General features: G+C 64.8%; 98 protein-coding genes and 8 pseudogenes (1 of these 106 running past the window's edge). 55 read left to right on the top strand and 51 right to left on the bottom strand.

All coding sequences use genetic code 11. The annotated features are described in order from the left end of the window. The 7 genes from DID96_RS20460 to DID96_RS20425 all read left to right on the top strand — a co-directional run. Nucleotides 1–213 carry the end of a c-type cytochrome gene (locus DID96_RS20460; RefSeq protein WP_124601077.1) on the top strand. It extends 1,071 nt beyond the left edge of the window, so 213 of the gene's 1,284 nt are visible here — the last part of the coding sequence; the start codon falls outside the window, past its left edge; the stop codon is at nt 211–213. Next, nucleotides 210–710 carry a (2Fe-2S)-binding protein gene (locus DID96_RS20455; protein WP_124601076.1) on the top strand — a complete coding sequence of 167 codons (501 nt, stop codon included), beginning with the start codon at nt 210–212 and terminating at the stop codon, nt 708–710. Before DID96_RS20460 ends, DID96_RS20455 begins: the two co-directional genes overlap by 4 nt. Continuing rightward, entirely contained in the window at nt 710–2,971 is a 2,262-nt protein-coding gene (locus DID96_RS20450; protein ID WP_124601075.1) for a molybdopterin cofactor-binding domain-containing protein, read from the top strand. Before DID96_RS20455 ends, DID96_RS20450 begins: the two co-directional genes overlap by 1 nt. 71 nt (nt 2,972–3,042) lie before the next feature. After that, nucleotides 3,043–3,960, top strand: coding sequence for a LysR family transcriptional regulator (locus tag DID96_RS20445; RefSeq protein ID WP_124601074.1), 918 nt, complete (start codon nt 3,043–3,045; stop codon nt 3,958–3,960). 360 nt (nt 3,961–4,320) lie between these two features. After that, entirely contained in the window at nt 4,321–4,623 is a 303-nt protein-coding gene (locus tag DID96_RS20435; protein WP_124601073.1) for a DUF4148 domain-containing protein, read from the top strand. Nucleotides 4,624–4,901: 278 nt separating this feature from the next. Next, complete coding sequence (locus tag DID96_RS20430; RefSeq protein WP_124601072.1) at nt 4,902–5,648, top strand: helix-turn-helix transcriptional regulator; 747 nt, start codon at nt 4,902–4,904, stop codon at nt 5,646–5,648. A 59-nt stretch (nt 5,649–5,707) separates the two neighbouring features. Next, nucleotides 5,708–6,622, top strand: a complete 915-nt coding sequence (locus DID96_RS20425; RefSeq protein WP_124601071.1) for an AraC family transcriptional regulator — start codon at nt 5,708–5,710, stop codon at nt 6,620–6,622. 43 nt (nt 6,623–6,665) lie between these two features. Here DID96_RS20425 and DID96_RS20420 read toward each other — a convergent pair whose 3' ends face one another. Both DID96_RS20420 and DID96_RS20415 read right to left on the bottom strand, forming a co-directional pair. Then, a complete protein-coding gene (locus DID96_RS20420) occupies nt 6,666–7,487 on the bottom strand; it encodes an alpha/beta fold hydrolase (protein WP_124601070.1) in 822 nt (273 codons plus the stop codon). A gap of 210 nt (nt 7,488–7,697) precedes the next feature. Then, nucleotides 7,698–8,609 carry a LysR family transcriptional regulator gene (locus DID96_RS20415; protein WP_124601069.1) on the bottom strand — a complete coding sequence of 304 codons (912 nt, stop codon included), beginning with the start codon at nt 8,607–8,609 and terminating at the stop codon, nt 7,698–7,700. Between the two features lie 177 nt (nt 8,610–8,786). Here DID96_RS20415 and DID96_RS20410 point away from each other — a divergent pair, with 177 nt between their 5' ends. Then, entirely contained in the window at nt 8,787–9,956 is a 1,170-nt protein-coding gene (locus tag DID96_RS20410; RefSeq protein ID WP_124601068.1) for an FAD binding domain-containing protein, read from the top strand. A 22-nt stretch (nt 9,957–9,978) separates the two neighbouring features. Here the strand turns inward: DID96_RS20410 and DID96_RS20405 are convergent, their stop codons facing one another. The 5 genes from DID96_RS20405 to DID96_RS20385 all read right to left on the bottom strand — a co-directional run bounded on the left by DID96_RS20405 (nt 9,979) and on the right by DID96_RS20385 (nt 15,156). Beyond that, entirely contained in the window at nt 9,979–10,545 is a 567-nt protein-coding gene (locus DID96_RS20405; protein ID WP_124601067.1) for an antibiotic biosynthesis monooxygenase, read from the bottom strand. 120 nt (nt 10,546–10,665) lie between these two features. After that, nucleotides 10,666–11,778, bottom strand: a complete 1,113-nt coding sequence (locus DID96_RS20400; protein WP_124601066.1) for an alkene reductase — start codon at nt 11,776–11,778, stop codon at nt 10,666–10,668. Nucleotides 11,779–12,122: 344 nt separating this feature from the next. Continuing rightward, a complete protein-coding gene (locus DID96_RS20395; RefSeq protein WP_124601065.1) occupies nt 12,123–13,010 on the bottom strand; it encodes an AraC family transcriptional regulator in 888 nt (295 codons plus the stop codon). A gap of 279 nt (nt 13,011–13,289) precedes the next feature. After that, a complete protein-coding gene (locus DID96_RS20390; RefSeq protein WP_124601064.1) occupies nt 13,290–14,327 on the bottom strand; it encodes a LysR family transcriptional regulator in 1,038 nt (345 codons plus the stop codon). 85 nt (nt 14,328–14,412) lie between these two features. Continuing rightward, complete coding sequence (locus tag DID96_RS20385) at nt 14,413–15,156, bottom strand: SDR family oxidoreductase (RefSeq protein ID WP_124601063.1); 744 nt, start codon at nt 15,154–15,156, stop codon at nt 14,413–14,415. Between the two features lie 195 nt (nt 15,157–15,351). On the opposite strand from DID96_RS20385, the gene DID96_RS20380 reads away from it, so the two are divergent. From DID96_RS20380 to DID96_RS20370, 3 genes are all read left to right on the top strand, one after another. After that, a complete protein-coding gene (locus tag DID96_RS20380) occupies nt 15,352–16,872 on the top strand; it encodes a PLP-dependent aminotransferase family protein (RefSeq protein WP_124601062.1) in 1,521 nt (506 codons plus the stop codon). Between the two features lie 242 nt (nt 16,873–17,114). Next, nucleotides 17,115–17,594, top strand: coding sequence for a carboxymuconolactone decarboxylase family protein (locus DID96_RS20375; RefSeq protein ID WP_124601061.1), 480 nt, complete (start codon nt 17,115–17,117; stop codon nt 17,592–17,594). Between the two features lie 4 nt (nt 17,595–17,598). Then, nucleotides 17,599–18,003, top strand: coding sequence for a cupin domain-containing protein (locus tag DID96_RS20370; RefSeq protein WP_124601060.1), 405 nt, complete (start codon nt 17,599–17,601; stop codon nt 18,001–18,003). A gap of 244 nt (nt 18,004–18,247) precedes the next feature. Here DID96_RS20370 and hutC read toward each other — a convergent pair whose 3' ends face one another. The 7 genes and pseudogenes from hutC to DID96_RS38990 all read right to left on the bottom strand — a co-directional run. Beyond that, the gene (gene hutC / locus DID96_RS20365) at nt 18,248–19,003 is read right to left on the bottom strand and encodes a histidine utilization repressor (protein ID WP_124601059.1); all 756 of its coding nucleotides are present in this window, start codon (nt 19,001–19,003) and stop codon (nt 18,248–18,250) included. A gap of 55 nt (nt 19,004–19,058) precedes the next feature. After that, the gene (gene hutH, locus DID96_RS20360) at nt 19,059–20,552 is read right to left on the bottom strand and encodes a histidine ammonia-lyase (RefSeq protein WP_124601058.1); all 1,494 of its coding nucleotides are present in this window, start codon (nt 20,550–20,552) and stop codon (nt 19,059–19,061) included. 7 nt (nt 20,553–20,559) lie between these two features. Then, on the bottom strand, nt 20,560–21,351 hold the full coding sequence (locus DID96_RS20355) for an ABC transporter ATP-binding protein (protein ID WP_039353363.1): 792 nt from the start codon (nt 21,349–21,351) through the stop codon (nt 20,560–20,562). 27 nt (nt 21,352–21,378) lie between these two features. Next, entirely contained in the window at nt 21,379–22,125 is a 747-nt protein-coding gene (locus DID96_RS20350) for an ABC transporter permease (protein ID WP_124601057.1), read from the bottom strand. Between the two features lie 12 nt (nt 22,126–22,137). After that, nucleotides 22,138–22,860, bottom strand: coding sequence for an ABC transporter permease (locus DID96_RS20345; RefSeq protein ID WP_124601056.1), 723 nt, complete (start codon nt 22,858–22,860; stop codon nt 22,138–22,140). Between the two features lie 91 nt (nt 22,861–22,951). Further along, nucleotides 22,952–23,812: a transporter substrate-binding domain-containing protein gene (locus tag DID96_RS20340; RefSeq protein ID WP_124601092.1), complete on the bottom strand. Its 861-nt coding sequence runs from the start codon at nt 23,810–23,812 to the stop codon at nt 22,952–22,954. A 426-nt stretch (nt 23,813–24,238) separates the two neighbouring features. Continuing rightward, a pseudogene (locus tag DID96_RS38990) lies at nt 24,239–24,415 on the bottom strand (MFS transporter); the annotation flags it as partial. Between the two features lie 85 nt (nt 24,416–24,500). Between DID96_RS38990 and DID96_RS20335 the strand changes: the two are divergent. The 5 genes and pseudogenes from DID96_RS20335 to DID96_RS20315 form a co-directional block, all read left to right on the top strand. Then, nucleotides 24,501–25,106: pseudogene (locus tag DID96_RS20335) on the top strand (IS5 family transposase); the annotation flags it as partial. Beyond that, a pseudogene (locus tag DID96_RS20330) lies at nt 25,100–25,297 on the top strand (hypothetical protein); the annotation flags it as partial. The pseudogenes DID96_RS20335 and DID96_RS20330, both read left to right, overlap by 7 nt. Further along, nucleotides 25,269–25,481: a DUF3322 domain-containing protein gene (locus DID96_RS20325; protein ID WP_260463961.1), complete on the top strand. Its 213-nt coding sequence runs from the start codon at nt 25,269–25,271 to the stop codon at nt 25,479–25,481. The pseudogene DID96_RS20330 and the gene DID96_RS20325, both read left to right, overlap by 29 nt. A gap of 8 nt (nt 25,482–25,489) precedes the next feature. Beyond that, nucleotides 25,490–26,059 (top strand): hypothetical protein, encoded by a 570-nt coding sequence (locus tag DID96_RS20320; RefSeq protein WP_185732311.1) that lies wholly within the window; start codon nt 25,490–25,492, stop codon nt 26,057–26,059. 417 nt (nt 26,060–26,476) lie between these two features. Then, nucleotides 26,477–26,656 (top strand): annotated as a pseudogene (locus DID96_RS20315) (IS21 family transposase); the annotation flags it as partial. A gap of 160 nt (nt 26,657–26,816) precedes the next feature. Here the strand turns inward: DID96_RS20315 and DID96_RS39420 are convergent. The 10 genes from DID96_RS39420 to DID96_RS20265 form a co-directional block, all read right to left on the bottom strand. Beyond that, nucleotides 26,817–27,101, bottom strand: a complete 285-nt coding sequence (locus DID96_RS39420; RefSeq protein ID WP_124601055.1) for a hypothetical protein — start codon at nt 27,099–27,101, stop codon at nt 26,817–26,819. Between the two features lie 209 nt (nt 27,102–27,310). Next, nucleotides 27,311–27,598: a hypothetical protein gene (locus tag DID96_RS20305; RefSeq protein WP_124601054.1), complete on the bottom strand. Its 288-nt coding sequence runs from the start codon at nt 27,596–27,598 to the stop codon at nt 27,311–27,313. Between the two features lie 56 nt (nt 27,599–27,654). Then, the gene (locus DID96_RS38985) at nt 27,655–28,197 is read right to left on the bottom strand and encodes a transposase (protein WP_260463960.1); all 543 of its coding nucleotides are present in this window, start codon (nt 28,195–28,197) and stop codon (nt 27,655–27,657) included. A gap of 864 nt (nt 28,198–29,061) precedes the next feature. After that, nucleotides 29,062–29,802, bottom strand: a complete 741-nt coding sequence (locus DID96_RS20295) for an enoyl-CoA hydratase-related protein (protein ID WP_185732310.1) — start codon at nt 29,800–29,802, stop codon at nt 29,062–29,064. Between the two features lie 175 nt (nt 29,803–29,977). Further along, complete coding sequence (locus tag DID96_RS20290; RefSeq protein ID WP_124601052.1) at nt 29,978–30,166, bottom strand: hypothetical protein; 189 nt, start codon at nt 30,164–30,166, stop codon at nt 29,978–29,980. Nucleotides 30,167–30,178: 12 nt separating this feature from the next. Further along, nucleotides 30,179–30,967 (bottom strand): flavin reductase family protein, encoded by a 789-nt coding sequence (locus DID96_RS20285; RefSeq protein WP_124601051.1) that lies wholly within the window; start codon nt 30,965–30,967, stop codon nt 30,179–30,181. 656 nt (nt 30,968–31,623) lie between these two features. Then, the gene (locus DID96_RS20280) at nt 31,624–32,838 is read right to left on the bottom strand and encodes a CaiB/BaiF CoA-transferase family protein (protein ID WP_124601050.1); all 1,215 of its coding nucleotides are present in this window, start codon (nt 32,836–32,838) and stop codon (nt 31,624–31,626) included. A 294-nt stretch (nt 32,839–33,132) separates the two neighbouring features. Then, complete coding sequence (locus DID96_RS20275; RefSeq protein ID WP_185732309.1) at nt 33,133–34,209, bottom strand: alcohol dehydrogenase; 1,077 nt, start codon at nt 34,207–34,209, stop codon at nt 33,133–33,135. Between the two features lie 165 nt (nt 34,210–34,374). Next, nucleotides 34,375–35,697, bottom strand: coding sequence for a porin (locus DID96_RS20270; RefSeq protein WP_260463959.1), 1,323 nt, complete (start codon nt 35,695–35,697; stop codon nt 34,375–34,377). 343 nt (nt 35,698–36,040) lie between these two features. Beyond that, nucleotides 36,041–37,102, bottom strand: coding sequence for an LLM class flavin-dependent oxidoreductase (locus tag DID96_RS20265; protein WP_124601048.1), 1,062 nt, complete (start codon nt 37,100–37,102; stop codon nt 36,041–36,043). A gap of 439 nt (nt 37,103–37,541) precedes the next feature. Here DID96_RS20265 and DID96_RS20260 point away from each other — a divergent pair, with 439 nt between their 5' ends. From DID96_RS20260 to DID96_RS20175, 18 genes and pseudogenes are all read left to right on the top strand, one after another. Then, entirely contained in the window at nt 37,542–39,191 is a 1,650-nt protein-coding gene (locus DID96_RS20260) for a long-chain fatty acid--CoA ligase (protein ID WP_124601047.1), read from the top strand. 10 nt (nt 39,192–39,201) lie between these two features. After that, nucleotides 39,202–40,413 (top strand): SDR family NAD(P)-dependent oxidoreductase, encoded by a 1,212-nt coding sequence (locus DID96_RS20255; RefSeq protein WP_124601046.1) that lies wholly within the window; start codon nt 39,202–39,204, stop codon nt 40,411–40,413. Nucleotides 40,414–40,446: 33 nt separating this feature from the next. After that, nucleotides 40,447–41,211, top strand: a complete 765-nt coding sequence (locus DID96_RS20250; protein ID WP_124601045.1) for a carboxymuconolactone decarboxylase family protein — start codon at nt 40,447–40,449, stop codon at nt 41,209–41,211. Further along, on the top strand, nt 41,192–42,010 hold the full coding sequence (locus DID96_RS20245; RefSeq protein ID WP_221624592.1) for an SDR family NAD(P)-dependent oxidoreductase: 819 nt from the start codon (nt 41,192–41,194) through the stop codon (nt 42,008–42,010). Before DID96_RS20250 ends, DID96_RS20245 begins: the two co-directional genes overlap by 20 nt. A gap of 40 nt (nt 42,011–42,050) precedes the next feature. After that, nucleotides 42,051–42,824 (top strand): enoyl-CoA hydratase/isomerase family protein, encoded by a 774-nt coding sequence (locus DID96_RS20240; protein WP_124601044.1) that lies wholly within the window; start codon nt 42,051–42,053, stop codon nt 42,822–42,824. Nucleotides 42,825–42,911: 87 nt separating this feature from the next. Further along, on the top strand, nt 42,912–45,191 hold the full coding sequence (locus DID96_RS20235) for an acyl-CoA dehydrogenase family protein (protein ID WP_260463958.1): 2,280 nt from the start codon (nt 42,912–42,914) through the stop codon (nt 45,189–45,191). A 102-nt stretch (nt 45,192–45,293) separates the two neighbouring features. Next, nucleotides 45,294–47,336, top strand: a complete 2,043-nt coding sequence (locus DID96_RS20230; RefSeq protein WP_124601042.1) for an acetate--CoA ligase family protein — start codon at nt 45,294–45,296, stop codon at nt 47,334–47,336. Nucleotides 47,337–47,397: 61 nt separating this feature from the next. Further along, nucleotides 47,398–47,985, top strand: coding sequence for a nuclear transport factor 2 family protein (locus DID96_RS20225; RefSeq protein ID WP_124601041.1), 588 nt, complete (start codon nt 47,398–47,400; stop codon nt 47,983–47,985). Then, nucleotides 47,982–48,863, top strand: a complete 882-nt coding sequence (locus tag DID96_RS20220; protein ID WP_124601040.1) for an SMP-30/gluconolactonase/LRE family protein — start codon at nt 47,982–47,984, stop codon at nt 48,861–48,863. Before DID96_RS20225 ends, DID96_RS20220 begins: the two co-directional genes overlap by 4 nt. Before the next feature lie 28 nt (nt 48,864–48,891). After that, a complete protein-coding gene (locus tag DID96_RS20215) occupies nt 48,892–49,644 on the top strand; it encodes an SDR family NAD(P)-dependent oxidoreductase (RefSeq protein WP_124601039.1) in 753 nt (250 codons plus the stop codon). A gap of 102 nt (nt 49,645–49,746) precedes the next feature. Beyond that, nucleotides 49,747–51,108 (top strand): MFS transporter, encoded by a 1,362-nt coding sequence (locus tag DID96_RS20210; protein WP_124601038.1) that lies wholly within the window; start codon nt 49,747–49,749, stop codon nt 51,106–51,108. A 147-nt stretch (nt 51,109–51,255) separates the two neighbouring features. Then, on the top strand, nt 51,256–52,167 hold the full coding sequence (locus tag DID96_RS20205) for a LysR family transcriptional regulator (protein ID WP_185732308.1): 912 nt from the start codon (nt 51,256–51,258) through the stop codon (nt 52,165–52,167). Nucleotides 52,168–52,310: 143 nt separating this feature from the next. Further along, the gene (locus tag DID96_RS20200) at nt 52,311–53,102 is read left to right on the top strand and encodes an enoyl-CoA hydratase/isomerase family protein (protein ID WP_185732307.1); all 792 of its coding nucleotides are present in this window, start codon (nt 52,311–52,313) and stop codon (nt 53,100–53,102) included. A 151-nt stretch (nt 53,103–53,253) separates the two neighbouring features. Then, nucleotides 53,254–54,006, top strand: coding sequence for an SDR family NAD(P)-dependent oxidoreductase (locus DID96_RS20195; RefSeq protein WP_124601036.1), 753 nt, complete (start codon nt 53,254–53,256; stop codon nt 54,004–54,006). Nucleotides 54,007–54,343: 337 nt separating this feature from the next. Further along, nucleotides 54,344–55,511, top strand: a pseudogene (locus DID96_RS20190) (tyrosine-type recombinase/integrase). Between the two features lie 65 nt (nt 55,512–55,576). Then, nucleotides 55,577–58,933, top strand: coding sequence for a DEAD/DEAH box helicase (locus tag DID96_RS20185; RefSeq protein ID WP_124601035.1), 3,357 nt, complete (start codon nt 55,577–55,579; stop codon nt 58,931–58,933). Between the two features lie 32 nt (nt 58,934–58,965). After that, nucleotides 58,966–59,463, top strand: coding sequence for a hypothetical protein (locus DID96_RS20180; protein ID WP_124601034.1), 498 nt, complete (start codon nt 58,966–58,968; stop codon nt 59,461–59,463). A 21-nt stretch (nt 59,464–59,484) separates the two neighbouring features. Then, a complete protein-coding gene (locus DID96_RS20175; RefSeq protein WP_124601033.1) occupies nt 59,485–59,844 on the top strand; it encodes a calcium-binding protein in 360 nt (119 codons plus the stop codon). Here the strand turns inward: DID96_RS20175 and DID96_RS20170 are convergent. Further along, nucleotides 59,841–60,641 carry a helix-turn-helix domain-containing protein gene (locus DID96_RS20170; protein ID WP_260463957.1) on the bottom strand — a complete coding sequence of 267 codons (801 nt, stop codon included), beginning with the start codon at nt 60,639–60,641 and terminating at the stop codon, nt 59,841–59,843. The two genes, DID96_RS20175 and DID96_RS20170, sit on opposite strands and share 4 nt — an antisense overlap. Before the next feature lie 984 nt (nt 60,642–61,625). On the opposite strand from DID96_RS20170, the gene msrB reads away from it, so the two are divergent. The 4 genes from msrB to DID96_RS20150 all read left to right on the top strand — a co-directional run bounded on the left by msrB (nt 61,626) and on the right by DID96_RS20150 (nt 66,319). Next, the gene (gene msrB / locus DID96_RS20165; RefSeq protein WP_124601032.1) at nt 61,626–62,150 is read left to right on the top strand and encodes a peptide-methionine (R)-S-oxide reductase MsrB; all 525 of its coding nucleotides are present in this window, start codon (nt 61,626–61,628) and stop codon (nt 62,148–62,150) included. A 30-nt stretch (nt 62,151–62,180) separates the two neighbouring features. After that, on the top strand, nt 62,181–64,070 hold the full coding sequence (locus DID96_RS20160; RefSeq protein WP_124601031.1) for a cytochrome c biogenesis protein DipZ: 1,890 nt from the start codon (nt 62,181–62,183) through the stop codon (nt 64,068–64,070). A gap of 63 nt (nt 64,071–64,133) precedes the next feature. Then, on the top strand, nt 64,134–64,877 hold the full coding sequence (gene msrA, locus DID96_RS20155; protein ID WP_124601030.1) for a peptide-methionine (S)-S-oxide reductase MsrA: 744 nt from the start codon (nt 64,134–64,136) through the stop codon (nt 64,875–64,877). 332 nt (nt 64,878–65,209) lie between these two features. Next, nucleotides 65,210–66,319, top strand: coding sequence for an aromatic ring-hydroxylating dioxygenase subunit alpha (locus DID96_RS20150; protein ID WP_124601029.1), 1,110 nt, complete (start codon nt 65,210–65,212; stop codon nt 66,317–66,319). 42 nt (nt 66,320–66,361) lie between these two features. On the opposite strand, the gene DID96_RS20145 is transcribed toward DID96_RS20150, so the two are convergent. The 4 genes from DID96_RS20145 to DID96_RS20130 all read right to left on the bottom strand — a co-directional run bounded on the left by DID96_RS20145 (nt 66,362) and on the right by DID96_RS20130 (nt 73,013). Next, on the bottom strand, nt 66,362–69,487 hold the full coding sequence (locus DID96_RS20145) for an efflux RND transporter permease subunit (protein ID WP_124601028.1): 3,126 nt from the start codon (nt 69,485–69,487) through the stop codon (nt 66,362–66,364). Next, nucleotides 69,484–70,692 (bottom strand): efflux RND transporter periplasmic adaptor subunit, encoded by a 1,209-nt coding sequence (locus DID96_RS20140; RefSeq protein WP_124601027.1) that lies wholly within the window; start codon nt 70,690–70,692, stop codon nt 69,484–69,486. Before DID96_RS20140 ends, DID96_RS20145 begins: the two co-directional genes overlap by 4 nt. After that, entirely contained in the window at nt 70,689–72,206 is a 1,518-nt protein-coding gene (locus DID96_RS20135) for an efflux transporter outer membrane subunit (protein ID WP_124601026.1), read from the bottom strand. The genes DID96_RS20140 and DID96_RS20135 overlap by 4 nt, the downstream gene beginning before the upstream one ends. A 129-nt stretch (nt 72,207–72,335) precedes the next feature. Next, nucleotides 72,336–73,013: a response regulator transcription factor gene (locus DID96_RS20130; protein ID WP_124601025.1), complete on the bottom strand. Its 678-nt coding sequence runs from the start codon at nt 73,011–73,013 to the stop codon at nt 72,336–72,338. 147 nt (nt 73,014–73,160) lie between these two features. Here DID96_RS20130 and DID96_RS20125 point away from each other — a divergent pair, with 147 nt between their 5' ends. Then, nucleotides 73,161–73,847 carry a response regulator transcription factor gene (locus DID96_RS20125; protein ID WP_124601024.1) on the top strand — a complete coding sequence of 229 codons (687 nt, stop codon included), beginning with the start codon at nt 73,161–73,163 and terminating at the stop codon, nt 73,845–73,847. Further along, nucleotides 73,834–75,213: a HAMP domain-containing sensor histidine kinase gene (locus DID96_RS20120; RefSeq protein ID WP_124601023.1), complete on the top strand. Its 1,380-nt coding sequence runs from the start codon at nt 73,834–73,836 to the stop codon at nt 75,211–75,213. The genes DID96_RS20125 and DID96_RS20120 overlap by 14 nt, the downstream gene beginning before the upstream one ends. A 26-nt stretch (nt 75,214–75,239) precedes the next feature. Here DID96_RS20120 and DID96_RS20115 read toward each other — a convergent pair whose 3' ends face one another. The 4 genes from DID96_RS20115 to DID96_RS39415 form a co-directional block, all read right to left on the bottom strand. Next, the gene (locus DID96_RS20115) at nt 75,240–76,295 is read right to left on the bottom strand and encodes an ABC transporter substrate-binding protein (RefSeq protein ID WP_124601022.1); all 1,056 of its coding nucleotides are present in this window, start codon (nt 76,293–76,295) and stop codon (nt 75,240–75,242) included. Nucleotides 76,296–76,324: 29 nt separating this feature from the next. Continuing rightward, a complete protein-coding gene (locus DID96_RS20110; protein ID WP_124601021.1) occupies nt 76,325–77,119 on the bottom strand; it encodes a hypothetical protein in 795 nt (264 codons plus the stop codon). A 44-nt stretch (nt 77,120–77,163) separates the two neighbouring features. Continuing rightward, nucleotides 77,164–80,070, bottom strand: a complete 2,907-nt coding sequence (locus DID96_RS20105; RefSeq protein ID WP_260463956.1) for a TonB-dependent siderophore receptor — start codon at nt 80,068–80,070, stop codon at nt 77,164–77,166. A 96-nt stretch (nt 80,071–80,166) separates the two neighbouring features. Further along, complete coding sequence (locus tag DID96_RS39415) at nt 80,167–82,239, bottom strand: PepSY domain-containing protein (RefSeq protein WP_124601020.1); 2,073 nt, start codon at nt 82,237–82,239, stop codon at nt 80,167–80,169. 332 nt (nt 82,240–82,571) lie between these two features. Here DID96_RS39415 and DID96_RS20095 point away from each other — a divergent pair, with 332 nt between their 5' ends. After that, entirely contained in the window at nt 82,572–83,237 is a 666-nt protein-coding gene (locus tag DID96_RS20095; RefSeq protein ID WP_124601019.1) for a response regulator transcription factor, read from the top strand. Beyond that, the gene (locus DID96_RS20090) at nt 83,234–84,655 is read left to right on the top strand and encodes an ATP-binding protein (protein ID WP_124601018.1); all 1,422 of its coding nucleotides are present in this window, start codon (nt 83,234–83,236) and stop codon (nt 84,653–84,655) included. The genes DID96_RS20095 and DID96_RS20090 overlap by 4 nt, the downstream gene beginning before the upstream one ends. Nucleotides 84,656–84,673: 18 nt before the next feature. Here DID96_RS20090 and DID96_RS20085 read toward each other — a convergent pair whose 3' ends face one another. From DID96_RS20085 to DID96_RS20065, 5 genes are all read right to left on the bottom strand, one after another. Then, nucleotides 84,674–85,474: a hypothetical protein gene (locus DID96_RS20085; protein ID WP_124601017.1), complete on the bottom strand. Its 801-nt coding sequence runs from the start codon at nt 85,472–85,474 to the stop codon at nt 84,674–84,676. A 203-nt stretch (nt 85,475–85,677) separates the two neighbouring features. Next, a complete protein-coding gene (locus DID96_RS20080) occupies nt 85,678–86,547 on the bottom strand; it encodes an ABC transporter permease (RefSeq protein ID WP_409333794.1) in 870 nt (289 codons plus the stop codon). A gap of 27 nt (nt 86,548–86,574) precedes the next feature. Then, complete coding sequence (locus DID96_RS20075; RefSeq protein ID WP_124601016.1) at nt 86,575–87,396, bottom strand: ABC transporter ATP-binding protein; 822 nt, start codon at nt 87,394–87,396, stop codon at nt 86,575–86,577. Nucleotides 87,397–87,476: 80 nt separating this feature from the next. Beyond that, entirely contained in the window at nt 87,477–88,484 is a 1,008-nt protein-coding gene (locus tag DID96_RS20070) for an ABC transporter substrate-binding protein (RefSeq protein WP_124601015.1), read from the bottom strand. A 206-nt stretch (nt 88,485–88,690) separates the two neighbouring features. Beyond that, a complete protein-coding gene (locus DID96_RS20065) occupies nt 88,691–90,169 on the bottom strand; it encodes a substrate-binding domain-containing protein (RefSeq protein ID WP_260463955.1) in 1,479 nt (492 codons plus the stop codon). Between the two features lie 477 nt (nt 90,170–90,646). On the opposite strand from DID96_RS20065, the gene DID96_RS20055 reads away from it, so the two are divergent. The 5 genes from DID96_RS20055 (at nt 90,647) to DID96_RS20035 (ending at nt 95,608) form a co-directional block, all read left to right on the top strand. Beyond that, nucleotides 90,647–91,843, top strand: coding sequence for a PstS family phosphate ABC transporter substrate-binding protein (locus DID96_RS20055; RefSeq protein WP_260463954.1), 1,197 nt, complete (start codon nt 90,647–90,649; stop codon nt 91,841–91,843). 94 nt (nt 91,844–91,937) lie between these two features. After that, nucleotides 91,938–92,402, top strand: coding sequence for a hypothetical protein (locus DID96_RS20050; protein ID WP_124601013.1), 465 nt, complete (start codon nt 91,938–91,940; stop codon nt 92,400–92,402). A 217-nt stretch (nt 92,403–92,619) separates the two neighbouring features. Next, entirely contained in the window at nt 92,620–93,720 is a 1,101-nt protein-coding gene (locus DID96_RS20045) for a PstS family phosphate ABC transporter substrate-binding protein (RefSeq protein WP_124601012.1), read from the top strand. A gap of 144 nt (nt 93,721–93,864) precedes the next feature. Then, complete coding sequence (locus tag DID96_RS20040) at nt 93,865–94,410, top strand: hypothetical protein (protein WP_124601011.1); 546 nt, start codon at nt 93,865–93,867, stop codon at nt 94,408–94,410. Continuing rightward, complete coding sequence (locus tag DID96_RS20035; RefSeq protein ID WP_260463953.1) at nt 94,355–95,608, top strand: YncE family protein; 1,254 nt, start codon at nt 94,355–94,357, stop codon at nt 95,606–95,608. The genes DID96_RS20040 and DID96_RS20035 overlap by 56 nt, the downstream gene beginning before the upstream one ends. Nucleotides 95,609–95,816: 208 nt before the next feature. Here the strand turns inward: DID96_RS20035 and hydA are convergent, their stop codons facing one another. The 5 genes from hydA to DID96_RS20010 form a co-directional block, all read right to left on the bottom strand. Next, complete coding sequence (hydA, locus tag DID96_RS20030; protein WP_124601009.1) at nt 95,817–97,274, bottom strand: dihydropyrimidinase; 1,458 nt, start codon at nt 97,272–97,274, stop codon at nt 95,817–95,819. Nucleotides 97,275–97,324: 50 nt separating this feature from the next. Continuing rightward, complete coding sequence (locus tag DID96_RS20025) at nt 97,325–98,833, bottom strand: NCS1 family nucleobase:cation symporter-1 (protein WP_124601008.1); 1,509 nt, start codon at nt 98,831–98,833, stop codon at nt 97,325–97,327. A 111-nt stretch (nt 98,834–98,944) separates the two neighbouring features. Continuing rightward, nucleotides 98,945–100,252 carry an NAD-dependent dihydropyrimidine dehydrogenase subunit PreA gene (gene preA / locus DID96_RS20020; protein ID WP_124601007.1) on the bottom strand — a complete coding sequence of 436 codons (1,308 nt, stop codon included), beginning with the start codon at nt 100,250–100,252 and terminating at the stop codon, nt 98,945–98,947. Between the two features lie 70 nt (nt 100,253–100,322). Next, nucleotides 100,323–101,660 carry an NAD(P)-dependent oxidoreductase gene (locus DID96_RS20015; RefSeq protein WP_124601006.1) on the bottom strand — a complete coding sequence of 446 codons (1,338 nt, stop codon included), beginning with the start codon at nt 101,658–101,660 and terminating at the stop codon, nt 100,323–100,325. 135 nt (nt 101,661–101,795) lie between these two features. After that, complete coding sequence (locus tag DID96_RS20010; RefSeq protein ID WP_124601005.1) at nt 101,796–103,076, bottom strand: Zn-dependent hydrolase; 1,281 nt, start codon at nt 103,074–103,076, stop codon at nt 101,796–101,798. A 367-nt stretch (nt 103,077–103,443) separates the two neighbouring features. Between DID96_RS20010 and DID96_RS20000 the strand changes: the two genes are divergently transcribed. Then, nucleotides 103,444–104,142, top strand: coding sequence for a TetR/AcrR family transcriptional regulator (locus tag DID96_RS20000; RefSeq protein ID WP_124601004.1), 699 nt, complete (start codon nt 103,444–103,446; stop codon nt 104,140–104,142). Between the two features lie 75 nt (nt 104,143–104,217). On the opposite strand, the gene DID96_RS19995 is transcribed toward DID96_RS20000, so the two are convergent. The 5 genes and pseudogenes from DID96_RS19995 to DID96_RS19975 all read right to left on the bottom strand — a co-directional run bounded on the left by DID96_RS19995 (nt 104,218) and on the right by DID96_RS19975 (nt 106,424). Then, entirely contained in the window at nt 104,218–104,739 is a 522-nt protein-coding gene (locus DID96_RS19995; RefSeq protein ID WP_124601003.1) for a hypothetical protein, read from the bottom strand. A 151-nt stretch (nt 104,740–104,890) separates the two neighbouring features. Next, nucleotides 104,891–105,106, bottom strand: coding sequence for a FimD/PapC C-terminal domain-containing protein (locus tag DID96_RS19990; RefSeq protein ID WP_124601002.1), 216 nt, complete (start codon nt 105,104–105,106; stop codon nt 104,891–104,893). 24 nt (nt 105,107–105,130) lie between these two features. Further along, nucleotides 105,131–105,430 (bottom strand): annotated as a pseudogene (locus DID96_RS19985) (IS4 family transposase); the annotation flags it as partial. Between the two features lie 65 nt (nt 105,431–105,495). Further along, nucleotides 105,496–106,020, bottom strand: a pseudogene (locus DID96_RS19980) (RES family NAD+ phosphorylase). Beyond that, entirely contained in the window at nt 106,017–106,424 is a 408-nt protein-coding gene (locus tag DID96_RS19975; RefSeq protein ID WP_124601001.1) for an antitoxin Xre/MbcA/ParS toxin-binding domain-containing protein, read from the bottom strand. Before DID96_RS19975 ends, DID96_RS19980 begins: the two are co-directional and overlap by 4 nt. A gap of 232 nt (nt 106,425–106,656) precedes the next feature. Between DID96_RS19975 and DID96_RS19970 the strand changes: the two genes are divergently transcribed. The 3 genes and pseudogenes from DID96_RS19970 to DID96_RS19960 form a co-directional block, all read left to right on the top strand. Further along, nucleotides 106,657–107,163 (top strand): hypothetical protein, encoded by a 507-nt coding sequence (locus DID96_RS19970; protein ID WP_124601000.1) that lies wholly within the window; start codon nt 106,657–106,659, stop codon nt 107,161–107,163. Beyond that, nucleotides 107,160–107,447 (top strand): type II toxin-antitoxin system RelE/ParE family toxin, encoded by a 288-nt coding sequence (locus tag DID96_RS19965; protein WP_124600999.1) that lies wholly within the window; start codon nt 107,160–107,162, stop codon nt 107,445–107,447. The genes DID96_RS19970 and DID96_RS19965 overlap by 4 nt, the downstream gene beginning before the upstream one ends. 935 nt (nt 107,448–108,382) lie before the next feature. Next, nucleotides 108,383–108,952 (top strand): annotated as a pseudogene (locus DID96_RS19960) (IS21 family transposase); the annotation flags it as partial. A gap of 104 nt (nt 108,953–109,056) precedes the next feature. Here DID96_RS19960 and DID96_RS19955 read toward each other — a convergent pair. Genes DID96_RS19955 through DID96_RS19945 form a run of 3 tightly spaced genes read right to left on the bottom strand, consistent with a single transcriptional unit; the run spans nt 109,057 to nt 112,300 of the window. Further along, a complete protein-coding gene (locus DID96_RS19955; protein WP_124600998.1) occupies nt 109,057–110,067 on the bottom strand; it encodes a tyrosine-type recombinase/integrase in 1,011 nt (336 codons plus the stop codon). Then, nucleotides 110,064–111,038 carry a tyrosine-type recombinase/integrase gene (locus DID96_RS19950; RefSeq protein ID WP_124600997.1) on the bottom strand — a complete coding sequence of 325 codons (975 nt, stop codon included), beginning with the start codon at nt 111,036–111,038 and terminating at the stop codon, nt 110,064–110,066. The genes DID96_RS19955 and DID96_RS19950 overlap by 4 nt, the downstream gene beginning before the upstream one ends. Further along, complete coding sequence (locus DID96_RS19945) at nt 111,035–112,300, bottom strand: tyrosine-type recombinase/integrase (RefSeq protein ID WP_124600996.1); 1,266 nt, start codon at nt 112,298–112,300, stop codon at nt 111,035–111,037. The genes DID96_RS19950 and DID96_RS19945 overlap by 4 nt, the downstream gene beginning before the upstream one ends. Before the next feature lie 149 nt (nt 112,301–112,449). On the opposite strand from DID96_RS19945, the gene DID96_RS19940 reads away from it, so the two are divergent. The 4 genes from DID96_RS19940 to DID96_RS19925 all read left to right on the top strand — a co-directional run. Beyond that, the gene (locus DID96_RS19940) at nt 112,450–113,391 is read left to right on the top strand and encodes a Mu transposase domain-containing protein (protein ID WP_260463952.1); all 942 of its coding nucleotides are present in this window, start codon (nt 112,450–112,452) and stop codon (nt 113,389–113,391) included. Next, nucleotides 113,372–114,142, top strand: coding sequence for an IS21-like element helper ATPase IstB (gene istB, locus DID96_RS19935; RefSeq protein ID WP_409333793.1), 771 nt, complete (start codon nt 113,372–113,374; stop codon nt 114,140–114,142). The genes DID96_RS19940 and istB overlap by 20 nt, the downstream gene beginning before the upstream one ends. After that, nucleotides 114,139–114,360 (top strand): hypothetical protein, encoded by a 222-nt coding sequence (locus DID96_RS19930; RefSeq protein WP_124600995.1) that lies wholly within the window; start codon nt 114,139–114,141, stop codon nt 114,358–114,360. The genes istB and DID96_RS19930 overlap by 4 nt, the downstream gene beginning before the upstream one ends. Before the next feature lie 909 nt (nt 114,361–115,269). Beyond that, on the top strand, nt 115,270–115,343 hold a 74-nt coding region (locus tag DID96_RS19925; RefSeq protein ID WP_148094508.1), incomplete at its 3' end, for a helix-turn-helix domain-containing protein.

Raw genomic sequence — 115,343 nt, 5'->3', positions numbered from 1 at the left:
ACACCGCGCAACGCGATCCAGATGATGTTCAACGGAATCGGCTGGCACGGCGAGGACACCCTCAACTACATGCCGTCATTCATCGAACAGTACGACGACCAGCAGATTGCGGATCTCGCCGCGTACGTTCGCGGCGCCTATTCCGGCCAGCCCGCCTGGACCGGCGTCGACACCATGGCCGCGAAGCTCAGAAAGGAGGACAGCGCGCGATGATTACCCTCACCGTGAACGGTGTCCAGCACACGCTCGACATCGACCCGTCCACCCCGCTCCTGTATGCGTTGCGCAACGACCTCCATCTGCACGGTGCGAAATTCGGCTGCGGTCTCGGACAATGCGGCGCGTGCACCGTGATCGTCGACGACAAGCCGATGTTCTCGTGCCTGATTCCGGTCGCCGCCATCGGGCAGCGTCGCGTCAGGACCATCGAGAGTCTGGGCACGGCCGACCACCCGGGACCGCTGCAACGCGCGTTCATCGATCATCAGGCTGCGCAGTGCGGTTACTGCATCGCCGGGATGATCATGCGCGCACAGGCACTACTGGAACGCCACCCCAAGCCGACCGAGCACGAGTTGCGCGCGCACATGGAACCGAATCTGTGCCGTTGCGGTACCCATATGCGGATCCTGGCGGCCGTGCGGCAAGTCGCCGGGCTGCCGGAACCGGAAGGCACGTCCCCACCCGTCACAATCAGCAGGCCGATCTGATGAGCCACCACGACGACATTGATGAAGGCCGCCGGCATTTCATGGTCTCGGGCGCGCTGTTCGTCGCGTTCAGCCTCGCGCCGGCCGCCCGCGCGATCGCGCAGGAAGTGATCGCCGACGAAGGCGCCGCCGTGCATATATCGAAGGCAACGCAAGCGCTGGCAGGCAGCCTGAAGACCAATCCGCTGCTCGACGCGTGGATCAGGATCACACCGGAAGGCAAGATCACCGTGTTCACGGGCAAGGTCGAACTCGGCACCGGCGTGCGTACCGCGCTCTTGCAGGTGGCCGCCGAAGAGCTGAACGTGAAGCCCTCGCTGATCACGTTCCTGACCGCCGACACCGGCGCATCGCCCGACGAAGGGCTGACCGCCGGCAGCCATACGATGGCTGACAGCGGCAGTGCACTGCTGAACGCCGCCGCGCAAGTACGCGGACTGCTGGTCGATGGCGCGGCGAAGCACTTCGGCGTCGACGCGCGTACGCTGACAGTCAACGACGCCATGATCAAGGCGCCGGACGGCCGCTCGATGAGTTACGGGGAAGCGGTGCGAATCGTCGACCTGCATCGCAAGGCTTCACCCACTTCGCCGCTGAAGAATCCGGCCTCGTTCACGGTGATCGGCACGTCGCTGCCCCGGCTCGACATTCCGAACAAGGTCACCGGCGGCGTCAGCTACGTGCAGGACATGCAGTTGCCCGGCATGCTGCACGCGCGCATCGTGATGCCGCCCGTCTATGACGCGAAGTTGCTGTCGTTCGACGAGGCCGCCGTCGTGCGAATGCCCGGCGTCGTACGGATTGTCCGTAACGGCAGCATGCTCGCCGTCGTCGCGCGCGGCGAATGGCAGGCGGTGCAGGCGCAGCGCGCACTCGCCGCGGGCTGCCACTGGTCGCCTGGCCGCCCGCTCCCGGACCGCGAGAAGGTTCACGACGAGCTGAAGCGCATTTCGACGCAACGCATCGAGATCGCCAACACGCACACGGCGGTCGCGCCGGCAACGAAGACATTGACCGCAACCTTCCGGAAGAACTACCTGCTGCACGGTTCGATCGGGCCGTCATGCTCGGTCGCGCAACTCGAGAATGGAGTCCTGACTGTATGGACCCACTCGCAAGGCGTGTATCCGCTGCGCGATGCGCTCGCCGAGATGCTGTCGATGCCAAAGCCGAGTATCCGCTGCATCCACACCGAAGGCTCCGGCTGTTACGGACACAACGGTGCGGACGACGCGGCCGCGCACGCTGCATTGATCGCGACTGCGATGCCGGGCCAGCCGATCCGCGTTCAATGGATGCGCGAGCAGGAGCACACGTGGGACCACTTCACGCCCGCGATGGTCACCGAAGTCAGCGCATCGCTCGACGCAAGCGGCCATATCGTCGACTGGCAGTATGCGCTCTGGAGCAGCTCGCACAACGAGCGGATCGTCAATGCCGGGCGGCTGCTGCCCGCGCGGATGCTCGAGCCGCCGTTCGTGTCCGCGCCGTCGACGCCGATGCCGCAGCCCGAGGGCGGCGGCGACCGCAACGCGATTCCGCTGTACGCACTCCCGAACCTGCACATCGTCAACAACTTCTCGCCGACGATGCCGCTGCAGACGTCAGCGATGCGATCGCTCGGCGCGCACACGAACGTGTGCACGATCGAGAGCTTCATGGACGAGCTCGCGCACGCGGCCGGCGTCGATCCGGTCGAATTCCGGCTGCGCCACATGCAGGATCCGCGCGCACGCGCGGTGATCCAGCTCGCCGCGAAGCGGTTCGGCTGGCCGCGGCCGCCGCGCGCACGCAATCGTGGCGTTGGCTTCGCGTTCGGCAAGTACAAGAACCTGATGGCTTATGTCGCGATGGCGGTCGAAATCACCGTGGTTCCTGAAACCGGCCAGGTGACACTCGATCACGCGGACGTGGCCGTCGACGCCGGCCAGATCGTGTCGCCCGACGGCATCCGCAACCAGATCGAGGGCGGTATCATTCAGGCAGCGAGCTGGACGCTGTACGAGGCGCTGAAGTACGACACGCAGAGGATTCGCAGCTTCGACTGGAGCAGCTATCCGATCCTGCGCTTCTCGGCGGTGCCGCACAGCCTGCGGGTACACCTGATCAATCGCCCCGGCGCGCCGTTCCTCGGCGCGGCCGAGGCATCGATGGGGCCGACCGCCGGCGCGCTCGCGAACGCGATCTTCGATGCGACTGGCCAGCGCATGCGCGAAATGCCGTTCGCCGGCGACGCGCTCAGGAAACGCATCGACACGTAAACGCACGAAAACTCACTGGCAAACCGGGCCATTCCGGCGCCGACGATCCACCGGGAGGGGATCCGCCACTCATGGATACATTGCTTTCGATGCGCGTGTTCACACGCATCGTCGAGACGGGCAGCCTCACACGCGCGGCGGATACGTCCGGCCTGACGACGCCGCGCGTGTCCGCGCTGCTGCGTACGCTGGAACAGCATCTCGGCTGCCGGCTATTGAACCGCACGACGCGCAGGCTGTCGCTGACCGAGGACGGGCAGGCCTATTACGAACGCTGTGTCGCGGTGCTGTGCGAGATCGACGACATGGAAGCGTCGATGTCCCACTCGCGCAACGCGGCGCGCGGCCGCCTGAAGGTGAACCTGCCACCGGCGATGGCCAAGCAGATCGTGGTTCCTGCATTGCCGGCCTTTCTCGCTGCCCATCCGGACATCACGGTGGAGCTCGGCGTGACCGACCGCCAGATCGACCTCGTCGGCGAGGGTGTCGACTGTGTCGTGCGGGTCGGCGCGCTCGACGACTCCGGGATGATCGCGAAGCGGATCGGCAGCCTCACGACCTGCACGTGTGCGTCGCCCGCGTATCTCGAGCGATATGGCGTGCCGGAAACGATCGACGATCTGACCCAGCATATCGCGGTCAGCCACGTGTCGGCCGACACGGGCCGGCCGCGAAGCTGGGATTTCGTCGTCGACGGCGAGACACACATCGTGCAGATGCGCGGCACGGTCGCGGTCAACGAGGCCGATACCCACATCGCATGCGGGCTCGCAGGGCTCGGCTTGATCAAGACCACGCTGTTTTTCGTCGAGCCGCATCTGAAATCCGGCGCGTTGCAGGAGGTTCTGTCCGAGTTCAGCCCGCCGCCGCGGCCGATCTCCGTGTTGTATCCGCCGAATCGGCACGTACCGGCCAAGCTGAAGCTCTTCGTCGACTGGCTGGCCAGCGTGTACGCGCAGATCCCGACACTTCAGGGGAAGCGCTGCTGAGCGGCGGCGGATAGCCGGTCAAGCGGGCGGACACCAGCCGAACCCGGCGTCATGCGCCCGCGCACAGCTCGGACGCGAGGATCATCTCGTTGGCATTCAGCGCAGGCGGCTGCGCGTGGCGCGGCTGGAACACCGCGTCGCCGCGGCAGATCGCGCGTCCGCTCTCATAGCCCGACCGGATTGGTCACGATTGCATGCCCCCATTGGCAACGCCCGATAGGACGGGCCTCATCGTTCTCCGGACGGTAACAGTTTGTGAGTCCGATCGAGATTTATCTGGCGCGCACCGCCCCATAAGATGCGGTTCATCGGGCGCGGCAATGCTGTCGACACCGAAACCACCCTTCACTGGAGCTCGTCATGAAATCGTTGGTCCATCTCGTTGCCGCGGCTGCGGCATTGTCCGTTTCCCTCGGTGCGATCGCGCAGACGAGCGGCCAGGTCACACGTGCGCAGGTGCGTGCGGAACTGGCCCAGCTCGAACAGGCTGGTTATCGTCCGTCCCCCGAAGAGCCGTACCCTGCCCAACTCGAGGCCGCCGAAGCCCGCGTACACGTGCAGGACATGAGCGGAGTCGGCCACAGCGCGGTGCCGGCCGTGCAAGTCGGCCACGCGTCGGGCACGAACACATCGCCGCGCGATTCGATCTTCTTCGGTCAATGAAGTGCCAATTAACGTGCCAATTGGTCACAAGCGGGTCACGAGCGGGTCACGAGCGGGTCACAAGCGGGTCACGAGCAGCGTGTGCCCGCGCCACGCGCCGCTTCAGGTGTGAAGAATCCACGACGCCCAACCTGAAGCGTCCCGTGCCAACTGCGTGCGTCGCGAATTTTGGCGCATGCTAGGATCGATCGCGAAGGCTGGTTGCGTCCGGCCCGCGATCATGCAATGCATCGAAGCGGGCTACCCGGGCCGTCCGGCGCAATGGATCACATGTGCGCATGCGCTTTCGCATCCGTTACCCCAACCGCATGCTCCACATGTCGAATATCGAGTTATCCCGACTCGCGTCACTGGCAGCCGCACTACTTGCGCAGCTTCCGCAAGCCGAAGGCGCATGGCGGCCCGATCCCGAGTGGGCGCAGGAACTCGACAGGCTGGTAGAGCGGTTATCACGTGGCGACACCATCTCGGTCCAATTCTGCGTGCTGCTGCGCGACGCACTGGCACGTCCGCACGGGCTGACACGGGACGTTGTCTACGGATTGCTGGTCGCGATTTATGGCTACGCCACCGGGCAAGGCAGCGCGACGCGCTCGTTCGAGCACCGGACCCGCGGGATGACGGAACGCCAGTATCGGTCGTTGCTCGACCATGTCGATGCCAATCTGCGCAGTTCGCTCTCGCTGGCCGATCTTGCCGCCGCATCGGCAATGACCGTCGGCAACCTGACGCGCGCGCTCAAGCGGGCGACCGGCGAGACACCGAAGCGCTGGCTGCAAAGGCGGCGCGTCGAACATGCGAAGCAACTCCTCATACGAAACAACGGTTCGTTGAGTGAGATCGCCATCGCTTGCGGCTTCTCGAACCAGAGTCATCTGACGCGTGTATTCGTCAAGCTGGCCGGTACCACACCGCGTACCTGGCAGGCATCGAGACGGGCAGCCGCGCAATCGCGGCCGACAAGAGCGGGCATCGGCCCGGCCAGGCCGCGTCGATCCCCGCCAGCCCGCCCGCCGTTGCGCTGAGCCGGCGGACAGATGCGGTCACGCTGCGCTCAATTGTGCCGACCAGCAGGAATTCGACGATGTCCAACCGATACGGCGACGATGCCGCACAGTACTTCAACCTGCCGCCAATGCCGGTGCTCAGGAGTTCGATGCTTCAGACGCCTGACGTCACCATCACGCGCCTGACATCCACACCGGGCGCGGTCAATCTGACCGAACCGATCCCGCCGGAAAACGCGTTCGTGCTTTGCCTTCAACTGCAGCCGCTACCGAAGCACGAGCTGTGGCTGGACGGCAAACCGGAACGCGTCGCCCCCTATGCCAGCGGCGCCGTGTCGGTGGTCGACCTCGCCGCGCGGCCTTCCGCATTTCTGCCCACCGCATTCGATTGCTTGCAGTTTTACCTGCCGGAGGGCTCGCTGCAGCGGATCGCCGCGGCGGAGGACTGCGTTGCGATCCGCGAACTCGCGATTCCGCATGGCGTCCAGGATCCGTTCGTTCAGACGATCGGCACGTTGCTGCTCCCGGCACTTGCGGGCAACCCGGCGCCGCAATTGTTCGTCGACGGCCTGCTGATCGCACTGCATGGTCATCTTGCTGCAACCTACGCCGGCGTTCGCATCGTTGACGCGCGCACGACGGGCGGGCTCGCGCCGTGGCAGGAAATGCGCGCGAAGGCGATGATCGATGCGCACCTCGAAGACGGCCTGTCGATATTCGAACTCGCCGCTGCGTGCGAACTGTCGCCGGCCTATTTCTGCCGTGCGTTTCGTCGCTCGACCGGGCTCGCACCGCATCAATGGCTGACGCGCCGACGTATCGACGTCGCGCAGGATCTGCTTGCGCGCAGCGCGCTGCCGATCGCGGAGATCGCTATCTCGTGCGGTTTTGCCGATCAGAGCCATTTCACGCGTGTGTTCTCGCGAATGACAGGCGTCGCGCCACGCGCATGGCGGCAAGTACGGCAGCCACGAAACCACGTTCCGGAATGAGGTGGCGCCACGTCGTCCATCACGTGCGCCACCTGGGCCATCGTCAGCCATTCAGGAACGCAAGCAGGTCGGCATTGACCTGATCCGCATGGGTCACGCACAGGCCGTGCGGCGCGCCGGGATAGACCTTCAGCGTCGCGTCCTTCACGATCTGCGCGGACAGACGGCCGGAGTTGTCGAGCGGGACGATCTGGTCGTCGTCGCCATGCAACACCAGCGTCGGTACGTCGATCTTTTTCAGGTCGTCGGTGTAGTCGACCTCGGAAAACTCGCGGATGCACGCATACTGGCCGAGCACGCCGCCCGTCATCCCCTGCGACCAGAATGCGTCGATCGTCCCTTGTGACTGCTTCGCGTCAGGTCGGTTGAAGCCGAAAAACGGTATTGCGAGGTCCTGGTAGAACTGGGAGCGATTCGCGGCGACACCATCGCGAATGCCGTCGAACACACTGAGTGGCAAGCCGCCAGGATACGCTTCGGTTTTCAGCATGATCGGCGGCACCGCGCCGATCAGTACGACCTGCGCGACACGCGCGCTACCGTGGCGGCCGACGTAATGAGCGACCTCACCGCCTCCGGTCGAGTGACCCACGAGCGTCGCGTCGTGCAGGTCGAGCGCATCGATCACCGCGGCCAGATCGTCCGCGTAGGTATCCATGTCGTTACCTTGCGACGGTTGCCCGGAACGGCCATGGCCGCGACGGTCGTGTGCGATGACGCGAAAGCCTCGCTGCGCGAGGAACAGCATCTGCGCGTCCCACGCATCCGCGTTCAGCGGCCAGCCATGCGAGAACACCACCGGGCGCCCCGCGCCCCAGTCCTTGTAGAAAATGGACGTGCCATCTTTCGTCACCACATTACCCATTTGCCGACTCCGTCATGTTTGTGTAGCAGGTTGTCGTACCCCACTATCTCAGCGCCACGCGGATTCGTATTGAACGTTAGTCGCCTGATTTGAACGATTGCCGCACCGCATGCAGTCGAGCAACGCGGGGCGATATGCGGACACGGATTGCATCGCATCGTGACGCGACGGCCGGCAGCAGGCTGCTTCGAACCGGCCCGCGCGCGGCGTTCATTCCGCGAGCGCCCCGCGTACCCGTTCGGCGAGAAACGTGACGAAGGTCTGCACCTTGCGCGAATGACGCCGGTTTGGCAGATATGCCGCATAAACCTGCGCATCGCCCGTCACCGGCTGCACTGACCATGCGTCGAACAGCGACCGCATCTCGCCCGCGACGATGTCGCCCTGCACGAGCCAGGTCGGCACCAGTGCGATCCCCTGGCCGTTCAGCACGCCGTCTCGCAGGATGTCGAGGCTGTTCGCGGTCAGCCTGCCGTTCACGCCCACCTTTTCCGTGTGCCCTTCGCGCGTGAACACCCAGCTCTGCCGGCCCTGCCGGTACGGAAAGCGCAGGCAGTGATGCGCGGCCAGATCCGCCGGCGCCGTGGGGATGCCCATTCGCTCCAGATAAGCACGGCTTGCGACGACGACGCGGCGATTGTCCATCACCTTGCGCACGATCAACCCCGGATCCTGCGTCGGCACGCCGATCCGCACCGCGACATCGAGCCGGTCGGCCGCCAGGTCGAGAAACGCATCCGACACGACGAGATCGAGCGACACGCGCGGATACGCATCGAGAAACGCCGACAGGTGAGGCCCGAGCACGATCCGCGCATACGTCACCGGCACCGACACGCGCAACGTGCCGACCGGTTCGCCTCCCGCGTCCGCGACGCTCTCGTCGGCCTCGACCAGCTCGGACAGCAGCCGACTCACCTGTTCGAGATAGGTCGCCCCCGCATCGGTCAACGTCACGTGCCGCGTCGTGCGCGTCAGCAGCGTCACGCCGAGCGACGCTTCGAGCGCATCCATCAGGCGCGTGACCGACGATGTCGCAGTGCCGAGCTGGCGCGCCGCCTTCGAAAACCCGCCCGTGTCCGCGACGACAGAGAACGTCTGTAGCGCGAGCAGTTTGTCCATACCTTCTCCCTTTGCTGATCGTGCAACGCTGGTTTGCGCCCAGCCGATATTCTGCATCGTCCCGCCGCGCTCTACGCTGTGCCCATTCGGATTCGGCAGGTGGCGGCATGTCGCGCGTCGATAGCGCGGCAGCGTGCTGGCCACGCCGCAATCCCCGTTACCTGAAGGAGCGTGACCATGAACCCAACGACACCTCGCCGTGCGATCGTCATCGGCGGCTCGCTCGGTGGCCTGTTCGCCGCGACGACTTTACGTGCGATCGGCTGGCACGTCGACGTGTTCGAGCGGTCGGCGAGCGAACTCGACAGCCGTGGCGGCGGGCTCGTGCTGCAGCCCGACGTGCTCGATGCGTTCCGCTTCGCCGGCATTGCGCATGCGGGTGCACTCGGCGTGCCATCGCGCGACCGGCAGTTTCTCGATGCAGGCGGTGCGGTCATCGCACGGCAGCGGATGCCGCAGACCCAGACCGCGTGGAGCGTGCTGTACCACACGCTCAGGCGCAGCCTGCCGGATGGCGTGGTGCATGCGGGTGTCGCGTTGACTGACATGACTCGGCACAGCGATGGCGTCGAGGTGGCACTGTCGGACGGGAGACGGATTCGCGCCGATCTGCTGATCGGCGCCGATGGCCCGCAATCGACGACCCGGGCACTGCTGCTGCGCGGCGCGCAGCCCGCGGCGCAGCCAACCTATGCCGGCTACGTCGCCTGGCGCGGGCTCGTGCCGGAAGCCGCACTCGACCCGCAATCGACCGCGCAGCTGGCGGATGCGTTTACGTTCCAGGAAGGTGCTGGCCATCAGTTGCTCACCTATCTGATTCCTGGCGAAGACGGCTCAACGCGGCCCGGCGAGCGACGCTGGAACTGGGTCTGGTACCGGACGCTGCCGGCCGGCGCCGAACTGGACGCGGCGCTAACGGACCGTGACGGCGTGCAGCGCACGCATTCGATCCCGCCCGGTGCACTGCGAGACGTGTATCGCGCGTGGCTGCGCGACGACGCGTCGAGACGACTCGCGCCCGCGCTCGCGGCGCTCGTCCACGCGGCCGACGCACCGTTCCTGCAGATCATCCAGGATTGCCAGGCGCCGCGGCTCGTATACGGTCGCGTGGCGCTGATCGGCGACGCGGCGTTCGTCGCGCGTCCGCATACCGGCGCGGGTTCCGGCAAGGCGGCTGCGAACGCGGTGTCGCTCGCACGCAGCCTGCAGATGCACGGTCACGCGATCGATGATGCGCTAGCCGAGTGGGAGACCGTGGAATGGCGCAACGGCAAGCAACTGGCGCAGCTCGGCACGATGCTCGGCGCGCGCATCATGGGCGGCGGCGATGCGCGTCTGACTGCGTGAGCGCTGTGCGTGAATGCGATCGTCACTTGAATAGCCAATGGGCAACGAGCCGCGTATAGCGCGGCATCACCCCATAGACCATCAGGAACACGATCGCCGCCGTCACGGCCGCCTTGTCGATCAACGAATCGCGGGCGAAGCCGAGGTGCGCGAGCACCGGCACGACGCCCCAGGGGACGACGATGCTGAGCGGCAGGATGGCACTCCATGTGACGAGCCACTGCTTCCATGCAGTCGGCACCTTGACCGGCGCGTTTTTCGGCAAGAACCAGAAATCGAGCCCGGTCCTGATCTCATAGCGGTCGCCCTTCCGCAACGACGCCTGCATCCGCGCAATATGCTCGCGACGCACATCGGATTCCATCCACGCACTCAGGCTCGAGAAGTCCGCAAACCGGATGATGGTCGCGTATTCGCGGCTCGTGCCGACAGGGCGGATCACGTCGGTACTCAAGTAACCGGGAAATGCCGCGCACGCGACGCGGATGTCCGTGAGCCATGCTTCGTACTGCTCGGCTGCATCGGCTTCGACTTCGTGGACGATGATGCTCGTGACGATGTCTTGCGGATTGACTGTGCTCGGGTTCATGGTGCTCTCGGTGGACGGCGATGGCCGCCGCGCAATGCACGCGGCGGACGAGGCGACTGCGGAGACGACTGCGGAGACGACTGCGACGGGCATGATGCCGCGCCCGTCGCCTGCTCGTCATCAAGCGAGCGCCGGGTAGTCGGTATAGCCGGCCTCGGTGCCGCCGAAGAACGTGGCCGGATCCGGCGTGTTCAGCGGATGCCCGCCCGCGATCCGCGCAGGCAGATCCGGATTCGCGAGGAAAGGCCGGCCGAACGCGACCAGATCCGCACGGCCGCTCGCGATCGCCTGCTCGGCGCTGTCCGCGTCATAGCCGCCGGCGAGCATCAGCACGCCGTCGTAGGCATCGCGCAGCGCGACCATCAGCGCCTCCCAGCGCGGATCGATGTTGTCGTCCTTCGCGGTGCCGACCACGGCCGGCTCGACGAGGTGCAGGTATGCGAGCGGCCACGCGTTCAGCCGCTCGACGACATGACCGAAAGTCTGCTCCGGTGTGTCGTCGCCCATTCCCATGAAGCGCCCCATCGGCGTCAGCCGCACCGCGACACGGTCCGCGCCGATTTCATCGCTGACCGCCGCAACCACGTCGAGCAGGAAGCGCGCACGGTTTTCCGGGCTACCGCCGTACGCATCGGTGCGCCGGTTGCTGTTCGAATTGATGAACTGGTCGATCAGGTAGCCGTTGCCCGCGTGGATCTCGACGCCGTCCATCCCGGCCACGATCGCGTTGCGCGCGGCCCGCCGGTAGTCGTCGACGATCGCGGCGATCTGCTCGACTGTCAGCGCCTGCGGCTCGGGCACGTCAGCCCATTCGCCGCCACCTGCCGAGTTGACGATGAACGTCTTGCCCGGTGCGCGGATCGCGCTCGGCGCGACCGGCGCCGCGCCGCCTGGCTGGAACACCGGATGCGACACGCGGCCGACATGCCACAACTGCAGGAAGATCGTGCCGCCTTGCGCATGCACGGCGTCGCTGATCGCTCGCCACCCGTCGATCTGCTCTGCGCTGTGGATGCCTGGTGTCCACGCGTAGCCCTGCCCCTGCTGCGAAATCTGGCTCGCCTCGGTGACGATCAGCGCGGCGGACGCGCGCTGCCGATAGTATTCGACGTTCAGCGCGTTCGGTACGTTGCCGGGCTGGCCGGCGCGCGAGCGAGTCAATGGCGCCATCGCAACGCGATGCGCAAGCGTGCGGCGGCCGATCACGATCGGTTTGAAGAGATGCGGGTGCATTCGGGTTCTCCAGTCATTCAGGCTAAGAAATGAAGCCGACGAGGCGGCAGCCAGACGAAGGTTAAGACGCGGCCCTCCGCGTCGGAATGCCCCTGCATCACAATCCAGCGTTGCGCACACGGCAAAGGTCACGGCACACGCGGCCGACAAGGACACCCTCGGCTGCGAGTCGCACACCTTTGCGCAAGATGTCGAACGGCAGACAGAGGCCTTCCGTTCCTACCGAAGCCCGAGCCACTTCACGCAAGCGTTCGCGAGGCTGACCGGCACGCCGCCGGGTGCCTGGCGCCGCCGGGCCGACGCGGTCGAACACGAGCGTTGAATGCGCGGCGCGACGATACACACTATTCGCGGCGCTCGCGCCGCCAGGTCGCCGGCGGTGTGCCGACCATGCTGGTAAATACGCGCGTGAGATGCGCCTGATCCGAAAAACCGCATTGCTGCGCGATATCCGCGATCGGCTCCATATGCGCGAGCAGGCATTGCTTCGCCCGCTCGATCTTGTGCTCGAGCAGCCAGCGATGCGGGGTCGTGCCGACCGTCTGCCGGAAGGCCTTGATGAAATAGCTGCGCGACAGCCCGCAGGCGTTCGCGACATGCGAAATCGAAATTTCGGCATTCGCATGCTCCGCGAGGATCGCCTTCGCACGCTCGACCTGCCAGCCGGCCAGCATCCCGCGTGCCGGCAACACGCGTTCCGCCGTGCCGTAGCGCTGGACGACATGAAGCTGGATCGCATGCGCCAATTGCCCGGTGAGCATCGGGCCAGCCGGGCTGTCGCTGCCGGCCGCCGTCAGCAAGCCACTCAACAGGCACTGCAGTACCGCATCGGCCTTGCCGCGCGGACAATCGAGATCGCCAACGTCACGCAGGCCCATCGTGCGTGCCGATTCAATCAGCGCGCACCGCGGCAGGCACGCGAACAGAAGGTCGAACGGCTGGTCCAGCCGTGCGCGATAGCCTTCGCCACCACGCGTGATCCACACGCCGGTGCGTGTCACTGGTCTGCCTGCATCCGCTGGCGGCTCGCCAGGCTCGCCCGCCAACGACATCCGGATCAGATATTGATCCGGCAACACGGCGAGCGCGACCGCGCCGAAGCCCGGTGCGTCGTACCGGACTCGCGTCAATCCTGCGAAGCCATGCATTTCCGTCGATGCGTCGAGCGAGTCGATCGACGCGCCGTCGAACGCGGCCCGGATGCTCGTGGGCATTGCTTCCATCACGTTCATCGATTGGCTCCGTTCGTATCATGATTCCGCCCGTCCGCGCGCCGCGCTGCCCGACCAGCGCGTCGCCCGGGAGACGACATACGCGCAAGCATAGTTGTGCGGATGCAGCATCGATAGAACAAAGTCGCACTTTTTTCAGAAATGTCGTTCGGCTTGCCTTTGTGTGCTCTTGTGCACCCTCGCCCGCCTGTTTTCGCAAGCGGCGCTCTTTCCGCCAGAAATCAATCAGACAGGACGCTAGCTGCCGCGCCCTCCTCAGTCTTTCCTGTCACGAATTCTTCACGCCGCCAATCCCGCCCACGAAACACCCGGACTGTCCGCATTGAACCGGGTCATGCAGTTCAGGTCGAGCGCACGTATCTGTTCCGTCATGAAGTCGACGAAGATACGAATGCGCGTCGGAAGATGTTGCCGGCTGAGATAGCAGATATAGTGGCCGCGATCTTCCGGTACATGATTCGCCAGCGCGACGACGAGCTCGTTCGATGCGAGATGGTCGCGAATCTGATAGCCGGCCATCTGCGCAATGCCCGATCCGTTCAGAACCGCACGCAACACCAGATCCGCGTCGTTGAACGTGAGGCGGGACGTCGGCAGGTACTTTTGCACGCGGCCCGCGACGTTGAACTCCCATTCGTATACACGGCCGCTGGAAAAGCGGAAGTTGATGCACTCGTGCTCGGCCAGCTCCTCGACGCTCTGCGGAAGGCCGTTCTTCGCGACATACGACGGCGCTGCACACAACACCATCTGCATCGGAATCAATTGTCGGGCAATGATGCTGGAGTCTTCGATGCGCCCGTTGCGAAACGACACGTCGATCCGTTCCGACACGAGGTCGACCAGCCCGTCGTCGAGCAGCAGATCGATGACGATGTCGGGATAGGCCTTCGCAAACTTTTCCAGCAGCGGGGCAACGACCTTTCTGCCGAATCCCACCGCCGAACTGATACGTACGAGGCCGCGCGGCGGCCCTTGCCGCAGATCCAGCATCTCGTTCATCGCTTCCACGATCTGCGCGACGCCCTGATGGCAGTTCTCGAAGAAGCGCCGGCCTTCGCTCGTCAGCTCGGTCGTGCGCGTGGTCCGCTGGAACAGCCGCGTGCTCAACTGCGCTTCCAGCTTCTGGACGTTCCGGCTCACGGCCGGCCGACCGACTCCGAGGCGCTCGGCGGCCTTGGTGAAACTCCCCTCGCTCGCCACCGCAACGAATGCAAGGATCCCCGCATAGCTCGCCCCAAAGCTTGCGGACAGCGCGTCGGCCCGCTTCGGCAGCTCGAGACGAAGGTCGTGTTCCGACGCATCCGATCGATTCATTTCCGATACCCCCAAGACATGCCGTTCATCCCGATCGCTCGCCACCGGCGCATGCCGGCGGACCGCCGCGAACGCGAACCGTGAATCAGCGTCGTTCGAGCCACTGATCGAGACTGACGCGGCCAAGTCGCGCATCGCCAAGCGGCACGAGCGACTTTTCCTCGACGCGCCCGCCGTAGTAGCGCGCGTCGGGATCCGTCACCACCGGGCGCGTGTCGCCGACCGACTTCAGGTAGCGCGCAACGATCTGCGCAAACGGCGCGCGGTCCGGGCCCGCGATCTCGACCGTACCGTTCAGCGGCGCGTCAAGCGCGACCTGCGCGAGGATCGCCGCGACGTCTTCTGCGGCGATTGGCTGGAACAGGCCGTCGCCGATGCGCACCGTGCCGCCTTCCGTGCCGAAATCCGCAATGCCGCCGATGAACTCCATGAACTGCGTCGCGCGCACGATCGTGTACGGTACGCCCGCCGCTTCGATCGCCTGTTCCTGCACGACCTTGGCCGCAAAATAGCCGTTCTCCGGCATCCGGTCGCAGCCGACGATCGACAGCGCAACATGATGGCGCACGCCTGCGGCCACTTCGGCCTTGCCGAGATTGCGTGCCGACGTGCGGAAGAAGTCCAGCACCGCTTGCGGCTCCCATGACGGCGCATTGGCCACGTCGACGACGACGTCGGCGCCCGTCAACGCGTCGGTCAGGCCTTCGCCGGTGATGGTGTTGACGCCGGTACGCGGCGATGCAGCGAGCGCCTCATGGCCCGCTTCGCCGAGCAGCGTGACGACCTGCGAGCCGATCAGGCCCGAACCACCGATTACAACGATCTTCATCGCAAATTCTCCTGACGAAAGGACTTCACTGAACGGAGCGGTGCACGGCGGGCGCCGTATCGGATCGGCGTGGCCACAACCGTCGCATCGCTTGACGCAAGTGTGGAAGAATCATGTCCTATCGATAAGTGCCAAGAATCGTCGATCGGACTGGTCCATCCCGGATCCGCCCGGCCCCCCACCCGCGAGACCGTGATGACCGCGCCTGCGCCCACCCTCACCATCGAAATCGATCGCCGGCATCAACAGCCGATCTATCTGCAGATCTGCGAACGGTTCAGAACGGCGATCGCTGCCGGTCACCTGCGTCCCGGCGATCGCGTGCCCGCGCTACGTGGCCTGGCGACGCAGCTGAACACGGCGCGCGGCACCGTCGAACAGGCGTACACGATCCTGGTTGACGAGGGCTACCTGCAGATGCGTGGCGCGGCCGGTACGTTCGTCTCGCCGTCGCTGCCCGAATCGCTGACACGCCCCGCGCCCGCGCGAACCGCCGAACCGGCGCAACACGCCGAAGCGGCCAGCGCGCCTTCGGCATCGGGCACATCGCACGTTCATCAACCACCGCTGCGCCAGCCGCCGATCGCCGTCGCGTTGAGCGGGGAGCCCCGCCCGCTGCAGCCCGGCCTTCCCGCGCTCGATGCGTTTCCGCGCAAGGTGTGGCACCGGCTCGTCTCGCAGCGTGCGCGGAGCGGCGAACGCGCGCTGCTCGGCTACCCGAATCCGGCCGGCTACCGGCCGCTGCGCGAGCACATCGCCACCTATCTGGCACTGTCGCGCGGCGTGACCTGCGTGCCGGAACAGGTGTTCGTCACCGGCGGTTACCGCGCGACGCTCGAACTCGTGCTGCGCAGCCTGGCGCGCCCGAACGATCGCGTCTGGTTCGAGGATCCCGGCTATCTGCTCGCGCGCGGCTTTCTGTCCGAGACCGGCGTGCAGCTCGTTCCGGTGCCAGTGGACGCCGAAGGAATCGACGTCGAGCGCGGCATGCAACTGGACGCACAGGCGCGCTTCGCGCTCGTCACGCCGTCGCATCAGAGCCCGCTCGGGCATACGCTGTCGCTCGCGCGGCGGGTTGCGCTGCTCGATTGGGCCGAGAAGGCGTCGGGCTGGATCGTCGAGGACGACTACGACAGCGAGTTTCGTTACGCGGGCCGCCCGCTGCCGGCGCTGAAGAGTCTCGACCGGCGCGATCACGTGATCTACTGCAGCACGTTCAGCAAGGTGATGTACCCCGGTTTGCGACTCGCGTACGCGGTCGTGCCGGAGCGTGCGGTGGAACGCGTCGAACGCGTGGCATGCAGCATGAATGCCGGCTCGCCGACGCTCCTGCAGGCGGCCATGGCCGATTTCATCGAGCAGGGGCATTTCGCACGGCATCTGAAGCGAATGCGCGCGCTATATGGCGAGCGGCGCATGCTGATCGTGCACGCATTGCAGCAGGCGTTCGGCGAGCGGTTGATCGTCGAACTGCCGGCAGGCGGCGTCCAGTTCGCGGTGCAGTTCGCGCAGGGCCCCGACGGCCCGGTCGACGACGTCGCGGTGGCCGAGCGCGCCCGCGACGCGGGGCTCGCGGTGCTGCCGCTTTCGATCTGGTACGCGAATGGCCGCACACAGCACGCGCGACGCGGCCTGATCATCGGATTCGCGAACATCGTCGATGCCGCCGAAGCGCGCCGCCTCGCACATACGCTGCGCGCGTGCGTCGACGGCTGATGCGCCGCGTGCACGCGGCGTACTCATGAGCACCGAGCGCAGATTCGCGAGTGCGCTTGCATAGAGCAGATTGTTCGCGCTCGACTGCTCGGCCAGCCGTATTGGTGCCGAAACGGCAACAGCGTGCGCACCTTCCCGACTCTACCGGGCCTTCATGCGCGCGATTACGATGCGTTCCAAGCAGGTCCTTCGTCCCCCGACGCAGGTTCAATAGTCATCCCGACAGATCAGGAGCGCACGTCATGACACAACGCCTCAACTACTTTCAGCAATCGCCGGAGTTGTCCAAGAAGCTCGTCGAACTCGACGGGTTGTTCCAAAAGACGACGATCGAGGCGCCGGTTCGCGAGCTCGTCGAGATTCGCGCGTCTCAACTCAATGGCTGCGCGTTCTGCGTCGACATGCACATCAAGATGGCAAAGATTCACGGCGAGCGCGAGCTGCGCCTGCACCACGTCGCGATCTGGCGCGAGTCGACGCTATTCTCGCCACGCGAGCGTGCCGCACTGGAATGGACCGATGTACTGACCCATCTTCCCGCCAACGGCGTGCCGGACGATCTCTATGAACGCGTGCGCGAGCACTATTCGGAGAAGGAGCTGTCGGACCTCACGTTCCTCGTGGGCGCGATCAACCACTGGAACCGGCTCAATGTCGCGTTCCGCATCGTACCCGGCTCGTTCGACAAGATGTTCGGTCTCGACAAGGCCAATCTGGAGTGACGGCATGAAACGCATCACGCTCGTTCTGGCGACGCTGGTGTCGTCGCTCCTGACGGTTACGCAGCCGGCCGTCGCCGCACCGCACGCCAAGGTCACGCAGCTGACCACGGAACCGTTGCCCGAGTATCCGGGCAAGGAAGCCGAGATGATCGTCGTCGACTACCCGCCCGGTAGCGTCGATCCCGTTCATCGTCATGACGCGCACGCGTTTGTTTATGTGCTAGAGGGCAGTATCGTGATGGCGCTGAACGGTGGCAAGGAAGTCACGCTGCACGCAGGCGACACCTTCCACGAAGGCCCGGACGACATACACACGGTCGGACGAAATACCAGCGACACGAAGCCGGCAAAGTTCCTCGTGCTCCTGATCAAGAACAAGGGCGCACCGGTCCTCACGCCCGTCAAGTAGCGCGGTCGTTCGTCGAGAACCGAGTACGCTGGCCGCATACGGTCCTGATCGACCGATGCGGCGCAGTGGGCAATTCGGGCAGGCGTTGGCTGTGCTGTCCGGCACTTGAGGGCTTTCGCCGGAGCGCATCGGGGAATCCACGCCCGCCGTGGATCATGCAGACGCTTCCACTGCGGCATTGCCAATCGTCGGATATGACACGCCGCGTTGCTTCGCGAGTCCGCGCGAATCGCACGCGATTTGCCTACACTTTCCCCGCCAGATGAAACCGCGACGCCGGATGCCACAGCTGCACCGACGTCGCGACATGCTCGCCGACCCACGTGCGGCGCTTCAGCAACAGGCACGGCTCGCCGATTTCCATCACGAGATGTCGGCGCACCTGCGCATCGGGTTTCTGCGCGTAGATGCGAAATTCCGCGCGCTGGATCGGCGCAAGGCGCACCATGTAATGGTTCGGCGTCTCGATTGTGAAATCCTGCTCCAGATACGCAGGGAATAGCGCCGGATTGACGTAGCGATCCTCGAACTGGATCGGCTCGTCTTCCTCGTAATGCACGATCCGCGAATGAAACGCGGGCCCCGCACGGAGCCCGAGCGCGTCGAGCGCATCCGGATCGTCGCTGCTTTCGATCAACAGCACACGTGCGCTGTGCCGATGTCCGCGCTCGGCGATCTCGTCCGCGATGTTGCGGATCTCGAGCACCGTCGATTCGTAATGGCGGCGCTCGACGAAGGTGCCCGCGCCCTGGATGCGGGTCAACACGCGCTCGGCGGTCAACTCGCGCAGTGCGCGCGACACCGTCATCCGTGCCACACCGAACTCCTTGACCAGTTCGGCCTCGGTCGGAATCGCACCGCCGGGCTTCCAGTCGCCGTTCGCGATCCGCTCGACCACGTAGCGCTTGATCTGCTGGTACGCCGGCAGCGCGCGCGCCGGCACGTCGTCGCCCGGTGTACCCGCCGGCCGGGCGGGAGTGTATCGTTCCGCTTCGTTCATGCGCCCTCGACCGTATGAAGGTTGGATGACCCGCTGGCCATCGCGTCGCCGATCGTCACAGCACCGACGGCGGCGCGCCCGCGACGATGCCGGCCGCGATCGCGATGTCGTCCGCGAGCGGCCGGTCGTCGTGGTAGGCAGGCAAGCGCTCGCGCACGTGCCGCCATAGCGCCTCGGTCGACGCCGCCCGCGACGCGTCGTTCTCCTGCAAATCGTACGCCTGCGCGGCAGCCAGCAACTCGATCGCGAGCACGCGCGTTGCATTCTCGATGATGTCGAGCGCCTTCAGCGCGGCCGGCGTCGCATGGCACAGGTGATCTTCCTGCAAGCCCGACGTGATGCCGCCGTCGAGGCTCGCCGGCGCCGCCAGCCGCTGGTTCTGCGCAACGAGTGCCACCGCCGTGTACTGCGCGATCATGAACCCCGAACACGTGCCGCCCGGTGCCGCGAGAAACGCCGGCAGCCTGCTCACGAGCGGATTGACGAGGCGGTCGAGCCTCCGTTCGGCAATCGCCGCGACCTGCGCCATCGCGGCCGCAAGGCTGTCCATCGCGAGCGCGATACCCGCGCCGACCGCATGCGCCTGAGAATGCACGGCCGGCGCGTCGCGCGTACCGGCGACGATCGGATTATCGGTGACGGAGGCGAGCTCGCGATCGACGACTTCCGCGGTGACCGCCAACACGTCGCGCGCCGCGCCGTGCACGTGTGGAATCGTGCGCAGACTGAGCGGATCCTGCGTATGCCGGCCGTTTGCCGCGGCGAGCATCGGGCTGTCTGCGAGCATCGCCCGCAAACGCGCGCCAACGTGCCCGATGCCGGGCGAGATCCGCAGCGCCAACGACGCCGGATCGAACGCGGCGAGCTGGCCGCCGAGATTCTCGAAGCTCATCGCCGAAACCCAGTCGGCCCAGTCGAGCAGTCGTTCCGCGCGCGCGAGCGCGAGCGCGGCGAGCCCCGTGACGCACGGTGTGCCATTGACGAGACTCAACCCCTCCTTCGCGCCTAGCGCCAGCGGTTCCCGGCCGATACGGCGCAGCGCGTCGTCGCCGCGCACGCGTTCGCCGCGATGGCGCGCGTGGCCGTGCCCGATGCAGACGAGCGCGACGTGCGCCATGTGGGTCAGGTAGCCGACCGAACCGTGCGCCGGCACTTCCGGCAGGCAATCGTGTTCGAGCAGCGCGACCAGTTGATCGACGATGTCGGCGCGCACGCCCGAATGCCCGTGTGCGTAGTTGTTGATCGCGGCCGCGATGATCGCGCGTGTTTCCGCTGCACCGAGCGGCGCGCCGACGCCGACCGCGTGGCTCATCAGGATGTTGCGCGACAGCGTGCCCTGCTGCGCCGGCGACACGATCACGTCGCACAGCGCGCCGACGCCCGTGTTGACGCCATACGCGCGAATGCCGCGCGCGACGATTTCGTCGACGAGCTCGCGCGCCGCGACGACACGCCGGCGCGCATCGTCGGTCAATGCAAGCGGCTCGCCGGCCGCCACTGCTGCAATCTGCCGCCAGTCGAGCGGCCGTGCCGAACGGAGTACGGTCATGGCAGCCTCAATTCGCGGCGCGGTCGTGATGGCTCGACACAAACTGGCGGAAGCGTTCGGAGCACTGGCCGCCGAACAGCTCGCCGGGCGTCCCGTCCGCATCGACCTCGCCCTGATGCAGAAACATCACGCGGTTCGACACATGCCGCGCGAACCCCATTTCGTGCGTGACGACCAGCATCGTGCGCCCTTCCTCCGCGAGCGAGCGCATCACGCGCAGTACCTCGCCGACCAGCTCCGGATCGAGCGCCGACGTCGGTTCATCGAACAGCATCACCTTCGGATGCATCGCGAGCGCGCGGGCGATTGCGACACGTTGCTGCTGGCCGCCAGACAGGTGCGCCGGATAGTAGCCGCGCTTGTCCGCGAGGCCGACGCGCGCGAGCAGCGCCTCGGCTTCCTCGACCGCTTCCGCGCGGCTGCGCTTCTGCACGCGCAGCGGCCCTTCGACGAGATTGTCGAGCACGGTCATGTGCGACCACAGGTTGAAATTCTGGAACACCATCCCGAGCTGCGAGCGGATGCGGTCGACCTGCCGCCGGTCGCCCGGATGCAACTTGCCGTCGCGTGCGCGCTTCATCTTCAGTTCCTCGCCGGCAAGCGCGACGGAGCCGTCGTCGGGCGTCTCGAGCAGGTTCAGACAGCGCAGGAAGGTGCTCTTGCCCGATCCGCTTGCGCCGAGGATCGAGATGACGTCGCCCTCGTGCGCGTCGAGCGAAATGCCCTTCAGCACGTGGTGATCGCCGAACGACTTGTGGATGTTCCTGACCGACAGGGCAACGGGGGCAGCGGTATTCATCGGATTCTCCTGGAAGGATGGCGGCGGTCAGGATGCGACCCGCCGGGCGTTGCGCGCGTCGGCAGCGGGCGCACCGGACGGCTTCGGCGCGCGAAGGTGGCCCAACAGCCGCCATTCGAGCGCGCCCAGCAGGCGCACGACGACGAAGTTCAGGCCCAGGTAGATGAGGGCCGCGCACACGAACACCTCGGTCGTCCGGTAGGTCTGCTGGATGATCTGCTGCGCGACGCCCGTCACTTCCCACACGGTCACGAGGCTGGCGAGCGCGGTCGACTTGACCAGCAGTACGGCTTCGGTCGAATACGCGGGCAGGCATTGGCGCAACGCGATCGGACCGATCACGCGACGCAGCAGTGCGAAGCCCGACAGGCCGATCGAATAGCCGGCCTCGATCTGCCCGACCGGCACGGCCATCAGCCCGCCGCGCAGGATCTCGGCCGTATAGCCGGCGGTGCACAGCGCGAGCGACAGCACCGCGCACACGTACGGCTCGCGCAGCAGCGGCCACATGAAGCTCTCGCGGATCACGCCGAACTGGCCGAGCCCGTAGTACACGAGGAACATCTGGATCAGCAGCGGTGAGCCGCGAAACACAAGGATGTACGTACGCGCGAAGCGGTTCGGCAGCCAGCGCGGCGACACGCGCATCGTGACGATCACGAGCGACAGCAGGCCGCCGAGCACGAGCGACGCGAAGAACAGGCCGAGCGTGGTCGGCACCGCTGCGAGCAGCTGGCGCAGCGTGTCGAAAAGGAAGTCGAAATCGAGTGACATGCGGGCTCTCCGTCAGTTGCGTGCGAAGTTGCGGCGGAACGACCGGCCGACGATCGCTTCAGCCCGGTTGAACACGCGGTTCGACAGGCCCGTCATCACCAGATAGAGCGCACCGCCCGCGACGAAGAACACGAAATACTGATGGGTCGAGTTCGCCGCGATCTGGCTCGTGCGCAGCAGCTCGGCGAGCCCGGTGACCGAAATCAGCGCCGAATCCTTGAGGCTCAGCTGCCACACATTGCCGATACCTGGCAACGCGAAGCGCAGCACCTGCGGGATCAGAACGCGGCGCAGGACCATGCTGCGCGGCATGCCGATCGAGCGCGCCGCTTCGAGCTCGCCCTTCGACACCGCGAGCACGGCCGCGCGATACACCTCGGCCTGGTACGCGCCGGAAATCATCCCCACCGCGAGCGCGCCGATCACGAACGGCGGCACGCCGATGAAGCCTTCGGCGCCGAACCACTGGCCGACGGTCGTGACGAGCGTCGAGCCGCCGAAGTAGAACAGGTAGATGACGAGCAGTTCGGGCACGCCGCGGAACACCGTCGTGTACAGGTCGCCGAGCAGGCGGGCGCTGCGGTGGCGCGACAACTTCGCGGCCGCGATCGCCGCGCCGATCAAGGCGCCGACCGCGAGCGCAGCGAGCGTCAACGCGACCGTCATCAGCGCGGCGAGTAGCAGCACGCTGCCCCAGCCTTCGGTTCCGAAGCCCAGCATTTCAAGGATCGCCATACGTGCCTCCCGGCAAGCATTGATTGGATCGGCAGGATGCGCACCGCCGCCGTCGCGTGGATCGCCTACGCGACGGCGGCCGGACGCGGGCTTACGGCGTGACGTCGGTCTTGAACCACTTGTCGGCAAGTTTCTTCACGGTGCCGTCCGCGAGCGCGGCACCGATCGCCGCATCGAACTTCGTCTTCAGGTCGGCATCCTGCTTGCGGAACGCGAGCCCTTCGCCCGGCCCCCAGATCGGGCCGCCGAGCTTCGGGCCCGCGAGTACGATCGATGCGTTGTCTTTCTTCGCATTGTTCGCCGCGTAATAAGTGACGTCGTCGAACGATGCGTCGATGCGTCCGGCGACGAGGTCGAGATCGCGCTCAGGCGAGGTCTTGTACACGCGGATCGACGCGATGTCCTTGAAGCTGTCGTTGATGAACTTGGTATAGACGGTGCCCGACTGGATGCCGATCGTCTTGCCCTTCAGTTGCTTGCGCAGTGCTTCGACGGTCGGCTTGTCGGCATTCGTGTCGCCCGACAGCTTGACGATCGGTGCACCGGGCGCGGCCTTCGGCAGGATCCTGGTGTCGGTGACGGCGAACGTCGCGGGCGTCGCCGCATACGGGCGCGAGAACAGCAGTATCTTTTCGCGTTCCGGCGTAATCGAGATCGCATCCATCAGGATATCGAACTTGCCGGCCTGCAGACCCGGAATCATCCCGTCCCAGTCCTGCGCAACCATGTTGCACTGCACCTTGATGCGCTCGCACACGTTGGCGAGCAGTTCGGGCTCGAAGCCGCCGATCTTGCCGCCCGGCAGCGTGAGGTTCCAAGGCGCGTAGCCGCCTTCGAGCGCCACCGTCACCGTCTTCCATTCCTTCGCCTGTGCCGGTGCGCAAAACGTTGCCGCAGCCGCCGCGATGACCCCGATCGTCCTGATTGTCCACTTGATGCGCTTGCCGTTCACGAGAGTTCTCCTTGCGTTGAAGTTCGCCATCCCTTCGGTCATGCAAGCGGCCTCAGGAATTTGTCTATACAAGCATGCAAGAAGAAAAATGTGGCGACAAGCGCTGATCAAAAAAGAACCTGAAAACGCGGGAAATCCCCTAAAAATTGGCTCCGATGTGCGTCACGAAGGGAGATCAGGAGCACGAATATGGTGCATGCAACGCGATCACCCGATGACGATGACTAGACAAATTCCTGATTCGTCTGTTTCGATAAACGAACTAAACTTGATGGCGGATGCATGCAGGCGTGCCCGTAGCCGTATTGCCCGCAAGACTGCCGCGGCAAACTCGAGCGTCCTCAGCGGCGACGGAGCCTGGCAGCCACGCCACGAATACTCAAAAACACGAAAAAGTCGCGGATCGCACCGGATGTCGGCGGACCCTCAAACCTCAAGACAGGGTTGCTCGCGCGTTCCGAACCGCCCGGAACGGACTGGAACCGAGATCATCAGTATCACGGAAAGTAGTAGCGCGACTGCCATGAAGATGTACGAGGTCTACGGGCCTCCGGTCGCACCATTTAGATACCCAACTACCCACGAACCGAGAAACGCGCCTAGCAGGCTGCTGAAGTACCGGCGGTAACGTCATCGGGGATGGCCCCTGAAGCGTTGATGGAAGCCCCCCACTTGCCCCCTGGAGATCATGCGCGGCGCCGACACATTCACCGAGAGTCTGTTTTCCATGCGCAAGCTGGACGACTTCGTTCCGAAGTCTCATCCGTTGCGTTCGATCCGCTTGATGGCGAACGAAGCACTGGCGAAGATGGATCAGTTGTTTGCCGGGATGTACGAGGCCGACATCAAGGGTGGGCGGCCGAGCATCGCGCCGGAGAAGTTGCTGCGAGCCATGCTGATCCAGGTGCTCTACAGCGTCCGCTCGGAGCGCCAACTGATGGAGCAGGTGCAGTACAACTTGCTGTTTCGCTGGTTCATCGGCTTGGCCATGGATGACGAGGTCTGGGTGCCGACGGTCTTCACGAAGAACCGCGAACGTCTGATCAAGCACGATGCGATCATCGAATTCTTCAACGAGGTGGCGGTGATCGCCGAGAAGAAGTGCCTGCTCTCGGGCGAGCACTTCAGCGTGGACGGCACGCTGATCCAGGCGTGGGCGGGGCACAAGAGCTTCGTGCCCAAGGACAATGACGATCAGGATCGCGACGGCGGCAGCGCAGGCGACTTCAAAGGCGAGAAGCGCAGCAACGAAACACATGAGTCCAGGACCGATCCCGATGCACGGCTCTATCGATGAAATCGGTGGGCAATCTCACTGACTTCGTACGCAGCCACATGCTCGAGCCGTTCGAGGTGGCACCGCGCGTCGACGCATTGATCACTCACTTCGACGATCTGAATCGCGCGCACGAGGCAGTACTGAAAGCCAAACGCCAAGTAGAACTGCTGACACCGCTTGTCGACGACTGCGATCGCCACAGCGAGCAAGGACAAGCGCCGCGACGCAGCGCAGTTCGAGCGGCTGCTCGAAATCACACGCTCCCGCCAGCCGAAGCTCACCATGTGGCTTGCGCAGCACCCGTTGCAAGCGCTCGAATTCGCGGGCGATTGGGAACGAATGCTGGCGGTCGTCGATTGGCTGCAAGCACATCCGCAGCCGGGCGTATAGACGAGCATATGTTCGTGCTCGTTGAGTTCCTTCGCGACGCTGGCGATGCGCAGCCCGGGCGAGCGGTCAACGTCGACGGTGAACGCGTCTCCGCGCTTGCCGTAAAGTACGCGGGCATCGTGCACGACTGGTTTCAGGAACGCGCGATCACGGGCCACTTGTTGGACGGCGGAGGTATCTCGACTGAGGTGGTTCGTTTTGCCGACGTGCCTGCCTTTGTCATTCTGAAAGCCTTGGCGCTGGACGACCGCATGGAAAACAAGGATGCGGCCGACCTCATCCACGTGCTGCGGTATGCGGGAACGATCGACGAAGTCGCCGAACTGTTCGTGCAGCGGGCGTTGTCGCAGGCCCACCCCGACGCAATCGAAGCAGGACTCGCGGCCCTGCACCGGCGCTTCTGCGACGACGAACATGGCGAGGGATACCAAAAGGTCGGAGCAGTGGCCTACGCGAAGTTCCACTACCAGGCCAACGATGATGCCTTGGTGCGAGACCAGCGCTTCGCGTCGGGTCTCGCTCGCGCGGTCCTGGATGACTTCAACGCCAAGCTCGCGGAACGCCAGCGAAAGACTTGAAGCCGTTCGCTTTCCACGGGGAATCGCCCGAACTTGGCGGGCGTCGCCGGAAGCCGACTAAGCTCCTCACGAGCGCGTTCCCGAACGTCATGCCGCCACTCTTCCAAGCTTTTCTTTTTGGATTATGGCAGTTTCATCCTGAGCGGTAAATCAACCTCTATAGTCACGTCCCTCGCGAACACCTGCTGAGAAGTATCGATCGCTTCCTGGACCGCCGCAATCGAGCCAGTGCATGATCGGCGCAATCGGGCCACTCGATGATCGGCGTATTGGAGCCACCGCAGGATCGGCGTAATCGAGCCACGTAGCGGGCTCAGTGTTCTGTCGGGCGGCAGCCCGAAACGCATTTCGAATTTCCGCAACCCGGTACCTTCAGGCTTTTTGCCCGGAGGGCCGATGAGTCGAAGGAGGTTCGAAGTGTTTGAGTATCGACAGGTCCTGGCGCGCATGCGTCAGGGCGATTCCGACCGCGACATTGCCAGCGCACGCCTGATGGGGCGTGGGAAGCTGAAGACCGTCAGGCAGGTCGCGCTCGCTCGGGACTGGCTCGATCCCGGTCGGCCCTTGCCGGACGACGCCGAACTGGCAGCGATCTTCGGACGTAACCATGCCTGCCCTGGTTGATCGATCGAAGATGTACATACCTCCAGCCACGCCGCCATCGACGATTTGTCGGACCGATCGCCTTCGCAAACAGACCTCGTTTCGAATGAGCCGCTGAGCTCGCCGTCTGCGTGGAATGCGCACGTTGGTGCAGTCAGAGAGCGGCCAGTAACCGGAGTTGATGTTCGCTTTCGGCCCCGCAAACCAGTGCGTAGACCCGCATCTTCGTGCGCTCAAGGAGCGAAATGGATTCCGAGCCGGAAAAGTCGTTCCATGCGTCGTCCGCGATTGAGGTCGGCGCGCCGCGGGCTCTCGCGAATGCTCGCAGGAGAAGGCTTGCCTCGCGGCGCAGGACATGGCGGTCAGCGTTCAGAACATACGGCGGACAGTCAGTGCGTAAAACGAGGTAGTACGGAATCGCATTGCGATCACTTTGCATGGAGGCGATACCAGTGACGAAGAATGCGTGCGTTCAGTTTCTCGCGTCGCCGCGGCCGACCGCCGCGTTTGACTGAACGAAGAAATACGCCGAAGGATGCTCTCCGCCAGTGGCCATCTTTCTGAAACAACGACGGTCAAATCGGCCATCAACGAGAGAGCAACCCGCAGCCCGAACAAATCAGCTGATGTCAGACGCCAGCAGTCTTTTCACATGTCGATGACCGAAGCTCCGCTCACCTTTCCGTCTATGATGTCCTTTCCCTGCTGCCGGGCGGCACGCCTTGCTATACCAAAGTCGGAGAATGCATGCGGTTGGTTCAGCCTGAAAACACGGCTCGCGGCGGAGGTTGCTATCGCGCCCGGGCGACATATCCGTACCGCAATGTCATACCCTTCGGCGTAACGGGAATGTCCGTCAAAGCGACTGAATGTGCGGGCGAAGACGAGGGGATGAAGTTCGTACCCCTTGTAGAGAAGAAGCAGGTGTGTCGACATGTTGGTCACTCCACCGGGGACGACTTCAAACGCTGTTGCCGCTCGACGTTGGCTCTTCAGGTCGCCGTCACCTTCTTCGCAGGCGGCTTGAGGATTGCCCCGAGGGGTATCTCGCCGAATTCCAGATAGCGCCATAGCGCGACCGCCAGACGTCTGGCAAGTGCCACAATGCCGATGCGTCGCATACGCTTGCCGCCGCCTGCAAAGCGCTCGTTGAACCAGTCGCTTAGCTGGCTGCTGCGCTGGAAGCGCAACCAGCTCCACGCCAGTTCCACCATCAGCCATCGGGCTCGCTTGTTGCCGATCTTGCTGATGCCCTGCTCGACTTCACTGGTACCGCTGGCATAGGGCGTCGGGGCCAGGCCCAGGCAGCCGGCCACGTCACCGCGGTTGTGAAACTGCCGCCAACCGAACAGTTCCCTGATCAGGACCCAGGCACTGCCGGTGCCGATACCCGCAAGGCGCGCGAGCCGCGCAATCGCGGGTTGCGCACCGCTGCGCACCTCGCGCTGCTGCTGTACCTCGAGCGCCTTGATCTGCCCGGCAGCGAGCAACAGCCGTTCGAATTCGCGTTCGATCTCGGCGCGCAGGGCCGGCAACAGCTGTGTGGTGTGCTGCGCCCACCAGTGCGCCCACGCGCGGCCACCGATGTGCTCGGGCCGCAGGTTGTGGAGAACCAGCAGCGAGCGGATGCGGTTGCTGTGGGCGGTGCGTCCTGCCGCAGGCGACCGAGTTCACGGTGTACCCGCCGCTCATCGTCCTGTTCGGGGGTGGGGATACGTGCGACCGTCCACACCCGGCGCTCACCACCGTAGTAACGCATCAGCATCGACAACAGCTTGTCGCTGTCGAGACGGTCGGTCTTGGCGCGACGTCTGCGCCGGTTCACTTCGATACTGGCTGAATCCACCACCAGGTTCGTGATCTGATGTGCATCCAGGCAGCGGTGCAGCCAGAAACCGTCACGCCCGGCTTCATAACAGCTGCGCACCGGGGCATCAATGGTCAGATGACAGCGCGCTTTGGCCTTTGAAATCGCCGTAAAGAATCGAGTTACCCAAAGAAAATCATTGCGCTTACACCCAATTTGTTGCTCACCGTTCCTACGCTCACCACGAGCTTGTCACGGGCGGCATGTCCCATCAAGCCGCTCGCGGGCCACTAACACGATCTCACACTCTTGAAGGTGCATTAGCAGAATTTGTGAACACGCCCCAGTCTTATTGTTGCGCCAAAGCATCACAGCGGACACGACGAGAAAATCGCTCTCGGCCTTTGCTGGCGGTGCTGCCGAGAGTTCACGCGTTAGCAGTAACTGTGGCCACGGTTAGCAGAAACTTCGAACACCAACAGCGGCGCACGACCGAGCTGCCGGTACAGCTGCAATTGTCCTGACCGATTCGATCCTCGAAAAGCGACGCGGATCTTGTCCACGGATCAGCCGAACGCGACATCGACGGCGCTCAATGCCCTTTACGAAAATTTCCGATAAGCGCCTTCGATTCAGCCGAATCGAGCAGCGTTTCGAATTCGTACAGCTCGGACCGGAACAGCGAGTTCATGTCTGCGAATGCATGGCGCTTGATCAGCGCCTTGGTCGTGGCAACCGAGGCGCCCGGCATCTTCGCCAGTTTCTCCGCGCGTTCGCGGGCGTAGGCGAACAGCTTTTCGGGCGGCAGCACGCGGTTCACGAGGCCAGTGCGCAGCGCATGATCAGCGTCGAACGTTTCGGCAAACAACATCGCTTCGGCGGCCAGGCGGTAACCGGCGGTCATCGGCGCCAGCCGGCTCGATCCGAATTCGGGGCTCACGCCGATTTTGGTGAACGGCATGCCGAATGTCGCATTGGAGGCCGCATATACGACATCGCAGTGATACAGGAGCGTCGTGCCGATGCCCATTGCCGATCCCGCTACCGCCGCAATCAGTGGCTTTGTCAGGGCATTCACCGTATCCATGAAGGTCAGGACCGGACGATAGCCTTCGTGGGGAACGGATTCGGATTTGAGATCCTTGCCGGCCGTAAACATGTCGCTTTGGCCACGAATGAGAAGAACCCGAACTTCCGGATCATTTTCGGCATCGGCGAATGCCTCGCTGAGCATCGTGTAGGCATTGTCGTCCAGCGCATTCTTGCGCTCGCGTCGATTGATTTCGATTTCAGCAACGCCATTGGACACGGCGTACAGAACAGGGAGGTGCACTATCAGACTCCTCGTAGCGTGAGACGGCAATTCCGGGTCGATATGATTTCGACGCGGCATTGCGTGGATTCGGCATGTCGGTACCAGCCCGGCAACGGCAAACGACGCGATGAGTGCGTGACGAAAAAGCCCTCCTGGATTCGCATCCAAAAGGGTTTTTAAATGAACGGGCGGGTCATGAGTCGGATCTTCCCTGCACCTGGAAATTCACCGGCTCCGCGCCATCGTCACCGAAATAACCGTACAGGTCGAACCCGTAATCCCTGGGGCTCACCCATGCCGATACCGCCACGGCCCGCACACGTACGGCGATCGTGTCAGCCGATTGCGAAGCCGTGTTGATACTGCTGTCGTATGCAAACATCGGAATGTCCACTCACTGCGCCAAACCGCGAATCCCCGCATTGAAGTTCACCAGCGGCGAGCCCGCATCGTCGGTGGTCGTCTTGCGGATCTTGCCAACGAACATCTCGTGCGTGCCCAGCGTCGTGGTATGGATGACCTCGCACTCCACATTCGCCAACGCGTCGAGCAGGATCGGCAGGCCGTCCAGCCCCGCCCCCCACTGCCCGTCGGCAAATCGCGCACAGCCCTGCGGCATCTTCAGGAACTTCGTCACCACGTGCTGATGTGCCTGGCCCAGGATATTGGCCACGAATTTCCCATGCGTGTTCAGCGGCTCGAGCATGGATGAATCGCGGTGCACGAAAAAGCCCACCAGCGGAGGGTCCGCCGAAATCGCCGTCAGGCTGGAGATCACCATACCGCTCGGCTGGGCGACGTCGCCCGTCGTGATCGCGGATACACCCGCCGCCAGCATACGCATGGCTGCCTTGAAATCTTCCACCGAACTGCCAGCCGAACCTGCATTGCGCACCATGTGCGCGCGAATCAGGCCCGCTTCGTTGACCCAGTTGAACTTCCTGGCGAAACCCACCATCGCTTCGAACCCGGCTTCCCAGTCGGCATCGCCGGCCTTGCCGGACAGGAACCGAATGACTTGCGGATTGACCCAGATGTGTTCGTCATCGGCACGCTGCCCGACGCGCGCAATCGCGCGATCCAGCAGTGCGCCGGGCTGCTCGTCTACGAGGATCTCGAATTGCTTGAAGTGCGACGGTGCAATCAGCGTAATCGCGCCACTGTTGGTCATATGCAAACGCATTGCAGGTCTCCGTATTTCTCGACTACCGATTAACCCAGCCGCCACTGACAATTCGTCCCGCTCCAGTGCGTCGCGCACTGCCACGTGATATAGAGGCATCCTGGTCGTATTGACTGCCGGACAGCGCAATCGTCATCGGCGACGACGATTGCGAGTCGTTACTGAATCGATTCTAAGCCGGTCTGCAGGCCGAACCAATCCAAAAAACTCGCTGTCTGTATTCGGAATTCGACATCAATACGCAGCGAATTTCGCCGCTTTCCCGTCGCCGCGTCGGCTTGCCTGCAGTATCGATCTTCGCGTTCCCGCAGCCTGTCCCGGCAATCGTTGTGCGTCGTTCCGGATGACGCCATGATCGGGTCACGGCGCGTGCGAAAAATCATGTGGCGCAAAAGAGATCGATGCTGTCGCGGGACCAGGGCGCGTTGCTGTTGTCGATGTGCTCGCATCCGCTGCCGGGACTCCGCCTCTGCAGGCAAAGCGTGTGTTGTCGTCCGTTCGCGTCGGGACATCGCAACACGCGAGAAGGATCGTCGCGGACGACCGAACATGGGAAGGGATCGTCTGTCGTGCAACGGCCGGCGCGCCTGCACGATGAAGCGCGTCCGGGCCGGCGTCGCGCGCGTGACGATAACGCGTTCGCGCGCCGCGCCGGCTCACACCACGCCCCGCTCGGCCAGTTCGGCGATACGCGCGTCGCTATAGCCGAGCACGCGTTGCAGCACATCGCGCGTGCCTTCGCCCAGTTGCGGTGGCGCATGCCGCACGGGCATGCGCTCGCCGTCGAAACGCCAAGGCGGCGCCAGCACGGGTGTCGTGCCCGATTCGGTATGGGGGTGCGCCTGCTTGGTCAGGAGCCCCGCTTGCGTCGCACGCTCGGACAGCAGCGCTTCGCGCAGCCCCGCCACCTCGCCGCATGGAATGCCCGCGCCCGCGAGTTTGTCGAGCAGCGTGGCACGCGTTTCGGCGGCCAGCGCCCGGCGCACTTCGGGCAGCAGTGCCGCGCGGTTCTGCGAGCGCAGGATATTGGTCCTGAAACGCGCATCCTCGGCCAGATCCGGACGCAGCAGCACTTCGCGGCAAAAGCGTTCGTACTGGCCGTTATTGCCAACGGCGACCACCAGCGGGCCGTCCGCGGCGTCGAACACGCCATACGGTACGATGGACGGATGCTCGTTGCCGAAACGCGGCGGATCCTCGCCCGCCACGAGCGCTTCGAGTCCATAGTAGGCGGTGATCATGAGTCCGCAGTCGAACAGCGCCATTTCGATGTGGCGCCCGCAGCCCGTGCGTTCGCGTTCATAAAGCGCCGCCAGAATCGCCTGCGCCGAATACATGCCGGTGAACAGGTCGACGGCCGCCACCCCGAATTTGAGCGGCGGCCGTTCGGCTTCGCCATTCAACGCCATCAATCCGGCTTCGCCCTGCACGAGCAAATCGTAGCCTGGGCGCTCAGCCTCCGGGCCGGCGCGATCGTAACCGGAAATCGAGCAGTAAACGAGGTTGCCGTTTTCGCGCTTCAACTGCGCGTAACCGATGCCGAGTTTTTCCGCGCCGCCGAATTTGAAATTCTGAATCACGACATCGCTCGTCTTCGCAATGTCGCGTGCGATCTGCTGGCCTTCCGCGGTTTGCAGGTCGAGCGTGAGCGAGCGCTTGTTGCGATTCACGCTGTTGAAATAGGCGGTTTCCGTGCGGCCGATGCGCAAACCCCAGTCGCGCGTGTCGTCGCCACGCCCGGGATGTTCTATCTTGATGACCTCCGCACCCAGGTCGCCGAGCACCATCGCACACCATGGGCCGGCCAGCACGCGAGAAAGATCGAGCACGCGTATGCCGGCAAGCGGCAGTGCCCTTTTTTCTGAAGTCATCAGGTTGCTCCTCATTGCATTACACGGGACGAAGCCGGCTCCGGCATCCGGTGTGCCGGTTCGTCCATTCAGCAGATCGGGTGTCGGCCGGGTCGATATCCGGAGCCGAAACCGCCACCCGCGTACAGCCGCCGCGACGCCGCTCGAGAGCGTCCTTCCCGCTGCGTTCCACCGTTCCGGTCACGCGGCCCGTTGCCGGATCGCTCACGTCGGTCTTCCGTCGCCGACGGCGCGAACATCCTTCTCCGACATTCAGGATGCCGGACGGATTCGGCTTACCGGCCGGCCATGCCGTTACGCCCCGGCAATCTCGATGCCGGAGAAATCGAGGACCGTCCGCCCGAGGACGCGGCGGCTGCCCAGGTCTTCGAATGCGTCGTTGATGTCGTTCGCACTGCGCATACGCAGCGGAGGCGGACGCAGCTTGCCGTTTCTCGCAAGCTGGACCGTCGCCTTCAGATCGTCGAGCGTGCCGACGAACGAACCGACAATGGCCAGCGATCGCTGGGCGATCGGCGGCATCGGAATCGACAGCTCGCCCCCGTGCAGTCCGACGATGACGTACATGCCACCCTTGCACAGAGCGGCGTTCGCGACCGCGAAGGTCGCGGGCATGCCGACGAAATCGATCGCGCCGACCAGCCGGCCTTCGGTCAGCGCGAGCAATTCCGCTTCCGCCCGCGCGTGATTCGAGCGCAACGTTCTCGTGGCGCCCAGCTCGCGGGCCGCGGCAAGCTTGTCTTCGTCGACGTCGCAGGCGACCACGTTCTCGACACCGCGCGCGCGCAGGATCGAGATCGCCGACATGCCCACGCCCCCGCAGCCGATCACCGCAACCCAGTCACCCGCGCAGGGCTGCGGCAGCTTCGCCACGGCCGCATACGATGTCAGTCCCGAGCAAGCCAGCGTCGCCGCGAATGCATCGTCGAGCCCGTCAACGTCAACCAGATACTTTTCGTCGGGAACCAGCAGATGCGAAGCGAATGCGCCTGGCATCGCGATTCCGAGGTTCCGCGGCTTCGCGCAGAGGTTCGCGCGACCGATTTCACATGCGCGGCAGGTTCCGCAACCGATCCACGGAAACACGAGCTTCTTCTGACCGACGGCGACCTCGCTCACGTTCTCGCCACAGGCGACGATCGTACCGAGCGGTTCATGGCCGAGCGTCAGCGGCGGGCGCAGGCCACGTTCGCTCAGCATCGCCTTCTTGCCGCCGCCCATATCGAAGTAGCCTTCCCACAGGTGAATATCCGAATGACACAGGCCCGCATGCGTGACCTTGACCAGGACTTCCCGGCCTTTCGGCGTCGGGGTCTCGCGCAGTCTCACCTGCAGCGGCTTGCCATGTTCGACGACGTCGTAGCTAAACATTGCCTTGCTCCTCAATTGCTCGTGCGCGCTGCCGCCCCGCCGGCACCTCGATAAACAGCCCATGACCGAATGCCTTGTTCAGACGTCCGATCATGGGCATGCACTCCCGTCCGTCACTCGACATCCGGATACTTTTCTCGACATCGAGCCATGCGAACACCGGACTCAGAAGTTATGACGGATGCCGAGTCGAGCGACAACTTGCTTGCCCGTCGAGCTATCCACGATGTTGTCGATGTCGGCGACAGCGCGACCACCTTGCGAATTCACGCCTCGCGAATCCTGGTAGCCCGCTGCGGCATACAGCGTTGTGCGCTTGGACAAAAAGTACGAAATGAGTGTGTAGAACTGATTCGAGTGCTGGTTGCCCACCTTCGTGCGGTCAGGCCGCGTCACGCCTGCCGACGTCTGGTAGTTCCAGCCCACGGCCGTCGAGAAGAATGGCGACCACATGTACTGGACACCCAGATCGAACGTGTTGAACGTGACCGATGCCCCGTTGAATGCCGTCATCTTGCCGAACTGCGCATTCGACCACGAGCCGGCGAACGTCCACGGGCCCTTCGTGTACTGCGCGGCGACCATGGCGATCTGGTACGATTGCGCGCTGGTGTAGCCAGCGTCGAGTTGATGGCTCAACAGCGTGCCCGAACCATTCGACGTGAACCAGCCCGTGCCGCTCGTACTGCCTGTCGGATTCTTGAAGAACTCGTAGGCGGCGCCGAGCTTCAGGCCCATGCCCGTATCGTATTGGGCTCCGAAGTTGTATTGCAGGCCGTTGGTTACGTCACCAGCGACACCGCCGAGAGCAAGCCCGCCGCCGAACGTCAGGCCCTTGATGGTCGGGCTCAGATAGCGGATCGAATTGTTTTGACGCAGGTTGATAGCGGCGTTGTCGACATCGCCCGCGTGCATGGCGGCGCCGTTCGAGTTCAGCGTACCGGCATCCAGCGGCATCGTAAAGTTGTAGACGGAATCGTACTGGCGACCGAGCGTCACTTGACCGTATTGCGTGCTGCGCAGGCCGACGAAGATCTGGCGGCCCCACATCAGGCCGCCTTGCCCGAAGCCACCCGTCGGCATATTGATGCCCGATTCCAATGTAAAGATCGTGTGAAGCCCGCCACCCAGATCTTCGTCGCCACGGATACCCCAGCGCGAACCGGCTGTGCCCGACAGCGAATCCATCGCGAATTTCGAACCGGCCGGGGTAACGGTACCGTCCGCCTTCGTCGTGCCGGTGTTATTCGTGTACGTCATGGCCTGGTCGAGAATGCCGTACAGCGTCATCGAGCTTTGTGCGTGTGCCGAAAACGCGAACGTTGCCAATGCGGAAGCTGCGAAAATCTTTTTCACTGACGTGTCTCCAATATTTTTTCTATTAATTGTGTGATCAAATATGACCGAAGTCCGCCCGCAAGATAAAGCGGGAGCGGAAAAAGCGAATTTATTTAAACCTCCAGACAACAGAACCCAAAAAACAAACACGTCTTAAGCCGTTTTTTAACGAATGATTTGGGCAGCTTCTCCGACGACTGCGCCGGACCGCCCGCCCCGCATTGACGCCACGCTCGGCAAGCCGGCATTGTCGGTGGTCGTGCTGCGGATCTTTTGCGCGAATATCTCTGCGTGCCGGAGCGCGCAGTGCGGATGACGCACGTCGCCATCACACGCTGGCGCGCCAGGCCCGGCATCGTGTGCGCGAATGGGTCACGCACTTGCCGCGGCTAGCGAATGACTGAACATCGCCCGAAGGACGACGGCGCAATCAGCGTATCGCGCCGCTGCCGGCCCATGCGGACGCATGGCCATCGTTCCGGCATGCGGTCCTTCACGCTGCGAGCTTGTTGTTGCGGGCCAGTTCCTTGCGCACTGCCGGGATGATCCTGTCGCCCCAGAGTTCGATCTGCCGAAGCATCGTCTTCTGGTCACAGTCGCCCAGCTGCGTTTGAAGCGCGATATGGTTCGGCTTCAGGATTTCGATTTCTGCGAGCAACTTGTCGATCACTTCGTTTACCGAACCGACCGGCAAATTCTCACGCAGTTGATCGAGCGTCATGTCCGCGGCGCACGGCGTTTCCTTCATCAGGTAGCCATCGTCCACGTCCATGCGTCGGTCTTTCAGCGCTTCCGAGATACGACGCGCCCAGCGTGCCGAATCCAGATACGCATCGACTTCTGCCTTGCTGTCCGACGCGAAACCACACCGCAGGAAACCGATCTTGGTCTGGCCCAGATCCTTGCCCAGCTCCGCGGCGAGACTTTCCAGCCGGCCGCGCAGGTCGCGCAGCGCATCGTTGCCGCCGTGCAGAACGGTCGTGAACAGATTCACGTTTTCCCTGAATGCGCGCCCCAGCGTGCCGGGATTCATCGACGTGATCCACAGCGGCACCTTTTTCTGGACCGTGCGGACTGCAACCGACGTCGGCAGCATGTCGAAATGCTTGCCCTTGTACTCGAAGACCTTTTCGTTGAGCCCCTTGTTGAGGATGTCCCAGACCTCGTGGAAGATCTCGCCGCTGTTGGAGAGATTGCAGCCGAATCGCTCGAATTCGAATTGCTGGTAGCCCGAACCGATGCCCAGCTCGAGACGTCCTTCGGACAGCGTATCGGCAAGACCGATCTCGGTCAGCAGGCGTGCGGGATGGTAGAGCGGAAGAATGCAGACCGCCGAGCCGAGGCGGATTTTCGTCGTCCTGGCCGCTGCGTGCGCAATCGTCATCAGCGGCGACGGCGACAGCGAGTAGTTGTTGAAATGGTGCTCGGCGTACCAGGCGGCATCGAAGCCGGCCTGCTCGGCCACGACCGTCTGCTCGATCGTGTTGTGGATGACGCTCTGTGATGTCTGAGCGTAGCTGCGCTGCTGCGCAAGAAGAAATACGCCGAATTCCATGATGGCATCTCCGTTGTAATGGTTGGTCGATTACTGGCTGGAGCTCAAGCTGAAGCGGATTATGAGCAGCCCGTCACCCATCGCACAACCCACACAATTTCTCGTTCTGTATTGCGAATTCGACATCAATACTCCCCCGATCGCGATCATTCCGTGTAGTACATTAGCCTCAGCCTTTCGCGGATATTTTCGGCCTCGGGATCGGTATTAACCCGGTGGTTAATCCGCGGTGCGCCGGCCGTAAGCGGTACGTTCGGGAAGGTCTGCGGAAGTCGTCCGGCATGATCCGCGAGACAGGATGTCGACGAGGACTGTCTGTCGGACGAACCGGCGATCCCGGAATCGGGATGCCTGTCGAGGGCCAGGCCGGCGCTCCGTTTGCCCGATACGGCAAACGGGTTCATGGAGTGAGACTTTAGACCGATAAAACAGGACGACGATGAACGGACTGATGCAACAACGGCAGCTCCTGATCTCCGATCTGATCGAGCATGCGGCCAACTATCACGGCGATCAGGAAATCGTGTCCCATCCGGGCAATGGCCGGACCCATCGTTACACGTGGTCCGCCGCGCTTGGCCGCTCGAAGCAGGTTGCAAATCTGATCCGGTCTCTCGATGTGAGCGCCGGTCAACGTGTCGCGACGCTGGCATGGAATACCCACCGTCACCTTGAACTCTATTACGGCGTTTCCGGGACCGGCGCAGTCCTGACCACCGTGAACCCGCGCCTGTTCGCCGAGCAGATCGTCTACATCCTGAATCACTCCGAGAGCACCCATGTGTTCTTCGACGTGAACCTAGCCGGGCTGGTGGCCGAGATTGCGCCGCAATGCCCGAATGTCAAAGGCTTCATCGCACTGTGCGAAGCCGATCAGATGCCCGATCTGGACGTACCCGGCCTCGCCTGTTACGAATCGCTGATCGCCGCCTGCCCCGGCGCGTATGCGTGGCCGCGACTCGATGAAAACAGCGCGTCGTCCATGTGCTTTACGTCGGGCACCACGGGCAATCCCAAGGGCGTTCTGTATAGCCACCGTTCGACGGTGCTGCATGCGATGTCCACCTGCATGGCCGACAGCTTCGCCATCAGCGCCCGCGACAGCATTCTTCTGATCGTCCCCATGTTCCATGTGAACGGGTGGGGCATTCCGCATTCGTCCGCAATGGCGGGCGCCAAGCTTGTTCTTCCGGGCTCGCAATTGTCCGGTGAAAACGTGTACGCAATGCTCCGCGACGAGAAGTGCTCGGTCTCCTGTGGCGTACCGACCGTCTGGATGTCGCTGCTCGACTATGCGCAGAACGTGGCCCCGGAACGGCGCCGTCGCGACATCGTGATGACGCGCGCGCTGTCGGGCGGATCGGCGGCCCCGCGTCGCGTGATCGAGAGGCTCGAGCAGTATTTCGGCGCCTATCTGTGTCAGGCGTGGGGGATGACAGAAACGAGTCCCGTCGTGACCGTGAACGTGCCGCTTGCCAAGCATGCGCACCTGACGCCTGACAAGCGCTTCGACCTCCAGATGCTTGCCGGTCGCCCGCTGCCCGGTACCGAAATCGCCATCTTCGACGACGACGGCAATCCGCTTGCCCGCGATGGCCAAACCGCCGGCCAACTGAAAGTGCGCGGCCCGTGGGTTTCCCGTGCCTATTACAAGCATGAGCAGGACGGATGTGACGCGAATGGCTGGTTCGCGACCGGTGACATGGCGACATTGAACGCCGACGGATTTCTCAAAATCACGGATCGCTCGAAAGACGTGATCAAGTCGGGGGGCGAGTGGATCTCGTCGCTGGACCTGGAAAGCGCCGCCCTCAGCCATCCCGCGATTGCCGAGGCGGCGGTCATTGGCCTGCATCACTCGCACTGGCAGGAGCGCCCGCTGCTCGTCGCGGTGAAGCGCCCGGGCATCGAAGTGACGGCGCAGGACGTTCTGGATCACATGCGTGCTCACGTCGCCAGATGGTGGCTTCCCGATGACGTCGTGTTCGTGGATTCCCTCCCCCATACCGCGACCGGAAAGCTGTACAAGGTCGCGCTGCGCAAGCAGTTCGAGGGCTTCCGGTTCTCGACCGATATCGAAAATGCGTGAGGATATAACGATGCAGTCCGAAAGAACGGTTCTCGTGACGGGGTCCGCATCCGGTATCGGTTATGCGAGCGCGCGGCGCTTCGCCACGGAAGGCTGGCGCTGCGTGCTGGTCGATCGCCAGGCCGAAGCGCTGCAGCGCCTGCTCGACGAGATGCCTCACGCCGGCGAGCCGCACCTGATTCGTGTCGCCGACCTGACGGACCCCGTGGAAATCGCGGCACTGGCCGACGATATGCCGTACCTCGATGCCATCATCAACAATGCGGGCATGTCGGACAGCACGCAATTGCCGCTCACCGCCATGGCGGACGCGCAATTCGCGCCGCTGGTTCGTCTGAATCTGGATGCGCCTCGTCTGATTTTCCAGACGCTGGAACGGAAGCTCAAGCCGCATGGCCGCGTCGTCAATGTCGCGTCGGGCGCCGGGCTGCACGCGATCCCGTTCCGTGGCGCGTACTCGCCGACCAAGGCCGGCGTGATCGCCTTCACGAAGGCGCTGGCCCATGCGCGACCGGATCTCGGCGTGACCGCGCTGTGTCCCGGATTCGTGCGCACGGAAATCGTGCGCCGCCTGATTGAAGCGGGTCGGCTCGATCCCGTTCGCGCCTCCGGGAAAACGCCGCTCGGCCGTATCGCGGAACCCGTCGAACTTGCCGAGGCGCTGTGCTTCCTCGCGAGCGAAGGCGCCCGCCCTCTGTCCGGGTCCGCCGTATCGGTGGACGGCGGGGCTTCGGTCTATGGCGGCTCCGCCCAGTGCGCCGCGGCCGAGTACGACGTCCTGCCCATGAACGCCGCAACGTCCATCGAGGTCGTGGGCGCCGCCCCGGACGCCGGGCAGCACTGGATGTCGCTGCAGGTCGGCAAGCGGGATGCCGGGTACGCCGCGGTCATCGACGCTTCCGTGCTGAACGCGGCCGACGGCCAGCGCCTGAAGACGGCGCATGAAGCGGCAACGCGCTTTGCCCGCGCCCATACGCGAAATGCGAGCCTGACGCTTCTGCTCCCCGCGCAGAGCACGGACTGGCGCACCTGCGGCGACGAGGCGGCGGCGCGCATGTTCGTCGCGACGCAGGCATGCGAATGGGGCTCCCGGGGTTTGCGCATCAACTCGCTCGACGTCCACGCGCAGATGTCGGTCGACGCGGTGCGGCCCATCGTTCACTACATGGCCGGCGCGGCCGCACAGTTCCTGACCGGCCAGTCGTGGACGATCGCCCCCTGAACGACAGATATCCAACGACACATGGAGACGAGGATGGAGCAGTCAATCGAACGACAGCGGATCAAGGACAAATTCATCGCCGCACGCGGCTATTGGCGTCCGTGGACCGATGCCATTCTGAATCTCCATCCCGACTTTCTCGAGCGCTATGCGGATTATGCCGGTCAGCCCGCAAGGAACGGACCGCTCGGTTCCCGGATGGTGGAGCTGGTTTATGTCGCCCTCGATGCGTCGTCGTCTCATATGTACGGCCCGGGTCTGGCGACGCATCTCAAGGCTGCCGTAAAGGCGGGCGCCACCCCTTTTGACGTGCTCGACGTGCTGCATCTGGTGGCGATGCAGGGGCTCGAAGCCGTCCATGCGGGCGCCGCCATTCTCGGTGAGGAACTGGACGCGCGCGAGCCCGGCGACATCGCGTCCGCCGGCATGCAGCTCAGCGGCGCGTTCAAGGCCGCGCATCCCGCCGCCGCGGCCTTGATCGAAGACCTGGCGCGATTCGATGCGGAGTACGCGCGCGTGGTGGCGGACTTCATCCAGTTCGGCGGCACCGGCCAGGGCTTGCGCGATAACGAACGCCTGCTCGTCCAGATCGCCTTGAATGCCTGCTTTACTGCATTCAATCCCGGCGCCTTACGCCGCCATATCCGTGCCGCCCTGAACAACGGGATTGACGCGCGGGACATTCTCCAGGTCATCCAGCTCGGTGCGCATCTCTCCGTGCATGGCACCGCGTTGGGCGCAATGTCGCTCGACGAACTGTTCGCATCCGGGAAGGGGCATGGCCATGAGTCACATTGAACATCCGATGTCGTGGCTGGGTCTGTCCGGACGCACGTGCGTCGTGACGGGCGGTGCCGGCGGGATCGGTTCGGAAACGGCCAGGCAAATGGCGGCGGCAGGCGCGAAAGTTGCGGTTATCGACCGTACCGAAGCGCTCTGCACCGAAGTCGTCAACGATATCCGGCTGGCCGGTGGCGCCGCGATCGCGATCGGCTGCGACGTCGCCGACGCCGCGTCCGTGGCACGTGCCGCCGAAACGGTCTGTCGCGAGTTCGGCGCCGCTCAGGTGTTGGTCAACAACGCAGGTGTCGGCGGTGGCGGTCGTACCGCGCTGCTGGATGCATCGCCCGATGAATGGAACCGTCTGCTGTCGATCAACCTGACCGGTGCATTCCTTTGCGCGCAGGCGTTCGGCGCGCAGATGCGCGATGCGGGACACGGCGGCACCATGGTGCACGTTGCGTCCATCGGTGGCGACATCGCGATACCGAACGGCATTGCCTATAGCGTGAGCAAGGCTGGCGTGCTGATGCTTTCCAAGCAGCTTTGCCTCGAACTCGCGCCTTTCGGCATTCGCAGCAATTGCGTCAGCCCCGGATTGGTTCGCACTCCGATGAGCGACGCGTATTACCAGGACGAACGCCGTCTCCAGGCGCGCAACCAGGCCGTGCCCAGCGGCCGGATCGCAACCCCGAAGGACATGGCGCAGGCCATTCTGTTCCTGTCCAGCGACCGGTCCGGCTACGTCAACGGCGAAGATCTCCTGATCGACGGCGGTTTGAGCCAGGTCGTCATGGCAAACATTCCGCGCATCTGATCGGATTTAAGAAGCACTCCCAACTAGAGGACGTTACATCATGGAATTCAATACCCTGCTGGTCGAGATCAAAGACAAGATCGCTCTCGTGACGCTCAACCGACCGGAAAAGCGCAATGCCCAGAACACCGAAATGCGCAATGAAATCATCGAGTGTTTCGACGTGCTCGGCGCGCGTGACGACGTGTCGGTGATCGTCGTGACGGGTGCAGGTTCCGTGTTCTCGGCCGGGGCCGACATCAGCGACCGCAAGGATCTGTCGCAACCCGGCGCATTTGCGAGGCATCACCGTATCGTCCGCGAATCGGCATATGCGATTCGCGAATGCCCGAAGCCGATCATTGCCGCGATCAATGGCGCAGCCATGGGCGCCGGCTTCGGCATCGTCATGAACTCGGACATCTGGGTGGCATCGGAAGAGGCTTACGTGTCGATGCCGGAGATCAACGTCGGCCTTGCCGGAGGCGTGTCGTTCCTGAATCGCATTTTCGGCCAGTCGCGCGCCCGCCGCATGTTTTACACGGGCATGAAAGTCACGGGGCGCGAGCTGTATCGGCTGGGCCTCGTGGAAGCATGCACGACGCAGGAGGAGCTGCTGCCGTTCGCGATGGAAATCGCCCGGGAAATTGCGTCGAAGTCGCCCATTGCGCTGCGTCTCGCCAAGGAAGCGGCTCGCCTGACCGAGAACATGCCATTGCGTGAAGCCTATCGCTACGAGCAGGGCAACACCGAATTCCTGTCAAAGACCGAAGACTCGAAGGAAGCGCAGCGCGCCTTCCTCGAAAAGCGGGCCCCCGTGTACGTGGGCCGCTGATCAACCAGGCCGTCGAAGCGTCCGTGGCGCCGCCCCGAACCGGTCCGGCCGCCCCATCTGGATTAAATCGAGTCAATCATGAGTGAAGTGGATCAAGTGAAGGACGAAGCGTTTTATGCGGCGTTTCGCCACGAAATCGCCGACTATATCGAAGCGCATGTCCCCGCCGAAGTGCGTGCCGCCACGCGCGCCAATCAGAAGCTGGGCCGTGAGCTCCTGAGCCGGTACACGGCCGCGATGGCCGAGGGCGGGCTCGGCTATTCGGCGCCGGGCTGGACCAGGGAGTTCGGTGGGCCGGGCTGGGACGTGATGCAGCGCCTGATCTTCGAGGAAGTGACGGCGGCAATGGATTGCCCGCAACTGTATCACCACGGCATCGGCCATATCGGCCCTGTCATCCAGGCATTCGGCACGGACGAGCAAAAGGCGCGCTTTCTGCCTCCGATCATCGACGGATCGGAATGGTGGTGCCAAGGCTATTCGGAACCCGGCGCCGGCTCCGACCTCGCGTCCCTGAAGACCTCCGCGATCCTGGACGAGTCCGGCGAGCATTACATCGTCAACGGCCAGAAGATCTGGACGTCGCACGCGCAGGAAGCGGACATCATGTACACGCTCGTGCGAACGAGCAACGAAGGCAAGCGTCAGGAAGGCATCACGCTGCTGCTGATCCCGATGAATACGCCGGGCATTGAAGTTCGCCCGATTCACACGATCGACCAGTGGCACCACGTCAACGAAGTGTTCCTGAAGGATGTGAAGGTTCCGGTGTTCAATCGCATCGGCGCCGAAGGCCAGGGCTGGTCGTACGGCAAATTCCTGCTCGATCGCGAACGCCTGAGCCCGGCCCTGATGCCGCGCCTGCTGCGTCACGTTCAGCAGGTTACCGAACTGGTTCAGCACAAGATCACGGAACAGGGCGCCACCCCGTCGCTGCTGAAGGCGCTCGATCACTTGCTCGAGGTCGAAGCCGGCGCATACGGGACGCGCGAGATCCTGCTTTCGGCGATCAGGGAAGACATGGCAGGCACGCTGCAATCGTCGAAGTCCTCCGCGCTGAAAATGGCGTGCTCGAAGCTGAGCCAGGAAGTAACGTCGATTGCAATGGACGTGCTCGGTCCCGAGTATGCCGCGCGCCTTCTGCCGCTGGCAGCGACGGAAGACGAACTGAATCTCGAACGCAACTTCGTCCATACCTACCTGTTCTACCGTTCGCGCACGCTGGCGGGCGGCTCGACGGAGGTCCAGAAGAACATCATCGCCAAATCGATCATGGGCGCCGGCTATACCGTGAGCAACATGTTCCGTGGCGACATGTTCGACTCTTCGACACGTCTGGCCGCCGCGGCTGAAACGCAGCCGGGCAACGCCGTCGAAGGCGAGGCGTCGGGGAAATGGCGGCAAGCCATCGAACTGGGCTGGCAGTCGGTTCTGGTGTCGGAAGACAACGGCGGCATCGGCGCGACGCTCGCCGATCTCGCGGCCATCGTCGAGGCGGCCTCGCGTTATCCGAACGTCGCTCCGCTGGTCGAGCGTTGTGCGGTGGCCCCGGTTCTCCTCGAAGCAGCGGCCGCCGCGCCGAAGGTCGCGCCGGTGCTCGAACGACTGCTGGGCGGCGAAGCGTCCGTGTCGCCGGTTCTGCAATCGGTTTCGGGCACGCCGCTCCAGGCCGCCACGGTCAGCCTCGAAGACAACGTGCTGCGCGGCGCCATTCGCGGCTCGAACGAAAGCGAACCGGCCACGCATGTCGTCTTCAACGCGTCGACCACGCAAGGTCAGGCCCTGGTGCTGATCGAGCGTGCCCGTCTGGCCGGGCGCGCCCGGTTCTTCCGCGGGATCGACGGCGCGGTGACCGTGGATTACGACGTTGACGGCCTCCAGGTCGACGAGGACGACATCGTGCTGTCCGGCGCCGCCGCCAACGTCGCGGTCAACCAGGCGCTGCAGATCGGGGCGCTGCTGACATGCGTCCAGATCGTGGGCGCGGTCGGTGCGCAGGTCGAACAGACGATCCAGTACCTCAACGACCGGGTGCAGTTCGGCAAGCCGCTGGCCGTCCACCAGGTCCTCCAGCACAGCGTCGTGGATTGCTATGTGGCCTACGAGGGGATCAAGGGGCAGGTCGCCCGGCTGCTCGAAGGTTTCACCGGCAGCGATGACTGCGCGATCGACCGCCTGGTCGTGCTGACCAAGAGGTTCTGTGCGGGCGTTGCCGAACAGGTCGGCCACGCGGTGATCCAGATGCACGGCGGCATGGGCATGACGGTGGAAATGCCCGCGACCCAGCTCTGCATGCAATCGCGCACTGCGGCACAACGGTTCGGCAACCGCAGCCAATGTCTCGACTGGCTCGTCGCACAAGCCTGAGTCCGGCCTGATTCAGGCTCCCCGACGCGACCGGGGAGTCATCGATCTCACTCGCATACTATGACATCGTCTACGCTCAGCACCCTGTTTGACGCAAAATCGGTGGCCGTTATCGGCGCCTCGTCGGATGCGGACCGCATCGGCGGCCGCGTACTGCGATTCCTGCGCGAATCCGGCTATCAAGGCAAATTGTTCCCGATCAACCGCAGCGGCTCGGAAATCCAGGGGCTTGCAGCCTATCCGTCGATCCTCGACGTCCCCGACGTTCCGGACCAGGCGATCATCGTGGTTCCCACCGGCAGCGTGGAATCGGCATTGCGCGACGCGATCGAGAAAGGTGTCAAGTCCGTGGTCGTGCTGACCGCAGGTTTTGCCGAAATCGATGCGCAAGGCCGCGCCGTCCAGGACCGGATGGCCGCGATGTGCAAAGCCGCCGGCGTGCGCATGATCGGCCCGAACTCGCTCGGTCTGCTGAACGTTGAATCGCGTCTGTTCTCGACGTTCTCGGTCGTGCTCTACGGTGTCAGCCCCAAGGCCGGCAACATCGCGCTGGCGACGCAGTCGGGTGCGTTCGGCTCGGCGCTGTACGGCGCTGCCACGCTGCGCGGCATGGGATTCAGCAAGATCGTGGCCACCGGCAACGAAGCGGACGTCGATGTCGCGGAAGCCATCGACTATCTGGCTGGTGATCCTGGCACCCGGGTCATCCTGGCCGCACTCGAATCGGCCAGGGACGGCCAGAAACTGCGGCGCGCGCTGCTGAAGGCGGCCAACGCGCACAAGCCGGTCATCGTGATGAAGGTCGGCCGCTCCGAGCTCGGCGCCGCCGCCGCCGCCACCCACACGGGCTCGCTGGCCGGCAACGACGCGGCCTACGATGCCGTGTTTGCGGAGTGCGGTGCGTATCGCGCCCAGTCGCAAGAGCAGATGCTGGACATCGCCTACCTGATCTCGACCGCCGGCCATCTTCCCGTCAACAACGAACTGGGCGTGCTCACATCGTCGGGCGGTATCGGCGTGATGGTCGCAGACGCCTGTGGCGATTCCGGCCTCACGATGCCCGCGCTGCCCGACGCCGCCCGAACGGCCATGCTCGAGCTGCTTCCGTTCGCGGTCGCCGCCAACCCGCTCGACGTCACGGCGCAGATCACATCGGTCAGGAATGGCACGGTGCGCGCGCTCGACCTGATGCTCTCGAACAGCAGCTACGGTACGACGCTCGCGTATCTGGCATCGGCCGGCCTGGCTCCCGCAACGTTCAAGACCCGTTATGCGCAGCCGCTGGCCGAGCTCAAGGCGACGCATCCGGAACGCGACGTCATCATCGTCACGCTGTCGCTGCCCGAAGTCGACCGCGAACTCGAAAAGATCGGCATTCCGGTATTCAACGACGCGACGCGCGCCACGCTCGCACTGGGCGCCGCAGCGACGATCCGCGCCCGGTGGGCGAACCTCTACGAGCCGGCCGAAGCGACACGTCAGGTCCGGGCGTTGGGCAACGTGACCACGGAAGCCCTCGCCAAGGAAGCGCTGGCCGACGCGGGCCTGCCGGTGCCGCAAGACGTCCTGGCCGCCGACGCCGATGCGGCGGTGGCTGCCGCCGATGCGATGGGCTACCCGGTGGTACTCAAGATCGTGAGCCCGCAAATCATGCACAAGACCGAAGTCGGCGGCGTTGCGCTCAACGTGAAGAACGCCGACGCCGTGCGCGCCGCGTACCGGCAGATCCTGGACAGCGTCCACCTGCGTGCCCCCGGCGCACGGATCGAAGGCATTCTGGTGTGCCCGATGATCGTTGGCGGCACCGAAATGATCCTCGGGGTGAACAACGATGCCACCTTTGGCCCGATGATTCTGGTCGGTGCCGGCGGCGTCAATACCGAGCTCTACAAGGACGTGTCCCTGGTCTCCGCCCCGCTCACGCACGCGCGCGCCCGCCAGGCGCTCGACAAGGTGAAGGCCGCGGCGTTGCTGAAGGGCTGGCGCGGCGCGGCGCCCAAGGACACGGGCGCGCTGGTCCAGGCCATGGTCAAGCTGTCCGATTTCGCGATGAATCACCCGGAAATCATGAGCGTGGACATCAATCCGCTGGTTGTGCGCGAGACCGGCGCCGCCGTGCTCGACGCGGTGATCGTCACGCAATAACGGCAAGCCGGAAGGCACCGATGGGCCCATCGGTGCTTCCTTTCTCCAGTCAGGGACACAGATGAGCAACAACGACGTATCGAACAAGGCCGTGCAGGATCTGCTCGACCGTGAAGCCATTCGCGAATGTCTCTACCGTTATTGCCGCGGCGTCGACCGCGGTGACGAGACGGCATTGCGCGCCACCTACTGGGACGATGCAACGGACCGCCACGGCCCGTACCAGGGTGCGGCAACGGGATTCTGCGACTGGGCACTGGACATGCTCAAGACACCGGGCCGCGGCGTTCACCTGATCGGCAACATCATGATCGAGTTGCACGGCGATCAGGCTTTGGCGGAAAGCTATTTCCACGCCGTCCAGGAGGATCGGAAAGTCGTGCCCGGCGCGGTCACTGAAGTCTCGCTGTATGGCCGCTATATCGACCGTTTCGAGAAGCGGGATGGCGAATGGAAGGTCGCGGCCCGCACGGTGGTCTACGACTGGTCGCGTAGTACGCCGGTCGCCGATTCGACCGACATCGGCATGTTCGGCAGCGCGCGCCGCCCGCTCGGCGCGCGCTGCCCCGATGATACGTTCTACGAAGTCCGTGCCGATATTCTTGCGCGTCGCGCAGCAGAACCGAACGACGGCCGGGAAGCACAATGACATATCACGCCATCGGCATTTCCGGCGAATCCCGTGACGCACTGGGCGAGTGCCCTCTGTGGGATGATCGCGAGCAGATCCTGTACTGGATCGATTCCCACGCGCGTGTCGTGAAAGCGCGTGATCTGGCAACGAATACGGTGCGCGAATGGAACCTGCCGGCGCCGATCGGCGCCATCGCATTGTGCGAAAGCGGTCGTCTGCTCGTCGCGCTCGTGGACAGCTTCCACTTTCTCGATACCGAAAGCGGCGAGCTCACGCACTTCGTCGATGTGGCGCACCCTGCCCCGCATATGCGCCTGAACGACGGCCGGGTCGATCGCGAAGGCCGTCTCGTTCTGGGTTCGATGGCACTCGGTCGCCGCGAACCCGTGGGAGTGCTGTATCAGGTCGACGGCCGCGGCAATCTGAAGGTGCTGGAAACAGGTATTTGCGTCACGAATTCGACCTGCTTCTCACCCGATGGCCAGTATCTGTACTTCTCGGATAGTCCAAGTCACCAGCTGCGTCGTTATCGCTACGATTCCTCGACCGGTACGCTGGGCGAGCGCACGCTGTTCGCGGACACGACACCGTTCGGATCAGGTCCCGACGGTGCGACCGTCGACGCCGACGGCAGCCTCTGGACCGCGCTAGTTCTCTCGGGGCAACTCGCTCGATTCACGCCCGACGGGCGGCCGGATGGGGTGATCGACCTGCCTACGGTCTATCCGAGCTGCCCGTGTATCGGAGGCCCGGCACTCGATACGGTCTTCGTGACCAGCATCAGCAACAGCGGGAACGCGCTCAGGAGCGAAAACCCGCTTGCCGGCGCCATGGTCGCCGTCACCGGAACAGGCGTGCGCGGACTGCCGGAATGCCGCTTCAAGGATCAGTGAATCAATTCAACGACGTTCAGGAGCAGAAATGGCGAAACAACTCGAAGGCAAGGTCGCACTTGTGACGGGCGGCGCCCAGGGCATTGGCCGCGGTATCGTCAATAAATTCGTTCGCGAAGGCGCGATCGTCGGCATTCTGGACCGCGACCTCGACAACGCCCGGGCCGCAGCCGCCGACATCAACGCACAGGGCGGCGTCGCGTACGCTTTCGGCGGCAACGTTGCGGAACGCGACACGATTTTCCAGGCCGCAGGCGGCCTCGTCGAAGTCGCCGGTCGTTTCGACGTGATCGTGAGCAACGCGATGTGGGTTCGCTATGCGCCCGTTCTCGAGATCAGCGAGAAAGACGTGTCGATGATGACCGGCACGGGTTTCAATTCGGTCGTATGGGGCATTCAGGCTGCGGCTCGCTACATGAAGGACGGTGGCGCGGTCGTCAATATTGCTTCGTCGTCGGGCTTCATTGGCCTGCCCAAGGCGCTCGTCTACTGCGGCGTGAAGGCCGGCGTGCTCGGCCTGATGCGCGCGGCCGCGGCGGAGCTGGGGCCGCGCGGCATTCGCGTGAACTCGGTTGCTCCCGGCTACACGGAGACCGAAGGCGTGGTCAAGAACGTATCCGAAGAGACGCGCAAGATCCGCCAGGCGAAGACGCCGATGCCGCGTCTTGGCCAGCCGGAAGACATCGCGAATGCGGTGTGCTTCCTGGCCTCGGATGAAAGCGCGTTCGTGAACGGCGAATGCGTTCGCGTGGATGGCGGGTCCGCCATTGCCTATCTCTAGCGCATGTCGGGAGCCGGCGTGATTTAACCCTCGATCAGGACGACGCGGCAACGCGCTCCGCCCGTCTTGCATCCTATTCAAAACATAAAAGGAGACAACAACATGAAGACCATTGACGTCCAGTCGTTCATCGATCAACGACCACTCAAGCCTTTTCACGCAATTCTCTTTACCCTGATGTTCCTGACCATCGTCCTCGATGGCCTCGACACCTCGGCAATGGGCCTGATCGCACCCGCGCTGATCAAGCAATGGGGCGTGACCAAAGCCGATTTGGCGCCGGTGCTCAGCGCCGCGCTGGTCGGTATCGGCATTGGCGCCATCTTCGGCGCGCCGCTCGCCGACCGTATCGGCCGCCGTGTCGTGCTCGTGATCTCGGTGGCCTTCTTCGGTGTGTTCTCGATCGCGGCAGGTTGCTCGACCAATGTGACCGAGCTGATGTGGTCGCGTTTGCTGACGGGCGTTGGCCTCGGCGCCGCCATCCCGCTGTGCGCGACGCTGATGAACGAGTTTCTGCCTTCACGCATGCGCTCGCGCGCCGTGAACTTCATGCTCTTCGGCTTCGCCGTGGGCGGCGGCATTACCGGCCCGCTGGCCAAATCGGTCATCCCGACCCACGGCTGGGAAGGCTATCTGATCACCGGCGGCATCGCCCCGATCGTCGTTGCCGTGCTGCTCGCGTTCTTTCTTCCGGAATCGGTTCGATACCTGGCAGCGGCGGGTAAGGGACAGGACCGGATCGCGAAGGCATTGAAGCGCATCGACCCCGCAGCCGATTTCACGGACACGACGTTCGTGGCCGACTCCGCGGTTGCGGCGCAAAAGCGCCGGTTGCCGGTCTCCGAACTGTTCTCGGCTGAACTGCGAGGCCCGACGCTGCTGCTCTGGGTTGCGTACATCTGTTCCACGATCACGCTGTACGTGCTGAGCATGTGGCTCCCGACCATTCTCCAGGGAGACGGCCGCACGCTCGCCCAGACCGCCGACACGATGATGTGGTTCAACTGGTGCTCGGGTATCGCCATCCTGCTGGGCGGCGTTCTCATGGACAAGTTCGGCCCGCTGCGCGTTATCTCCGCATACTTCGCGATCTCCATGCTGATGGCGCTGCTGGTCTCGGTCAGCGGTGCACGCGGCGATGCCTTGCTCACGCTGCTGATCATGGCTGCAATGACCAACAATGGCGCCTGCTCGTCGATGTCCACGCTCGCGACGCAAATGTACCCGACCAGCAGCCGCGCCACGGGTGCCGCGTGGGTGCTCGGCATGGGCCGCTTCGGTGGGATTGCCGGCACGTTCCTCGGCCCTGTTATGATCAGCCTGGGCTGGCCGCTGACAACCATCGTTGCATGGATTGCGCTGCCGGCAGTGATCGCGTCGGTGTCGATCTTCTGCATCGGCTTCGGCATTCCTGCACTGCGCTGTGGCTATGTCGGCCTGCCCTCAGGCGAAGCCATCCACTGACAGCAAGCGAATCCGAATTCGACTCGGCAAAGCCGCTGCCAACGTGTAGCGGCTTTGTGCTTTTACTGATCGGGATAACCCCATACATACAATAGCCCTGTGCATCGGCAACAGGGAAGGTGAGACGTCGTGGACAGACTCCGTGCAATGGAATTCTTCCTCTCCATTTCCAGAAACAAGAGCTTTTCTGAAACTGCTCGCCAATTCGGCATCGCCCCGGCCTCCGTTTCGAGAATGGTCATGGATCTCGAAAGCGAGTTGAAGGTCAAGCTGTTCACGCGCACTACACGCTGCGTCACGCTGACCGAAGCCGGAATCGAGTACGCCAAGCACGTCGAAGGTATTCTGCGCAGCATCGACGATGCCCAACGCAGCATCTCGTCCATCACTTCGGCCCCGTCGGGCACGCTGCGCGTGCACTCGCGAGTCATGTTCGGCCTCGGTGTATTGCCGACCCTGATTTGCGAATTCTCGAAGCTGTACCCGAGCATTCAAATCGAACTGGCGCTCAGCGAAGCGCCGTCCGATTTGAACAAGGATCAAATCGATATCGATTTCCGAATTGCGCCCCCTATCGAATCGGGAATCAAGCGCCGAATCCTGTTCCGCAGTGATCGCTACCTGGTGGTGTCTCCGGGTTACTTCAATGACCGAAGCCCCGTGACTTCGCCTGAAGAACTGAAGAATCATCAATGTATTGCGTATTCCATGCCGGGCACCGGCTATTCCTGGCGATTCCGAAAAGACGGCGTGGAGACCGAAGTCCATTTTCAGCCTCGCCATGTCAGCAACAACGGTATCGCGCTGCTGGAATTCGCGCGCATGGGCGAAGGCATCGTCCTGCTGGACGACTACACGGTCCACAAGGATCTGATAAGCGGAAAACTGGTCCGCCTGCTTCCCGAGTATCAGGTGACCAACTCCGGCTTTGAAGATGGCATGTACGCGACGATCATCGATTCGCCCGCCATCCCGACCAAGATCCGCCTGTTCCTGGATTTCGTGGCGTCCCGTGTGTCCGGGTCGGAACTCAGGTTCTCCGCTTACGAGTCGCCGTGACGCATGGTAACGCCCCGATGTCGCGCAGACTACCCATTGTTTTAGGTAAATCAGAACGCGTTTTTGATTGAAAATCGTCCGACCTTGCGGCAGTACAATTTCCGGGAGCCACACCAATAAGTTCCTTTGGAGACGACACGACCATGAGCGAAGCACTCGGCATAGACACGAACTCGGTCACCCTGGAAGTCACGGACGGCGTGGCCCTGGTCACGCTGAATCGCCCCGAGGTCAAGAATGCGCTGTCGCGAGCGATGCGTCGCCGTCTCATTGCCGTATTTGACGAAATCAGCGCGCGCGACGACATTCGCTGTGCCGTGCTGACCGGCGCCGGCAACACCTTCTGTGCAGGCGCGGACCTCCGGGATCGCCCCGATCCCGACGTCCCGGGAGACTTCCTCGACCACAATCGCTGGACCCGCGAAACCGGCAATGCGGTCAAGGAATGCGCGAAGCCCGTGATCGCGGCAATCAACGGCGCCGCGCTGGGAGCCGGCCTGGGCCTGATGGCCGCATGCGACATCATGTACGCGAGCGAAGACGCCGTATTCGCGATGCCGGAAATCAACGTCGGCCTGGCCGGCGGCGCGTCGATGCTGCGCACGCTGTTCGGTCGTTCGACCGTCCGCCGCATGTTCTTTACGGGCGACAGATTGACGGCACAGGATCTTCTCCGTCGCAACGTATTGGAAGACGTGCTGCCCGCTGATGCGCTTCTGCCCCACGCCCTCGAACTTGCGCGCCGCATCGCCAGGAAGTCGCCCATCGCGCTCATTCAAGCGAAGAAAGCCGCGAATTTCACCGACCACATGCCTCAGCGCGAGGCTTACCGTCACGAGCAGGACATCACGATGATGCTGTCCAGGACGGAAGACGCCAAAGAAGCGCGCATGGCGTTCCTGGAAAAGCGTGAACCGGTATTCAAAGGCCGCTGAAAAGCGGCTTCGGGACACCATTCCCATGCCGTGACACTGTCGGCAAGCCGGCAATGGTGTCGGCGAAATCCGTGGAGCGCCGGGCCGCGCCATTACCGCCTTCCGCGTATGTACGAAGCGGTTTCTCAACTCGTTTTCGACGGAGACTGAAATGCAATACGATCTGGCCGGATGCCATGCCCTCGTGACCGGCGCGGGCGCCGGTATCGGCAAGGCTACGGCGCTTCGACTGGCGGCCCGTGGCGCTGTCGTCGGCGTGAACGACCTGAAAGAAGAACTGGTCGACAATACCGTCGCCGCGGTGATCGCCGCCGGCGGCCAGGCGTTCCCGGTCGTGAAGAACGTCAGCACCCGCGACGGCATCACCGAGGCGGTGAACGAAGTTCACGCCAAAGCGGGACGCTTCGACATTCTCGTCAACAATGCGGCCTGGGTGCGCTACCAGTCGGTTTCGGACATCGCGCCCGAAACCATGGATCGAATGCTCGATATCGGGTTCAAGGCCGTGGTCTGGGGCATCCAGGCTGCTGCAGCGGTAATGGGCGAAGGTGGCGCCATCGTCAACGTGGCCTCGACGGCGGCGCTGCGTTCGGCCGCCAACTCCATCGTCTATTCGGGCATCAAATCGGGAATCCTAGGCATCACGCGAGCCGCGGCGGCAGAACTCGGGCCCCGCAAGATCCGTGTCAACGCGGTTTGCCCGTCGGCCGTGCCGACCGAAGGCACGGTCCGCAACCGCAACGAAGAGCGTGATGCCAGACGCGTGGCCACGACCCCGCTGGGCCGCCTTGGCGACGTCGACGACATCGCCAAGGCGATCGTGTATCTGGCTTCGGGCGACGCGGGCTTCATTACCGCGCAATGGTTGGCCGTCGACGGTGGCATCACCTTCACGAATATCTAGCGCGACGGCCGGGTAGAAATCCGGCTTGATCATCTTGCCATCCGCGACCACGATCGATGAGGAAAACGGGCGCTGCCGCGCAGCGCCCTGCGCCGACTCAGGTGAGATCGAGCGCGTAGTCGCAGACCACCCACTGGCAGTACGTTTTCAACGTCCGACGTTTTTTTAACCCAGGAGCGTTCAGTGACGCTCGGCGGATTGGGTGATCGATTTAAAATCAATGGCGTGGTAAACAATACGGCGTGCTGAGTGTTCCTGTTGTTCATCGAGTTCTGAAAGACTTTTTGGGTAGCGTTGGGGAGACTCGTGTTCAACCGTGGGGGTACTTTTCCTCGCAGTGGAGTCCAACGATGCCCGAGCACTTCTGCCTGTCGCGCTGCCCGCCGCACTTGACGACCGCGACGGCACCAACCGCGCGCGACGCCCACCGGCAGATCGCCGCCGACACGGGCATCGAGGCCGTGCGCTTGTGGCTCGCCGAGTACGCGGGCTCGCCGCACACGCTGCGCAGTTACCGCAAGGAAGCCGTGCGCCTGCTCATCTGGGCCACGCGCGCGCTCGGCAAGCCGCTCTCGAGCCTCACGCGCGAGGATTTCTTGCTCTACGAGCGGTTTTTGGCGGCTCCCCCTGCGGACTGGGCCGATCCAGCGCTACCGTGCCGCGGCGGCAGCCGGCGGCTCTTCGATGGACCGCTATCAGAACGCAGCCGGCGTCAGGCACTCGGCATCCTCTCGGGACTCTTCAACTACCTGGTCGCTGCCGGCTATCTCGCCGGCAACCCGCTGGCGCTACGTCGCTCGCGCGCAACGACCGCCGCGCGTAAGCGTCGCATCGAACGCTATCTCGATCATGCGTTGTGGCAGATCGTGCTCGACTCGGTCGAGACGTGGCCACAGGACACGCCTCGCGAGCGCCGGCACTACGAACGCAGCCGCTGGCTGATCCGGTTGCTGTATCACACCGCATTGCGCGCCAGCGAAGCGGCTCAAGCAAAAGCGGCCGATTTTTTCGAGCGGCGTGGGCGCTGGTGGCTGCACGTCATTGGCAAAGGCGGCACGGAAGGGGAAGTGCCGGTCGCTGACACCTTGATGGCAGAGATTGCCCGCTATCGCACGTTCTATGGCCTGTCGCCAATGCCTGCGCCGGACGAAACGACGCCCGTCGTGATGGGCATTGCCGGCGGCGAACGACACCTGACGCCCACTGCGGTCTACCTGATCACCAGGGAAGTGTTCCGGCGTGCGGCCGATGCGCTTGAGCCCACCGAACCGATCGGCGCCGCGACGCTGCGGCGTGCCTCCACGCACTGGCTGCGCCACAGCGACGCCTCCCATCAAGCTGACGCCGGCACCGATATCCGCTTCATCCCGAAAAACCTGCGCCACGCATCGATCGAGACCACGGGGCTTTACCTGCACGCCGAAGACGATCGTCGGCATGCGCAGACCACAGACGCGCAATTCTCAACAAAATCCGCTGCGCCGCACGACACGCCCGACGCGTAAAATACCCGGCGCTTCCGCTGGATCCCGAGCATTTCTGACGAAATCGTTATCTGAATTTTCTGCCGATGGCCATCCGCTACGATCGAAAACACATCTCCGAATGGTTGGGTGCCCACACGGTCACCAAGGCCCGCGACTATGCGCACGCGGTCTCTGACCTGCGCTGGCAGAACAACGCGACGCTCACCGGGAAGGTACAGGGCACGCGGTCACGTCCCTATGACGTTTGGATCTTATTCAACGACGTCGACGAAGACCTGTGGATCGAGAGCGAGTGCTCGTGCCCGGTCGGCTTCGAATGCAAGCACGTAGCGGCGTTGTTGATCGCCGGTCTCGCCCATCTGCCCAAACACACAGCCACCGGTGTGCGCCCCGAACTGGTGAGCTGGCTGGAAGGGTTTCAGGCCCGTCGCATCGCCGCAGCGTCGTCCGTCAGCAAAAAATCCGCCGGCGCCAAGGCCACGCAGGCACTCGCGTACCTGATCGGCCACTCGTATTACGGCAATCCGGAGATTTCGCTCTACAAGGCTCGCGTCGATGCAGACGGCGCCATTCGCTCGCTCGGTGATGCCTGGAGCAATGTGGAAAACGCGCTCATCAAGCCGCCCAAATTCGTTAGCGAGGCGGACTTGCCGATCCTGCGCGGGCTCTGGCTGGGTCGCAGCGCGGGCTATTCCAGCGGCTTTCGCCTGCAGGGCCCAACCGGCGCAGCCATCCTGGAAAAGCTCATTGCAACCGGTCGTGCATTTGCCGCACCCCCGGCCAGCACCATGGATTCCGGCGCTCCACGCGTACTGCACGGCGGCTCAGTGCGCAAGGGTCGGATTGTGTGGCAAGGCCAGACGGACGCCCGCGTGCGGCCGGTCCTAAACACCGAGCCTGCCGCAGTCACTCTCATCACCACCACGCAGCCGTGCTGGTATGTGGACCTGCAGACGGGTGAAGCCGGCGCCATCGATGTGCCCTGGTCCGCGGATCAGCTCGCCGATTTTCTTTCGATGCCGTCCATCACCCTTGACGAGGCGGCACTCGTTGGCAATGTGCTACAAGAGGTGGCGCCTGACTTGCCATTGCCGCCGGCGCACGACACTGCAGCCATCCGGGTGGTCGACGCCGTGCCGGTACCGGTGCTCCGGCTCGACACCTTGCCGACATGGGGGGGATCCAGTTGGGCATCGCATGCTTCGCAGCCGCACGTTCTTGACTTTGCGACCGTCGGCTTTGATTACGCGGAATACAACCTCGACGCGCAAAGCAATACGACACTGATCCGAACTGCGGATGGCGAAGTCGTGCAGATTCGCAGGCATGCCGATGTCGAACGCAAGCGCCTGACCGAACTCCAGAAAGTCGGCTTCAGGAAAGTAGCCGCGAGCCGTACCCAAGGACCGAAGTCGTTTCCGGACGGCCTGCTGGCCCCCGGTGAAGCCAGTGCCTGGCCGGACTTCATGAAGCAGAACCTGCCGGCCCTGCGAGAGGCAGGCTGGCGGGTGATCATGAGTGACGCGTTTCGCCACAACGTGATCGAGATCGACACGATCGACGGCAGCTTGCGGCAATCGGGCGACGGCTGGTTCGATGTCGAGATGGGCATCACGGTCAACGACCGCAGAGTCCGTCTCGAGCCGCTGCTGGCCGACCTGTTCCAGCGCGATGCCCGATGGCTATCGGGACAGCTCGATGCGATCGCCGACAACGAAGCCATCGAACTCAAGACCGACCGCAACGAACGGCTGCGTTTGCCTGCGGCGCGTCTGAAGCCCGTCGTGCGCGTGCTGGTCGATCTGCTCGAGCACGTCGGCGAAGGTATGCAGATTTCCGAGTGGGATGCGGCACGCCTCGCGGCGCTCGACGACATTGGCCGCTGGCAGTTTCATGGCGATGCATCGATCCGGCAGCTCGCACAACGGCTGATGGCCGGCCCCGGCGTCGTCGACGTGCCCGTGCCGCAGGGGCTGCAAGCTGAACTGCGCGGCTATCAGCGCCAGGGACTGGCCTGGATGCAGTTCCTGCGTGAACACAACCTCTCGGGCGTGCTGGCCGACGACATGGGCCTCGGCAAGACCGTGCAGACCCTTGCACACCTGCTCGCCGAAAAAGAAGCCGGCCGTCTCACGCAACCCGCGCTGATCGTGGTACCCACCACGCTCGTGCACAACTGGTGCGACGAGGCGCAACGTTTCGCGCCCGCCCTGCGTGTGCTGAACCTGCATGGCCCACAGCGGCACGAGCGCTTTGACGAAATCGATCAGCACGACCTGATCCTGACCACCTACGCGCTCGCCTGGCGCGATGAAGACGTCCTCGCGCAGCACGACTATCACCTGCTGATTCTTGATGAGGCGCAATACGTCAAGAATGCCGCCACCAAAGCGGCGGCGACCATTCGCGCCCTGCGAGCCAGGCATCGCCTCTGTCTGACGGGTACGCCGCTCGAGAATCACCTGGGCGAGCTGTGGACCCAATTCGATTTTCTGTTACCGGGCTTTCTCGGCTCACGCCAGGACTTCACCCGGCGCTGGCGCACGCCGATCGAGAAAGGCGGCGACGGCGTGCGACGCGATCTACTCGCCCGGCGCATTCGCCCCTTCATGCTGCGCCGGCGCAAGGACGAGGTGGCCACCGAACTGCCACCGAAAACGACCATCGTGCGGACCGTCGAGCTCGAAGGCGCGCAACGCGACCTGTACGAGACCGTCCGCGCCACCATGCAGCAGAAGGTTCGCGAAGCGATTGCGTCGCAGGGACTCGCGCGCAGCCATCTGATCGTGCTCGATGCGTTGCTGAAATTGCGGCAAGTATGTTGCGATCCGAGGCTGCTGAAGAGCACGCAGGCTTCTCGCGTAAAGGAGTCGGCCAAGCTCACGCTGCTGCTCGAGATGCTGCCCGAACTGATCGACGAGGGCCGGCGCATTCTGCTGTTCTCGCAGTTCACCAGCATGCTTGATCGCATTGCCGCCGAACTGGACAGGCTCGATATCGCCTACGTGACGCTGACCGGCGACACGGTTGATCGCACGACGCCCGTGAAGTGCTTCATGCGTGGCGACGTGCCGCTGTTCCTCATCAGCCTGAAAGCCGGAGGCGTGGGACTGAACCTGACCGCGGCCGACACCGTGATCCACTACGACCCATGGTGGAATCCGGCGGTCGAGAACCAGGCCACTGATCGCGCGCATCGGCTCGGCCAGGACAAGCCCGTGTTCGTCTACAAGCTGATCGCGGCGGGCAGTGTCGAGGAAAAGATCGTCGCCATGCAACAACAGAAAGCGGCGCTGGCCGGGGCCATCCTCTCTGACAATGCAGCGGAAAACGTCAAGTTCTCGGCCGACGATATCGAAGCGTTGTTCGAGCCCATTCCGGGCGTGCCTGCACGCGCACCGGCCGCCCAGCCCCGCCCGCGCATCCGGACCAGAGCGTAGCAAGCACCGGCATCGTCAACCTCTCCGTCGCCATGCTCCAGCTTTCTCTCGACGACCTCCGGCAGGCGCATAGCAGCGAACTGTATCGCCTCTATCTCGTCATCGGCAAAATGCTCGACGATCCCGAGCGCACCCTGCAGGTCCGCCAGGGCCTGCGCTTGGGCACGACCATCGGCTATGTGGCCGATGATCCCATTAGCAAGGCGCGCCAGGCCCGCGTGGTCGAACTGCGCGCGACGCAGGCCGTCGTCGAGGATCTGGCGACGCGTCGGCGATGGGCCATTCGCTATGCCGCCATCGTGCCGGATGGCACGTCCCCCGACGCGCAGCCAGAATCGGCACCGCCGCCACGCGTGAGCCGCGAGGATTTTTTCATTGGCGATACCGTTGGCTTCACCGACACTCACCTGGGTGAACGGACCGGCACCATAGTCAGACTCAACCAAAAAACCGCGTCGATTGCCTGCCACGACACCGAAGGACATTGGCGCGTGTCGTACGGACTGTTGCGGCGCATCGTCGATGTCTAACCCACCATCAGGCCCGCCGTCATGAAAGCTTCTACCACCGACGCCAAACGCGAACATCGGATCACGATGGAGATCGTGGTCGACAGCTATACCGAAGAAGAGTGCGCGATGGCCTGGTATTGCCATCTCGAGAACCAACTCGCGTTTCCGTTCAAGGCCCGCGTGCGCCAGGCCATGCCAGCCTCGCCGCTCAACGCCGGCGAAACTGTCACGGTCGTCGCCCTCGCGCACGACCAGCTCTGTCGTGCCGCCATCTTTGTGGTCGCTCAGCACGGCACGCGCGACATCGTCGCGCCCTTGGCCCAGCTCGCGCCCATCCGCGTTGATCGTGACACCCGAGAGGCAGTCGCCGACTGGCACTACTGGCACGATCACGGCTAGCCCTTGTTGCCAACCTGTTCGCGCAAAGTGTTGATCCGACTGTTGTCCGTGTAGGCGATGACGCGGACGGCCTTACGACGCAGATGCGGGAAGTCGTCGAGCCGCTTGGCGAACAAAATGGCGCCCAGATTGGTAACGTCCCAGGTTCCGGCAGGGTTCCGGACCACCAGCCCTTCGGCCTGAAGGCGCTGCATGATCTGCGCACGGCTCTCCGGCAAGGGAATCTCCGCGAGATCGAAATACGCCGGGTAGTCGAGTAGCGCGACGACCTCTTCATCCGATATGCCTTCGGCGGCGATCAGCGCTTCAAACGGCGTCTCGTCGAAGATTCGCCAAAGCGCACGCTCCTTTTCCGGAAATTCCTTGAGTTTCTTACGATACGATCCCACACGAATGAACTCATTGTGCTGGAACCGAACTGGATGCCGGTAGGCCCGCCCGATCTCCAGCAGAACCACACGATGCTCGTTCACCACGACTTCGAGAAACTGAAACGGGATCTTCGGGTTGATCAATCTGAGCAACCAGTTTTCGAGCTCCTCGTTGCCAACTTTGGCGCCACGCGGGTCGAATTCGGTTCCCACGATTTCATGGGTGGCGTCGTCTACACCCCATATCAGGTAACCGTGTGCCTTGTTAAACAGGGCTGCAGAATTCGACAACGCCGATATGTACTCGCCGATGTCTTCGGGACGTTCGTTATTACGCTTGAATTCCAGCCATTCTGTTTCGATGGGAAGGCCGACCAGTTCGCGCACAAGACTGGCAAGGCGCTCCGGATGGCGCTGTTGGATCATGGATATCGAGGGGCAAAAGTCATAGCGTCCAGCATGTTACCAAGTCGACGGTTACGCTGGGGAGCTACATCCTGGCATTGCCAGTCGGGACGCCAACCACGCTCGCCGAATTCTCTCCGCACCGCGGAGAGGATTCAGCCACCTGCCAGCTGGGACCCTCCCCTCTCACCGCGCTAAATGTGGGCGCTCGCAATTGAGCTTCAGCACTGCCTGAGACGAAGCCGCCTCTCCAGCCGCCCCGCCCGGATCGAAGAACCTCCTGGCCCGCGTGTGACGCGACGCCCAATGGAACAGCCCACCCGCGCGTCATCGCCGGCACCAGAAATACCGGGGCGCCGAAACGGTCACGGCACCGCTTTTCGATCGCCGCGGTGGGACTGCGCAATTCCCTACAGGGAGTGCCGCGCACGCCGGGGCTTCGCCCATGTCCCGAAATGAAGGGTAACATAGCCCTGACTATGTTCCCCTTCATTCCGCCGGATCCTGCCTCGAAATGGACCACTTCGGCGGAGCGCATCGCGACCCTCTTTCACTGCACAACCGCGCACGTCCTAACTCGCCCCCTGAAGTTTCTACGTAAAAACTGTCAAACTTCCGCGTCCACACGCGGACCACACGTCGGTCGCGCTGGCTTGCAAATTCGTCCGTCTATCAATGCGCATCAGACGCTCGGTGTGATTCACGACCGCAGTCAAACAACGCTTGTCCCAGTCCGATTCGATCGGCAAGCCAAAGTCCGGATTCGCCTCGCCACTCGACGAATACTAAAAAGACACTAAAAATCGCGGCGCGAGCAGATGTTCGGCAAACATTGCCAACTCACCGGCTCGAAGGCCCTTGTCAGTCGGCGCTCCGACGGATTCCGACGCACCTCGACAGAACACCCCGGATATCACAATTCATTTAACTTTCCGTGAGGACTTCGGTACCGGCCCGTCACTACGCTGTGCGCATGTTTTCAGGATCCGCCACCAGGAGCCCATCATGCACACCCGCAGAGCCTTTCTGTTCGCCGGCGCCACCGGCCTCGCGGCGCTCGCGGCGATGACCACCGCGGGCCGCCGCGCGCTGTTCCGCAGTGCCGTCGCTGCCCCGCCCGCCCCGGCCGCCGGCGGCTTCGAAGTCGTCCACAGCGACGGCGAATGGCATCGGCTGCTGACGCCCGCGCAGTACGACATCCTGCGCGAAGCCGGCACGGAGCCGCCGTACAGCAGCCCGCTCAACGACGAGCACCGGCACGGCACGTTCGCGTGCGCGGGCTGCCAGCTCCCGCTGTTCTCGTCGACGACGAAGTTCGAGAGCCACACCGGCTGGCCAAGCTTCTGGGCGCCGCTCGACCACGCGGTCGTCACGAAAACCGACCTGTCGTTCGGGATGATCCGCACCGAAGTGATGTGCCGCCGTTGCGGCGGCCATCTCGGCCACGTGTTCGACGACGGCCCGAAGCCGACCGGCCTGCGCTACTGCATGAACGGCCTCGCGCTCGTGTTCCACCCGACTGCCGCCTGATTCGGCCCCCAAATCCCCGGAGACTGCCCCATGCTGCTCATCGTCCTCGCCTATCTCGGCGGCGTGCTCACGATCCTGAGCCCGTGCATCCTGCCCGTGCTGCCGTTCGTGTTCGCGCGCGCCGACCAGCCGTTCACGCGCACCGGCCTGCCGCTTCTCGTCGGCATGGCGCTGACGTTCGCGTTCGTCGCGACCCTCGCGGCCATCGGCGGCGGCTGGGTCGCACAGGCCAACCAGGCCGGCCGCTGGGCCGCGATCGTGCTGCTCGCCGTGTTCGGGCTGACGCTGCTGATGCCGCGGCTCGCGGAACACCTGACGCGCCCGCTCGTCGCCGCCGGCAACCGGCTCACCGGTTTCGCACAGCGCGACGGCCGCGCGGCGGGCCCCGGCTCGTCGTTCCTGCTCGGCATCGCGACCGGGTTGCTGTGGGCGCCGTGCGCGGGCCCGATCCTCGGGCTCGTGCTGACCGGCGCGGCACTTCGCGGCGCGAGCGTCGGCACGACGCTGCTGCTCGTCGCGTACGCGGCCGGCGCGGCGACGTCGCTCGGCGTCGCGCTCGCGATCGGCGGCAAGGTGTTCGCCGCGATGAAGCGCTCGCTCGGCGCGGGCGAGTGGATCAAGCGCGGGATCGGCGCCGCGCTGCTGGCCGGGGTCGCCGCGATCGCGCTCGGGCTCGACACGGGCGCCCTCGCGCAACTGTCGACGGTCGCGACCGGCGGCCTCGAGTCGAAGCTCATCGATCGCCTCGGCGGGCACGCGCCCGGCGCGCAACCGGCGATGGCCGCGGCGAACACCGCCGCCAATGCGCCGGCAGATGGCGTGATGACCGCCGCAGGCACCTCCGCCACCCAACGCGATGCCGGCGCGATGATGCGCGCGGCTGACACGTCACCGCAGCCGGCGGCGCAACCGATGCACGCCGCCGCGTCCGCAGCCGCAGCGCTGCCGGTCGAAGGCACGCTGCCCGCGCTCGACGGCGCCGTGCAATGGCTGAACTCGCCGCCGCTCACGGTGGCCAGCCTGCGCGGCAAGGTCGTGCTCGTCGACTTCTGGACCTATTCGTGCATCAACTGCCTGCGCACGCTGCCTTACATCCAGGCATGGGCGCACAAGTACGCGCCGTACGGGCTCGTCGTGATCGGCGTGCACGCGCCGGAGTTCGCGTTCGAACGGGACATCGGCAACGTCCGCAAGGCCGTGCACGATCTCGGCATCGACTATCCGGTCGCGATCGACAACCGCTACGCGATCTGGCGCGCGTTCGGCAACGAATACTGGCCGGCGCACTACTTCATCGACGCGCAAGGCCGGATCCGCCGCCACCATTTCGGCGAAGGCGAGTACGTGGAATCAGAGCGCGCGATCCAGGCGCTGCTTGCCGAAGCGGGCCATCCGGAGGCGCTGAACGTGCCGATCGGCAGCGCGGCGGCTAACGCGAAGGGGGCGATGGCCGCGGCCGACAACGCGGACATCCGGTCGCCCGAGACCTACGTCGGCTATGCGCGCGCGGAAGACTTCGCGTCGCCGGGCGGCGTCGTGCGCGATGCCGCGCACCGCTACGACGCGCCGGCGCGCCCCGGCCTCAACGACTGGGGATTCGCCGGCTCGTGGCAGGTCGGCGCGGAAGACGCGACGCTCGCCGCGCCCGCAGGCCGGATCGTCTACCGCTTTCATGCGCGCGACCTGCACCTCGTGCTCGGGCCCAACGCGAACGGCAAGCCGGTCCGGTTCCGGATCGCGCTCGACGGCGCGGCGCCCGGCGACGCGCATGGCGCGGACGTCGATGCGCAAGGCTACGGCACCGTGACGGGGCAACGCCTGTATCAGCTGGTGCGCCAGCAAGGCCCGATCGCAGATCGCACGTTCTCGATCGAGTTTCTCGATTCCGGCGTGCACGCGTATTCGTTCACGTTCGGCTGAGCGCATGCGCCCACCCGACCGATAACCGATTTCGTCTCGTCCGGTTCGACACAGGAGCACATCGTGAAATCGACATCATCGCAACAACCCACGCCGCGGCGCGGATCGACTCTCCGGCATCGCGTCGGCGTGCTCGCGCTGGCCGCCGCGGCCGCGTTCGGCTATCAGCGTATCGTCAACTCGGCCGAGCCCGTGACGACCGTGCCGGCGCCCACGCTCGACGAAACGCCCGCTGCATCGCACAACGAAACCGCCGTCCTTGCTGGCGGCTGCTTCTGGGGCGTGCAGGGCGTGTTCGAGCACGTGAAGGGCGTGAAGCAGGTCACCGCCGGTTACGCGGGCGGCATGGCCGCGACCGCACACTACGAACTTGTCGGCTCCGGGCTGACGGGGCACGCGGAATCGGTCAGCATCGTCTACGATCCCGCGCAGATCAGCTATGGCCGGCTGCTGCAGATTTTCTTCTCGGTCGTGCACGACCCGACCGAGCTGAACCGCCAAGGCCCCGACGACGGCACGCAGTACCGTTCGGCGATCTTCCCGACCAACGCGCAGCAGCGCGCGGTTGCGACCGCCTACATCGCGCAGCTCGGCCGCGCGCACGTGTTTCCCGCGCCGATCGTCACGCGCGTCGAGACGTTCGGCGGGTTCTACCCGGCCGAGACCTATCACCAGAACTACCTCGAGCTGCACCCGGATGCGCCGTACATCGCGTACAACGATCTGCCGAAGGTCGCCGGGCTGAAACGGCTGTTCCCGGCGATCTACCGACCTGATGCGGTGCTCTGGCGGCAGGCGCATCTTTGACGGTCCGGTGTGCGCGTGACGCGAGGGCGGTTGGCGGTTGGCGGCATGCGCGGCCGCCGGCTCGCTGCAGCACGGGAAACCGCGCGTGCACGACACACGTTGTCGCGCACGGCGCCGCGCCACACCGCGCGAACGCGCACGATGTCGCAGCGCAGCGGATGTCGCGTTCGAACGGGCGCGGTTTTGACCGGAATCAATCCGGATCATGCTCGCGTATCCCAACGTTCCCTGATCTGGCGCTCCATAACGGCCGACTTCGCGTAGACTGGACCCGATCCACCGTCCGCTTTCAGCGGCGGTCGATTCTCCCGTCATGGAAGGAGGCGTCGCGCATGCGTGCAGTGCCCTTGCCGGACCATCGTGCCATCGAGCCACCCGCCAGCGCGCCCGTGCGCGACCTGCGCCGGGTGCCCATCCATCCCGATCACTGGTATCCGCTCGCGTGGTCGCACGAAGTCAAGCGCGGCAAGACGCTCGGTGCGCGCTTTGCCGGCGACCCGATCGTGCTCGTGCGCACCGAGTCCGGCGCGGTCTTCGCGCTCGAAGATCGTTGCGCGCACCGCCAGGTGCCGCTGCACGCGGGCGTGGTGACCGGCGAGTCGATCCGCTGCTGCTATCACGGCTGGACTTACGACTGCAGCGGCCGTTGCATCGACGTGCCATACCTCGGGCGCGAGCGTTTGCCCAACGGCGTGCGCAGCTATCCGTGCCGCGAGGCGCACGGGCTGATCTTCGTGTTTCCCGGCGATGCGGCGCTGGCCGACGAGCGTCCGGTCCCCGCGCTCGCGTCGGCGGACGACCGTGCGTACAAGACGCGCCGCTTCGGCCGCGAGGTCAAATGCCACTATTCGTTCATGCACGAGAACCTGATGGACATGAACCACCAGTTCCTGCACCGGCGGCAGATGGGACAGATGCGCGCGCGCTCGGTCGGCCGGCGGCGCGGCGACGACTGGGTCGAGGTGGATTACACGTTCGCGAGGATGGAAGGCAAGCAGCCGGTGGGCGAGGCGCTGGTGTTCGGCGCCAGCAGGAAGGCCGGCGACCAGACCGACAAGAGCGTGATGACGGTGCGCACCGGCTATCCGTATCAGACGCTGCAGATCCGGTCGAGCGAAGGCACGCTGGTGATGGACCTGTGGATCGTCTACGTGCCGCTCGATGCCGCGCAGCGCACCAATCGAACGTTCGGACTACTGTCGATCCGCAGGCCCGGCGTGCCGTACGCGCTCGATCTCGCATGGCCGCTGCTGGTCTGGTTCACCGAGCGTATCTTCAAGGAAGACCGCTGGATCGTCGAGCGCGAGCAGGAAGCGCACGACCGGCAGGGCGCCGACTGGAACCACGAGGTGTTTCCGGTGATCAACGAACTGCGCGACCTGCTGCGCAACTGTGGCGGCCGCATGGTGATCCCGATTCGGGATGCGGATGATCGCGCGTGATGTGACGACAGTCGGCGTCGGCGCGGCACTTCCCCGACTCGGTCACGACAATCGCTCGGCCTCGATTTCGGGCTCGAACGGTGCATCGGCCCCGTGCGTATTGCGTTCGAAACGCCGCGCGAGCCGATCGAACGCGAGATAGACGACCGGCGTCGTGAAAAGCGTCAGCAGTTGCGACAGGATCAGCCCGCCGACGATCGCAATGCCGAGCGGCACACGCAGCTCGGCACCTGCGCCGTGTCCGATCGCGAGCGGCAGCGCGCCGAACAGCGCGGCGAGCGTCGTCATCATGATGGGCCGGAAGCGCAGCACGCAGGCCTGGCGGATTGCCGCGACCGGTGCGAGGCCCTGCTCGCGCTCGGCCACCAGCGCGAAGTCGATCATCATGATCGCGTTCTTCTTGACGATGCCGATCAGCAGGATGATGCCGATCATCCCCATGATCGACAGGTCCTGCCCGCAAAGCAGCAATGCGAGCAGCGCCCCCACGCCCGCCGACGGCAGCGTCGAGATGATCGTCAGCGGATGGATCGGATTCTCGTAGAGCATCCCGAGCACGAGGTACACGACGACGAGCGCGGCAAGAATCAGGTACGGCTCGCTCGCAAGCGAAGCCTGGAACGCCTGCGCAGTACCCTGGAACGTGCCCGTGAGCGTGTCGGGCTTGGCCGCATCCGCCTCGGCCGCGCGAATGGCCGCGACGGCATCGCCGAGCGAATGCCCAGGCGCGAGGTTGAACGAGATCGTCACGGACGGGAACAACCCCTGGTGGTTGACCGAGATCGGCGACACGTTATTTTCGATGCCGACCAGCACGTTCATCGGCACGAGTTCGCCGGTGAGCGGCGAGCGCACGTACAGGTGCGCCAGCGCGTCGGTCGACAACTGGAACTTCGGATCGACCTCCTCGACGACGTGATACTGGTTCAGCGACGTGAACAACGTCGCGATCTGGCGCTGGCCGAACGCGTCGTACAGCGTGTCGTCGATCGCCTGCGCGGTGATGCCGAAGCGCGATGCGGTGTTGCGATCGATCACGAGCGTCGCGCTCGTCGCCGACGCCTGCTGGTCCGAACTTACGTCAGTGAGCTGCGGCAGTGTCGCGAAGCGCTGCGTGAGCCGCTGCGCCCACCGGTTCAGCTCCTGCACGTCCGCGTCCTGCAGCGTGTACTGGTATTGCGCGGCGCTGATCCGTCCGCCCACCTGGATGTCCTGCCTGATCTGCATCGACAGCGTGATGCCCATCACTTTCGCCAGCTTCGGCCGCAACCGGGCGAGCACCTGCGCCGCGCTTGCCGTGCGCTGGCCGAACGGCTTCAGGTTGATCATCATGCGGCCCTGGCTCACGGTCGGGTTCGGGCCGATCCAGTAATAGGCGTTGTCGACGGCCGGGTCAGCCTCGACAATCCGGCCGAGCTGCAGCATCTTCCCGGCCATTGCCGGCGGCGAAATATCGGGCGCCGCCTGCGCGACACCCATGATCAGCCCCGAATCCTCCTGCGGGAAGAAGCCTTTCTGCATCTTCACGAACAGCGCGGCCGTGAGCGCGACGGTGCCGACGGTGACCGCGAGCATCGTCTTGCGATGCGCGAGCGCCCAGTCGAGACCGCGCTCGTAACGCGCCTCGACCGCGACGAACGCGACTTCGAGCCAGCGCTCGAGCGCGCGCAGCCGGCCGCGATCCGTGCCCGGCGGGCGGATCAGCCAGCCGCACAGCATCGGCGTGACGGTCAGCGACACCAGCGCCGACATCACGATCGCGACGCTGACCGTCACCGCGAACTCGCGGAACAGCCGGCCGACAATGCCGCCCATCATCAGGATCGGAATGAACACGGCGATCAGCGAGATCGTCATCGAGACGATCGTGAAGCGCACCTCGCGCGCGCCGAGCAGCGCGGCGCGCAGCTTCGGCACGCCCTCCTCGATGTGGCGCATCACGTTCTCGATCACGACGATCGCATCGTCGACGACGAAGCCGACCGCGATCGTCAGCCCCATCAGCGACAGGTTGTCGAGACTGTAGTCGAGCAGATACATCACGCCGAACGTCGCGACCAGCGACAGTGGGATCGTGAGGCTCGGGATCACGGTGGCCCACACGTTGCGCAGGAACGAGAAGATCACCATCACGACGAGCGCGATCGTCAGCATCAGCGTGAACTGCACGTCGTGCACCGACGCGTCGATCGTCTGCGTGCGGTCGCCGACGACGTGCACGTGCGCGGCCGCGGGCAGCGATGCCTCGAGCTGCGGCAGGCGCGACGTGATGTTGCGGATCGTCGCGACGACGTTGTAGCCGGGCTGCTTGTGCACGTCGATGATGATCGCGCGCTCGTGCTGCAGCCAGGCCGCCTGTTGCGTGTCCTCCGCCGCGTCGACCACGGTGCCGAGATCGTCGAGCCGGACCGGCGCGCCGTTCTTGTAGGCGACGACGAGATTGCGGTAGGCCGCAGCCGACGTGAGCTGGTCGGTCGCGTTGAGCACGACCGAGCGGTCCGGCCCGTTGAGGTTGCCCTTCGGCGCGTTGACGGTCTGCACGCCGACGATCGAGCGGACGTCTTCCAGCGTGAGGCCGCGCGCGGCAAGCTTGTCCGGGTCGACGCGAATCCGCACCGAGGGCCGCTGCTGTCCGTGGAAGTCGACGAGGCCGACGCCCGGCATCTGCGAAATCTGCTGCGCGAGAAAATTCTCCGCGTAGCTGTCGAGCTGCGTGAGCGTCAGCGACGGCGACGTCAGTGCCAGCGACAGCATCGTGAAATCGGCCGGATTGACCTTCTCGTAGGTCGGCGGATTCGGCAGGTTCTTCGGCAGCGTGCCGCCCGCCGCGTTGATCGCGGTCTGCACGTCCTGCGCCGCGCTGTTGATGTCGCGCGACAGGTCGAACTGGATCGCGATCGAGGTCGTGCCGAGCGAGCTCGACGACGTCATCTGCGTGATGCCGGAAATGTTCGACAACTGCCGCTCGAGCGGCGTCGCGACTGACGTCGCCATCGTGTCCGCGCTCGCGCCCGGCAGCTTCGCGACGACCTGGATGGTCGGGAAATCGACCTGCGGCAGCGGCGCGACGGGCAGCATGAAGTACGCGACGAGCCCGACGAGCAGCACGGCGAGCGCGAGGAACGACGTCGCGACGCGCCGCCGGATGAACAGTTCGAGCAGGCTCATGATGCTGCGTCCAGCGTGGCGGCCGGCGCGGGCGTCGCGGCCTCCTCGCGCGCGTCGACGAGTTTCGCCGCCACCGGCGTGCCCGGATCGAGGCGGCTCTGACCTTCGAACACGACGAGGTCGCCGGCGGCGACACCGCTGCGGATCTCGGTCATGCCGTCGACCGCGACACCGGTCTGCACCGCGCGCAGGCGCGCGTTGCCGGACGCATCGATCACATAGAGCTGCGGGCCGGCCTGCGTATTGACGACTGCGCGGCTCGGCACCGCGAGCCGCTGGCGGTCAGTACGCAGCAGCACGCGCGCGTTGACGAGTTCGCCCGGCCACAATTTGCGGTCGGTGTTGGCGAACGCGCCCTTCAATTTGATCTGGCCGGTGGTCCGGTCGACCTGGCTGTCGATGAAGCTCAACGTGCCCTGCGCGAGCGCCTCGCCGCCCGCGCGCGCGGTGACGGTCACCGGCAGCGGCGCGTTCGCCTGGCCGGCGAGCAGCTCGGGCAGCACGTCCTGCGGCACCGAGAACTGCACGTCGATCGGCTCCATCTGCGTGACGGTCACGATGCCCGTCGCATCGCCGGGATGCACGATCGCCCCGATGTCGGCCTCGCGTGCACCGACCCGCCCGGCGAATGGCGCGGTCAGCGTCGTGAAGCCAAGCTGCAGGCGGTCGTTCTGCACGATCGCGGCATCGGCAGCCACAGTCGCCGTCAGCGCCTTGACCTGCGTGCGTGCCGTATCGACACTCTGCGTCGTCGCCGCGCCGATGCCGACCAGCTTCGAATAGCGATCGAAATCGAGCTTCGCATTCTCGAGGCTGGCCTGATCCTTGTTCTGCGTCGCCTCGGCCTGGCGCAGTTGCGCGGCAAGCGGCCCCTGGTCGAGCTGCGCGAGCACCTGCCCGGCCTTGACGTCCTGCCCTTCGGCGAACAGCACGCGCTGCAGCTGGCCGTCGACGCGCACTTTCACGTCGACGGCATTGCGTGCCTGCACCGTGCCGACCGCGACGGCCCGGATCGGGAAATCGGCGGTCACCGGATGGCCGGCCGTGACTGGCACGGCCGGCTTGGCGGCCGGTGCCGCGTGCTTCGGCCACTGCCACCACGCAACGAGCGCGAGCACGGCGGCGGCGCCGACGGCGAGCCGAAACGAAAAGCGGCGGCCGTGCCGGATCGGCTGCCGCGGGGGAAGATCGGCAATGTGATTCATGGCGCGATGGAAGAGGATGAAGGGACGGACGGCGCGGCGGGACCTGCCGCACTCGCCAGCGCCGGCGGCGCTTGCGTCACGCCGAAGCCGCCGCCGAACGCACGGAACAGCCCGACGGACGCCTGCAGCCGGGCGAGGCGCGTCTGCACGAGCGTGTCCTCGGACTGATAGCGGGTGCGCTGCGTATCGAGCACCGTGAGGAAATCGACCGTGCCGCTGCGGTATTGCGCGTCGGCGAGCTGCGCGGCCTTGCGGGCGGCGTCGGCCGCCTGCTGGTCGGCGGACTCGACCTGCTGTTGCTGCGAGGCTGCCGACAGCATGTCTTCGACATCCTGGAGCGCCGCGACGATCGTCTGGCGGTAGTCGGCGACATTCTTCGCGGACGCCGCCTCGCTCGCGTGCAGCTGGCCACGCAGCGCGCCGCCGTCGATGATCGGTGCGGTCAGCGCGGCGGCCACGCTCGCGAACGGGCTCGACAGGAAGTGCGACAGCGCGCTGCTGCTCAACCCGCCGTCCGCGGTCAGCACGAGGTTCGGAAAGAACGCGGCACGCGCGGCACCGACGTCGTAGTTGGCCGCCTGAAGCCGCGCTTCCGACGCGCGGATGTCGGGTCGCGTATCGAGCAGGCTGGCCGGCAGGTTCGGACGCGGCTGCGGCACCGGGATGCCGGCCAGCGGCGCGGGCGCGACGTCGAAGCCCTCCGGCGCCGCGCCGACGAGCGTGGCGAGCAGATGCAGGTTCTGGTCGAGCTGCTGGCGCAGCGCCGGAATCGTGGCCTGGAAGGTGGCGAGCACATTGCGCTGCTGCTGCACCTGGAGCTCGGTCGCAACGCCCGCCGCCTGCTGCGCCTGCAGCAACGCGAGAATCCGCGCCGCGTTCGCCGAGATCGACTGCGCGAGCGCCACGCGTTCACGCACGCTCTGCACCTGGAAGTACGTGTCGACGATCGACGCGGTCAGCGTCAGCGCGACCGTATCGCGATCGAAGCCGGCGGCCTGCGCGAGCCTGCCTGCCGCGTTCGCGGTGGCGGCGTTGCGGCCCCAGAAATCGATCTCGTAGCTCGCCTCGGCGAACAGGCTCTGGCTGCGGCTCGCGCCGCCCGAGTTCGACGATCCGCTGCTTGCGCTGCGGCGGTGGCTGCGATCGAATGTGCCGTTCAGCGTCAATGACGGATAGAGCGGTGCGCCGGCCTTCTCCGCGTTGGCGCGTGCCTCGTCGACGCTGGCGAGCGCCGACGCGAGCGAATAGTTATGCTGCAGCCCGCGCTCGACAAGCGTGTCGAGCGCAGCGTCGCCGTAGCTGCGCCACCAGCCGCTCGTCACCGGCACGGTGCCCGCGAGCGACGTTTGCGCGGCATCGTGCCATCCGGCGGGCGCGGGCGGCGCCGGCCGCCGGTAGGTCGGCACGAACGAACAGCCCGCCAACGATGCGGCGAGCAACGTGACGGCGATCAGGCCGTAAATGGACTTGCGCCGCGGCGCGTGCCGGGGCGGCGGACCGTCCGACCAAAGCATGGATCGACTCCCTCGCAACTTTTACACGACGAGGATAGCGACGGGTTCCTGTCCGGCCTTTCGCGCCAGAATGAAATATATTTAATCGATATCGGCGCGCACGTCGGGCGCGCTCATTCGCCGGCGCGCTCATTCGCCGGCGCGCACCATGTAGCCGGCGCCGACGACGGTATGGATCAGCGGCTCGGCAAAGTCGCGGTCGACCTTTGCGCGCAGCCGATGGACGTGCATGTCGATCACGTTGCCGCGCGGCTCGAACTGGTAGTCCCAGGCCGCCTCGAGCAGCATGCTGCGCGTGACGACCTGCCCCGCGTGGCGCATCAGGCACTCGAGCAGCAGGTATTCGCGATGCTGCAACTGCAGCTCGCGCCCGCCCCGGCTCGCCCGGCGCATGCGCCGGTCGAGCGACAGGTCGGCCACGCGCAGCACGTCCTGCAGCCGGGTGCGGTCGGCGCGCCGCGCCAGAGCCTCGACGCGCGCAAGCAGTTCGGAAAATGCATAGGGTTTGGCGAGGTAGTCGTCGCAACCGGCGCGAATCCCGTCGACCCGATCGCCGAGGCCCGCGATCGCGGACAGCATCAGCACCGGTGTCGCGCGATCCTGCTCGCGCAGGCGGCGCACGAGTTCCATGCCGTCGAGCCCGGGCAGCCTGCGATCCGTCACGATCACGTCGTAGATGCCTTCGCGCGCGAGCGCGAGCCCGAGCGCGCCGTCGCCCGCCGTGTCCACGACGTGGCCGCTCTCCGTCAGGCCGCGCACGATGAACTTCGCGCCGCGTACATCGTCTTCAACGATCAGAATCCGCATGCAGGCAATGAACGAGATGAAATTTATTTCATGTTGGCGCGAACCGGATGTTTGGCGCGCCGGTGCATACTGTCGGCGAACAGTTTACGCTTCGCGCGCGGCCAGCGGGCCACCGCCGGCCGCGCCCCCCTCCCTGGCGGATTCCGGATGCCGAATATCCTGGTCGTCGAAGACGATCATCAGACCCTCGACGAAATCGTCTGCGCGCTCACCGACTACGGCTGGGTGGTCGAATCCGCGCAGACTGGCCGCGACGGCCTCATGCTCGCCGTCGCGAAGCAGTACGACGCGATCGTGCTGGACCGGATGCTGGCCGGCGGCCTGGAAGGGCTCGGCATGCTCGCGGCGATCCGCAGCGCCGGCGTGACCACCCCCGTGCTGATCCTGAGCGCGCTGTCCGCGGTCGACGAGCGGGTGCGCGGCCTGCGCGCCGGCGGCGACGATTACCTGACCAAGCCGTTCGAGTTCGTCGAACTGACGGCGCGCCTCGACGCGCTCATGCGTCGCCACGATGTGCCGGCGAGCGCCGTGCACGAATACCAGGTCGGTCCGCTGTCGCTCAACCTGCTGACCCGCGAGGTCACCTGTGCCGGGCAACCCGTCGCGCTGCTGCCGCGCGAATACCTGCTGCTCGAATTCCTGATGCGACACGCCGACCAGACGGTGAGCCGCACGATGCTGTTCGAGGCCGTCTGGGGCTACCGGCTCGACGAGCGGACCAACGTGATCGACGTGCATGTGAGCCGGTTGCGCAAGAAACTCGATCCGACCGGCACGCTGTCGCTGATCCAGACCGTCCGTGGCTCGGGATATACGCTCCGTGCAGCTGGCTGACCTGCACCGCACCACCAGTTTCCGGCTCGCGACGCTGTTCCTCGCGATGTTCGGCATCGTCTCGGCCGTGCTGTTCGCCTACCTGTACGTCGAAATCACCGGCTTCGAGACGGAGCGCGTCGATGACTGGCTGATGCGCGAGCACGCGGCGACCGTGCGCGACGCCAGGACTGACCTCGCCGCGCGCTTCGCGCACCAGAGCCAGTTCGATCCGCGCCAGCAGCGGCCATTCGGCCTGTTCGACGCGCAGGGCAAGCACCTCGCGGGCGGCTACGCAGGCGACCGGCCGCCGATCCCGGCATTCGACAAGCCATTCTCGATGCGGCTGCCGCTGGGCGGCGAGCGTCACGCGCCGGGCCGCTGCATTGCCGCGCAGCTGCCGGACGGCCGCACCGCGCTGCAGTGCCAGAACACCCGCGAGCTCGATCATTTCGACGAAGAGCTGCTGCACGTGCTGGTGACGGCCGGCGTGCTGATGCTGCTGACGGGGCTCGTCGGCGCCGCGATCGTCGGGGTTGGCGCAGTGCGGCGGCTCGACGCCGTCACGCACTCGATCGAGGAGATCGTATCCGGCAACCTGAGCCGGCGTCTGCCGGTGCATACGAAGCATGACGACATCGGGCGGCTCGTGCATGTCGTCAACGGCATGCTCGACGAGATCGAACGGCTGATGCAGGAAGTCAAGGGCGTGTGCGACGCGATCGCGCACGACTTGCGCACGCCGCTCACCCGCCTGCTCGCGGGGCTCGAACGCGCGCAGCGGCGCGCGCGCAACGAGGCGGATTACCGGATGGCGATCGACGACACGATTGCCGAGGCGGGCAGCATCCTGCACACGTTCAATGCACTGTTGCGCATCTCCGAGATCGAATCCCATGCGCGCCAGCAGAGCTTCGCCGTCGTGGATCTCGCCACGGTCACCGACGACGTCGTCGAGTACTACGAACCGACTGCCGAAGACAAGCGCGTGACGCTCGACTACCGCCGGGCATCGGACGGTCCGCTCGAATTGCACGGCGACCGCAACCTGCTGTTCGAAGCGCTGGCCAATCTCGTCGACAACGCCATCAAGTTCGCACCGGAAGGTGGCCACGTGTCGATCCGGCCGTTTCGCGACGCAACGGGCATCGGCATCACGATCGCCGACGACGGCCCCGGCATCCCGCCCGACGAACGGCAGGCCGTGCTGCGGCGGTTCTATCGCGCGGAGGCAAGCCGGCATACGGCCGGAAGCGGCCTCGGCCTCAGCCTTGCGGCCGCGATCGCGACGATGCACGGGATGGCGCTGCGCTTCAACGACGTCGCGACCGGCTGCAGCGTCACGCTGTATGTGCCACGCGGGCGGAACGCGACCGCGCGCCGGTGAAGGCATGCGGCCGGCCGCGGCCCCGCTCAGTGCAGCGTGCGGAGCGCGTCGTCGACGAATGCGTTGGTATAGGTCCGTTCGACCTTCACCGACGCGTAAGCCGGATTCGCCGCGGCGAGCACCTGCCACTCCTTCGTCGCACCATCGTCCGGCATGCGCCCGTCGTTCGCGAACATCGGGATTTCCTCCTTCAGCACCTTCAGATAGGCAGCGCGATCCTTGCCGCTGATCTCTGGCGGAATGACGGCCAGGAGCTGCTCGGGCGTATGCGTGTTGATGTACTGCAGCGTGCGCACGAACGCGGCCGCCAGATGCCGGGCAATTTCCGGATGCGCGCGAACCCGCGGGCCCGACATGTAGACCGTGCTCGACGGAAACAGCGTGCCCAGGGTCCGGCGCGTGCCGTCGACCGACGTCAGGTCCGCAAAGACCGTCGCAACGCCTTTCGATTCGTAGACGTCGCCGTCGGGCGTCGGCGCCACGACGAAATCGGCGGCACCGTTACGCAACGCGTCGACATTCTTCTCCTTGCCGTCCGTGCCGAGCCGCGTGTAATCGCCGATGCCGTGGCCGCCCGCCAGCACGAGCGCGTTCGCGACCGTGCTCTTCGACGAGCCGGCGCCGCCCGCGATGAAGCGCGCGCCCTCGAGGTCGGTCACGCTTCGATACTTGGCCCTCGCCTGATTCGCGACGAGCACCTTCGCGCCCGGCGTCACGCCGAGCGTGACGACAGCCTCCGTATCGATGCCGTGCGCGTGGTTGACCACGTTGTGATGGTAATAGGCGACCACCGCGTCGACCCGTCCGTCCTTCAGCATGTCGGCACTCGACATGTCGTCGCGGATGTTCATCACGGTCACGGTCGCCCCGCCGTCGCCCAGGTAGCCGAGGCGCTCCGCGAGCACCACCGGGAAATTGCGGATCGCCTTGATCTCGTCGACGAGCAGCACGATGCGTGACGGCGGTGCATCGGCGGCAGGTGCAGCGGGAACAGCAGGCGCAGCGGGTACGGCAAGCTCGGCGGCCATCGCGTGCCCGCCGAGCAGGCAGGCGGACACCACCGCGAGTGCGATTCTTTTCATCGGATGCTCCTTGTCAGCGGATGGGTGGGTCATTGGCTCACGGCCACCGGATCGGCAACCACGACCTGCTCCTCGGTGCGCACGTTCTTCTTGCTGTCGCTGATCGCCTTCCATTCGGGGTTCTGCTTCAGGCGCTCGCGGACCTTGTCCACGACGGCCTCGCGCGCGCTCAGCGCGGCCTCGTCCCGGTACTGCAGGATCACCATCGCCGTCCACGGGCGGCCGGCCGGGAACTGGCTCGTATAGAGCGAATACCCCGACAGCACGCCTTCGTCCATCCATCCGTTGAACTGAGGAAGCACATAGGCATCCGCGTACTTCTCGTAGTCGCCGGCCGATACCAGCGTCTTGTACGGGATGACCACATACACGGCATTCGGCGATTTCGCGTCGAGCGCCGCCGTGCGCCGGGTATCGACCGGCGTCGTATGGATCGACGTCGTCACCGCGAGGGCCTTTGCGGACAGCGCCGCGGGCTGCGCCTGCTCGACCGCGCGCCAGCGATACAGGTCTTCGGGCGTCGCGAACGTCAGCAGCGCCATCGCATCCCAGTTGTCCGAATCGGCATAGCGATTGAACAGCAGCGCGTAGCGGCGCAGCCGCCCGTCGTGCTTCCAGCGCGCGAACGCGCGCGCGGTCGATTGCGCCAGTTCGCGACGCAGCGCGGGCCGGTTCGCGGGCGTCGTCTGGTAAGTGATGATCAGCGACAGCGCGTCGTTGCCGGACGCCTGCGCCGCACGCGCGGCCCCGGCGTTCAGCAGGCCGGCCAGCACGACCGCGGCTGCGAGGAAACGGCCGACGGCCAGGATCGAAACGGATTTCATGAAATTTCGCTCGACGAAAGGAAGTGAAAGGGTTGGGCGTCGCATCAGAAATCGATCCTGGCGACCATCTTCACGCTGCGATCCATCCCCGTGCCGAGCGTGCCGGTCTGCACGGAGTTCCAGTAGCGCTTGTTGAACAGGTTGTCGACCGCGAGCTTGATATCGACGTGCTTGCCGGCGATCAGGGTCGTGTAGCTGGCGCCGAGCGAGTAGATGGTGTACCCGGGGATGTATCCCTGATCCTGCGGGTTGACCGGGCGCTTCGTGATGAACGATGCGCGCACCGTCAGCGCGAGGCCGGGCAGCCAGGCCGGGCGATGCGTCAGCGCGATGTTGCCGACCCACTTCGGCGTGTTTTCCGGCGTGAGGCCCTTGATCGTCATGTCATACACGGGGTTCTGCACCGCGTGCATGTACTGGATCGCTTCGGACAGCGACCATTGACGCGTGATGTCCTGCGTCAGCACCGCTTCCGCGCCCCGATATTCGATCGTGCCGTCGTTCGCGAAGATCTGCGTGACCGAGTTGGTCACCGCGTTCGCGCGCTTGATGTCGAACACCGACGCGCTGAATTGCAGCCACCTGAAGTAGTGGTCGCGCACGCCGATCTCGTATTGCGTCGACACGGCCGGTGCGAGCACCTGGTACGCGTTCTTCGCGTTCGCGGGCGCGACACCGCCGTCCTCCAGGCCTTTCATGTAGCTCGCGAACAGCGTCGTGGTCGGCAGCACGTCGTAGAGGATGCCGAACGCCGGGGATCCGACCCATGTCGACGACGACACGACGCCGTCGTTCGCCGACGAGCGGCTTGCGCGGAAGCCGAGCAGGAACTTCCACTTCGGGCCGACGCCGACCATGTCATACGTATAGAGGCCGGTATCCGCGTTGACCTGCTTCGGCAGCGACGTGTTGGGATGGGTCGGCACCGGTGCGGGCAACGGAATCGGGTCGAAGATGTTGACCCGCACCGGCAACACGATCGTATTTTGCGCAGGCGTCTCGGCGATGCGCTCGCTGCGCGACACGCCGAAGGTGATGTCGTGCGTGAGCGGGCCCGTCGCGAACTGGCCGAGCAGTTCCGCCCGCTTGTACTTGTTGAAATAGACCTGCGTCACCTCGCTGACGGTCGGGATGCCGCCCGCGCCGGTAAACACATTGTACCCGCCGATCCGGGTCGTCGAGCGCGAGCGATCCGAATCCGACTGGCCGATTTCGGCGAGCGCCTTCCAGCCCGGCGCGATGTCGTAGTCGACGCGCCCCTGGACGTTCGTCGTCTTCGCGGAAAATACCGCCCACGGGCCCGACAGCAGGTTCCGCGGATCCGGCACGCGCGGCAACGTGATGTGCCCCTTGACGGCCGTCGGCAGGCTGATGCTGCCCTGCTCGACGACCTCCTTCCGGTACGTTTCGAGATCGAACTGGAAGTGCAGGCGGTTGGTGACCTGCCAGTCGGCGCCGACGCTGCCGAACCAGCCGCGCCCGTTCGCGCCGTGCACGCCGTTCTCGAGGTGCGTGTCCGACGCGTTCACGCGGATACCGAATTGCTTTTCGCTGCCGAACCGATGGCTGACGTCGGCTGCGACGCCGATCTGCCCGAACGAATTGCCCAGCAGCGCGAGCGACGCGACGTCCTTGTCCATCGGCGCGCGCTTCGTCACCATGTTGAGGATGCCCGCGGGGCTCGCCACGCCGAACATCAGCGCGTTCGCGCCCTTCAGCGTCTCCACGCGCTGCTTGTTCTCCGCCGGCACCGACATCACGTTTGCGGTCGGCAGGCCGCCGTTGAGCCGGTAGTTCGCGAACAGGTTGACCTTGATGCCGCGGATGCTGGCCGCATCGGCCGGGCTGCCCGACGAGTTGGTCGGCGAGACGCCGGCCTGGTTCTTGACCGCGTCGGTCACCCCTTCCTGCGCGGTCTGCAGCGTGCCGGCGCCCATCACCTCCTTGGTCATCGGCAGCGATTCCTTGTTGCCGAGCGCCTCCCCGTTCAGTTGCGCCGCGATCACCGATGTTGCCGGCTCGAGCCGCCTCGGCTCGTAAAGCGCGGCGGCGTCGCGAATCCGCTTGCGCAGTTCGTCCCGGATCTTCCCGGCCTTCTTCACGAGCACCGCCTGGTCGTCAACGGCGCGGTATGGCATCACGACGCCGAGCGCGCCGATCGTCCGGCCCGCGGCATCCTGCAGCGGCAGCTCGACTTCGAGGCGATCGCCGTCGCGGCCGATCGCGGTCTGGGTCTTGCCGGTCTCGATCACCCGCCGGTCGTCCGCATCGGCCGGCTTGCCGATGCGGCCGATGTTCGATGCAATGATCGGATAGTCGCCGTCACCACCCGGTCGCGCGACGTGCATCGCGAGCGCCATCACGTCGCCGCGCGTGCGGATCACGTCGTCGACGAGCGTCTGCGCGTACGGATTCGCCGGAATGCCCGTGGTCGCAAGCACGGGGTCGAAGAGTTCGTTCCCGTAGCGGATCTGCTGGCTCAGTTCGTCGCGGATCAGCACGCCCGCCCGGATCAGCGCGTCCTTGTCGAGGCCGGAACCCGGCGGGTACGGGAACGTCACTTCGACTTCGCCGATCACCTTGCGCGTGACGTCGAGCAACGGCAAATGCACCTCGACGTTCTGGTCGGCCCGCTTGTTCACTTCCACGAACGGCGTGCCGGTCCTGACCACGTCGAGATCGTCCGGGTCCGACTTCCTGCCGATCCGGTTCGCCGATTTCGCCGCGACGATCACGCTGTCGTTCTCGCCCGGGGGACGCATGTGAAGATCCAGCTCGACGAGCTCCGGGTGCAGCGCGACCGTGCGCTCCACCAGTTGCTGCGCATAGTGCTTCGCGTGTCCGGGCTGCGGCACCTGCGCATTCTCGTGCGGGCCGCTGTCGGCCTGCGCGTAGAGCAGCGGGGAAAACAAGGCCAGCACGGCCATTGCCACCATGGTTCTCCTGATCACGGTCTCCTCCAGGTCGTTTGCATTATCCGTCTTCGATCCGGTCCGGCCGCAACCGGCGTCTCGCCCGGCGGCGCGATGCCAGCGTCCGCCGTCCGGTCAGATGTCCAGCACCAGCAGATCCCCCTTCGCACGCGAGCAGCAGGGCGTGAAATGACCGTGTCGTTCGCGCTGTGCGGGCGTCAGCACGCAGTCGAGGTGTTCGACGTCGCCGGCAAGCACCCGCGTGACGCAGGTGCCGCAGACACCCTGCTCGCACGATGTCGGAATCCTGACGCCGTGCTCGGCGAGCGACGCGGCGACGGACTTGTCCACGGGGATCCGGTACACCTTGCCCGTGCTGGCGAGCTGCACGTCGAACGCACGTGCCGCTGCGTGCACTTGCGCCGCCGGTGCAAAGCGCTCGCAGTGCAGCTGCCGCTCGGGCCAGCCGCGGTTGCGCGCGGCGCGCAGCACCGCATCGATGAAGCCCGCGGGCCCGCACACATACAGATGCGTGGCTTGCGACTGGCTGTCGAGCACGCGCTCGATGTCGAAGCGTTGCTCCGCGCGTGTGTCGCTGAAGTGGAACCTTGCACGCCCGGCAAACGGCGCGCACGCGAGCCGCTGCACAAATGCGGCACGCGAGCGCGAGCGGGCGCAATAGTGCAGCTCGAAATCGGCGTCGTGCCACGCGAGACGCTCCGCCATGCCGATGATCGGCGTGATGCCGATCCCGCCCGCGAGCAACAGCGAGCGCGGCGCGGTCTCGTCCAGCGCAAAGTGATTGACCGGCGCCCCGATCTCGAGCAGGTCGCCTTCGTGAATCCGTTCGTGCATGGCCGCCGATCCGCCACGCGAATGCGTGACGCGCAGCACGGCGATCAGGTAGCGGCGCCGTTCGCGGGGATCGCCGCACAGCGAGTACTGGCGCACGAGGCCATCGCCCAGATGCACGTCGATATGGGCGCCCGCCGCGAACGGCGGCAGCTTGCGTCCGGCCGGATCCGTCAGCTCGAACGCACATACGCCGTCGGCCTCGATCGTCTTGCTCGCGACGCGCACGGTCAGGCGCGCATGGCGCGCCGCAGGACGCCGCGCGCGGCGCAACGCGTTGCGAATCCCGGTGAAGGCAAGCAGCGGCACGCACAGCGCGCCGGCCAGCAGCAACAGTTGCCCGAACACACCGCCCACCGCGCCGGTGTGCCACGACAATGCCCAGAAATACAGCTTGTGTCCGATGCTGCTGCGCGCATACGGAACGAAGCGCAGCACCTTGCCCGTGTAGGCATCGATGAACAGCATCGTGCGAGCGTTCGGATGCGGCGCGTCGCGATCGATCAGATACATCTCGACTGGATCGCGCGGCTTCCCGGGGATATGCAGCAGCGCATCCTGCGGGTCGGGCGACAGCGACTGCGCGATGCGCCAGAAACGCTCGAGCGGTTGCCGCTGCGCATCGTTTGCAGGCACCGCCGACTTCGGCGGCCTCGCGGGCTGCGGCGAACCGGTCATCGCATAGATGCCGTGCGCGTACCAGTCGAACGCCCACGGCAGCCCGGTCAGCACCATCGACAGCAGGATCGCGCTCGCATAGATCCCGGCCGTGCGATGCAGCCGATACGCAAGCGCCTGTCCGCGCGCGCCCGAGCCGGGCACGAACGCGATCCGCCAGCCGTGACGCGAGCGCGGCCACCAGAGCATGGTGCCGCCGCCGATCAGCAGCAACCCGAACAGGATCGCACTCGTGCCGGTGATCAGGCTGCCGTGCTTCATGAAACGAAACCGGTGAATCTGCTCGATCGTGCCGAGCAGGCCGCCGTAACGCGAGCGCTCGCCCAGTACCGCCCCGGTACACGGATTCAGGTAGACGAAATGCTGGTCGGTGAAACGGACCATCGCGGACGGCATGCGCGGCGCGCCGGGCCTGCCCGCGACGAGCCGGATATAGTCGAGCGTCGCCGCAGGCCGCACCGCAGCCCCATTCGCAGCCGCATTCGCGGCCAGTGTGTCGAGCGTCACGCGCGCCGTGCAGGCCGGCACCGTCAGCAGATCGCGATTGAGCACCGGCTCGAGGCCCGGACGGAATACGATCGATGCCCCGGTGATCGCCATCAGCAGGATCACGAGTCCGACGGTCAAGCCGCACCAGCGATGGACCTGCAGCACGAGAGAACGGAAAGCGGGTTTCATGAGGTTGCCCGGACGACGACTGTTCACAGCCGTCATCTTTGTCGGCAAACCTGAATGAAAGCTGAATTCAAGGGCATGTCGGGGTAAGTCCCGACTCGCCGCGCGCGACGCGACGCGCGCGTGGTCGCGTCCTCTTCGAGCTGCGAATCGTTCTGCGATTCGTGCTGCGAATTCACCGTCGATTCGCAGGCGCGCCGCGTACCTGAAACGAACATGAACGCTTCCTGAATTTTCGTTCAGGAAGATCAGGAAAACCCCGCCTTTGACGTTGCGTTGCTTGTCACGCCGAACCGCCTGCGCTAGCCTGAAACTACCCCACAGGCGGTTCCACGATGAAGATCCTGATCCTCGAAGACCAGCGCAAGCTGGGCCTTTTCCTCAAGCAGGCGCTGGCCGAACGTGCATACACGGTGACCTGGGTCGAGAGTTGCGCGCAGGCACGCGAAGCGCTTTGCGAATCGAGTTACGACGTCATCGTGCTCGATCTGGGCCTGCCCGACGGCGACGGCCTCGACCTGCTGCGCGAATGGCGCAGCGCCGGCTTCAACGAGCCGGTGCTGATCCTGAGCGCGCGCGACGCAGTCGAAGATCGCGTCAAGGGGCTCGACGTCGGCGCCGACGACTACCTGCCGAAACCCTTCAGCCTCGAAGAGCTGCTCGCGCGGATGCGCTCGCTGCTGCGGCGCCAGTCCTCGGTCAAGGAAACCGTGCTGCAGCACCAGGGCATCAAGCTCGATCTGCTGAGCCGCACCGTCCACCTGAACGGCAAGCCGATCGACCTGACGAGCCGCGAGTTCGCGTTGCTGGAGATCTTCCTGCAGAATCCCGGCCGCATCCTGACGCGCACGCTCATTGCCGAGAAAATCTGGGAATCCCATTACGACGTCGACACCAACCTGCTCGACGTCTACATGAGCCGGCTGCGCGGCAAGTTCGAGGCGCCGCTCGGCAAGCCGCTGTTCAAGACGGTACGCGGCGTCGGCTACCAGCTCCTATGAAGTCGATCGGCGCGCGCCTCGCGATCTGCTACGTGCTCGCATCGACCGTCACGTTCGCGTCGCTGTTTCTTGCCGGGCGGTACTTCATCGAGCACCACGCGATCCACGCACTGGATCTGCTCAACCAATCGGAGTTCGAACGGATTCGCGCCGCCGGCACCGCGCTCGGCACGAAGCCGCCGGAGGCGGAACTGCGCCAGCGCGTGCAGTCGATGATGTCCGACAACCTGGAACTGTTTTTTACCGAGATCTACGGGCCTGGCGGCACGGTGGTGTTTCGCTCGCCGGACCTGCACGGGCGCGATCTCGTGCCGTCGCCTCGCCACCAGCAGGCGTTCAACACGGATATCGAAGGGCTGGGCGAGCTGCGCGCGGGCAGCTTCGCGCTCGGGCCGTATACGGTCGTGGTGGCCACCACGAAGGGGCACGTGCGCGTCGTGATGAGCGCGTACGAACACACGTTCTACGGATTGCTGGTCGTCATGGTCGTGGTCAGCAGCGTGATCGGCTACGGCTTCAGCCGGATGGCGCTGCGCCCGCTCCGGCTGATCCAGGACACCGCAGACCGGATCCGCTCGGACAACCTGAGCGAGCGCATCCCGGTGTCCGCCGCGCGCGACGAGATTTCGGACCTCGCGCGCCTGCTCAACCAGATGTTCGACCGCCTCGAAGCGTCGTTCGACCAGATCCGGCGATTTACCGCGGAAGCCTCGCACGAATTGAAGACTCCGCTGACGCTGGTGCGGCTGCAAGCCGAAAAGCTGGTCGTCGACGGTCAGTTGACGCCGGCGCAGGAACACGCGGTGCAGATCCAGATCCGCGAACTGGCCCAGCTCAATCGCATCATCGAGGACCTGCTGTTCCTGTCGCGCGCCGATGCGCGCGCGATTTCGCTCGATCTGCGGCCGCAGGATCCGGAGCCGTTCCTGCAGAACTTCGCGCAGGACGCCCATGTGCTGGCCGAACACCGCGACCAGCGCTTCTTCCTCACGCATCACGGCAGCGGACAGGCCGCGATCGAGCCGAAGTGGGTCCGCCAGGTGCTGTTGAACCTGCTCAGCAATGCGCTCGCAGCCTCCCCGCCGGGAAGCCGCGTCACGTTGCGCTCCACGTTGATGAACCAATGCTGGCAGGTCCGCCTGGAGGACGAAGGGCCCGGCGTCGCCGCCGAACAGCGCGAACGCATCTTCGAGCGCTTCGTGCGCGTCCAGCGTCCGGGCCACGAGGACAAGGGCAGCGGCCTCGGCCTCGCCATCTGCCGCAGCCTCGTCGAACTGCACGGCGGCCGCATCTACGCCGAGGCCGGGCCGGGCGGCCGCGGGCTGTCGATGGTCTTCGAGATTCCCGCCGCCACGCCGCCCGGTCCCGCCGGCCCGTCGCCGCTCAGCGCGCCGCTCCATTCGACCGACGCGGCCTGAGCAAGACGCGGGCGCGCATTACAGGTCGCGCTGATAGCCGACGTAGTACGAGAAGCGGTTGGTGTCGCTCACGTGCGTGAGGCCGCGCCCGAACGAGAACAGGAGACGGTCGCGCTCCGTCAGCCCGTAGATGCCGCCGAGATTGAAGCCGACCGCGGACGGATCGTCACGGCTCGCCGCGCCGATGTAGAAGACTTCGCCGCCGAGCTGGAGGCGTTCGCCGAACTTGCGCAACACGGCCCAGCCGCCGGTCCAGTACCCTTGCTGTCCCGCATGGCGGTTCACGACGTACCCACCGCCGCCGAACGTCGTCCAGTCGCCGATCGTCTTCTGCGCCCACAGCGGCAGCAGCACGTGCGCATGCCCGTCGCCGAGGCCCAGGCGCTCGTTGCCGGACGGCAGCTTGACGCTCGGCGCGAACGCGACCTGCGGACGCCAGCCCGCGTCGTCCTCGGCAATGAAGCGGTACTTCGCGCCGAGTTCGGTATCGCCGACGCCGTAACGGGTCCGGTTCGCGGTTTCGTGCATGAACGCCATGCCGAGCGTCGCATTGATCTGCAGGTTGTCGAGCAGTCCGTAGTTGATCTCGACGCCCGGCAGCATGCCGCCATGGCTGCCGGCGCGCACCGTGCCCGACGCGGCGGCATCGATTTCGAAGTGCCCCCGCTCGACGGGCTCCGGATCGTCGGTCACGAACGGCGGGCCGGCCAGCGCGGCATGACAGGCCAGCGCTGCGCCGACGGCGAGCGCCGCCTTGACGAATCGGGCGCGACGCTGCGTGCGACGCGCGGCCGGAACCGGATGACGGATGAAGGACATGAGGCGGTTGCTCCTGGTCGAATGGTGGCCGGCGCCGCATGCGGGCGCCCGGTGCGAGACACGAACGGGATAGGTCGGAGGAAAGACGGAAGGGGCGGAACGATGCACGGGTGCATGACGGGTGCAAGACAGGCGCGCGAGCCACGCGAACTGCGGGTGCTGCGCCGGCCCGCCGGATACGCGGGCCGGCGCGGTGGGCCGGGTCAGTGGCCCGCGTCGGAGAACTGCGGCGGACGCCACTTGAGCAGCCGGTTCTCGAGTTGCGTGAGCACGAATTCCGCGCCGAGCGCGACGACCGCGAGCACGATCATCGCGGCGAACACGCCGGCCGCGTTGAACGCGCCCTGCGCGGTCGAGATCAGCAGCCCGATCCCCTGCTTCGAGCCGAGGAATTCGCCGACCACGGCGCCCACGAGCGCGAACCCGAAGCTCACGTGCAGGCTGGCGAGAATCCAGCTCATCGCGGCCGGCAGCACCACCGTCAGCGTCACGTCGTGTTTCGACGCACCGAGAATATGCGCGTTGGCGATCAGGTTGCGATCGGCCTCGCGCACGCCCTGGAATGCATTCGCGAACACCACGAAGAACACCATCACGACCGCCAGTGCGACCTTCGACGCCATGCCGAGACCGAGCGCGATGATGAACACCGAGCCGAGCACCACGCGCGGGATCGAGTTCGCGATCTTGATGTAGAGGCTGAACACGTCCGCGAGCAGCTTGTTGCGGCCCAGTGCGATCCCGGCGATCACGCCGCCCACGCTGCCGATCAGGAAGCCGAGCGCGGTCTCCTCGAGCGTCACGAGCACCTGGACCCACAACGGCCCTTGCGACGTTCCCTCGGTCAGCCACTGCCAGATCTGCGCGACGATCAGCGACGGCGTCGAAAAGAAAAACGGGTCGATCCAGCCAACGCGGCCCGCGAGCTCCCATCCGCCCAGCGTCACGACCAGCACCGCGAGCCGCAACACATGCACGAGCGTCTGGCGCCGGCGCACGCTCGCCTGGGCCCGCACTTCCACCTGCCGCAGCTCGATCTCGTTCGAGGCGGCGCCTGTCATCGGGGTATTCATGCTGTTCCTCAACGCGCCCGCGGGCGCTCAGATGTGAACTTCGTCGCGCAGATCGTTCCAGATCTGCCGCGACAGTTCGATAAAGCGGGGGGAATAGCGCGATTCCGCGACGTCGCGCGGACGCGGCAGGTCGATTTCGTACGACGTCTTGACGGTCGCCGGGCCCGAGGTCAGCACGAACACCTTGTCCGCGAGCGCGATCGCCTCTTCGATATCGTGCGTGACGAACACGACCGATGCGCCGTTCACGCTCCACAGATGCAGCAGCTCGTCCTGCATCAGCGTGCGCGTCTGCACGTCGAGCGCCGAGAAGGGCTCGTCCATCAGCAGGATCTCGGGTTCGTTGATGAAGGTCTGGGCCAGCGCCACGCGCTTGCGCATGCCGCCGGACAGCTGGTGCGGATAGTGGCGCTCGAAGCGCGCGAGACCGACGCGGCGAATCCATTCCATCGCGCGCTCGTACGCCTGCGCCTTGTTCTCGCCGCGGTACAGCGGGCCAGCCGCGACGTTGTCGAGCACGTTCTTCCACGGAAACACCGCGTCCGACTGGAACACGAAGCCGATGCGGCGATCGATGCCGGTGACGGGCTCGCCCCAGATCCTGACCGTGCCGGCGCTCGGCGCGGCGAGCCCCGTGATCAGGCTGAGCGTGGTGGATTTGCCGCAGCCCGTCGGGCCGACGACGGCGCAGAACTCGCCCTTGCCGACGCTCATGCTGAAGTTCTGCAGCGCCATGATCGCCTTGCCTTCCGGACTGACGAAGCGGCGGCTGACGCGGTCGAGCTCGATCGCCGGAACATCGTTCGATGCGGCGACGGGATGCTGCGCGATTGCCTGGGGAGCTGTCATTGGTTACCACCTATGGGAGCAGATTGAAATCGACGAAGCGTGCGCGACGGCCCGCTGCCGGACCGTCGCGGCGAACGCGGCTACTTGATCTGCACGGCGTTGATGAATTCGGTCGTGAAGGTCTTCGACAGATCGATCTTGCGACCCATCACCGCCTTGTCGAACGACCCGAGCACTTTCAACACGGTGGGCGGGCCCGATTCCGGCATGCGGCCGTCCGGGATGAACATCACCTTGCCGTTGGCCAGCGCCTTCGTGTACATCGCGCGGTCGCCCGCGTAGTAGTCGGCCGGCATCTGCGCGGTGATTTCCTCCGCGCTGTGCGTGTCGATGTAGCGCAGCGTCTTGACGAACGCGTTCGCGAGCTTCTGCACGGTCGCCTTGTGCGACTGCACCCAGTCGTTCTGCATGTACAGGCTGGCGGCCGGGTACATGCCGCCGAGCCACTTCTGCGTGCTCTCGGGCGAGCGCAGGTCGACCAGCACCTTCGCGTCGCCGGTGTTCACGAGGCGCGACACCGTCGGCTCGGTCGTCATGCCGCCGTCGATCTTGCCCTGCTTGATCGCGGCGATGAACGTGTTGCCGGCGCCGACGGGCAGCGATGTCATCTCCGACGTCTTCACGCCGTGCGACACGCCAAGGTACTGGGTGAGGAAGTTGGTCGACGAGCCGAGACCGGTGACGCCCAGCGTCAGGCCACGGAAGTCGGCCGGCGACTTGACCTTGCCGGCAACCTTCGACGAGATCAGCTCGACTTCGCCGGGCGTGTGGCTGAACTGCACGACGGACTCGATGTACTTGCCTTTCGCCTGCAGATCGATCGTGTGGTCGTAGAAGCCGACGACGCCCTGCACCGTGCCGGCGACCAGTTCGTTCTCGGCATCGACGCCCGCCGCCTCGTTGATCAGCTCGACGTCGAGGCCCTGCTCCTTGAAATAGCCGAGCCGCTCGGCGAGCTTGGCCGGCAGGTAGATCTGCTTTTCCATGCCGCCGACCATCAGGGTGAGCTTCTCGGCGGCATTCGCGGCCGGCACCAGGGTGCCGAGCACCAGCGCGCCGGCAGCGATGCGCAGGACAGTGTGTTTCATGGGATGTTCTCCTCCGGTTTCGTCAGGTATGGCGTATTGCCTTCCATGTGGCGTTCGCGCCGTGCCGCGCGTCGGGACGCATCGGCTCACGGAACGGTTTCAGTTATACGGGGCGACCTTAAAATCAGGCTGAACGCAATATGAATGTCCGTTCAGGGATGCGCGGCCGTGCGTCGGTGCGCGCCGGATCGCGATCCCATCGCTTGCTACCTGAGCTTCGTCAGCTCTTCGCGCGTCTCTTTCGCGCTCAGCGGGAAGTACGCCGAATAGCGCACGGGCTCCTGGCCGTCGCGGCTCAGCACATAGCGCAGGAACGCTTTTTCCTGCGGCGTCAGCGGACGGTTCAGGCGGATGTACATATAGCGCGTGAGCGGGTAGCGGCCGCTCGCCGCGCTCTGCGCATCGAGTGCCTGGAACGGCTCGCCCGCGCCACGCGCGACCGCGAGCGTCTTGAGTCCGGGGCCACCTTCCTCGAGTCCGCCGAAGCCGATCGCGCCCGGGTCCGCGGCGATCGCGCGCGCCGTCGCGTCGATCGATCCCTCGTGCACCGCGGCGTTCCAGGCCCCACTCGCCAGCACCATGACCTGCATCGACATCGCGTTCGGCGCGGTGTGCGGCGGGATGTAGATCGAGATCGGCCGGTCGGCCCACGCACCGGTCAGGCCCAGCTGGCCCCATCGCGTGATGCCGGGGTGCTGCTGCAGGATCGACGCAAGCTGCGGCAACGTGATGCCGTTCAGCGGATTGTCCGGATGCACGAAGATCGCCTGCGCGGTGGTCCGTTGCGGCGTGTCGAAGCCGCCACGCGCGACGCGGATCTCGAGCGGCGCCGCGTCGTGGCGAATCCGCGCGTAATCGGCGCGCTCGTCCGGCCAGAGTTCGCGGCCCATCGGCGCCATCCCCGTGTCGCCCGCGAGCAGCGCATGAAACCCGTTCAGCGTGCCGAGATGCTCCCACCGGTCGCCCTTGCGCACGCCCGGTTGCACGCGCGTGAAGCCGTCGATCCACGTATCCATCAGCGATTTCATCCCGTCGCTGCCGACGCTGTTGATCGCGCCGCGCAGGTTCGTCACCGCACGATAGGGGGCAAGCTGCGCATCGAGCGGCGGCAGGAAGCCATCGAGCTTCGCACGCTCGCGCGCGGCGTCGGCCGCGGCGAGCGGCGTGAAGCGCGCCTGGCTCGCGACGATCGCCTGGCCCGCGTCGCTCAGAGTGAACGTCAGGAACGCCTTGACCTTGGGCGGCAGCGGCGCGCCGGGCCGCCGGTTCACGGCGAGATAGGCCGCATGCCCGTCGAGATCCGCGACGCGCACGAGCAACGGCGACTTCATCATGTCGCCGGCGAACTGGTGCGCGTACGGCTGCAGCTCGGTCGGCAACGGCTCGCGCGCGAGCGGCGCGACATCGGCGTCGCCGAACATCAGCGCACCGAACGCGGTCGCACTGCCCGCGTGCCACCAGTGAGGGCCTTTGCGGATCCCGGGCTGGCGTCGCTCGAAGCCGGCCAGCCACGCGTCGAGCAGCGGCCCCATCGCGTCATCCCCGACGCTGCTGAGCGTTCCGCTCAGGTTCGGCTGGGTCTGGTAGGCCGGCAACCCTGCTTCGGGATCGGCCGCGCGCGCGGCGCACGGCGCCAGGAACGCCAGGCAGACAGCAAGCGCCAGGCCGGATCCGGCGCGGCGCAAGAGCGCTGACGGTGCGCAAGGATCCTGCACACGCGACGGCCGGGGCGAACAGGACGGGAGCCGCGGCGACGGGAGCAGCAGCGACGGGGGCAGCAGCGACGACGAGGCGCGCCGCCATGACAAATTGAAAACGGGCACGGGGGTCTCCTGCCGGAGTGGAAGATGGCGCGCGGCGGCCCGGCTTCCGGTCAGGAACGCCGCCCCGCCATCGCGCCCGGAGAAGCTGTCGCCACGGTACGGCCGCACGCTGAAGCGAACCTGAACCGATGCTGAAAATTCGTTCAGGCTCAATCGGGCGTTCCATGAACGCATTTTCAGGATGTCTTCAGATTGCGTTCATCCGGCGCCGCTATCGTTCGGCACATGGCATGAGTGCCGCGCCGCTTCAACCGGGGCGCTTCAACATTTCGCGGCGGCTGCCTCACAATGAAACAACAGCGGCATCACGCACGCTTTGAACAAAGGAGGAGACATCTCGTGAATCGAATCGAACCCCGTTGCGCAACGAGCCGGCGCCAGCCGCATCGTCGCCTGCCGCGCCTGGTCATCGCTGCGTCGGTCGCATCGGCGTGGGCGCTCGGCGCCTCGGCCGCCGACACGCCATCGACGCCGATGGTCGAGTGGGTCGTACCCGCGCTGAAGACGGTGGCGCCGCAAACCAAGGAGCAAGCCGATGAAGGGATGAAGGTCGGCCGTGCGCTGGTCGAACCGGAAGTCCTCCAGCCACGCATCGACGCTGCGCTGCCCGACTATCGCCCCCGCACCGACATCAAGCTCGCCGGCACGTTCAAGGGCGCGGCGTCCGACGTGCTGCCGTCGCTCGTCAACCGCTGGATCGAAGGCTTCAAGCAGTATTACCCGAACGTCGACATTCGCATTGCCCCGCCGTACGCGGGCAGCCTCGGCGCGAAGGAGCTGGTCAAGCAGAACCTCGACTTCGTGTTCGTCTCGCGCGAGCTCAAGCCAGACGACGTCACCGACTTCAAGACCCGGTTCGGCTACGGCCCGCTCAGTGTGCCGATTTCCGGCGGCTCGTACCGGCACTTCGGCTTCCTGGACGCGATCGGCTTCTTCGTCAACAAGGACAATCCGCTGGAGAAGCTGAGCTACGAGCAGATCGACGCGCTCTACTCGCGCACGCATCTGCGCGGCGGCAAACCCATCAAGACATGGGGTGACCTCGGTCTCACCGGGGAATGGGCCGACAAGCCCGTGCATGTCTACGCCATCAAGCCGTGGAACGGCTTCGAGGAGTTCGTCCGACAACGCGTGCTGAGCGCCAACGGCCAACGTGGCGAGTGGCGCGACGACATCCACTACGACAAGCTCGTGTTCCCGCTCGCGAAGGACGTGGCCGACGATCGCTACGGCATCGGCTTCTCGGGCATCGCCTATATCGACGCGCCCGTGAAGATGCTGCCGCTCGCGGCCTCGGACAATGGCCCGTATGTCGCGCCGACCTACGAAAACGTCGCGCTCGCGACCTATCCGCTGAGCAGGCTGATCTACTTCAACACCAACAAGGCGCCCGGCAAGCCGCTCGAACCGGCCATCGCCGAGTTCCTGCGCTACGTGCTGAGCAAGCAGGGGCAGCAAGCGGTGATCGATCACGCGATGTACGTGCCGCTGCGCGCGCAGCAGGCGGAAAGCTCGCGCGCGATGCTGTCCAACTGAGCACGCGTCAACCGCGCCCCACCTCGCCAACCCGGCGCCGCCAGCCCGCCCCTCACATTCGCGCCGGGCGGCGGCGCCTCCAGGAGGTCTCCCCATGCACCGACCCATCCGGGCCGTCACGGCGGCGCTCGCGCTCGCGTCGGCCGCGACGGCGTACGCCGCCACGATCGCCGCGCCCTATGCGCAGCAACTCGTCGACACCACGCTGGCCGCGCACCCCGAGCTGACGATTCTCGCGCTGCACGTCACCCCACCGACGGAACCCGACAACGTGATCATCGCGTCGAACATCGGCCGGATCGGCAAGCGGGCCGATGCCGACGATCTCGCCGTGCTCGACAGCGGCCAGCCCCGCGTCGAGCAGACGAAAACCGGGGACCTGTCGGTCGAGTTGCCGATGCACGACGCCGGGGGCAAGACGATCGGCGTGATCGGCTCGACGTTCCGTTACGCGCCGGACATCGATCGTGCGGTGATCGTGCGCCAGGCCGAGCGCGTGCGCGACGAGCTGGCGGGACGCACGCCATCGCTGGCCGCGCTGTTTCAATCGACGCGCTGACCAGCCTCGGTCGCCTGAAAATCCGTTAAGGAACGCTTAAGGTCCGGTTTAACTTCACGGCCCATCATCATTACAAGGCAGAAGCCTCGTCCAGCCTGACAGGCGCCGGCCCCGCCGCTGCACTGCCAACCGGGCCGACACACCCCGATACGCTGCACGCAACCCATCGCCCCGCCGAGGGCGAACCTACGAGTACATCTTCAATCAGGAGACGCACATGAAACAGACCCGGAAGATTGGCGAGTTGCGCTGGTCCGCGGCGGCATCGGTCGCGGCGGTGGTAGGCATCGCGGCGCTGGGCGCGCTGACGTCGCCGCCGGCATTCGCGTTGAAGTACGCGGCGGTCGAGCATCACCTCAAGGTCGACCCGTCGATTCCGGGCTGGCGTCCGGGCGAAGTCGAGTCGGTGCCTGAGGAGGAGTTGCGCGTCGTCGGCGCGGACGTGATGGACGAGATCACGCTCGGATGGATCAAGATGTATCGCAAGGCCTACCCGCACCTGAGCGTCACCATGGAGGCCAAGGCATCAGGCTCCGGCGGCCCGGCGCTGACCAACGGCACCGCAGACCTGGCACCCGTCGGGCGTGAACTGCTGCCGGCCGAGGAGAAGGCGTTTGTCGACAAGTTCGGCTACAAGCCGCTTACGATTCGCGTCGCGACCGGCAGTGTCGGCTCGCTCGGCAAGACCGCGACATCGGTCGTGCTGGTCGACAAGGACAATCCGATCAAGGGGCTGACGATGGCCCAGCTCGACGCGATCTATTCAAAGACGCGCAATCGCGGCCATGCCGATATCAGCACGTGGGGCGATCTTGGGCTCGGCGGCGAGTGGGCCGACCGCCCGATTCACCTCTATGGCCTGAAGCCGGTCAACGGCATCGAATACTTCCTCAAGCTGAACCTGCTCGAAGGCGGCGAGTACAAGGACAACATCCAGTTCGTGAAGGGCAAGGGCTTCACGCATGCGTTCACGGTGGCCGCCGAGGACATGGCGACGCATCCGGGCGGGCTCACGTATGCGCTGCTCGCCAACGTGACGCCCAACGTGAAGGTCGTGCCGCTGGCCGCCAGCGAAGGCGGTCCGTACCTCGCGCCCACGCTGCAGAACGTGTACACGCACAAGTATCCGCTCTCACGCTACGTGTACATCTTCGTCAACAAGAAGCCCGGCGAGCCGCTGCAACCGAAGGTCAAGGAGTTCCTGAAGCTGGTGTTGAGCCGCCAGGGGCAGGACGTCGTCGCGAAGGAAGGTGTCTATATCCCGCTGACCCCGGCTGTCGTCAAGGAAGAGCTCGCCAAACTCGATCAGGCGGATTGATCGTACGGCAGTCGTGATCGTGACGGCCACCTCATTACAGGCTGAATTTGCATTCAGCCCGCGTTAACGCTCGTTCAAGGTCGCGAGCCTACACTCGACTCGCACCTGCTTCAATGACGCCCATCGGGCAATGAGAGGAGACACATGAAGACCCTGACCAAGACCCTGCTCGCAGCGACGCTCGGCGTCCTGACGGTCTCTGCGCTGCCTGCGGCCGACGCGGCCACCGCCGCGCCGGAACCGCACGCGAAGAACTGGACGCCGCCGAGCACGAAGATCTACGCACAGAAACTGTCCGAGCAGATCATGAAACAGCATCCCGAACTGCTCAGCGTGACCCTCCACGGCGTTCCCCCAGGCATGCAGGATGCCTACACGATGTTCGCCGGCTCCTACCTCGACCGCATCGGCAATGCTGACGATCCGGACGACATCGACATCTCGAAGAAAGGCATCACGATCGTCGACCCGCGCTGGCACCGGCCCAACGACACGGTCAAGAAGTTCGTGATGATGCTGCCGCTGCGCGACGCGAGTGGCGAGAATGTTGGCGAGATCGTCCTCGCATACAAGAACGACGGCGCCAACGCCAAGGGCGAAACTGCGTTCTTCCTCGCGTCGACGCGCCTGCGCGATGCGCTGCAGAAGCAGATCCCGAACTACGGCGCACTGTTCGAGCCGGCGAAGTAGCCGGTCACGGCCCGCCGCGCTTGCCATGCCGCCGCTCCGGCGCGCCGGAGAAGCGGCCTGTTTCATCGAGCCAACCACATTGAGGAGTCTGACCATGCGTTTGCGATTTTCCGCGCTCGTGTCGCTGACAGCGCTCGTGGCCGCGGTCATGGGCGCGACGCTGCCGCACATCGCGTGCGCAGCGACGCCCGCAGCCAATACCACCGGCGCCGCGAGCGCGCCGCTGCGGCTGATCGGCAGCACCGCGCTGCCGGACTACAAGGGCGATTTCGACCACTTCGCGGCCGATGTCACCGGCGGGCGGCTGTTCCTTGCCGGCGAAGACGGCGCGACGCTCGAAGTGTTCGACCTCGGCAGCGGCAGGCATCTGCGCACGGTCAAGGGTTTCGACCAGCCCCACGCGATCCTGTACCTGCCGGACCTGAACCGCCTGATCGTCACCGACAGCGGCGCCGGGATGACGCGTATCGTCGACGGCGCGAGCTATCGCATCATCGGCTCGATCCCGCTCACTGCCGGTGCGGATTCGATGCGCTACGACCCATCGCGCCGCCACCTGTACATCGTGACGGGCGGCAAGAACGCCGAGCCGAAGATGACGCGGACGATCGTCTCGGAAGTCGATCCGCGTACGAGCAGCCATATTGGCGACGTGACGTTCGAGACCGACTTCACCGAGGCGATGGCGGTCGAGCAACACGGACATCGCCTGTTCGTCAATGTGACCGGCAAGAGCACCCTCGCCGTCGTCGACAAGGCAACGCGCCAGGTGATGGCGAACTGGCCGATCCATGGCGCGGAGCTGAATGCGCCGATGGCCTTCGACGAGGCGCATCAGCGCCTGTTCGTCGGCACGCGCAAGCCGTTCAAGCTGCTGGTGCTCGACGCAGCGAACGGCAACACGATCGCGTCGTTCGACGCGCCCCAGCGCACGAACGAAGTGATCTTCGACGAACAGAACCAGCGCATTTACGTGGCCGGCGACGACTATCTGGGCGTGATCCAGCAGAAGGATCGCGACCATTACGAAGAAATTGCGCGCGTGCCGACGGCCAAGGGGGCCAAGACGGCCATTCTGGTGCCTGCCCGCAATTGCCTCTATGTCGCGGTCTCACCGGGTGACGCAGGAACCGGCGGCAAGCTGATGCGCTTCGACGTCCTGCCGACGTCAGGTGCGAAAGCGTTGGCCAGCAGGTGATGAATTGCCGGCGCGGCTCGACGATTGCCGGATCGATCGCGAGAAGCGCTTTCAATGCGTGAGCGGAAACAAAAAAGGAGCAGCCGCAGGTGCGACGACTCCATGCAAGGGCCAATGCCGAAGCATCAACCCTGAATCAGAACACCGGCGATGAAACACTAGCGCCCGCGCCGCCGACGTTTCCGGCAGACGCGGGCGCACAAGCCGTTCACCCGTTGCGCTCGACAGGATGCGGCTCCCTGAGCCGGTTCGCGACCCGCACCGCCTCGTAGTACGCGGCATTCGGCGGCCGCTTCAGGTACCGCCCCGCGCCGCGCACCGCGCGCAGGTCGCCATCTGCCCAGGCCAGCGCGCCGCGCGTGAGCGTATGCGTCGCGACGCCTCGCACCGTCATCCCCTCGAACACGTTGAAGTCGACCTTCTGATGGTGCGTGTTCACCGAGATCGTCTTCGTCGCGGCCGGATCCCAGACCACCAGGTCGGCATCCGCGCCGACCTGCACCGCGCCCTTGCGCGGATAGAGGTTGAAGATCTGCGCGGCGTTCGTCGACGTGATCCTCACGAACTCGTTCGGCGTGATGCGGCCGTGATTGACACCGTGATGCCACAGCACCGACATCCGGTCCTCGACGCCGCCGCAGCCGTTCGGAATCTTCGTGAAATCATCGCGGCCCATCGCCTTCTGCGACGCACAGAACACGCAATGGTCGGTCGCGGTCGTATGCAGCTGGCCGGACTGCAGCCCGCGCCACAACGCGTCGCGGTGCTCGGCCGAACGGAACGGCGGGCTCATCACGTGCGCGGCCGCGCGGGTCCAGTCGGGATCACGATACACGGCCTCGTCGATCACGAGATGCCCGGGCAGCACCTCGCCGAACACGCGCAGGCCCTCGTTGCGCGCCCGCGCGATCGCGTCCACCGCGTCCTTTGCCGATACGTGCACGATGTAGACCGGCACGCCGAGCACCTGTGCGATGCGGATCGCACGATTCGCGGCCTCGCCTTCGACTTCGGGCGGACGCGACAGCGGATGCGCCTCCGGCCCCGTCATCCCGCGCGCGAGCAATGCCTGCTGCAGGCGGAACACGAGCTCGCCGTTTTCCGCATGCACGGTCGGCAGCGCGCCGAGCTCGAGCGAGCGCGAGAAGCTGTTCACGAGGATCTCGTCGTCGGCCATGATGGCGTTCTTGTACGCCATGAAATGCTTGAAGCTCGACACGCCATGATCGTGTACGAGCGTGCCCATGTCGCGATGCACGGTTTCGTCCCACCACGTCACCGCGACATGAAAGCCGTAGTCGGCCGCGGCCTTCTCCGCCCAGCCGCGCCATTCGCGGAACGCGTCCATCAGCGGCTGCTTCGGGCTCGGAATCACGAAGTCGATGATGCTCGTCGTGCCACCCGCAAGCCCGGCCGCGGTGCCCGAGTAAAAGTCGTCGCTCGCCGTCGTGCCCATGAACGGCAGCTCCATGTGCGTATGCGGATCGATGCCGCCCGGCATCACGTATTGCCCGTGCGCGTCGACGACTGTCGCGCCTGCGGGCGCTTCGATCGTGTCGGCGATCTGCAGGATCGTGCCGCCGTCCTGTGGATCGGCGCACAGCACGTCCGCGCGCCAGGTGCGGTCTGCATCGACGACGGTACCGCCGCGTATCAGGGTTGCCATCTTGCTGCCTCCTCGTTGACTTTCAGTGTTCGAGCCACGCGCACCGCCGTTCAGGCGCTCGCGACCTGTGCGCTTTGCCCGGCACGCCATTTCATCCACGCTCCGTACACGGCCGATGCCAGCACGAGGCCGACGAACCACGCGTACGTGTAGAGCGTGTTGAAAAACGCAGGCACGTTCGGAAACGACGCGGGGAACGCGGTATGCAGGAAGCCCGGCAGATTGGGCAGCACGCCGACTGCGAGCGCGACCAGTGCCGCGGGATTCCAGCCGCGCGTGTAGCTGAAGCGGCCGTTCTCGTCGAACAGCGCGCGCGCATCGAGCTGCGTGCCGCGAATCAGGAAGTAGTCGACCATCAGGATGCCCGCCACCGGCCCGAGCAGCGCCGAGTACCCGACGAGCCACGTGAAGATGTAGCCGTCGGTGGTCGCGAGGATCTTCCACGGCATCATCACGATCGCGATCGTCGCGGTGATCAGGCCGCCCGCGCGATACGAGATCCGCTTCGGCCACAGGCTCGAGAAATCGTAAGCAGGACCGACGAGATTCGCGGCAAGGTTGCAGCACATCGTGTCGAGCGTCAGGATCACGAGCGCGACGCCCACGCCGATTCCGGTCATCCGGCTCGTCAGGTCGATCGGATCCCAGATCGCCTTGCCGTAGATCACGACGGTGGCCGACGTCACGACCACCGACACCACCGACAGCAGCGCCATCGGCAGCGGCAGCCCGACCGATTGCCCGATCATCTGGTCGCGCTGCGAATGCGCGAAGCGTGTGAAATCGGGAATGTTGAGCGCGAGCGTCGCCCAGAAGCCGACCATCGCGGTCAGGCCCGGCCAGAACGTCGCCCAGAACAGCCCTTCCTTCCTGCCGCCCGCCGCGAACTGCGACGGCGCCGACAGCATCGAGCCGAACCCGCCCGCCTTCGACGTCGCCCACCAGACGAGTGCGACGCACATCACGACCTTGATCGGCGCCGACCAGCTTTCGAGCCAGCGGATCGAGTCGGTGCCGTGCAGGATGAAGTAGAGCTGCAGCGCCCAGAACACCAGAAAGCACGCGAGCTGCCCGCCCGAGATGCCGACGAACGGCAGCGCGGCGCCATGCAACGCATTGCCCGTCAGGATGTTGAACAGCGTGTAGATCGCACTGCCGCCGAGCCAGGTCTGGATGCCGTACCAGCCGCACGCGACGATCGCGCGCAGCAGCGCCGGCAGCTTCGCGCCCTGCGTGCCGAACGACGAGCGCACGAGCACCGCGTACGGTATGCCGTGCTTCGCGCCCGCATGACCGATCAGCAGCATCGGCACGAGCACGATCAGGTTGCCGAGCAGCACGGTCAGCACCGCCTGCCACGGCGACATGCCCTCCTCGGTCAGGCCGGCCGCGAGCATGTACGACGCGATGTTCATCACCATCCCGACCCATAGCGCCGCGAAGTGATACCACTTCCACGTGCGCTGCGCGGCCGTCGTCGGCGCAAGGTCGTCGTTGTAGAGACTGCCGCCATGCGCGGCTGCGCCATCAGGATCGGCGGGGGTCGCTGTCAGCTTCATCAAGGCACTCCACGGAAACATCCGCACCCGCGCCGCGTTGCGCGACGCGGGGCCGAAGGGATCTGAAACGGCGCGCCCCGGCGCTTGCCGCCGGGGTGTGCCGAACGCTGGTCAAGCGGCCTTTGCGTGCTTCCCGGGTTCCGCCGCGCTCGCGCCTGCATCGACGCGCGCCGGATTGTTCGGATGCGTGGTCCAGTTCGCATAGCCGCCCGCGTCGACGCGCTCCATCGTGATGCATTGCTCGACCGGACACACATGCATGCATAAATTGCACCCGACGCATTCGGCGTCGATCACCTCGAAGTGGCGCATGCCGTCCTTCTCGCGCGTGATCGCCTGGTGCGACGTGTCCTCGCACGCGATGTGGCACAGCCCGCACTTGATGCAGCGATCCTGGTCGATGCGCGCCTTGATGTCGTAGTTCAGGTTCAGGTACTTCCAGTCGGTGACGTTCGGCACCGCACGGCCGCGCACGTCGTCGAGCGTCGCGTAGTCTTTCTCGTCCATCCAGTTCGACAGCCCGTCGGCGAGATCCGACACGATCCGGAAGCCGTAATGCATCGCCGCCGTACACACCTGCACGCTGCCTGCGCCGAGCACGATGAATTCCGCCGCATCGCGCCACGTCGAAATTCCGCCGATGCCGGAGATCGGCAGGTTCGGCGTCTCGGGGTCGCGCGCGATTTCCGCGACCATGTTCAGCGCGATCGGCTTGACCGCCGGGCCGCAGTAGCCGCCATGCGTGCCTTTGCCGTCGACCGTCGGCAGCGGCGCCATCTGGTCGAGATCGACCGCGACGATCGAGTTGATCGTGTTGATCAGCGACACGCCGTCCGCCCCGCCCTTGTATGCGGCGCGCGAGCCCATCCGGATGTCGCTGATGTTCGGCGTCAGCTTCACGAGACACGGCAGCTTCGTGCCTTCCTTCACCCAGCGCGTGACCATCTCGACGTACTCCGGCACCTGCCCGACCGCCGCGCCCATCCCGCGCTCGCTCATGCCGTGCGGACACCCGAAATTGAGTTCGACCGCGTCGGCGCCCGTGTCCTCGACGAGTGGCAGGATCCATTTCCAGTCGCGTTCGTTGCACGGCACCATCAACGATACGATCAGGGCACGGTCCGGCCAGTCGCGCTTCACCTGCGCGATCTCGCGCAGGTTCACGTCGAGCGGACGGTCGGTGATCAGCTCGATGTTGTTCAGCCCCGCGATGCGTTGCCCGTTCCACTGAACCGCGCCATAGCGCGAGCTGACGTTGACGACGTGCGGATCGAGCCCGAGCGTCTTCCAGACGACGCCGCCCCAGCCCGCTTCGAACGCGCGGTTCACGTTGTAGGCTTTGTCGGTCGGTGGCGCGGACGCGAGCCAGAAGGGGTTCGGCGAAGTGATGCCCGCGATGGTGCAGCGAAGGTCGGCCATGTTCGGCTCCGTGAGAGTGGGGTCGTTGTCGTGATCGGTGATGCGTGCGGCTCGTGCGCCCGGTGCCGGGTCAGGCCGCCCGCGCGGCGCGTCGTGCGAGCGCGGCGTCGATCGACGCGGCCGCGACCTTGCCGTCCTGCACGGCCTGGACCGTGAGATCGACGCCTTCCGTCGCCGCGCAGTCGCCGCCGGCCCACACGTCGGGCAACGCGGTGCGCCCGTCCGCATCGACCGCGATGCGCGCGCCGTCGGCAGTCAGCAGCGCGGCGTCGACGCCGGTCGGCACGAGCGTCTGGCCGATCGCCTTCAGCACCATGTCCGCATCGACGGTGAAGCGCTCGCCCGATGTGCCCTCGAATTCAACGCCCGTCACCTGCGCGCCGTTGCCCATCAGGCGCACCGGCTTCGCGTGCGTGACGAGCGTGACGCCGTTTTTCTGCGCGAACTCGCGCTCGGCCCATGTCGCGCTCATCGCGTCCACGCCGCGCCGATAAACCATCGTCACGCGCTCGGCGCCGAGCTTGCGGCTCTGCACGGCCGCATCGACCGCCGTGTTGCCGCCGCCGATCACGACCACACGGCGCCCGACCGGCACCTGTTCCAGCACATCCGCCTGCCGCACCTGCTCGATGAAGTCGACCGCGTTCATCACGCCAGCCAGTTGTTCGCCGTCGAGCGCGAGCGCACGAACGCCGCCGAGGCCGATCGCGAGAAACACCGCGTCGTGCCGCTCGCGCAGCGTGTCGAGCGTCGTATCCCGCCCGAGCGCGACACCCGTCTCCAGCGCGATGCCGCCGACCGACAGCAGCCACTCGACCTCACGCTGCGCGAAATCGTCGACCGTCTTGTACGCGGCAATCCCGTATTCGTTGAGGCCGCCCGCCTTTGGGCGCGCATCGAACAGCGTGACGCGATGGCCCGCGAGCGCGAGCCGATGCGCGCACGCGAGCCCGGCCGGTCCCGCACCGACCACCGCGACGTGACGCCCCGTATCCGGCGCCCGCCGGAACGATACGGCACCCGTCGCCATCGCCCAGTCGGTCGCGTGCCGCTGCAGCGCGCCGATCGCGACGGGCTGCGCGTCCTGGTGATTGCGCACGCACGCGCCTTCGCACAGGATCTCGGTCGGGCAGACACGCGCACACATGCCGCCGAGCGGGTTCGCGGACAGGATGTCCGTCGCCGCGCCCTTCAGGTTGCCGTTGCCGATCTTGCGGATAAAGCTTGGGATGTCGATCTGCGTCGGGCAGGCCTGCACGCACGGCGCGTCGTAGCAGTAGTGGCAGCGGCTCGCCGCGGCCGCGGCGGCGGTCGGATCGAGCAGTGGCGCGATGTCGGCGAATTCGCACGAGAGTTGCGTGGACGACAGGCGATGCGCGGCGATGTCGCCGGTTTGCTGGGTGGCCATACACGTTCCTTCGTCAGAGTGAGGACAAAGCCGTGCCTGCCAGCTGCGCGGATGCGGAGCCGGGACGGCGTGTTTTATGAACGCTGCGGTCAGTCGATAACGGGAATGCCGGCTATGGTTGTGTCGGTCGTGTCGTCATGAAGCGGGTTCGCACGCGCGCGACAGCATCGCGTGCAGCAGCACGTTCGCGCCCGCCTCGATCCATTCGGGTGTCGCGTCCTCGATCTCGTTGTGACTGATGCCATCGACGCAGGGGACGAACACCATCGACGTCGGCGCAACCTGCGCGAGATAGCACGCATCGTGGCCCGCACCCGACACCATGTCGCGATGCGTATAGCCGAACCGTTCGGCTGCTGCGCGCACGGACTTCACGCAGTCGGCGTCGAACGCGACCGGCTTGTAGTAGAAGATCTGCTCGAGCTGCGTGTCGAGGCCGATGCCGGCCGCGATGCGCGCCACGCCGTCGCGCAGCGCGGCGTCCATCTGCGCGAGCACGGCATCGTCAGGATGCCGAAAGTCGACGGTGAAGAACACGCGACCAGGAATCACGTTCCGCGAGTTCGGGTGGACCTGCATCATGCCCACCGTTGCGCAGCCGAACGGCGCATGATCGAGCCCGATCCGGTTCACGAGTTCGACCACGCGCGACGCGCCGAGCAGCGCATCGCGCCGACGCGGCATCGGCGTCGGGCCCGCGTGCGCCTCCTGTCCGGTCAGCGTGATTTCATACCAGCGCTGCCCCTGTGCATCGGTGACGACGCCGATCGTCTTCTGCTCCGCTTCGAGAATCGGCCCCTGCTCGATATGCAGTTCGAACGCTGCATGCAGCGGCCGGCCGCCGCACGGCACGTCACCGGCATAGCCGATGCGCGCGAGTTCCTCGCCGATCGTCTTGCCGTCGATGTCCTTGCGCGACAGACCGTATTCGAGCGAGAACACGCCCGCGAACACACCCGATGCGACCATCGCGGGCGCGAAGCGCGAGCCTTCCTCGTTGGTCCAGATCACCACTTCGACCGGATGTTCGGTCTCGACTCCATGATCGTTAAGGCTGCGGATCACTTCGAGGCCGCCCAGCACGCCGTAGATGCCGTCGAAACGGCCCCCGGTCGGCTGCGAATCCGCATGCGAGCCCGTGACGACGGGCGCCGCATCGGGCACGCGGCCCGCGCGGCGCATGAACACATTGCCCATCGTATCGACCGTCACCGTGCAGCCGGCCGCCTTCGCCCAGCCGACGATCAGGTCGCGGCCGGCCTTGTCGAGGTCGGTCAGCGCGAGGCGGCAGACACCGCCCTTCGGCGTCGCGCCAATCTTCGCCACCTCCATCAGGCTGTCCCACAAACGCCTGCCGTCGACCTTGATCGACGGATCGACAGTTGCCCGCTTCACTGCTTCCGATACTGCATCCATTCGTATCGCTCCTGTGGGGGTCGGTTATGTCGCAAGCCCGCTCTGTGCCGGTGCATGTTCGGCTGCTTGCGGGGCAGGCGCCGCACCTGCGCGGTGCATGTCCGCATCGTTCGCACGATTCGTCCGACGGATCGCGGGCCCGGTTTCCACCGTCGTTCGCGGCACGCCGAATCCTGTCCGATTGGACAGGTTTTAGACGATCAAAATCACCAAATCAATGTCTTTCTTATGGGAATCGACAGAGCGAGAAACGTGCCACTGCATCGCAGCATCTCGCGGACACGGGATGTCGCCGATGCGTGCGCTCAATGCAAACGTGCGGCTAGAATGAAGCCCAACGCGGCATGCGCGCCGCGCGAGGGTAACGATGAGAGATGACGAAGTGGCAGCCGAAGCGACCGAAAGCGACGACGCGCCCGCGCCTTTGCGGCGACGCAAGGCGCACATCCGCGAGTCCAACGAAGCACACCTGCTGGCCTGTGCGGAGGCCGTGTTCGCGGAACGCGGGCTCGACGGCGCGAGCACCGCGATGATCGCGGAGCGCGCCGGCCTGCCGAAAGCGAACCTGCATTACTACTTTCCGACCAAGCTCGCGCTGTACCGCCGCGTGCTCGACGACCTGTTCGAGGACTGGCATCGCGCGGCCGGCTCGTTCGAGGCCGACGACGATCCCGTCGAAGCGATCGCCAGCTACGTGCGCGCGAAGATGGCGCTGTCGCGGCGGCGCCCGCTCGGCTCGAAGGTCTGGGCCAACGAGATCATCCACGGTGCCGGGCACATGCAGGACATCCTGTCCGAACGCGTGAAGCCGTGGTTCGATACGCGCGTGAAGGTGCTCGACGGCTGGATCGCACGCGGGCTGCTCGCGCCGGTCGACGCGCATGCGCTGATGTACCTGATCTGGGCCACCACGCAGCACTATGCGGATTTCGATGCGCAGATCCGCGCGCTGAGCGGCAAACGCGCGCTCACGCAAAAGGCGTTCGACGAGAAGACCGAGCAGGTCGTGCAGCTCGTGATTCGCGCGTGTGGAGCGGTGTCGCCGAAAGCAAGACGATCGGCATGAAAACTTCGGCGTGTACCGCGCCGCTGCCTGGCTCATCGCTCCGCAGACACGGGTGTCCTCGGGGCCCGGTCGCCTTCAGAACGGGACCAGCTCCATGATGTGGCTACTGGACCAGAGGGATTCGTTGTTTAGGACCTCGATCGAGGTGCGTGGAATCACGGGATCCAGTTCCAGTTGCAAGGCCAACCGGCTGCCCGTCGCCGGCACACCTTGCTCCAGCACCACGACGCCCGTGCGTGGATGCAGGCTGACTTTGCCGGCCTGCTCCGACAGTTGCTGGCCGGCATGTTCCACACTGCCCAGTGCAACGGGCCTGCCATCCAGATTCGCGTCGCCGGTCACCACGGAAAGAATGCCCTGCGAACCAAACCGGAACGCGCGTTCGTTCAGCGCATTGCCGCGCAGGAAAATCGCCATGCGCACCGGCTCCTTGCAGACGACGTTCACGGAAACCAGGCGTTTTCCCAACGAGTAACCGAGGGCCGATGCGGGTTGCCCCAAAATGCTCTGCCGGTACTGAGCACCGTAGTCCAGCTGCGCATGCCCCGCATGCACCTGGCAATTGTCTGCCGCCAGCGCAGCCCCGCTCAGGCTCAAGCCCGCGCACATTGTCCACGCCCACCGGCGGATACACTTCGGTTGTCGCAACATATCGTCTCTCGAGGCCAGGGTCTCATTGGAGTGTGCATCGGGCGTCGGCGCTTTCGAACGGCGTGGCGGAACCCGCGCGCTCGGGCAGCGCATAATGCTACAGGCACTGTCTGCCGTCCGGAAAAACCACCGACAACGCATCGTTCCCGGCGCCGTTATTGAGAAACACCTGCCCCTGCTCGAGCACCGTGCCGACATACTGCTGGCGACCATCCAGCACATAGGCGCCGGAGGGCAGCGGATTGCCGTCGGAGTCGCGAGCGTTGTGCAGCACCCGACGCACGCGGGTGAGTTCGAAGTCGATCCGGTTCACCGACCCGCGCCCGGGGTCGACCCGTTAGAAACCGTTGCCGATGTCGACGTTGCGCGGCAGCGTACTGGTCATCACCTCCACGCGATTGCTGCTGTATGCAGAGAGCCGAGGCACCACGGCACGCCCCCAGCGGTCGGTCCATACCTGCCCCTGCGGGGTGTCGCCGTCGCCCTTGCGAGCGAGGAAACCGCCGAGGCGTGCGACCAAGCGCAACACTTCGTTGAGCTCGGGTTGCACAGATCTGGGCGTTTTCGTAAGCAGATACGCAGTCCGAATTTCATCGGGATCGAAGAACAGACGCGCGTCCAAATCAGGACACGCACGCCACTATCGATCCATGACCGGCGCGGCACAGTAGTCGACACGGGACGCGCCACGCCGCACCTGGCCTACGCCTTCCATGATGACTGGTCGCGTGGTAACGCGCCGGTCGGATCGTTTGCGACGAGTGAATCGCCTTCGGACAGATCGTCCACGTAAATGACGAGATTGGTTCCGCCCGGATTCAAGCGGGAACGGAACAGAATGCCTTTTGCGCCTGACGCAATGACCTCGTCAGCTAGCACCCAGCTCGGCGGCTCGACCCGGTGATTGAACTAGAGTGCGCGCCAGTCACAGTAAAAGTCCTCCCAGAGCGGATCCCACGTCTCAGTCCGATAGCCGGCGGTGAAGTCGACGATTGGCGATGCCGTTACCTGATAACTTACAAGCGTGCCAGGCGGAAGAAGCGGTGATACCTGCTGATACTCCGCCACTGCGGTTTCTAGTTCGAGCGCGAGATACAAGGCGTTCACACCGATGCGGTTTGCTCGACCGCCGTGCGTTCCCGCGCCGGCTCCACTTGTCGGAGCCACGGCCCATTTGGGAACGTGCACGCGATATGCCGTGACCTGTGACAAGTTGGAAAAAATCATCCTGCTGCGCCCGCCTCAAGGGAAGCGACGTAGCGAAGAACATCCTCCGTGCGCTCTTCAGAAACAAGCTGCTCAGCGGTCTTGTAATCGAACAGCGGCAGTGGCTCGTTGCGGTACCAATAAAGCGCGTTTTGGACATCCCCAGAGATGTCCGTTGCGGCCCGGATCACGCGCAGGGCATCGCGGAGGAACCGCTGTACGCTCTCTGACCCCGGCATCCGACTAATCGTATTGCGATGCACGTGCGCCTGCCGCGCGAGCGTCTGCAAATCGATGTGGAGAGCATCGACGAAGCGGCGGGCCGAGACAATTGGCGCGGGACTGTCGGGATCCCGGAGGGAAGACATGAACTGCTCGAAACTGGCAACCGTGGGGGTGGAATCCTGCTTGGCAGCGGGGCGCATGATCACTCCAATTTGCACACTTTATGCACATTTATAGCACACGACCTAGCTGTGCGCAAATCTAGCGGCCGAGCCTGGGTGGGCTCGACGCAGCGGGCCAGCTCGCCGTCCCGTGCAGACGAGTTCGCAGGGCTGTCGCCCCACCCCGCTCCCCCATCAAAATCCTGTAGGTTGATCCTTGCTTTCCTGAACTTTGATAGACTCTATCCTGTATGCTGTCAAAGGGGTGAGCATGGCAACCGAAACCATTGACCAAAGGACCCTCGCTGGCCTCATCGAGGCGGGCGCGGTGCGCTCGGCGCATGTCGTCGGCCAGCGTGGCGGCTGGGGGGTTCTGTTTAAATACGGCAGGACCGAGCGCCCGTTGGCAACTCAGCGCGGCGCCGTCCGCACTTGGGCACACCTGGAGACACTAGCGACTTTCCTCCGCGAGATGGGTATCGTGCGTTTCGAAGTTGACGCCGCACAATACGACCCGACAGCTCCGCGCTCGAGTGCGGAGCTGTCGAAAGCGCAGCGGGCCCGCGAGCAGATGAAAGCCGCTCACGCGGATGTGGCCTACGCCAAGTGGTTTCGCGAGACGGTGCGGGCCTCGGTCGACGTGGCCGACCAACCGGAAAGCGTAAAGGCACCGAATGGCGCCGTTGTGGCTTTGCTGCAATCGGGCGACACCGAAGGCCTGCGCGCCCTCGCGAAAGGCAAGGCGGCTCCGAAATCAAAGGCGGCGAGCCGTAAATGACGTTTGCTGTCGAATGGACGGCGACTGCAATTCTCAACCTCGCCGACATCCTCGATCGTATGCAGGCGGAGAGCCCGCAAGGCGCTGGCGCGTTTGCGGCAGAGATCGAGGCGAAGGCCTCGCACATTGCGTCCAATCCGAAGCTCTACCGGGTCGGACGTGTTCGCGGCACACGCGAGTGCGTCGTGACTGAGAATTACTTGTTGGTCTATCGCGTGGTCGGTGGGGTCGCCCAGATCCTCAATGTAGTTCATACCCGGCGGCAGTGGCCGACATCGTCCTGACCAAGCGCATGCGGAAGATGGCTTTGGCCAATTCCGCCAGCGCTCCAAACAGCAGTTGCGCCGCGAAGCCCGCACCCTTTCCTCATCTTGACTGTCGCGTCTGTGAACGGCGGTTGAAAACCGACAATAAACGGCGGCGTCATAGTGCGGCGGCGCGACGCGCGCATGAAGACAGACATCGCGGAAGCGTTCAACGCAGAGTGAACGGGACGTTGATTCAGGGCACGGCGTAAGGAGCCCGTAGGGCGACTGGAGACGTGCCCTGAATCGGGGCGGGCCGTCCGCATGGTAGAAAGGCGTTTGCCGAAGAAGAAAAACAGGCGCAGCGCCGGCCTCAACCGCCAAGTCCAGTCCGGTGCTGCGCCTCCACAGGGTATCCATATGGCAGGCCTGTCGGCCGGCCGGAGAGCCGTGTGAGCCGTCAGTATCGCATTGCTCACGCGGCCCGTCGACTTTGTTCGACTCCTCCTCTTTGGCGTTTTGGAGGAGCCGCCAATGCAGCCGCCCACGGGTCGCCTATACGTGTGCGCCCGTTGCCGGGCGCAGGTCATCGTCTGCCGCCGTTGCGATAGCGGCCAGACTTACTGCGATCGCGACTGCGCCCAGGCCTCACGTCGGGCCAGCGTGCGCGAGGCTGGTCGCCGTTACCAGCGCAGCTGGCGCGGTCGTATGGCGCATGCCGCCAGGATGCGCCGCTATCGCCAGCGGCGCGAGAAAGTGACGCATCACCCTTCCGCCGAGCCCACCGCTGATGCTCTACTGATTGTGACTTCGACGACATCGGCCAGCGAGACGAGTGCCACGATGGCAAGCACGCCGTCGCCCGGGCATTGCCGCTTCTGTCACTGCGCATGTGAATTTGTGCGTCATGGGCCATTGCGCCGTCGGGTCTTCCGTGAGGTTCGTACTGCTACCGAACAAAAAGGAACCGACCCATGACCATCAAGGCTGAAGTTGAGGCGCAGATCCTGCGCTATTACCACGTCGAAAAGTGGCGCTGCGGCACCATCGCGCGCCAGCTGCATGTGCATCGCGGCACCGTGCAGCGTGTGCTGGCCCAGGCGGGCCTGCCGCGGGTGGGCGGTGTGCAGCGGCCCTCGCGGATTGATCCGTACCTGCCGTTCATCCATGAGACGCTCAAGAAGTTTCCCTCACTCACGGCCAGCCGCCTGTACGCGATGGTGACCGAGCGCGGTTACCGGGGCAACATTCACCACTTCCGTCACCTGGTGGCGCTCCACCGTCCACGCCCGACTCCTGAGGCCTATCTGCGCTTGCGCACCATGCCGGGAGAAGTGGGTGAGGTCGACTGGGCCTCATTCGGCCACCTGCAGATCGGTCGCGCGCACCGGCCGCTGATGGCCTTCGTGATGGTGCTGGCGTGGTCCCGGCAGATCTGGCTGCGTTTCTTCCTCGACGCCCGTATGGACAGCTTCCTGGCCGGCCACGTGGGTGCCTTCGAAGCGTGGTCCGGGGTGCCGAGGGTCCTCAAGTACGATTCGGTTCCCGGGAACCGAATCGTACTTCTGTGTCCTCCGGCGTTATGTGCCAGAACGGTCTGAAGGATATATGGCGCAAGGGGGCGCCCGTTGAGGATGACACATAATTTCTAGAGCGATTGCAGCCATTTCAGCAGATCCTCGTCCCGCCGCCATCCAGCGCTGGTGGGGGATGCCACCACAGCATCAACCGGTGGCAGACACACGGCGAGAGCGGCTTGTTTGGTGCGGAGGGAAATTTCCGCATAACGATTGGTGGTATCGAGACTGACGTGGCCCAACCAACTCCGAACCACATTGATGTCGGCACCGTCTTCCAGTAATGCGACAGCCGTCCCGTGTCGGAAGGAGTGCGGAGAAATTCCTCGGCTCGGTCCATCTGATCGATTGGATCTGAGTACCGCTACATGTCGTTTTACGATCTTGTACAAACCGAACCGCGTCAAGGGATATCCGTGCTGATTCGATGCGAACAGCGGAAGCGACTTATCGCCGCGATGTACGTTATCGAGTTGCTTCAGCAGTGTTGCCGTTTCGGGCCAGATTGGACAAATCCGCCATTTATCACCTTTACCATGCAACCGGACGCGAAGTGGTGCATCAAGATCGACGTCGCCTACGCGTAGGTCGGCAATCTCCTGTACCCGGGCTCCGGTGTTGTGCAGGAGCATCAAGATCGCGCGGTCGCGGAGCGCCAATGAGCCCTCCCTGGGGAGGAGCCTGAACATCGTATCGACTTCATCGCGTTGCAGATACACTGTTTCCGGTGGCGAAGTCCGTTTGGCCGGAATGGCCTGAACGCGCTCGGCTTCGGCCAGCATCTCAATGTGATGCTGGGCCAAGTAGCCGTAAAAGGTGTGCAACGCAGCCAGTCGCTGATTGCGGGTACTCGCTTTATTGCCCCGTTCAACTTCGATCATTCTCAGAAACTCCAGTACTCGGTCAGAGCTCAGATCGGGGATGGTGAGTCGCGTGAGCCGGCGATGTCGGACTCCGGCGACGAATACCAGAAAGAGCTTCAAAGTGTCCCGGTAGCTCTTGACTGAGGACGGACGCAGCCCCAGTTGGACCTTGAGATGGTCCTCGAAGAACGCGTGCAGGATTTGACCGAGGCTATTCATAGCACACCTTCCTTCGGCACAGAGACGTGAAAACGCTCACCGGCCTGCTGAAGCATCTCCTCGGTGATCGTCAGATAGATTGCTGTTGAGGCCGGATTGCAATGGCCCATGAACGTCGACAGATGTACTAATCGTTGGTTGGGGTCAATTCCTTCCCGATACCAACGCAACAGCGTCCCTGTCGCGAACGAATGCCTCAAATCGTGGACGCGCGGAGGTGAAACGCCGGGCGGCATGTGAAGCTGTAGTCTGGGGACGAGTTGATGGAATGTGAGACTGATCGTGCCCGCACTGATGCAGCTTCGTTCGGTAAAGGAGAACAGTGGAACGTCAGCTTCGCCGCCTTGACCATGAAGCTCTTCAACGTATCGCCGCACGCGTTGCGCAAGTCGTGGGCCAAACGGGACGTACCTGCTCTTTTGAAACTTGGTCTCGCGAATGAGCAATGTGTTGCGCACGAAATCGACATCGCCCAGCCTCAGTTTTGCGACCTCGCTAACCCGTAGCCCAAGGCCGTAAAGCAGCGCAAATATGGTTTCGTACACGAGCCCACGATGCGCTGCCTTTGGGCCGTCGGGTAGCGTCCGGGCAATCTCGAGCAGTCGTTGGGCGGTGGGTAAATCGAAGAGATATGGGATCCGCTGACTGGTCACGCGTCGCGGTCTGGTAATGACAGGATTGTGCTGCGTCAATTTGTGAAGGATCGCCCACTCAAAGAAGCGAGCGAGTACCCCACGCAAATGGTTGTAGCTACGCGGCCGGTTCCGCGGCCGAGAGGAAAGGAAGTCGTCTACCATGGCCTGGTTGATTTCTGCCCAGGTGCGCACTTGCCGTTCGCAGAGGTAGCGGTCAAACAGATTCAGCGCCAGGGCCTCCGCGCGGTACTTGCGATTGAGGGCCCGCTTGTACTGCACGAAGGTAGCAATCGATTCAGCCAGTATGCTGCGCAGTTCAGGATTGCGGGTCTTCATAGCAACTCTCCATCACCCATGGCAACGTCGCGCAAGGTGTCGATCGCGACTTTGCTGTAGATCTCGGTGGAGCTACTGCAGCGATGCCCAACGTAGTCACCGATCGTCTTCAAGGGAAACTCAGCATCAACAAGTCGTTGCACGCATGTGTGTCGCAAGGTGTGCGTCCCAGCTCGATGAATCTTGATGCCCGCCTGACTGAGATACTTCGCCACTGCCGATGAAATGGCAGCACTGCTGATCGGCAGGAACGGTGCGAGGTTACGGAAAAACACGTGACGATCGGTCGTTGAAGGACGACCGTTCTTCAGGTAGTCGATCAGCGCCTCTGCAACGACGCTCGCCAGCGGATAAGCTGTCCAGTGTCCGGCTTTGCGGCATGGAATCTGAAAGCGCTCGCGTTTCCAGTCGATGTCGTCAAGCGTCAGGTTGACGACTTCATGTGCCCGAAGCCCGTAAGTCACGAGAAGCAGCAACATGGCATAGTCACGGCGACCCATGATGGTCCGTCGATCTACCATCGCAAACATGCGGCGCACCTCGTCCCAGGTAAGGGAGCGAGGAATCCGCGCTAGTCGATAGCTTTGTGGTGCTTCTACCGCTGCTGCCAGGTTATCGGCAATGATTCCTTCCCGGTGACAGTAACGCAGGAACACCCGTAGTCTGGCGCACAGTTCGCGACGAGAGGTCGGGGCGAGTTCTCGTGCGGAGTGAATGCTGAACGATGCCAGCAGGGGCAGCGATAGCTCCGATAACGCCCGCACACCCGTTTGCGTCAAATAACGTTCCAGGCGGTTCAGCGCATAGTAATATTGCTCGAGCGAACTCACGCTCAAGCCACGTTCCTCCCGCAGGTACGCCTGGAATCCCGGCACCTCGTCGTTGAACGGAAATGGTCTGCGCTGGAAATCTACCCGCCTGATCTCTCCTGTCGTCGCCAGTTGAAGCATTTGCTGTACTGTACTGCGAGCGGCGTCCAGGATGTTCTTGCGGGCCCTCGCCGTCTTATGTGGGAAATCGAGTTTACCCAATCGGACGGCCACGAACGCCTCGACGTGCGCTATCGATTGCCCGACATCTACGGCGCCATGTGCGCGCGAAAATTCGGAAAACTGACAAAGAATCGGGACTCGACGAATAACGCTCCGGGCAGAGTAACCGTTATCGTGCATCCAGCTTACGTAGTTCTCGATCTGCGGTGCCAGCCAGCTCGCGCGAATCTCGTCAATCGTGGCAGGCCGGATAAAGTAGTGCCCCAACATGACAACCTCCATTCATAATTTATGAAGGGAGGTTCATCGTCACACTGAATAAGATTGTTATGTTCCCGCCACAGCGAAGTTAGTCAACTCCGCCGCCGATCCGCCCCCATGCTGGCACATAACGCCGGAGGACACAGAAGTACGACAATTTGCGCAGCGCCGTGCTCGAGCGTCAGGGCGATGCGATCCGCTTCAATCCGGCGCTGCTCGCGTTTGCCAGCCATTACCGGTTCGAACCCAGGCCAGTGGCCGTCGCGAGGGGGAACGAAAAAGGTCGAGTCGAAAGAGCAATTCGCTTCGCACGCGAGAGCTTCTTTGCCGCGCGCAGGTACGCCGATCTCGATGATCTGAACGCCCAGGCCGCACAATGGTGCGCGGGTGTGGCAGCCGATCGTCCATGCCGGGAGGATCCGGCCATCACCGTACGCGAGGCCTTCGAGCGCGAGAAGCCGAGCCTGCTTGCATTGCCGGACAACCCGTACCCGTGCGAACTGCAGCTTCCCGCGACAGCCGGCAAGACGCCCTATGTGCGCTTCGACCTGAACGACTACTCGATACCGCACACGCATGTGCGACGCACGCTTACGGTTCGTGCCGACCAGCATCAGGTGCGCATCCTCGATGGCGCCGATGTCGTCGCCGAGCATGCGCGCAGTTACGACCGCGGCGCGCAGATCGAGATCGCGGCGCACATCGATGCGCTGGTGGAGCACAAACGTGAGGCCCGCCACCACCGCGGCCTGGACCATCTCGCGCACGCCGCGCCGGCTGCCCGGACACTGATGCTGCGCGCGGCCGAACGCGGCAGCAATCTGGGCAACATTACTGCGCAGCTGCTGCGATTACTCGACCGGTATGGCGCCGCCGAGCTGCAGTCCGCTATCGAGGAAACCCTCGCGAGCGGCGCCGCGCCGCACCAGAACCCAGTGCGCCTGACACTGGAGCGCCGGCGCGCTGCACGGGGAGCCCCTCCGCCCATCGCCATCAAGCTGCCGGAACACGTGCGCGACAAGGACAAGCGCGTGACGCCACACCGGCTCGACATCTACGACCAGCTCACTGCGGAGGCCGATGATGACAAACAGGACTGAGCAGTTGCACGAGCGCGCCAATGCCTTGCGGATGTACGGATTGCTGGCGCACTGGAGCGAGATCGCCGACGCGTCATGGGTCGAGCCGTTGCTGCAGTGGGAAGAGCAGGAACGCGCGCGCCGTTCGCTCGAGCGGCGTATCCGCGACGCCCGCCTGGGCAACTTCAAGCCGCTGGCGGACTTCGACTGGGCATGGCCCAAACGGATTGACCGAGGCGCGCTCGAGGAACTGATGGCGCTCGAGTTCGTCAGGGAGAAGTCCAACGTCGTGCTGATCGGGCCGAACGGCGTGGGCAAATCGACACTCGCACTGAACCTCGCGTACCAGTCGCTCATCCACGGCTACACGGCGCTCTTTACCACGGCTGGCCAGATGCTCGGCGAGCTGGCCGCGCTCGACAGTGACTCGGCGCTGCGCCGGCGCCTGCATCGCTACGCTTCGCCCGAAGTGCTCTTGATTGACGAGGTCGGCTACCTGTCGTACTCGAATCGCCATGCCGACCTGCTGTTCGAGCTGGTGAGCCGCAGGTACGGCGCCGCGAGCACGGTGGTTACAACGAACAAACCGTTCGCAGCATGGTCGGAGGTGTTCCCGAATGCGGCCTGCGTCGTGTCACTGGTCGATCGCCTCGTGCATCGCGCCGAGGTCATCGCCATCGAGGGCGAGTCGTATCGCGTCAAGGAAGCGCGCGAGCGGGCCGAGCAACGCGCCAAGAAGCGTAACGCTGCGCGCCCGGAGAAGAAGCCATGAGCCGCCGCACGCACCTGCCTTCGGGCCTGTCTCGCGGGCTGCACTTCCTGATCGACGCCGACTGGTCGACCCACCAGGCGTTCGCCGTGTTCGAGCTGCTCAGCGATCTGCGCGCGCGCATCTGGATGCGTTACGGCGTCGAGCTACACGAGCTGATCCGCGAGCAGCGTTCGCCGCCCACCGATGGCGACATCGACGACATCGAGGGCGGGTTCTGATCCTGCTTTACTCGCCCTGCGGGCGGCAATGCCTGCGGCGCATGGTCGAGTGTTTAACTCAACCTTGCGCCGCCGTCTGGTGTCGGATTTACGCCGCCGCCAACAGCGTCGCCTAACCCGGGCAAAGTGCGGCCTTTGGTTTTCGTCCACCCTGCTTCGGCGTGGGGGCAGAAGCGCGTTCGCGCCAAGTATCCCCGTCGCCTCCAAACACCTTGCTTAGCCACTTGGTGCCATCCCAGTAGACCGGGAACGCGCATGGCCCTCCTGGCCATCGACCATCACACCACATGGGTCGAGTAGGCGGAGTGCTACACGGCAACCACGTTGCATCCCCTGGTGGTTCCTGTTCCGTTATGGATCTACTCATGATCTCAACCCAAGGTGATTATTTCATCTGACAAGACTTCCCATACATTTTGTTTACATTAATGCTTCAGACCGAAATAATCACCCGTTCGAGTTTGCCCGTGGTGTATTGCCAACAGGAGACGAGATCGTTCCAATGAACGATTTACAGACCGACTGATCGCGCGTACACGGGAAAGTCATGCGATGGCTTGAGCGCGCTGACCACCCTGATCGATGGGACAGGTGCCATCGCCAAATCTGCTCGCGCCTCGAGAATCGTGGCCAAAAGGCTCGCCATCGTCACCGCGTCCTGCGGTGGAACCTTAGCGCTGCGATGCGCGTTGATTCTTTTAAAATCGACGTCCGAGAATACACACACTCCATTGGGCGACCGAAGAATTTCAATACTCAGCCGGCAGGCGGGTGGGGTCCGTGTGGCCGGCACGCTGGAAGCGTTGACCGGGAAGCGCGGCAGGCCCCGGACTTCAGGCCGGGGACGGATAGCGCGGACGCCGCAGGCGTCCTTGACAACGCGTAAGTGGTGGGTGATACGCTCAGCGTATGCAATGTCTTCAGGCCTTCCGATTCGAACTGATGCCGACTGGCGAGCAGGCGCGCGACATGCGCCGCTTCGC

Origin of the sequence: Burkholderia sp. Bp8963 (assembly GCF_003854275.1) — a bacterium.
Taxonomy (GTDB): Bacteria; Pseudomonadota; Gammaproteobacteria; order Burkholderiales; family Burkholderiaceae; genus Burkholderia.
The sequence above is the reverse complement of the archived record's forward strand: the minus strand, read 5'-3'. Positions and strand labels throughout refer to the sequence as shown.

Bases quoted from the DNA above. Each gene is read 5' to 3' on its own strand.
- DID96_RS20455 (WP_124601076.1), top strand. From the start codon at position 210: ATGATTACCCTCACCGTGAACGGTGTCCAGCACACGCTCGACATCGAC.
- DID96_RS20450 (WP_124601075.1), top strand. From the start codon at position 710: ATGAGCCACCACGACGACATTGATGAAGGCCGCCGGCATTTCATGGTC.
- DID96_RS20445 (WP_124601074.1), top strand. From the start codon at position 3,043: ATGGATACATTGCTTTCGATGCGCGTGTTCACACGCATCGTCGAGACG.
- DID96_RS20435 (WP_124601073.1), top strand. From the start codon at position 4,321: ATGAAATCGTTGGTCCATCTCGTTGCCGCGGCTGCGGCATTGTCCGTT.
- DID96_RS20430 (WP_124601072.1), top strand. From the start codon at position 4,902: ATGCGCTTTCGCATCCGTTACCCCAACCGCATGCTCCACATGTCGAAT.
- DID96_RS20425 (WP_124601071.1), top strand. From the start codon at position 5,708: ATGTCCAACCGATACGGCGACGATGCCGCACAGTACTTCAACCTGCCG.
- DID96_RS20420 (WP_124601070.1), bottom strand. From the start codon at position 7,487: ATGGGTAATGTGGTGACGAAAGATGGCACGTCCATTTTCTACAAGGAC.
- DID96_RS20415 (WP_124601069.1), bottom strand. From the start codon at position 8,609: ATGGACAAACTGCTCGCGCTACAGACGTTCTCTGTCGTCGCGGACACG.
- DID96_RS20410 (WP_124601068.1), top strand. From the start codon at position 8,787: ATGAACCCAACGACACCTCGCCGTGCGATCGTCATCGGCGGCTCGCTC.
- DID96_RS20405 (WP_124601067.1), bottom strand. From the start codon at position 10,545: ATGAACCCGAGCACAGTCAATCCGCAAGACATCGTCACGAGCATCATC.
- DID96_RS20400 (WP_124601066.1), bottom strand. From the start codon at position 11,778: ATGCACCCGCATCTCTTCAAACCGATCGTGATCGGCCGCCGCACGCTT.
- DID96_RS20395 (WP_124601065.1), bottom strand. From the start codon at position 13,010: ATGAACGTGATGGAAGCAATGCCCACGAGCATCCGGGCCGCGTTCGAC.
- DID96_RS20390 (WP_124601064.1), bottom strand. From the start codon at position 14,327: ATGAATCGATCGGATGCGTCGGAACACGACCTTCGTCTCGAGCTGCCG.
- DID96_RS20385 (WP_124601063.1), bottom strand. From the start codon at position 15,156: ATGAAGATCGTTGTAATCGGTGGTTCGGGCCTGATCGGCTCGCAGGTC.
- DID96_RS20380 (WP_124601062.1), top strand. From the start codon at position 15,352: ATGACCGCGCCTGCGCCCACCCTCACCATCGAAATCGATCGCCGGCAT.
- DID96_RS20375 (WP_124601061.1), top strand. From the start codon at position 17,115: ATGACACAACGCCTCAACTACTTTCAGCAATCGCCGGAGTTGTCCAAG.
- DID96_RS20370 (WP_124601060.1), top strand. From the start codon at position 17,599: ATGAAACGCATCACGCTCGTTCTGGCGACGCTGGTGTCGTCGCTCCTG.
- hutC (WP_124601059.1), bottom strand. From the start codon at position 19,003: ATGAACGAAGCGGAACGATACACTCCCGCCCGGCCGGCGGGTACACCG.
- hutH (WP_124601058.1), bottom strand. From the start codon at position 20,552: ATGACCGTACTCCGTTCGGCACGGCCGCTCGACTGGCGGCAGATTGCA.
- DID96_RS20355 (WP_039353363.1), bottom strand. From the start codon at position 21,351: ATGAATACCGCTGCCCCCGTTGCCCTGTCGGTCAGGAACATCCACAAG.
- DID96_RS20350 (WP_124601057.1), bottom strand. From the start codon at position 22,125: ATGTCACTCGATTTCGACTTCCTTTTCGACACGCTGCGCCAGCTGCTC.
- DID96_RS20345 (WP_124601056.1), bottom strand. From the start codon at position 22,860: ATGGCGATCCTTGAAATGCTGGGCTTCGGAACCGAAGGCTGGGGCAGC.
- DID96_RS20320 (WP_185732311.1), top strand. From the start codon at position 25,490: ATGTTCGTGCTCGTTGAGTTCCTTCGCGACGCTGGCGATGCGCAGCCC.
- DID96_RS39420 (WP_124601055.1), bottom strand. From the start codon at position 27,101: ATGCAAAGTGATCGCAATGCGATTCCGTACTACCTCGTTTTACGCACT.
- DID96_RS20305 (WP_124601054.1), bottom strand. From the start codon at position 27,598: ATGTCGACACACCTGCTTCTTCTCTACAAGGGGTACGAACTTCATCCC.
- DID96_RS20290 (WP_124601052.1), bottom strand. From the start codon at position 30,166: ATGTTTGCATACGACAGCAGTATCAACACGGCTTCGCAATCGGCTGAC.
- DID96_RS20285 (WP_124601051.1), bottom strand. From the start codon at position 30,967: ATGCGTTTGCATATGACCAACAGTGGCGCGATTACGCTGATTGCACCG.
- DID96_RS20280 (WP_124601050.1), bottom strand. From the start codon at position 32,838: ATGACTTCAGAAAAAAGGGCACTGCCGCTTGCCGGCATACGCGTGCTC.
- DID96_RS20275 (WP_185732309.1), bottom strand. From the start codon at position 34,209: ATGTTTAGCTACGACGTCGTCGAACATGGCAAGCCGCTGCAGGTGAGA.
- DID96_RS20265 (WP_124601048.1), bottom strand. From the start codon at position 37,102: ATGGAATTCGGCGTATTTCTTCTTGCGCAGCAGCGCAGCTACGCTCAG.
- DID96_RS20260 (WP_124601047.1), top strand. From the start codon at position 37,542: ATGAACGGACTGATGCAACAACGGCAGCTCCTGATCTCCGATCTGATC.
- DID96_RS20255 (WP_124601046.1), top strand. From the start codon at position 39,202: ATGCAGTCCGAAAGAACGGTTCTCGTGACGGGGTCCGCATCCGGTATC.
- DID96_RS20250 (WP_124601045.1), top strand. From the start codon at position 40,447: ATGGAGCAGTCAATCGAACGACAGCGGATCAAGGACAAATTCATCGCC.
- DID96_RS20245 (WP_221624592.1), top strand. From the start codon at position 41,192: ATGGCCATGAGTCACATTGAACATCCGATGTCGTGGCTGGGTCTGTCC.
- DID96_RS20240 (WP_124601044.1), top strand. From the start codon at position 42,051: ATGGAATTCAATACCCTGCTGGTCGAGATCAAAGACAAGATCGCTCTC.
- DID96_RS20225 (WP_124601041.1), top strand. From the start codon at position 47,398: ATGAGCAACAACGACGTATCGAACAAGGCCGTGCAGGATCTGCTCGAC.
- DID96_RS20220 (WP_124601040.1), top strand. From the start codon at position 47,982: ATGACATATCACGCCATCGGCATTTCCGGCGAATCCCGTGACGCACTG.
- DID96_RS20215 (WP_124601039.1), top strand. From the start codon at position 48,892: ATGGCGAAACAACTCGAAGGCAAGGTCGCACTTGTGACGGGCGGCGCC.
- DID96_RS20210 (WP_124601038.1), top strand. From the start codon at position 49,747: ATGAAGACCATTGACGTCCAGTCGTTCATCGATCAACGACCACTCAAG.
- DID96_RS20205 (WP_185732308.1), top strand. From the start codon at position 51,256: ATGGAATTCTTCCTCTCCATTTCCAGAAACAAGAGCTTTTCTGAAACT.
- DID96_RS20200 (WP_185732307.1), top strand. From the start codon at position 52,311: ATGAGCGAAGCACTCGGCATAGACACGAACTCGGTCACCCTGGAAGTC.
- DID96_RS20195 (WP_124601036.1), top strand. From the start codon at position 53,254: ATGCAATACGATCTGGCCGGATGCCATGCCCTCGTGACCGGCGCGGGC.
- DID96_RS20185 (WP_124601035.1), top strand. From the start codon at position 55,577: ATGGCCATCCGCTACGATCGAAAACACATCTCCGAATGGTTGGGTGCC.
- DID96_RS20180 (WP_124601034.1), top strand. From the start codon at position 58,966: ATGCTCCAGCTTTCTCTCGACGACCTCCGGCAGGCGCATAGCAGCGAA.
- DID96_RS20175 (WP_124601033.1), top strand. From the start codon at position 59,485: ATGAAAGCTTCTACCACCGACGCCAAACGCGAACATCGGATCACGATG.
- DID96_RS20170 (WP_260463957.1), bottom strand. From the start codon at position 60,641: ATGATCCAACAGCGCCATCCGGAGCGCCTTGCCAGTCTTGTGCGCGAA.
- msrB (WP_124601032.1), top strand. From the start codon at position 61,626: ATGCACACCCGCAGAGCCTTTCTGTTCGCCGGCGCCACCGGCCTCGCG.
- DID96_RS20160 (WP_124601031.1), top strand. From the start codon at position 62,181: ATGCTGCTCATCGTCCTCGCCTATCTCGGCGGCGTGCTCACGATCCTG.
- DID96_RS20150 (WP_124601029.1), top strand. From the start codon at position 65,210: ATGCGTGCAGTGCCCTTGCCGGACCATCGTGCCATCGAGCCACCCGCC.
- DID96_RS20145 (WP_124601028.1), bottom strand. From the start codon at position 69,487: ATGAGCCTGCTCGAACTGTTCATCCGGCGGCGCGTCGCGACGTCGTTC.
- DID96_RS20140 (WP_124601027.1), bottom strand. From the start codon at position 70,692: ATGAATCACATTGCCGATCTTCCCCCGCGGCAGCCGATCCGGCACGGC.
- DID96_RS20135 (WP_124601026.1), bottom strand. From the start codon at position 72,206: ATGCTTTGGTCGGACGGTCCGCCGCCCCGGCACGCGCCGCGGCGCAAG.
- DID96_RS20130 (WP_124601025.1), bottom strand. From the start codon at position 73,013: ATGCGGATTCTGATCGTTGAAGACGATGTACGCGGCGCGAAGTTCATC.
- DID96_RS20125 (WP_124601024.1), top strand. From the start codon at position 73,161: ATGCCGAATATCCTGGTCGTCGAAGACGATCATCAGACCCTCGACGAA.
- DID96_RS20115 (WP_124601022.1), bottom strand. From the start codon at position 76,295: ATGAAAAGAATCGCACTCGCGGTGGTGTCCGCCTGCCTGCTCGGCGGG.
- DID96_RS20110 (WP_124601021.1), bottom strand. From the start codon at position 77,119: ATGAAATCCGTTTCGATCCTGGCCGTCGGCCGTTTCCTCGCAGCCGCG.
- DID96_RS39415 (WP_124601020.1), bottom strand. From the start codon at position 82,239: ATGAAACCCGCTTTCCGTTCTCTCGTGCTGCAGGTCCATCGCTGGTGC.
- DID96_RS20095 (WP_124601019.1), top strand. From the start codon at position 82,572: ATGAAGATCCTGATCCTCGAAGACCAGCGCAAGCTGGGCCTTTTCCTC.
- DID96_RS20090 (WP_124601018.1), top strand. From the start codon at position 83,234: ATGAAGTCGATCGGCGCGCGCCTCGCGATCTGCTACGTGCTCGCATCG.
- DID96_RS20085 (WP_124601017.1), bottom strand. From the start codon at position 85,474: ATGTCCTTCATCCGTCATCCGGTTCCGGCCGCGCGTCGCACGCAGCGT.
- DID96_RS20080 (WP_409333794.1), bottom strand. From the start codon at position 86,547: ATGAATACCCCGATGACAGGCGCCGCCTCGAACGAGATCGAGCTGCGG.
- DID96_RS20075 (WP_124601016.1), bottom strand. From the start codon at position 87,396: ATGACAGCTCCCCAGGCAATCGCGCAGCATCCCGTCGCCGCATCGAAC.
- DID96_RS20070 (WP_124601015.1), bottom strand. From the start codon at position 88,484: ATGAAACACACTGTCCTGCGCATCGCTGCCGGCGCGCTGGTGCTCGGC.
- DID96_RS20050 (WP_124601013.1), top strand. From the start codon at position 91,938: ATGCACCGACCCATCCGGGCCGTCACGGCGGCGCTCGCGCTCGCGTCG.
- DID96_RS20045 (WP_124601012.1), top strand. From the start codon at position 92,620: ATGAAACAGACCCGGAAGATTGGCGAGTTGCGCTGGTCCGCGGCGGCA.
- DID96_RS20040 (WP_124601011.1), top strand. From the start codon at position 93,865: ATGAAGACCCTGACCAAGACCCTGCTCGCAGCGACGCTCGGCGTCCTG.
- DID96_RS20035 (WP_260463953.1), top strand. From the start codon at position 94,355: ATGCGCTGCAGAAGCAGATCCCGAACTACGGCGCACTGTTCGAGCCGG.
- hydA (WP_124601009.1), bottom strand. From the start codon at position 97,274: ATGGCAACCCTGATACGCGGCGGTACCGTCGTCGATGCAGACCGCACC.
- DID96_RS20025 (WP_124601008.1), bottom strand. From the start codon at position 98,833: ATGAAGCTGACAGCGACCCCCGCCGATCCTGATGGCGCAGCCGCGCAT.
- preA (WP_124601007.1), bottom strand. From the start codon at position 100,252: ATGGCCGACCTTCGCTGCACCATCGCGGGCATCACTTCGCCGAACCCC.
- DID96_RS20015 (WP_124601006.1), bottom strand. From the start codon at position 101,660: ATGGCCACCCAGCAAACCGGCGACATCGCCGCGCATCGCCTGTCGTCC.
- DID96_RS20010 (WP_124601005.1), bottom strand. From the start codon at position 103,076: ATGGATGCAGTATCGGAAGCAGTGAAGCGGGCAACTGTCGATCCGTCG.
- DID96_RS20000 (WP_124601004.1), top strand. From the start codon at position 103,444: ATGAGAGATGACGAAGTGGCAGCCGAAGCGACCGAAAGCGACGACGCG.
- DID96_RS19975 (WP_124601001.1), bottom strand. From the start codon at position 106,424: ATGCGCCCCGCTGCCAAGCAGGATTCCACCCCCACGGTTGCCAGTTTC.
- DID96_RS19970 (WP_124601000.1), top strand. From the start codon at position 106,657: ATGGCAACCGAAACCATTGACCAAAGGACCCTCGCTGGCCTCATCGAG.
- DID96_RS19965 (WP_124600999.1), top strand. From the start codon at position 107,160: ATGACGTTTGCTGTCGAATGGACGGCGACTGCAATTCTCAACCTCGCC.
- DID96_RS19955 (WP_124600998.1), bottom strand. From the start codon at position 110,067: ATGAATAGCCTCGGTCAAATCCTGCACGCGTTCTTCGAGGACCATCTC.
- DID96_RS19950 (WP_124600997.1), bottom strand. From the start codon at position 111,038: ATGAAGACCCGCAATCCTGAACTGCGCAGCATACTGGCTGAATCGATT.
- DID96_RS19945 (WP_124600996.1), bottom strand. From the start codon at position 112,300: ATGTTGGGGCACTACTTTATCCGGCCTGCCACGATTGACGAGATTCGC.
- istB (WP_409333793.1), top strand. From the start codon at position 113,372: ATGATGACAAACAGGACTGAGCAGTTGCACGAGCGCGCCAATGCCTTG.
- DID96_RS19930 (WP_124600995.1), top strand. From the start codon at position 114,139: ATGAGCCGCCGCACGCACCTGCCTTCGGGCCTGTCTCGCGGGCTGCAC.